This is a genomic window from Variovorax gossypii, assembly GCF_003965815.1.
Taxonomy (GTDB): domain Bacteria; phylum Pseudomonadota; class Gammaproteobacteria; order Burkholderiales; family Burkholderiaceae_C; genus Variovorax; species Variovorax gossypii.
Genome location: NZ_RXOE01000001.1, coordinates 787,580 through 898,651, shown reverse-complemented (window position 1 = coordinate 898,651; position 111,072 = coordinate 787,580). Strand labels below are relative to the sequence as shown.

Here is a 111,072-nt window from a genome sequence, read left to right as displayed (position 1 = left end):
CGGGCCCTGGCGGTTGAGTTCGGTCGGGTCGTGCGCCACCGAGAAATAGATCTGCAGCAGCTTGCCGTAGCTGATCTGCTGCGGGTCGTAGGTGATGCGCACCGATTCGGCGTGGCCCGTGCGGCCCGAGCCGACCTCGTCGTAGCGCGCTGTCTTCGCGTCGCCGCCGGCATAGCCCGAGACGGCATTGCTCACGCCCTTGACGCGCTGGAACACGCCCTGCACGCCCCAGAAGCAGCCTCCGGCGAATACGGCGGTTTCGGTCTTCGCGCCCGGTTGCGCTGCGAGGTCTGCGGTGGGAGCGGGCACGCGGCGCGCGGTTTCGGCGAACGACGGCACCGTGTACCAGACCAGGGCGGCGGCAGCCAGCGTGCCTGCGGTGAGTGCGAGGGATTTCATGGAGATTCCTTGGGGAGCGGGATTTGCGGCGGCCGGCTGATCGGCCAACGCGACATTGACGCCGAATCTTCCGGACGTCAATGGCGCTTGCGAGGTGCCTTGCGGGCCTACTTCTTCATCTCGTCCTTGCCCATCGCGTCCTTCTTCATGGCGTCCTTGGACATGGAGTCCTTCGCCATCGAATCCTTCTTCATGCCGTCCTTCGACATGGAATCCTTGGCCATCGAGTCCTTCTTCATTGCGTCCTTGGACATCGAGTCCTTGGCCATGCCGTCCTTCGCCATTTCGTCCGCGGCGAAAGCAGAGGCGCCGGCGAAAGCCATGCAGGTGGCGAGCAGGGTTGCGCTGAGCTTGTTCATCTGGAGTTTTCCTGAGTGAGTTGAGGTTGGGTTTTCAATGTCGGCTCGGTCCCGGGGGAACTCCGCCTTTCGCTTTCTTCGGCAGTCGAGCGGCTCTGGCGGCCCCTCAGCTCCCTCCGAACCAGTTGTAGCCCTGGTCTTCCCAGTAGCCACCGGAATAGGTGTTGGTGACGAACATCGCCTTGATGTGCTTCGGGTTCTTGTAGCCAAGCTTGGTCGGCATGCGCAGCTTCATCGGAAAGCCGTACTTCGGCGGTAGCGGCTGGCCGTCGTAGGTCAGCGTCAGAAGCGTCTGCGGGTGCAGCGCGGTGGGCATGTCGATGCTGGTGTAGTAGTCGTCGGCGCACTTGAAGCCGACGTACTTCGCCGTAAGGTCGGCGCCGATGTGGCGAAGGAAGTCGGCAAAACGCACGCCGCCCCATTTGCCGATGGCGCTCCAGCCCTCCACGCAGATGTGCCGCGTGATCTGGTCCTGCTGCGGCATGGCGCGCAGCTCGGCCAGCGTCCAGGAGTGCCTGTCGGCGACCATGCCCGTCACTTCCAGCTTGTAGCTGGCCTCGTCCACCTCGCGCACCTCGTCCTCGCCGTAGTAGGCGTTGAACGGAAAGGGGCGCGTGATCTCGGCTTCGGTATAGGTCGGCGCGAGCTGCGTCGGGCTGAAGATCAGGCCCTGCACCTTGTCGTTGAGGCGCGAGATCTTCGTGAGCGCGGCTTCCACCTGCGCGTTGTCGCTGATGCTGCAGCCGGTGAGCAGCGAAAGGCCGCCGAGGGTGAGCGAGCGTCGCAGGAACACGCGGCGCGAGGGCTCGTCGAGCTTCTTCGAAATCAGGCTGCGGGCTTCGCGCAGCACGGCGTCGCCGTCGATGCCGTTCAGGGTGGGGGCTTTGAAGATTTTCATCTCAGGCTTTGGGCGTGCCGCCGCGGATCATGGTGAGGAGCGTGCGGGGCACGAGGGCCACCATCACGAGGTGCACGACGACGAAGGCGACGATGGCGGCCATGCCGAAGAAGTGCACGCGGCGGGCCGACTCGTAGCCGCCCATCAGTTCGCGCAGCACCGGGAACTGCACCGACTTCCACAGCACCAGGCCCGACAGCACGATCACGATCAGGTCGAGCATCACGAACAGGTAGGCCAGCTTCTGCACGCTGTTGTAGTGGCGCGGGTCGGCGTGCGAGAACTTGCCCTTGAGGGCGGCCAGCGCGTCCTGCAGCACGCCGCGCGGCGTGAGCGGAAAGAACTTCGTGAAGAGCCGGCCGCTGGCGATGTTCAGCGCGAGGTACACGAGGCCGTTGAACACCAGCAGCCACATCGCCGCGAAGTGCCACTGCAGCGCGCCGCCGAGCCACCCGCCGAGCGTGACCACGGTCGGGATGGTGAAGGGAAAGAAGGGCGCGGCGTCGTAGATGCGCCAGCCGCTGGTCACCAGGATCACCACCGCCAGCGCGTTGAGCCAATGCGTGATGCGCATCCACAGCGGATGGATCGGGCGGCGGGCATCGGCCTGCGGGGCATCCGGGGCGAGTGGGGCGATGGCTGTGCGGCTGTTCATGGAGCGGATTTTTGGGCGCACCCCATGGCCGATTCATCACGCAAAGTTCAATTAATCGTGATAACTCGGCCGGCCGTATCGCGGGACAATGTCGCCACCATGGACACTGCCAAGCGCGTGCTGATCGTCGAGGACGACGCCCACATTGCCGAACTTCTGCGCATGCACCTGCGCGACGAGGGCTATGCCATCGAGCATGCCGCCGACGGCCACGCGGGCCTTCGCGAGCTGGAGCGCGGCAACTGGGACGCGCTGGTGCTCGACCTGATGCTGCCCGGCATCGACGGCCTCGAAATCTGCCGCCGCGCCCGCGCCATGACGCGCTACACGCCGATCATCATCATCAGCGCGCGTTCCAGCGAGGTGCACCGCATCCTCGGGCTGGAGCTCGGGGCCGACGACTACCTGGCCAAGCCCTTCTCGGTGCTGGAGCTGGTGGCGCGCGTGAAGGCGCTGCTGCGGCGCACCGACGCGCTGGCGCGCAACGCGCGCATGGAGTCGGGCAGCCTCACGCTGGGCAACCTCGGCATCGAGCCGCTGGCGCGCGAGGTGCGGGTCGACGGCAAGCCGGTGGAGCTCACGCCGCGCGAGTTCGACCTGCTGTATTTCTTCGCGCGAAACCCCGGCAAGGTGTTCTCGCGGCTCGACCTGCTCAACCAGGTCTGGGGCTACCAGCACGACGGCTACGAGCACACCGTCAACACGCACATCAACCGGCTGCGCACCAAGGTGGAGGCCGATCCGGCGGAGCCCAGGCGCATCCTCACGGTGTGGGGGCGCGGCTACAAGCTGTCGGCCGGCGGCAGCGGGGAGGACTCGGCGTGATGGCCTGGGCCACGCTGTCGCGGCGGCTTTCCGCCGTGTTCGCGGTGCTGCTGCTGGTGTGCAGCGGCGCATCGGTGTGGCTGCAGATGCGTTCCAGCGGCATCCACGAGCAGGAGGTCATCCAGCGGCTGTCGCTCGGGCTCGCGGCGCACATCGCGGAGAACTCCGAGCTCATGAAGCCCGGCGGGCTCAATCAGGAAGCTGTGAAGGATCTTTTCGACAAGCTGATGGCCGTCAACCCGAGCGTGGAGGTCTACCTGCTGGGGATGGACGGCAGCATCAAGGCGCAGGCCGCGCCGCCCGGGCACCTGAAGCGCGACCGGGTCGGGCTGGAGCCGGTGCGCAAGCTGCTCTCGGGCGCGCCGCTGCCCATCGCGGGCGACGATCCGCGCAGCCTCACGGCGTCCAAGGTGTTCAGCGCCGCGCCGCTGCGCATGGACGGGCGCGAGGCGGGCTATGTCTACGTGGTGCTGCAGGGCGAGGACCACGACGCGCTGGTCGCCAACGTGGCAACCGACAACGTGCTGCGCACCACGCTGTGGTCGATGGGGCTGGTGGCTTTGCTCGGGCTGCTGGCGGGCCTTGCGGCATTCCGCCTCATCACCCGGCCGCTGCGCGAGCTGACAGCGGCGGTGAAGCGCTTCGAGACCGAGGGCATCGACTCGCTCGAGGGCGAGGCGCCCACGCTGGAGCGGCTTTCGCGCGGCAGCGACGAGATCGCCCAGCTCGGCCAGGCCTTCGCGCAGATGACGCGCCGCATCGCCGAGCAATGGCGCGAGCTCACCCTGCAGGACCAGCAGCGCCGCGAGCTCTTCGCCAACATCTCGCACGACCTGCGCACGCCGCTCACGTCGCTGCACGGCTACCTGGAAACGCTGCTGCTCAAGGCCGGCACGCTCAGCGACGAGGAGCGACAGCGCTACCTCGAGATCGCCCTGGGCCAGAGCCGAAAGGTCGGGCGCCTCGCGCAGGAAGTGTTCGAGCTGGCCCGGCTCGAGTACGGCGTGGTCAAGCCCGAGAAGGAGAATTTCGCGCTGGCCGATCTCGTGCAGGACGTGTTCCAGAAGTTCGAGCTGGCGGCCGAGGCAAGGCGCCAGCGCCTCAGGCCCGACATCGCATCGGGCCTGCCCGTGGTGTCGGCCGACCTCGGCATGATCGAGCGCGTGCTGGCCAACCTGCTCGACAACGCCATCCGCCACACGCCCGAGGGCGGCGAGATCGTGGTGCAGCTGCGAGCCGAGAACGGCGGCGTGGCGGTGCAGGTGAGCGACACCGGGCCCGGCATTCCCGGCGAGCTGCAGAAGGCGCTGTTCATGCGCCCGGTGTTCATGAGCGGCTCGCGCACCGACAGCGCGAGCAGCGGCGGGCTGGGGCTGGTGATCGTGAAGCGCATCCTGCAGCTGCACGACAGCGACATCAGGCTGGTGCAGCAGGCGGACAGGGGGGCGGTGTTCCGCTTCCAGCTGGGCGGTGCGGCGGGGGCCTGAAGGCGCGCGTCAGAACGGCGGCCCCACGTACCGCTCCAGCCGTTGCGTCAGGCCCTGCAGGTCGAAGCCTTGCGATGCGATCGACTTCGGCACGATGTGATAGAGCCGCGGCATCGGGTAGATCAGCACGAAGCGGTCGTTCTGGCGCCACTTGAGCACGTTCTCCCAAACCACCGTGCCATCGCCGTGCGGCGACGCGAGGCGCAGGCCGGTCTCCAGCAGTTCCGCCTGGAACTCCGCCTGCATCGCCTTGTACTTGCGGTAGTGCCGGCGCGCCATGGCGGGCGTGAGCAGGCGCGTGGCCAGCAGCACGATGGCCATGCCGACCATTCCTCCCACCGCGGCGGGCCAGAGCCCGGGGCCGCCGATCAGGGCGCCGAGCAGGAGCAGCAGGCCGATCGCCGCCAGCAACGCCCAGCGCAGCGGCGTCGGCCGGGCGAACAGCCTCATCGCGTCGGCGTAGTCGTCTTCGGAGATTCTGAATGTCGCGATCATGGAAGGAGCCGGAGGTTTGCCTGCAGGTGAGCGTGGATGCTACAAGAGCAACGCGACCCAACCCCAGGAGACAAAAGACCATGCCCGCCTTCGAAACCGTGCTGATCGAAAAGGACCCGCAACACCCGCGCATCGCGCGCCTCGTGCTCAACAGGCCCGAGAAACTCAACGCCATCGGCGAGACCACGCCCACCGAGATACGTCGCGCTGTGGAATGGGCCGAGGCCGACGACGAGGTGCACGTGATCGTTGTCGAAGGCGCGGGCCGCGCGTTCTGCGCCGGCTATGACCTCGGGGACTATGCCGAGGGCCGCGGACATGAAGGGCAGGGCGACCACCCCTGCCGCCAGGAGAAGACCCCCTGGGACCCGATGCTCGACTACGCCGCCATGAAGCGCAACACCGACGACTTCATGGCCCTGTGGCGCAGCCGCAAGCCGACCATTGCCAAGGTGCACGGCTATGCGGTGGCCGGCGGCAGCGACATCGCTCTGTGCTGCGACCTGCTGACCATGGCCGACGACGCTCGCATCGGCTACATGCCCACGCGGGTGTGGGGCTGCCCGACGACCGCGATGTGGACCTACCGCCTCGGCGCCATGCGCGCCAAGCAGCTCATGTTCACGGGCGACACCATTGCCGGCACGCAGGCGGCCGAATGGGGCCTCGTGAATTTCTCGGTGCCGGCCGACCAGCTCGACGAGGCCACGACGAAGCTCGCGCTGCGCATCGCCGGCGTGCCGAGCTCGCATCTCATGATGCACAAGCTGGTCGTCAACCAGGTCTGGCATTCGATGGGGCTGGAGCAGAGCCAGATGTTCGCCACCGTGTTCGACGGCATCACGCGCCACAACCCCGAGGGCATGTGGTTCAGGCGGCAGGCCGAGGCCGAGGGCTTCAAGAGCGCGGTGCAGTGGCGCGACAGCGGCCGGCCGATTCCCGAGGGCGACGAAGCCCGCGCGCGCATCGCCGAGCTCGAGGCGAAGCTGGCCGCGCGTGGCTGAGCGCTACTGAGCGCGGCCGAGCGCCGCGGTGCGGTCGAATGTCATGCGACCGACACACCTCCCCTCGATGATCCGGCGCGCCCACCGCCAGCCGACCACAACACGAAGAAGCGTGAGGCGGGTGCATTCGCATCGACATACAAGAGGGAGGAATCTCAATGCAATCGTTCATCTTTTCCAGGACGACGCTGGCGGCTTGCGCCTGCGCGTTCATCGCGGCCTGTGGCGGCGGCAGCGGCGGCGGTGGCGCACCGCTGTTGCCCATCGCACCATCACCCGCACCGGCTCCTTCACCAGCCCCCGCGCCGGCGCCTGCTCCGGCGGAGGCCGCTCCGGTGCTCGTCATCGGCCACCGCGGCGCCTCGGCATCGCGGCCCGAGCACACGCTGGCCGCGTACCAGCAGGCCATCGACGACGGCGCCGACTTCATCGAGCCCGACCTCGTACCCACCAGGGACGGCGAACTGGTCGCCCGCCACGAGAACGCCATCGCCATCGTGGACGCCTCGGGCAACGTGACCGAAGCCACCACCAACGTGGCCGACGTGCCGAGGTTCGCCAGCCGCAAGACCACCAAGGTCATCGACGGCACATCGATCACCGGCTGGTTCACCGAGGACTTCACGCTGGCCGAGCTCAAGGAGCTGAAGGCCCGCGAGCGCATTCCGAAGCTGCGTCCGGCCAACGTGTCTTACAACGACCAGTTCCAGGTGCCCACGCTCGACGAGGTGATCCAGCTCGCCAAGGCGCAGTCGGCGGCCAAGGGCCGCGTGATCGGCGTCTACCCCGAGACCAAGCACCCGACCTACTTCCGCTCCATCGGCCTGCCGCTGGAGAGGAGGCTGCTCGACACGCTGCAGAAGCACGACATGAACAAGGCCGACGCGCCGGTGTTCGTGCAGTCCTTCGAGACGGGCAACCTGAAGGACATCCGTCTGAAGAGCACGGTGAAGATCGTGCAGCTCGTCTACTCGCAGGGCGCGCCCTACGACCTGCAGGTCCTGGGTGACAAGCGGACCTACGCCGACCTCAAGAAGCCCGAGGGCCTGGCCGAGATCGCGACCTACGCGCAGGGCATCGGTGCCGACAAGGCGAGCGTGATCCCGGTGGTCGACGGCAAGCTGGGCACGCCGACCACGCTCGTGAAGGACGCGCACGACAGGAAGCTGCAGGTCCACGTGTGGACCTTCCGGCCGGAGAACAACTTCCTGCCCGAGAGCCTCAAGAAGGAGCCGAAGACCAACGCGATCGCGTTCGGCGACACGGCGGGGGAGATCAAGGCCTTCCTCGACGCGGGCATTGACGGCCTCTTCGCCGACAGTCCCGCGACTGCGGTGCCGGCGGTCAAGGCGTACCGCGCGGCGCGTGGGAAGTAAGGGAGAAAGCCGCCGCAGGGCGTTCAGCCCTGGCGGCGGCTCACGACCACCGAGGCCTCGAGTCCTTCGTAGGCCTCGGCGTCGCCATACCAGCTGCCGGAGATCGGCGCCGCCAGCGAAGGGTCGCGCGCGACGCCGACGCGGATCAGCTGGCCGCTGCCCATGAGGTTGTTGGTGGGGTCGAAGGCCAGCCAGCCCACGCCGGGCAGGTAGGCCTGCAGCCAGGCGTGCGTGCTGCCGGCGCCCGTCACGGCCTCGCCCGCACCCGGGGGCTGGGCCTGGGCGGCGGTGTCGAGCGCGGCGTCGTAGAGGTAGCCCGAGACGAAGCGCGTGGCGATGCCCAGCCTGCGCGTGGCTTCCATCATCAGCAGCGCGTAGTCGCGGCAACTGCCGCTGCCCAGCGCCAGCGTTTCGAGCGGCGTCTGGGTGCCTTCCTCGTCGCGCGCCTTGTATTCGAAGCTCTGGCCGATGTGCGCGTTCATGCGCGTGAGCACCTCGCGCGTGCTGTTGGGCTGGTCGGTGCGCAGGAACTGGTGGGCCCAGCGGATCAGCGTGCCTTCCGTATCGTCGTCGTGGTGCGGGCGAAGGTAGTGCTCGAGGTCGAGGCGCTCCTGCACCGAGTAGGCGAAGGGCAGGAACTCGGCGGACGGGTCGAGCGTGAGCAGGTCGCGCTGCGAGGGCGGCACGTGCTCGATGGTGAATGAGCAGACGATGCGCAGCTCGGTGGCTTCGCCCAGCGGCTGCACCAGCGCGACGGAGTTCGAATAGGGGTCCTGGATGAGCCGGGTGCTGGCCTCCGGGCTCACCTGCAGGTCGGTGGCGAGCACGCGCAGGTCGTGGCTGTCGCGCGGGCGGAACATCACGCGGTGCAGCCCGAAGCTGACCGGCTTGCTGTAGCGGTAGACGGTGGTGTGCCGGATGTCGTACTGGATGGCCATGCGCCGCATTCTCATGCCTTCGCGTGGCAAAAAGAACGGCGAAGGGAAAGGCGAAGGAAAGGCCAAGGAAATGTGGATCGGCGCGTGCGCATGCCGCAGAATCGGCCCCCGCCCGATGCCCGGCCGGACCTTGCGTCACCAGGAGATCCCGACCCGCCATGTACTCCGCCACCTTCATCTTCGCCGCCAGGCAGTTCGATGACGAGTTCCACCGCCTCGACCAGACCATCGCCGCCGCCGCGAAATCGCTGCCCGGCTACCTGGGCGAGGAAACGTGGGAAAACCCGGGCAACGGGCTGGTGTCGAACGTCTACTACTGGGACTCGCTCGAGAGCCTGCAGGCGCTGATCCGCCACCCCGTGCACCAGCAGGCCAAGGCGGCGCAGGCGAACTGGCTCGACGGCTACAGGGTGGTGATCTCCGAGGTGCTGCGCACCTACGGCGACAGCCGCATCGACCACATGCTTGCTCCTTCGGGGCCGGGCGCCGCTTAGCCGCCCATGCTCGAATCCCTCGGCCTCGTGCAGGTGCTCGGCGGGCTGGCGATCGGCGTCTTCTCGGGGGCGGTGGGCGGGCTGCTCGGCGTCAGCCCCGGCGGGGCGCTCGTGCCGGCGCTGGCGCTGATGCCCGGGCTGGGCCAGCACGACGCGCAGGCCGTTTCGCTCGCGGCCCAGCTGCTGCCGACCAGCCTGGCCGGTTTCGTGCGCTACCGGGTGTCGGGGCACGGGGCCTCGTGGCGCACCGTGGCCTGGATATCGGCCGGCTTCCTGGGCGGAGCCTGGCTGGGCGCGCGGGGTGCCAGCCACGTGGCCGACGCGACGCTGCGCTGGATGTTCGTCGGCTACCTGCTGGTGCTGTCGACGCTGGTCGTGCTGAAGTCGCCCGCGAAGGCCGGGGACGGCGCCGAAGTGGCGCAGGCCGACGAGCCGCACGGCACGGCCGTGGCGCTCGCGGTGGTGGGCATGGTGGCGGGTGCGTCGTCGGGCCTGCTCGGCATCGGCGGCGGGCTCGCCATCACGGCGCTGCTGACGGTGGCGCTTCGCTACTCGCAGCACAGGGCGCAGGCCGTGAGCCTGGCGGTGAACGCCTTGCCGCTCGCGCTGCCGGCGGTGCTCGTCTATGCGAGCGTGGCCAACGGGCTGCCCTGGCTCCTGCTGGGCTTTGTCGTGATCGGGCTGTGGATCGGCACGGCGGCCGGGGCGAGGCTCGCGACCAGGCTCGACGAGCGGACGCTGCGCAGGTACTTCTTCGTGCTGGTGATCTGCATGGCGCTGCTGATGGCATATCGCGCGGCGAGCGCGAGCTGATTCGGAACCCCGGAGCTTCAGAGCCGCTGGGTGCCGAGCGCCTTGGCCAGCGTGGCCGGCAGCGGCAACGGCTCGGCGTGCCATTGCGCGGCCAGCAGCTCGGCGCACAGCGCGGCGAAGCTCAGGCCGCGAGAGCCCAGCGCGGTGCAGGCCCAGAGGCCCGAAGCATCCGCGTCGATCGGGCCGACCAGTGGACGCCGGTCACCGGATGCACAGCGCACGCCCACCCACGCACGGCTCTCTCCGCGCTCGAATTCATCGGCCAGCGCCGTGGCTGCAGCCGGATGCAGGCGAACGAGGCGCTCGCGGTTCGCGGCGCCATCCGCCACGGTGGCTTCGAGGCTGGTGCTGTCGCGGTCGAAGGTGGCACCGGCCAGCCATATCGGCGCGTCGCCGTGCTCGCCGGGTACATGGGCGACCAGATGGCCGTCGCCGTTGATCGGCGTGAGGGGCAGGGCGGCGGCATCGTCGTCGGGCATCGGGCCCCAGGCGACCTGTCCGCGCACGGGCTGCAAGGGCAGTCCGGGGGCGAAGCGGCCGGACTCGAAGCCCGCGCAGACGACCACGCGGTCTGCGTCGACCAGCAGTCCGCCGTCCGGGTCGAACAGCTGCCAGCCGCTTGTATGGCGCTCCAGCCGCGCCACGCGGCAACCGCCGCGAAACTCGATGCCGGGCTGGCGCAGCCACGCGGCAATCAGCCGCTGCGGTCGCACCCAGGCCGCGCGCGAGTGCCAGAGGGCCGGGGCGTCGTCGGGCAGGCCGGCCGCGACCAGCCGGTCGGCACTGGCGGGCCACGATTCGTTCGGCCCGTCAGCGCTCCAGCCGGCGGGCACGCGCACGTCGCCGTCGGGCCGGCGCTCGATCACGCCGCTGGCACGCCAGTCGCGGCCTTCTTCGAGCAGCCGCTCCAGTTCGCTCCATGTAGCGCGGATGCCGGCGCGCGTGAGCCGCGAGAGCAGGGCGTCGTCGGGCGAAGCATGCGGTGCCAGCATACCCACCGGCAGGCCGGAGGCGCCCGAAGCAGGCCAGTCAGCCGCGTCGAGCACGCTCACCCGCCAGCCGCGCCGCGCGAGGCTGGCCGCCACGGCCGCGCCCGCGAGGCCCGCTCCGATGACGGCGCAGTGGCCGGGCGCCTCGATGCCTTCGGGCGGCGGCTCGCGGCGGCGCACGGTCCAGGCGGGAGCGAACACGCCGCGCAGGCAGTCGCGCTTCGGCGGCAGCCCCGGGTGCTTGTCCACGCTGAAACCGTACTGCGCTAGCGCGTCGCGGATCGTCCGAGCGATGGTCCAGGTGGCGATGCGCGTGCCTTGCCGGGCGAAGCGCGACACGGCCTTGAGCGTGTCTTCAGACCACATGACCGGGTTCAACCGGGGGCTGAAGCCGTCCAGAAAGATGCTGTCGGCCTCGAAGCGCTGGGCGCGCAGCATCGGCTGCACGTCGCCGACGCACAGCGTGAGCAGCACTCGGCCCTCGTCGAAGGCCAGCCGGTGAAAGCCGGGCAGCAGCCCATGCCACTGCCCGGCCAGTTCACGGGCAAGGGAAACCAGCTCGGGATAGGCCTCGGCCCCGCGCAGCACGTCGTCGGCCGAGACCGGATGGGCCTCGATCGAGACGAAATGCAGCATGCGCGGCCGCGCCGGATCGGCGCGCCAGGCCTGCCAGGTTGTCAGGAAATTGAGGCCGAGGCCGAAGCCGGTTTCGAGAATCCGCCATTTCGGCTGTCCGGCCCAGGCTTCGGGCAGGCCGCAGCCGCCCAGGAACACATGGCGCGACTGCGCCAGTGCCCCGGTTTCGGTGTGATAGATGTCGTCGAAGCGCTCGCTTCGCGGAACGCCGTCGGCGCGCCAGGCGACGGGCTCGGCGGCCAAGACGGGCTCAGTTGGACGGGGGGACGTAGCCCTGGGCCACGTCGGCGCCTTCGCCGAAGAAGTGTTTTTCCATCTGCCGCGCCAGGTACTGGCGGGCGCGCAGATCGGCCAGGTTCAGCCGGTTTTCGTTGACGAGCATGGTCTGCTGCTTGAGCCAGGCGGCCCAGGCTTCCTTGCTGACGCTTTCCCAGATCCGCTTGCCCAGTTCGCCGGGATAGGGGGGGAAGTCGAGCCCTTCGGCTTCCTTGCCGAGCTTGATGCACTGAATCATGCGTGCCATATCGATTGCCTTTGAACGGGAAATGTGGGGAGACGGGAGAAAAAGCGGGAAGCGGCTGCTTAGTTGATTTGGCTATTTAGAACTGAAAACTTGGTCGTTCCAGTTTCTATATGTCGTATTGAGAATACGCAGCTTCATCGATATGCCTTTTAAGAGCAAGACACCATGAGCCTTCGCCGCGACTTTATCAAGCTTTCCCTGGGTGCCGGCGTGGCCGGTGCCATGGCCCTTTCGGCGTTGCCGGCGTTGGCCCAGGGTCCCGTGACGCTGCTGAACGTCTCCTACGACCCGACGCGCGAGCTGTACGTGGACTACAACCAGGCCTTCGCCAAGTACTGGAAGGGCAAGACCGGGCAGGACGTGACGATCAAGCAGTCGCACGGCGGCTCGGGCAAGCAGGCCCGCTCGATCATCGACGGCATCGATGCCGACGTGGCCACTCTGGCGCTGGGCGGCGACGTCGACGCGCTGGTCACGCACGGCGGCCTCGTCAAGGCCGACTGGCAGAAGCGCCTGCCGCACAACTCCGCTCCCTACACCTCGACCATCGTGTTCCTGGTGAAGAAGGGCAACCCCAAGGGCCTGAAGGACTGGGACGACCTGGTCAAGCCCGGCGTGCAGGTGATCACGCCCAACCCGAAGACCTCGGGCGGCGCCCGCTGGAACTACCTGGCCGCCTGGGAATTCGCCAAGCGCAAGTACGGTGGCGACGCCAAGGCCAAGGAATACATCGGCAATCTGTTCAAGAACGTGCCCGTGCTCGACACCGGCGCGCGCGGCTCGACCATCACCTTCGTGCAGCGAGGCGTGGGCGACGTGCTGCTGGCCTGGGAGAACGAGGCCTTCCTGGCGCTGAAGGAATTCGGCCCCGAGAAGTTCGAGATCGTGGTGCCTTCCATCTCCATCCTGGCCGAGCCCAGCGTGGCGGTGGTCGACAAGGTCGTCGACAAGAAGGGCACGCGCGCCGTGGCCGAGGAATACCTGAAGTACCTGTACTCGGACGAAGGCCAGGACATCGCAGGCCGCAACTTCTACCGCCCGACCTCGGACAAGGCCAAGGCCAAGTACGAGAAGCAGTTCCCGAAGCTGACGCTGGTGACCATCGACCAGGCCTTCGGTGGCTGGGCGAAGGCCGACAAGGAGCACTTCGCCGACGGCGGCTCCTTCGACCAGATCTACACGGCAAAACAGAAGTAAGCCGATCCGCTGCCGAGCCGGCAGTGCACGGTGCCTGTTTAGCGGGCGCCGTGGCCCGGCTCACCCTGAATTCCTGAAGAAAACAGAAAGTCTCCCGTGTCCGTTCTCCTGATTGCCGGCAGCCCCACGGCCCCGTCCCGCTCCACCGCCTTGCTCGACGCGGTAGGCGAGCGACTGGCCCAGCGCCATGCGCGGATCGAGCGGCTCGCCGTTCGCGAACTGCCGGCGCAGGCGCTGCTGCTGGCGGAGTGGAACAACCCGGCCATCGAGCGCGCCATCGCCCAGGTGGCGGCGGCCCGCGTGATCGTGGTGGCCACGCCGGTCTACAAGGCGGCCTACAGCGGCCTGCTCAAGGTCTTTCTCGATCTGCTCTCGCAGAACGCACTCAAGGGCAAGACGGTGCTGCCGCTGGCCACCGGCGGCAGCCCGCACCACATGCTTGCGCTCGACTACGCATTGCGCCCCGTGCTGCAGTCGCTGTCGGCGCGCCACATCCTGCCGGGCGTGTACGCCAGCGAATCGCAGATCGCGCTGACGCCCGAGAACGCCTACCAGGTGCACAACGACCTGGCTGAACGACTCAACGAGGCCGTCGAGGTACTGGCTACCGAGGGCCTGAAGCTGCCTGCCACGCACGGCTTCGAGCCGGTGCCGTTTTCCCGCGTGCGATGTAGCGTCTGACGAGCGGGTTCTTCAACGAACCCGGCTCCCTCCAGACCCATCCCCATCCTCTTTTCGAAGCCGCCTGTATGCGGCGAGGGGATGGCTTTGCCTGAAGTTTCTGCAGACCAAGGAATCCACGCATGAACCCCGTCGCAACCGAAGACTCCGTGCTCGACGTGCAGCCCCGCTCCTTCTGGCGCGGCCTGCGCGATCTGCTGATCAGCGCCATCGTGGTCAGTGCCATCGCGCTGATCGTCAGCTTCATCTCCGCGGCCTCGGCCCACGCCCAGGGCAACCAGGGCAAGGGCGAGCTGCGCATCGGCTACCAGAAGTCGGCCAGTCTGTTCGTGCTGCAGAAGGCGCAGGGCACGCTCGAGAAGAAGCTCGCGCCGCTGGGCTTCGGCGTGAAGTGGGTCGAGTTCCCTGCCGGCCCGCAGCTGCTCGAAGGCCTGAATGTGGGCGCGGTCGACGTCGGCTATGTCGGCGAGGCGCCGCCCATCTTCGCGCAGGCCGCGGGCGCCAAGTTCGTCTACTTCGGCTACGACCCGGCCGCGCCGCGCGCCGAGGCCATCCTGGTCACGAAGGATTCGCCCATCAAGTCGGTTGCCGACCTGAAGGGCAGGAAGGTCGCGCTCAACAAGGGCAGCAACGTGCACTACCTGCTCGTGAAGCAGCTCGAGAAGAACGGCCTGAAGCTCTCCGACATCCAGCCCGTCTACCTCGCGCCCGCCGACGGCCGCGCCGCCTTCGAGAGCAGGAACGTCGATGCATGGGTGATCTGGGACCCCTTCCAGGCAGCCGCCGAGAAGGCAACCGGCGCGCGCGTGCTCGCCGACGGCACGCCCGAGGTGGTCAACAACTACCAGTACTACCTGGGCGAGCGAGGCTTCGTGAAGAACAACCCGAAGGTCATCGACGCACTGTTCGCCGATTCGGTGGAGCAGGGCATCTGGCTCAAGAAGAACCTGCGCCAGGCAGCCGAGCTCATCGCTCCGCTGCAGGGCCTGCCGGTCGACGTGGTCGAGCTGGCGCTGCGCCGCTACGAATTCAACGTGAAGCCGATCACCCCGGCCGTCGCGGCCGACCAGCAAAAGATCGCCGACACCTTCTTCGCGCTGAAGCTCATTCCCAAGCCCATCAAGGTCAGCGACGCCGTGGTCACGGCGCAGCCCTGAGGCACAGGCATCCAACGGATCGTTCCCGCACAACCATGACACGCATCTCCATTCCCCGCCGCCGCCTGATCCAGGGCGCGGCCGCCGCCATCGCGCTGCCGGCCTCGTTCGCCGGACTTGCACAGGCGCCCGCACGCCAGTTCCGCATCGGCCACCAGAAGGGCTACCTCACGCTGCTCAAGGGTCGCGGCACGCTCGAAAAGCGCCTGGCACCGCTCGGCGTGAGCGTGAAGTGGACCGAGTTCACCGCCGGCCCCGTGCAGCTCGAGGCGCTGAACGTCGGTTCCATCGACTTCGGCGACGTGGGCGAGGCGCCGCCCATCTTCGCGCAGGCCGCCGGCGCGCCGCTGGCCTACGTGGGCGCGACCGTGCCGCGTCCGCAGTCCGAGGCGGTGCTGGTGCCCAAGGGCTCCGCCATCAAGACCGTGGCCGAGCTCAAGGGCAAGAAGATCGCGCTCAACAAGGGCTCGAACGTCCACTACTTCATCGTCAAGCTGTTCGAGAAGCACGGCCTCGCGTTCGCCGACCTGAACCTGGTCTACCTCCCGCCCGCGGACGCGCGCGCCGCCTTCGAGAAGGGCTCGGTCGATGCATGGGTGATCTGGGACCCGTTCCTCGCCGCGGCCGAGAAGTCGCTCGATGCGCGCGTGCTGGCCGATGCCACGGGCGTGGTCGGCAACCGCGCCTACTACTTCTCCTCGCTCGACTACGTGGCGAAGAACTCCGACGTGCTGGCCATCGCGATCGAAGAGCTCAACAAGGTCGACGTCTGGGGCGCCGCCAACAAGGGCGACCTGGCCGGCGAGCTGGCCACGCTCTGGGGTCTTCCGAAGCCGGTGGCCGAACTGTCGGTGAACCGCTCGGCCTACGGCACGGCGCCGATCACCAAGGCCATCCTGGCAGAGCAGCAGAAGATCGCCGACACCTTCTTCGAGCTCAAGCTGATCCCGAAGAAGATCAATGTGCTCGAAGCCGCCGGCGCGGGAGTCGCGTGATGCAGATCTTCTGGTTCCTCCCCACGCACGGCGACAGCCGCTACCTCGGCACCACCGAGGGCGCGCGCCCCATCGACCTGGCCTACCTGCAGCAGATCGCCGGCGCGGCCGACAACCTCGGCTACGAAGGCGTGCTGATCCCGACGGGCCGTTCGTGCGAAGACCCCTGGGTGATCGCTTCGAGCCTGATCGGCGCGACGAAGAAGCTCAAGTTCCTGGTGGCGGTGCGCCCCGGGCTGCACCAGCCCAGCCTGGCCGCGCGCATGGCCGCGACCTTCGACCGGCTCTCGGGCGGGCGCCTGCTCGTGAACCTGGTGACCGGCGGCGACCAGGCCGAACTCGAGGGTGACGGCGTGTACCTCGACCACGCGGCGCGCTACGAGCAGTCGGCCGAGTTCATCCGCATCTGGCGCGAGATCATCGCGCGCAGCCATGGCGGGCAGGCTTTCGATTACGAGGGCAAGCACCTGAGCGTGAAGGGCGCGAAGCTGCTGTACCCGCCGGTGCAGAAGCCGTATCCGCCGGTGTGGTTCGGCGGCTCCTCGGCCGCCGCGCACGACCTCGCCGCCGAGCAGGTCGACGCGTACCTCACCTGGGGCGAGCCGCCCGCCGAGGTCGCGAAGAAGATCGCAGACGTGCGGGCGCGCGCGGAACGCAATGGCCGCAAGGTCGAGTTCGGCATTCGCCTGCACGTGATCGTGCGCGAGACCGAAGATGCCGCCTGGAAGGCCGCAGAGGAACTCATCAGCCGCGTGGACGACGAGACCGTGATCCGCGCGCAGGCCGCCTTCGCGCGCATGGACTCCGAAGGACAGCGCCGCATGGCCGCGCTGCATGCGGGCGGTGCGAAGCGCAGCCGCGCCGAGCTGGAAATTGCTCCGAACCTCTGGGCCGGCGTGGGCCTGGTGCGCGGTGGCGCGGGCACGGCGCTGGTCGGCGACCCGAAGACCGTCGCGGCGCGCATCGAGGAATACGCGGCGCTCGGGCTCGACAAGTTCATCCTCTCGGGCTACCCGCATCTGGAGGAGGCCTATCGCTTCGCCGAGTTGGTGTTCCCGCTGCTCTCGCGCAAGGCGAAGACGCAGCTGGCCGGCGGCTCGCTGAGCGGACCTTTCGGCGAGGTCGTCGCCAATCTCGATGCGCCTTCGCGCCTCGTCTCCCAAAGCTGAAGGATCGCCATGACTGAACAGGTTCAGGAACTGCCGGCGGTCGTGCCGGCCGAGGAGGCGGGCAACAGCGCGTTCAAGGCCTTCGCCGTCAACGTGGCGAAGCGGCTGGTGCCGTGGCTGGTGCCGGTCGGGCTCATCGTCTTCTGGCAGATCGCGTCGTCGCTGGGCTGGCTCAGCACTCGGGTGCTGCCGGCGCCCATCGACGTGGTCAAGGCTGCGTGGAACCTCACCGTGTCCGGCGAGCTGTGGACGCACGTGAAGGTCAGCGCGGGCCGTGCGCTCGCGGGGCTGGCCATCGGCGGCGGAGCAGGGCTGGCGCTGGGCCTGCTGACCGGCTCGGTGAAGTTCTTCGAGACGCTGCTCGACTCCACCATCCAGATGGTGCGCAACATTCCGGCGCTGGCGCTGATTCCGCTGGTGATCCTGTGGTTCGGCATCGACGAGTCGGCCAAGCTGTTTTTGATCTCGGTGTCGGTGTTCTTCCCGATCTACCTGAACACCTTCCACGGCATCCGCAACGTGGATCCGCAGCTCATCGAGATGGGGCGCACCTACGGCCTTTCGCGCTGGCAGCTGTACCGCGAGGTGATCCTGCCGGGCGCGCTGTCGTCGATCTTGGTGGGGCTGCGCTTCTCGCTGGGCCTGATGTGGGTGATCCTGATCGTGGCCGAAACCATCTCGGCGCAGGCCGGCATCGGCTATCTCACGATGAACGCCCGCGAGTTCCTGCAGACCGACATCGTGCTGGTGGGCATCCTGCTGTACGCGTTGCTCGGCAAGCTGGCCGACCTGTTCGCGCGCGGCCTGGAGCAATGGTGGCTGCGCTGGCACCCCGGCTACCAGAAGAAGGCGAAGTGAGGGCAGGGCAATGACGCACTCTTCATCTACATCGATCTCCCGCCGCGCCGCCATCGCGACGCTCGCCGCGCTCGGCTCGGGCGCCGTGCTCGCGCAGGGCGTGGCCAGCCGGCCTGTCACCGTTCGCCTCGGCTACCAGAAGTCGTCGACGCTCATCGCGGTGCTGAAGGCGCAGGGCGCACTCGAGAAGCAGCTCGCGCCGCTGAACGTCGCGCTCAGCTGGCACGAGTTCACCAGCGGCCTGCCGCTGCTGGAGGCGCTGAACCTCGACAACCTCGACATCAGCGCCGACGTGGCCGACACGGTGCCCGTGTTCGCCCAGGCGGCCGGTGCCGACCTGACCTTCCTCGCACAGGAGGCGCCTTCGCCGTCGGCGCAGGCCATCGTGGTGCGCGAGGACTCGCCCATCAGGACCGTGGCTGACCTCAAGGGAAAGAAGGTCGGCTTCGCGAAGGCGGCCGGCGCGCATTACCTGCTGATCGCCGCGCTCGACAAGGCCGGCCTGTCGTTCAAGGACATCGAGCCCGCCTACCTCACGCCGGCCGACGGCCGTGCCGCGTTCGAGAAGGGCGCCATCGACGCCTGGGTGGTGTGGGACCCGTTCCTCGCCGCGGCCCAGCGCCAGTCGAAAGTGCGTGTGCTGGCCGACGGCGCGGGCATCGCGTCGTACCAGCGCTACTACCTCGCGAGCAGCAAGTTCGCGAAGGCGCGGCCCGACGTGCTGCGCGTGGTCTACGCCGAACTGGAGAAGACCGGCAAGTGGGTCAAGCAGAACCCGAAGGAGGCGGCCACGCTGTTGTCGCCCGTGTGGGGGCTGGACGCCGCGACCATCGAGCAGGCCAACGCCCGCCGCAGCTACGCAGTGTGGCCGGTGGTACCCGAGGGGCTGGGCGAGCAGCAGCGCATCGCCGATGCCTTCCTCGCCGAGAAGCTGCTGCCAAGAAAAATCGATGCGCTGAACGTGGCGCTGTTCAAGCCGGGAGCCTGAAGAAACCATGAGTGCCGTCCTGAAAGACATCCAGCCCCAGGCTCAGCCGCAAGCCATTGCCGGCGGCGTGCGCCTCGAGGCGCGCAACCTGCACAAGCGCTACGGCGCGCGAGAGGTGCTGCGCAACACGCGCCTGACCATCGAGCCGGGCCAGTTCATCGCCATCGTCGGGCGCAGCGGCTGCGGCAAGAGCACGCTGCTGCGGCTCATCGCGGGCCTCGAGGAGCCGAGCTCCGGTGGCCTTTACACCGACGGCAAGGCCGTGAACGGCCTGCACGACGACACCCGGATCATGTTTCAGGAGGCGCGCCTCTTGCCATGGCGGCGCGTGCTCGACAACGTGACGCTGGGCCTGCCGAACGATGCCAAGGCGCGCGGCAAGGAAGTGCTGGCGCAGGTCGGCCTGGCCGACCGCGAGAACGAATGGCCGGCTCGCCTCTCGGGCGGCCAGCGCCAGCGCGTGGCACTGGCCCGCGCCCTGGTGCACCACCCGCGCCTGCTGTTGCTCGACGAGCCGCTGGGCGCCCTCGACGCGCTCACGCGCATCGAGATGCATCGCCTCATCGAGAACCTGTGGCAGCGCCATCGCTTCACCGCGCTGCTGGTGACGCACGACGTGCAGGAAGCCGTGGCGCTGGCCGACCGCGTGATCCTGATCGAGGACGGCCGCATCGCCCTCGACGAGAACATCGCGTTGGCCCGTCCGCGCTCGCAGGGCGACCCGGCGTTCGCCGCCATCGAAAAACGAATCCTCGACAGGGTGCTGCAGAAGTCCGAAGAGACCGAAGCGGAGAGCACCGACGCCAGCTGGCTCGCAACCCCGGCGCATGCATTGCGCTGGGCGATCTGACGAGCCTCTTCATCCATCAGCCCATTTGAAAGGCAGTCGCATGTCGCAGAACTGGAAATTCGAAACCCTGTCGGTGCACGCCGGCTATTCGCCCGACCCGACCACCCGCGCCGTGGCGCCGCCGATCTACCAGACGGTCGCCTATGCCTTCGACAGCGCCCAGCACGGTGCCGACCTGTTCGACCTGAAGGTGCCGGGCAACATCTACACCCGCATCAACAACCCGACGCAGGACGTGCTGGAGCAGCGCGTGGCCGCACTCGAAGGCGGCATTGCCGCGCTGGCGCTGGCCTCGGGGCAGGCGGCCGTGACCTACGCGATCCAGACCATCGCCGAGGCCGGCGACAACATCGTCAGCAGCACGGCGCTCTACGGCGGAACCTACAACCTGTTCGCCCACACGCTGCCGCAATTCGGCATCACCACCCGCTTCGCGGACCACCGCGATCCGTCCAGCTTCGAGAAGCTGTTCGACGAGCGGACCAAGGCGGTGTTCGTCGAGTCGCTTGGCAACCCGGCCGGCAACGTGACCGACATCGCGGCCATCGCCGAGATCGCGCACCGCAACGGCGTGCCGCTGATCGTCGACAACACCGTGCCTTCGCCCTACCTGAGCCGGCCCATCGAGCACGGTGCCGACATCGTGGTGCACTCGCTCACCAAGTACCTGGGCGGCCACGGCACCAGCATCGGCGGCGCGATCGTCGATTCGGGCAAGTTCCCCTGGGCGGAGCACAAGCAGCGCTTCAAGCGCCTGAACGAGCCCGACGTGAGCTACCACGGCGTGGTCTACACCGACGCGCTGGGCCCGGCCGCCTACATCGGCCGTGCGCGCGTGGTGCCGCTGCGCAACACGGGCGCGGCCATCTCGCCGTTCAATGCCTTCCTGATCCTGCAGGGCATCGAGACCCTGGCGCTGCGCGTGGACCGCATCAGCGACAACGCGCTGCGCGTGGCGCAGCACCTGAAGACGCACAAGGCGGTGAAGTGGGTCAACTACGCGGCGCTCGAAGACCACCCCGACCACGCGCTCGCGAAGAAGTACCTGGGCGGCAAGGCCAGCGGCGTGCTGACCTTCGGCATCGGCTCGGGTCGCGAGGGTGGGGCGAAGTTCCTCGATGCGCTGAAGCTCTTCACCCGCCTCGTGAACATCGGCGACGTGCGCTCGCTGGCCACGCACCCGGCATCGACCACCCACCGGCAGCTGTCGCCCGAGGAGCTGGCCCGCGCCGGCGTCACCGAGGACACGGTGCGCCTGTCGGTCGGCATCGAGCACATCGACGACCTGATCGCCGACCTCGACCAGGCGCTCGCCGCAGCATGAAGCTCTCCCCCAGGCTGCGCGCACTTCGTGTCGCTTCGCCAACCCCCTTCCGGGGACAACACCTGCGGCCCGGCAAAGCCGGTTCCGCGGTGTTCCACGAAAGAAAGAGAACCCGATGACCACACTGCAAGCCATTCCCGAAGCCGCGCTGGACCAGCTGTTCCGCAAGGCCCGCACCGTGCACGCCTTCAAGCCCGTGCCCGTGACCGACGAGGTCATCCACAAGCTCTACGACCTGCTCAAGTGGGGCCCGACTGCCTACAACGCCCAGCCGGCGCGCTACGTGTTCGTGCGCAGCGAGGAGGCCAAGGCGAAGCTGAAGCCGGCCGTGTCCGCGGGCAACACCGCGCAGACGCTGGCTGCCGGCGTCACGGTGATCGTGGCGCACGACACGCGCTTCTACGAGCACCTGCCGAGCCTGTTCCCGGCCTACGACGCCAAGCCCTTCTTCGAGAAGAGCGCCGAAGCCGCGCAGGCCACGGCCTTCCGCAACAGCAGCCTGCAGGGCGCGTACCTGATCCTCGCGGCGCGGGCGCTCGGCCTCGACGCCGGCCCGCAGTCGGGCTTCAACGCCGACCTGGTCGACAAGGCCTTCTTCCCCGACGGACGCTATCGCGCGAACTTCCTCGTCAACCTCGGCGTGGCCGACCACGCGGGCACCTTCGAGCGTGGTCCGAGGCTGGCGTTCGACGACGTCGCCGAGATCGTCTGATCGGCGTCTGCTGTGCTTTTCCTCAACGAATTCCCTCAACCTGAAAGAGAACCCATCATGTCCATCCAAGCCATCAACGTACGCAACCAGTTCAAGGGCAAGGTCCGCGAAATCATCCGCGGCGACGTCGTTTCCGAAGTCGATGTCGAAACCGCCTGGGGCATCGTCACCTCGGTCATCACCACGCGCTCGGTCGACGAGCTGCAGTTGAAGGTGGGCTCCGACGTGGTCGCACTCGTCAAGTCGACCGAGGTTTCGATCGCGAAGCTCTGACGGACCCTCGGGCATCTGCGACGACCCGGCGCTGTAATGGCGCCGGGTTTTTTCTTTTCTGGCGCCCGTGTTTTCAGCGGTTTACAGGGCGCGAATTCATCGACTGTGCTGAATTTTGGAAATCAATCAAATCTTTTAAAGACCTGAATCTCCTTTGAAGTCGTCGCCATAGCATGCGCCGCGAAGTCGTGTTTCGCACATCGATGCGTGGCCACGAGTTCGCGAATGCATTCAATCAAACACTTCAGGGAGGAACCGCATGCTCGTTGAAATTGACGAACATGGAATGATCAGCCACGCGCGAGTGAGGCATGCCCGCAGTCTGCAGATCGAGCGAGGGAAGAGGGCCGGGGCAATCACCGGCATCGTGGTGCACCAGACGGACGCCGATACTTCGGCGTCTTCATTGAACAGCTACAAGCGGCCGAAGGCGAACGGGGCGCACTTTCTCATCGACAAGGATGGGACGATCTATCAGACGGCGGCGATTTATCAGAGGACGAATCATGTGGGGCCGTTGCAGGCGCGATGTCTGGTGATGAAAAAGTGCAGTTTGAGTGACTTTCCCGAAAAGGTGGAGCCAACAGCGATGCATCGCATGGAGATGCTCAAGGCTCCTGCTGATCGGTATCCGAGCAACATGGAGGCTGTTGGGATAGAAATGGTCGGCAGAGCCAGGTTGCCGGTGGGATTCAAACCACCTACAAAACAACTAAAGTTTCCCATTGAAAAAATTCGCGGAATACATGGCATATACGACGCGCCTACCCCGGCGCAGAATCAATCTCTTTCGTGGCTTGTCCGTGTGCTTCAGGATTCGATGCAGATCGCCGAGGGTGAAGTATTTCGTCATCCAGTAGTGAGCCGAAAGAATCCGACAGAGGCGGAAGGCGCGATTTGGACGTTGCCTGTACCAACACCATGAGAAAAAAATTCACTTTCATGACTGCAGCGGCGCTGATCCTTGGTGCGACTGCGGTTTCGGTAGAAGCTGCTGACAGGCGATACCCCATTGCCTATGTACAGAAGATAGAAATCACGGATCCTTCGGGTCGAACCTCCTGGGAGAGAAAAGACTTTCTGAGCTGCGACGACGTCGTGCTGACGGATGAGGATGTCCGCTATGCGTTGCGGCATATGCGAAGGGTTTCCTGGAGGGCCTACGATCCCGAAAATACGGATACCACAGGGTGTGAAGGAGAGGCGATCGTTACTTTCAAGAACGGAAAGATCCTTGCCATGGGGATTGAGCCAAACGGTCGAATCAGCACAGGAGAGTTCTACGCAGGAATGAAGCCCACGGCGAGTCCGCCGAATTTCTACGAGTGTGACCCTTGCAGGAAGCGCAAGATGGCTCTTCTGAAAGATGCCTTGTATCGCGCAGATGAGCGACGGCTGAAGCGATTTGAGGCGGAAGGAAAGATTCCTCCTGGCGAGGCGGAAGTCCGGCTCAGAAAGGCACGGACCGAAGGCAACAAACCCTGACACCTTCATCATGCGCACACCGACATCATGGACCTGCGCGCTGGCGGCGTCACTGCTTTTCGTCTCGACATTATCGGCAGAGGCTGCTGATAAGCGATATCCCATTTCCTATGTGCAAAAGGTGGAGGTCACCGCCCCTTCGGGTCGGACCGCTTGGGAGAACAAGGACTTTCTGAACTGCGATGACGTCGTGCTGACGGAGGCGGACGTTCTTTTTGCCTTGCGGCATATGCGCCGGGTTTCGCGTAGTGCCTACGACCCTGAAAGGATGGAGACCACAGGGTGCGAAGGAAGTGCAACTGTCACGTTCAAGAATGGGAAGAGCCTCGCCATGGGTATCGAACCCAATGGACGAACTCTCGCTCTTGAGTACGACGGACAGATGAAGCTCACAGAAAGTCCGACGAGCTTCTACGAATGCGCTCCCTGCGGGGAGCGCAAGATGGCTCTCCTGAAAGACGCGCTGAACCGCGCGGATGAGCGAAGGCTAAAGAAGCTGGTCGCAGAAGGGCGACTCTCCGCCAGCGAAGCGGAGTTTCGGCTGAAGAGGGTGCGAGACGAGCGCGACAAGCCCTGACAGGCCAACCTGACCCGATAACCCGCTACGGCGGGTTTTCTTTTGTCAGTTCTCCATGGGAGGCCCGCTTAGTCGGCCCACGCATTAGAAACTGCAAACACCTTCCTTCCTCCCCCACCAGGCGCCTCGCAGAATCTTCCGGATCCCCCCGAAAAAGGACCTCCGATGAGCGCCATTCTTTCTTCCGCAGCCCCCGTGCAGCACGCGCAGGGCCACGAACTCGACATAGTCCGCCAGGCCGGCCACATCGGCGCCGAGGTGCGCGGCGTGCGCCTCTCGGGTGCGCTGCAGCCCGAGGTATTCGGTGCCATCAAGGCTGCACTGCTCAAACACAAGGTGCTCTTCTTCCGCGGCCAGCAGCATCTCGACGACGCCCAGCAGGAGGCCTTCGGGCGCCTGTGGGGCGAGTTGGTGCCACATCCGACCGTGCCTTCGAGGGACGGTACGCGGCTGCTGGAGCTCGACTCGCGCCATGGCGGCCGCGCCAATTCGTGGCATACCGACGTGACCTTCGAGGTTGCCTATCCGCAGGTGTCGATCCTGCGCGCGGTGGTGATCCCGGCCTATGGCGGCGATACGGTCTGGGCCAACACGGTGGCGGCTTACGAGAGCCTTTCGGACGACCTCAAGGCGCTGGCCGACCGCCTGCGTGCCATCCATGGCAACGACTACGACTATGCCGCCTCGCGCTCGCCCTCCGATCTCGACGAGGAGGGCACCAGGCGCTACAGGAACGTGTTCACACGCCGCCTGCTGGAGGCCGAGCATCCGGTGGTGCGCGTGCATCCCGAGACCGGCGAGCGCAGCCTGGTGCTGGGCCACTTCGTAAAGCGGCTGGCGGGTCATTCCACGCAGGACTCCGGCCATCTGCTGAGCGTGCTGCAAAGCCACGTGCACCGCCTCGAGAACACGGTGCGCTGGCGCTGGACCCAGGGCGACGTGGCGATCTGGGACAACCGGGCCACCCAGCACTACGCGATCAACGACTACGGCGACCAGCACCGCGTGGTGCGCCGCGTGACCATCGCTGGTGACGTGCCGTACGGCGTGGACGGAACAAGGAGCGTGGACCTGACCGCCCCGGCCGTGCGCGCCGCGGAGGCCGCCGGAGAGGCTGCCTGAGCCCTTCTTCTATAGATCGGATGGTTGTTAGGAATCGACTTTTCAGTTGTTTGAGCTTCGGCGCCCGGCTCCTACAGTGATGGTTATCGCCATCAAAGGCGTATCCAACGCACAACAGGAGCCTCACAGCATGTCAGTGGAAGTTGAAGAAGAAGTCATCGCCTTGCCCGAAGCACTGGAACAGGCGCGCGCGTCCGCCGCCGAGAACGATCTGCCCTATGCCGGTGGCGTCAGGCCGCCGGTGGCCTGGGAACTGGTGCAGAAGGGCCAGGCCGTGCTGGTCGACGTGCGTTCCGGTGAAGAGCGCAAGTTCGTCGGCCATGTGCCCGGCAGCCAGCACGTGGCCTGGGCCACTGGCACGGCGCTCACGCGCAATCCGCGCTTCGTGCGCGAACTCGAGGCAAAGCTGGCCAAGGACGGCGGCAAGGAAGCCGTCGTGCTCCTGCTGTGCCGCAGCGGCAAGCGCTCCGCGCTGGCAGCCGAAGCGGCGGCGAAGGCCGGCTTCACGAACGTCTTCAATGTCCTCGAAGGTTTCGAGGGCGAGATCGACGAGCACCAGCACCGCGGCGTCGCCGACGGCTGGCGCTTCCACAGGCTGCCGTGGGTGCAGGACTGAGCACACCCCTACAAGACGTTCCCGGGAGAAAACATACATGGCCCATTTCGAGGTAAGCGACATCGTGCGCGCGCTGCATGGCGTGCGCGACGAATGGCGCGACTCGCAGCGCCGCTCGCGAGAGCCCGGCGCCCGCGAGTTTCCGTCGCGCGACGCGCTCACGCAGATCGTCGAGTCGCTGAAGGGGGCGCTCTTTCCGATGCGGCTCGGCCCGCCGGACCTGCGCCACGAGAGCGAGGATTTCTATGTCGGCCACACGCTCGACGCTGCCCTGCAGGCGCTGCTGGTGCAGGCGCGGCTTGAGCTGAACTTCAACGCGCGCCACGAGCCGCGCCCCGCGAGCGAGATCGACGACACCGCCACCGAGGCCGTGCGCCGCTTCGCGAACGCGCTGCCCGGCCTGCGCCGCCTGCTCGACAGCGACGTGCTCGCCGCCTACCAGGGCGACCCGGCCGCGCGCAGCGTCGACGAAGTGCTGCTGTGCTACCCCGGCGTGCTCGCGATGATTCATCACCGCCTCGCGCACGAGCTCTACAAGCTCGGACTGCCGCTGCTGGCGCGCATCGTGGCCGAGCTGGCGCATGCGCAGACCGGCATCGACATCCACCCGGGCGCACAGATCGACGCGGGCTTCTTCATCGACCACGGCACGGGCGTCGTGATCGGCGAGACTGCCGTCATCGGCAAGCGCGTGCGGCTGTACCAGGCCGTCACGCTGGGGGCCAAGCGCTTTCCGACCGACACCGAAGGCAATCTGCAGAAGGGCCTGCCACGGCATCCGGTGGTGGAGGACGACGTGGTCATCTATGCCGGCGCGACCATCCTCGGGCGGGTGACGCTCGGCAAGGGCGCGGTCATCGGCGGCAACGTTTGGATCACCGACGACGTGCCTCCGGGCGCGAGCGTCACGCAGGCAAGTTTGCAGAACGCACCGAAGACGGGAGGAGCGGCATGAAAGCGTTTGTGGAAGACTTCGGCGTCACCATCCGTCAGCTGCGCGAGGACAGGGGCTGGTCGCAGGAGGAGCTGGCCGAGCGTTCCGATCTGAACCGCTCCTACGTGGGCGAAGTCGAGCGCGGCCGCGTCATCCCTTCGATCGTCACCGCGCAGAAGCTCGCGACCGCGCTGGGCATCAACATGGTCGGCCTGCTCATGCGTTGCGAGCAACTGGAGCAATCGCGTCTTGCGCGACGAATCAACTTGGCGGCTATAGCCTGTTGAGGGAAAACCCGTGGCCGCCGGACACTGGCGGCCACTTTTTTCTCAACCACGGAGCCCTGATTCATGAGCGCAACAGTTGGTGGTACCACCGCCCTTGGCGACAACGCCGCAAGACAGCTGGCCAATGCCACCAAGACAGTCCCCCAACTCGAGACCATCAGCCCGCGCTGGCTCACGCACCTGCTGCAATGGGTGCCGGTGGAGGCGGGCATCTACCGCGTCAACAAGGTCAAGAATCCGGAAGCGATCAAGGTCACCTGCACCTCGCGCGAAGAAGAGAACCAGCTGCCGCGCACCTTCGTCGACTACGAAGAGAACCCGCGCGAGCACTACCTCAATGCCGTGAGCACCGTGCTCGACGTGCACACCCGCATCTCCGACCTCTACAGCAGCCCGCACGACCAGATCAAGGAACAGCTGCGCCTGACGATCGAGACGATCAAGGAGAACCAGGAGAGCGAGCTCATCAACAACCCCGACTACGGCCTGCTGGCCCAGGTGTCGGAAGAGCAGCGCATCTTCCCGCTGACCGGCGCGCCCACGCCCGACGACCTCGACGAGCTGCTGACCAAGGTGTGGAAGGAGCCCGCCTTCTTCCTCACGCACCCGCTGGCCATTGCCGCCTTCGGCCGCGAAGCCACGCGCCGCGGCACGCCGCCGCCGACGGTGAGCCTGTTCGGCTCGCAGTTCATCACCTGGCGCGGCATTCCGCTGATTCCGTCGAACAAGGTGCCGGTGGCCGACGGCAAGAGCAAGATCCTGCTGCTGCGCGTGGGCGACAAGCGCCAAGGCGTGGTGGGCCTCTTTCAGCCGGGCCTGTCGGGCGAGCAGGGCCCGGGCCTGTCGGTGCGCTTCATGGGCATCAACAACCATGCGATCGCGTCTTACCTGATCTCGCTGTACTGCTCGCTCGCGGTGCTGACCACCGACGCGCTGGCGGTGCTCGACGACGTCGAGATCGGCAAGTACCACGACTATCCCGACACCTACAAGTAAGCCGCTGTGAGCAGCAGTACTCCATCGATTCCGGGCGACGCGCCGTTCGATCCGGCGGTTCTCGCGCGCATGGCCAGCGCCATGTTCTCCGCACTGCCGGGCACGCCGCCTGATTCGGTGCCCGGCGTGGCGAACGGGCTGGTGCCGGGCGCGCAGTTTCCGGCCAATGTCGCGCCCGCGGGCTCGCCGCTCGCGAGCCCGGCCGGCTTCGGGCCCAGCGTGCCGGGTACGCCGTTTCCGCAGGGGCAGGTCCCGGGCGCCAACCTGGTGCCGGCGTCGCCCACGCAGGTGCCTTCGCTCGCGAACCGCGCGCCGGCATTGGTGCCGCATGCGGTGGCAGGCAACGGTGTGCCCGACAGCGTGCTCTCCGTGGCGCCGGCCTTCGAGCCGCGCTCCGGTGGCACGGTGCAGGGCGTGCCGCAGCAGGTGAGTGCGCTTTCGGCACCACAGGCGGACGCGTCACCGTTCTACTTCTTGAGCAACGCTTTCGGGCATCCTCCGGCCGGCGCGCTCTCTGCCGTGTCTGCGCCTCCGCAGGTCTTGCTCCCTCTCCCGCTTGCGGGAGAGGGCCGGGGTGAGGCCCTGCGGACGACGCAAGGTGCGGGGTTGCCCCTCACCCCAACCCTCTCCCCAGAGGGGAGAGGGAGCAATCCCCAGTTCTACTTCGTCGACGCGGTGCGGCTGCCCAGCGGCCTCGTCACGCCGGCGAAGCCCGATCCGCGCGGCCCCGACGCCGTGCCGCTGGCCGGCAGCGGCCAGCATCCGCCGTTCGACGTGCACGCCGTGCGGCGCGACTTCCCGATCCTGCAGGAGCGCGTGAACGGCAGGCAACTGGTGTGGTTCGACAACGCCGCCACCACGCACAAGCCGCAGTCGGTCATCGACCGCATCGCGTACTTCTACGAGCACGAGAACTCGAACATCCACCGCGCCGCACACGAGCTGGCCGCGCGTGCGACCGACGCCTACGAAGGCGCGCGGGAGCGCGTGCGCAGGTTCATCAATGCGCCCGAGGTGGAAGAGGTGATCTTCGTGCGCGGCACCACCGAGGCCATCAACCTGGTGGCCAAGAGCTGGGGCGGGCAGCACGTGGGCGAGGGCGACGAGATCGTCGTGTCGAACCTCGAGCACCACGCCAACATCGTGCCGTGGCAGCAGCTCGCTGCTGCCAAGGGCGCGAAGCTGCGCGTGATTCCGGTGGACGACTCGGGCCAGGTGCTGCTCGACGAATACCGCAAGCTGCTGAACGACCGCACGAAGATCGTCGCCGTCACGCAGGTCTCGAACGCGCTGGGCACGGTGGTGCCGGTGAAGGAGATCGTCGAGCTGGCGCACCGCGCGGGCGCGAAGGCGCTGGTCGACGGCGCGCAGTCGGTCTCGCACATGCGCGTGGACGTGCAGGACATCGGCGCCGACTTCTTCGTGTTCTCCGGCCACAAGGTGTTCGGCCCGACCGGCATCGGCGTGGTGTGGGGCAAGCGCGAAGTGCTGGAAGACATGCCCCCATGGCAGGGCGGCGGCAACATGATTGCCGACGTGACCTTCGAGAAGACGGTGTTCCAGCCGATCCCGAACAAGTTCGAGGCCGGCACCGGCAACATCGCCGACGCCGTGGGGCTGGGCGCCGCCATCGACTACGTCAACAAGGTCGGCATCGAGAACATCGCGCGCTACGAGCACGACCTGCTCGTCTACGGCATGGCGCAGCTCGGCGCGATTCCGGGCGTGCGGCTGATCGGCACGGCGGCCGACAAGGCCAGCGTGATGTCCTTCGTGCTCGACGGCTACACCACCGAGGAGGTGGGGCAGGCGCTGAACGAGGAGGGCATCGCGGTGCGCACGGGCCACCACTGCGCGCAGCCGATCCTGCGCCGCTTCGGCGTCGAGACCACGGTGCGGCCTTCGCTGGCCTTCTACAACACCTTCGACGAAGTCGACCGGCTGGTGGCTGTGGTGCGACGGCTGGCGTCGCAACGCCGCGCGGGCTGAAGCCGGGCTGGGGCAGTCAGTGCTTCGGCGCGAGGTGGCGGTCGAAGAAGGCCGTCACCTCGGCGTTGAATGCCTTGTGGAAGGCCGTGCGGTCGAAGCCGGGCGCGTCGCGGCAGATCTCGACCTTGGCCTCGATCTGAGCCTGCGAGCATGGCGCGAGAAAGCCGAAGTGCTCGGCCTTCTCGGCCACATGCCATTCGGGCGCCACGGGCAGGTTGCGGCGGACCGCGGCGACGCTCTCTGGCGTGACGCCGTCGCCGCCGTAGGCCGAGGCCCAGAGCTCGATCGGGATCTTCACGTTCTTCAGGCCCTGGGTGTCGAAAAGCATGCTGACTGGATCGGCGATCACGGCGACCTTGATGCGGGCGTCGTGCGTCAGTGGCGTGGCGAGCAGTTCCTGGAAGCCCTGCTTCACCCATTCGCATGCCTTGCCTTCGGGCGCCGTTGCGCACGGGGATGAAGGCAGTGGCGGCAACCGTTCGAAGTCCGGACGCGCTCCCGCGAGCACGAGGCCCGTGTAGCCGCCCCTCGAAAAACCGTAGAAGCCGATCTGGTTGGCCGCGATCCTGCCGTGCGCGGGCCACTTCTGGAGCATGTGGTCGATCAGCCGCTTGATGTCGGCGGTTCGCGTCGCCAGCGCGACGATCTTGTCGTCCGGGCCGCCGCGGAGCTGGAAGTTGTCTTGCGAATGGCTGATGGCAGCGACGATGAAGCCCGCGTCCGCAAGCGCCTGCGCCGTGTCGTGATGGCCGAGGAAGGAGCCGCCGTAGCCGTGCGAGATCACGATCAGCGGCAAGCGGGCGGCTCCTGGCGGGAGCGGGCAGTCCCGCACTCCCTGGATCGTGGTGCGGCCGAGCTTGATATCTCCAGCGGGCGCAGCGCAGGGCGTCCACACGGCACCCTGCATCGCCGGGCCCTCGCGGTCGGCGGGAATCTCGATGGTGCTGAAGCCGGCGGCCTGGGCGAGCGCGGCCGTGAGGCAGGCGGCGGCGAGGCAGATGGTGCGAAGGAGGCTCATGCGCGGCAGTGTGCTGCTCTTCGCCGCGGGCCGCTTAGCAGACTTTGCGGTGTTCGCGGGGACCGGGAGGCAGCGCGCTATGCTCTACGACTGTCAAAACATTGTTGCTCGCCTTCGAATGTCCTTGTCCCAAGCTTCTTCCTCCGCGCCTCAGGCCGCCGACGAATCCTGCGACGTGCTGGTCGTCGGCGGAGGCCCCGCCGGATCGACCGTCGCCGCGCTGCTGGCACGGCAGGGCCGCAAGGTGGTGCTGCTCGAGAAGGCGCACCACCCGCGCTTTCACATCGGCGAATCGCTGCTGCCCGCGAACGTGGAGCTGTTCGAGAAGCTCGGCGTGCGCGACCAGGTCGAGAAGATCGGCATGCCCAAGTTCGGCATCGAGTTCGTCTCGCCCGAGCACGAGCACCGCAGCTATGTCGACTTCGCCGAGGGCCTGGACAAGTCGCTCGACTCCGCCTGGCAGGTGCGCCGTTCGGAGCTCGACGAACTCCTGTTTCGCAACGCGGCCACCTGCGGCGCGCAGGCCATCGAGGGCTGCAAGGTGCGCGACGTGGCCTTCGACGCCGAAGGCGCCACGGTCAAGGCCGAGATGGATGACGGCGCGCGCCGCAGCTGGCGCGCCCGCTTCGTGGTCGACGCCACCGGCCGCGACACGCTGCTGGCCAACAAATTCCGCTGCAAGGAAAAGAACCCCGACCACAACAGCACCGCGCTCTTCGGCCACTTCACCAACGCCGAGCGGCTGGAGGGCAAGAAGGAAGGCAACATCAGCATCTGCTGGTTTCCTCACGGATGGTTCTGGTTCATTCCGCTGGCCGACGGCACCACCAGCGTGGGCGCAGTGTGCTGGCCGTACTACCTGAAGACGCGCGACAAGCCGTTGAAGGAGTTCTTCTACGACACCATCGCCACCTGCCCGGTGCTGGTCGATCGCCTGAAGAACGCCACGCTGGTCGACGACGCGGTGCACGCCACCGGCAACTTCTCGTACTCCAGCACGCACGCCACGGGCGACCGCTACCTGATGCTGGGCGACGCCTTCACCTTCATCGACCCGATGTTCTCCTCGGGCGTGTACCTCGCGATGCACAGCGCCTTCGACGGCGCCGAGCTGGTGGCGACCGCGCTCGACCGGCCGGCCGGGCTGGCGGCCGCGCGCAAGGGCTTCGAGGCCATGATGCGCAAGGGGCCGCGCGAGTACTCGTGGTTCATCTACCGCGTGACCAACCCCACCATCCGCGACATGTTCATGCACCCGGGCAACCCGTTCCGCGTGAAGGAAGGGCTGATGACGCTGCTGGCCGGCGACATCTACCGCGGCACGCCGTCGCGCGGGCCGATCGGCATGTTCAAGGTGCTGTACTACCTCATCTCCATCGGCAACATGCGTCGCACCTGGGAAGGCTGGAAGCGGCATCGCTTCAACATCCGCGACATGGGGATGCTGAAGGGCGAGACCATCCTCAAGTCGGACTGAGCACCCGCACCAGTGAAGCCGCGTGCGCGGTGCCCGGAGCAGGGCTGCTGAGCACGTCGATGCCTAGGTCGGCGAGCCTGTCGGCCACGGGAGCCATCGAGGCCTGGGCCAGCACCACGACGTCGGCCGCCTTCGCCGCCGCGCGGATCGAGAAAGCCAGCGTCTCGATGTAGAGCGCGTTGTTCCCGGCCTCGAAATGCCGCCATGCCTCTTCGACGAGCAGCATGGCGGGCTGCACGTCGACGCCGGCTTCCCGGGCGGCGGAAAGAATCAGTGCCCGGGTCGGCGCCAGCGTGCTTTCGAGCGCCGCGACGATCAGCACGCGCGGGCCCGCGCGCACTGCGCGGTCGGCCATGGCCCGGTCGATGCGCAGCGCCCTGAATGCGTCGCCGGTGGGCGTGCGTTCGGCGATGGCGCCGATGGTCGAGCAGGTGCACACCACGACGCTCGCGCCGCCCGAGGCGGCTTCGCGCATGGCCTCGTGGACGCGGGCGACGAGCCCGGCGTCGTCGACGCCGGCGATGCGTGCATCGGCCAGCAGGTCTTCACGCACGACGTGCCGCACGGGCAGCCCGGGTGCGATCGCGCCCACCAGCCGCTCGAAGGTCGGCACGTGCACCTGCGCCGTGTGCAGGAAGGCCAGCGCTTCTCTCACGACTGCGTCAGGCAGAGGCGGCAGTCTCGCGTGCGCGACGTGCCTCGTAGGCCTTCAGATGGACGTAGGCGGTGCGCAGCACGGTGGGCACGGCCGCGTTGCCTGGAGCGGCCCGGCCCAGCAGGTCGCCGACGATGTGATCGGCTTCGACCGCCGCGCCGCGCGCCATGTCCTTGTACATCGACGCCGTCATCGGCGAGCCGGCGGCCGTGATGATGGCGCGGCCGCGTTGCACGGCGGCGGCGCGCGGGGCAAAGCCGTTGTGGGCGGCGATGGCGCAGCACTCGTCGAAGATCGAGAGCGCCACGTCCTGTCCGCCGGCGGCCACGATGTCGCCGATGGATGCGTGCATCAGGCTGGTGAGGCCGGCCGCCGAGGCGATGAAGACCCATTTCTCCCACATGTCCTGCGCGATGTTCTCGCTGGCAGTGGCGTCGAACTTCGCGCCGGCGAACTGCGCGGCGATGGCATCGACGCGGGCCGAGCGGCCGCCCGCGCGCTCGCCGAAGCTCAGGCCGTGCATGTCGTTGAGGTGCAGCACGCGGCCTTCGTCGTCGAGGGTGGCGGAGATCATGCACAGGCCGCCCAGCACGCGTTCGGCGCCGAAGCGTTCGGCCAGCCGGTCGATGTGGCTCATGCCGTTGAGCAAAGGCAGGATCACGGTGTCGGGGCCGACGGCCGGCGCGAACGAGTCCATCGTGGAGTCGAGGTCGTAGGCCTTGCTGCCGACCACGATCACGTCGTAGGGGCCGTCGATGTTGTCGGCGAGTACGTGCCTGGGGGCGGGCAGGTTCAGGTTGCCGAAGGGGCTCTGCACCACCAGTCCGGTCTTCGCGAGCTGTGCCGCGCGGCGCGGGCGAAGCAGGAAGGTGACGTCGCGTCCCGCCTCCAGCAGACGGCCGCCGAAATAACCACCGAGTGCGCCGGCACCCACCACCAGAAATCTCATCGCGATTCGCTCCTGTATCCGACAGTGAAAAAGATCGGCAGCGATGATGCCCGGGATCGACGGCGCGTGCTTCAGGCCGGCACCTTCTCCAGCAGCCGCCGGCGGGCAAAGGGCGAGAGGTCGAGCGTGCTCTCGCGGCCCAGCACATGATCCGCGATGGCGTCGCCCAGCCCGGCCGAGTGCTTGAAGCCATGGCCCGAGCAGGCCGAGACGACGAGCAGGTTGGGCATGCCGTCGAGCGCGTCGATCACGAAGCGGCGATCGGGCGTCACGGTGTACATGCAGGCGCGGGCCTTCACTGCGCGACCGCCGATCTGCGGGAAGCGGCCGGCCACGCGTTCTCGGTACATGGCGGCGCTTTCTTCCGCGCTCACGCTGCGGTCGATGGTGTCGGGCGTGGTGGCGGCCACGTACTGTTCGGTCGCGACCTTGAGCGCGGGCTGCGACGCATCGGAGGCGGGGAAACCGTACATGTAGTCTTCCGGCCCGTCGCCGAACATCCAGATGAAGATGGGGAAGCGCCCGGGCGCGAAGTCGGCGGTGGCACTGCCGGTGTCGAACCAGTGCATGACCTGGCGGTGCACGGAGAAATCGGCCTGCCAGTCGGTCCGGGCCTGCGCGCCCAGGAAGGCCGGCAGCCATGCGCCGGCCGCGACGACGACGCGGTCGGCCGTGAAGCTCGCGGTGGCGGTGCGCACGCGCAGCGTGTCGCCGTTGCCCACGGGCTCGACGGCCTCCACGCGCTCGCCGGTGCGTGTCTGCGCGCCCGAATCGCGGGCCACGGCCAGTTGGGCGTCGATGGCGTCCTCGGGCCGCACGAAGCCGGCCTCGTGCTCGAAGTAGCCGATCTCGTCGCCCTGCAGGTTGAACTGCGGAAAGCGCGCGCGGATGCCGGCCGCGTCGAGCACCTCGTGCGCGATGCCGAAGCGCTCGGCGCAGGCGATGGTGCGGCGCACGAAGTCCGATTTGCCGTGGTGCTCGGCGACGCGGTCGCGCGGCGCGAGGATCAGGCCGCCGGTGGTGGTCATGAGCGGCTTGCCGGTGCGCGACTCGAGCTCGCGCCAGATGGCGTGCGAGCGCTGCACGAAGGGCACATATTCGTCGCCTTCGCCGATGGCCAGCCGCGTGATGCGCGAGTCGCCGTGCGAGGAGCCCTGATCGTGCGGCGGGGAGAACTGGTCGATGCCCAGCACGCGCGCGCCGCGCTGCGAGAGCTGGTAGAGCGTGGCGGCGCCGAGCGCGCCCAAGCCGACGACGATGACGTCGTAGTGGGAGGATGACTGAATCACTGATGCGTCCTGCGCTTCGATGAGGTTGGAGGAGCACAACATCTTGCCGCCGTTCGCCCGGGGCCGCATGAACTTTTCCAGAAAAGGTCTTGGGCGCTTCGCATAATCGCGTTCGTCATTTCCGACCCCTCATCAAAGGAGCTTCACCCATGGCCCAGACCCGCATCGCCGTCATCGTCGGCAGCCTGCGCAAGGATTCCTACAACCACAAGCTGGCCCTCGCGCTGGCGCACCTCGCGCCCTCGGACTTCACCTTCGAAACCCTGCGCATCGACGACCTGCCGCTGTACAACCAGGACGACGACGGCAACCAGGCTGCATCCGTGAAGCGCCTGAAGACGGAGATCGCGGCGGCCGACGGCCTGCTGTTCGTTACGCCCGAATACAACCGTTCCATTCCCGGCGTGCTGAAGAACGCCATCGATCATGCCTCGCGCCCCTACGGCCAGAGCGCCTGGGCGGGCAAGCCGGCCGGCGTGGTCGGCATCTCGGTCGGTGCCATCGGCACCGCGCTGGCGCAGCAGCACCTGCGCAACATCCTGGCGTATCTCGACGTGCCTACGCTGGGCGCGCCCGAAGTGTTCCTGCAGGCCAAGGAAGACCTGTTCGACGACAAGGGCCACATCGGCAACGAAGGCTCGAAGAAGTTCCTGCAGGGCTGGATGGACAAGTACGTGGCCTGGGTGAAGAGCCACGCTGCCTGACCGAACCCGGTTCGACCCGGACGCAAGAAAGCCGCCCATCGGGCGGCTTTTTTGTTCGCGCAGGAGCGCGTTCTTCAGGCTGCGATCGCCGCGTCGCGCTGGTTCGCGGCTTCGGCCGTCGCCACCAGGATGTCGGCGCGGGCCGATGCCAGGGCGCCGTTGCGGGCTTCATCGCCCATCGCCACGCCTTCGGCGCGAACGATGCGCACGTCGGTGATGCCGAAGAAGCCGAAGACCGCCTTGAGGTAGCTCTCCTGGTGTTCCATGGCCTGGCCGCCTTCGCTGGTCGAGTAGACGCCGCCGCGGCTGGAGGCCACGATGATGGTCTTGCCGCCGGCCAGGCCCACGGGGCCCTTGTCGGTGTACTTGAAGGTGCGGCCGACCTGGCCGAGGCGGTCGATCCAGGCCTTCAGCTGCGTCGGGATCGAGAAGTTGTAGAACGGCGTGCCGATGACGACCACGTCCGAGGCCAGGAACTGGCTCACGAGCTTTTCGGACAGGGCGTTCTCGCGCACCTGGGCTTCGGTGGGCTGGGCTTGCACGCCGATCTTGATGCCCAGCGCGTCGGCGCCGAAGTGCGGGGGGGTGTCGACGGCCAGGTCGAGGTATTCGACGGCGGTGTCGGGGTGGGCGGCGCGCCATGCGGTCACGACTTCGGCCGAGAGCAGGCGCGAGGTCGAGTTGGTGCCGAGGATGCTGGAGTCGATGTGGAGCAGCTTCATTTCAATCAATCACTTTCTGTGTTGGCTGTCGGCGCTCAATGTGGCCGGCGGATGTGAGAATTCTATTTTTCGACCGAGTGGGTGATAAGTAGCCAAAATTTGCCTACATCGTTCCATCTGCAGGACAATGACTGCCATGCAAGACCTCAACGACATGGTTTTCTTCGCCGAAGTGGCCGAGCGCGGCGGCTTCGCGGCTGCCAGCCGGGCAATGGGCATTCCGAAGTCGCGCCTCTCCCGCCGCGTGGCTGAGCTGGAAGAGCGCCTCGGGGTGCAGCTCATGCAGCGCAGCACCCGGCGGCTGTCGCTCACGCCGGCCGGCGAGATCTACCTGAGGCACGCGTCGGCCATGCGCGACGCGGCGCAGGCGGCGGCCGAGGCGGTGGCCCAGGTGCAGACCGAGCCCAGCGGGCTGGTGCGGCTGAGCTGCCCCGTCACCATCGCGCACAGCGGGCTGGCGCAGCTCATGCCGGTGTTCATGGAGCGCTACCCGGCGGTGCGCATCGACATGAAGGTGATCAACCGGCCGGTCGACCTGATCGAGGAGGGCATCGACATCGCCCTGCGGGTGCGTCCCGCCATCGAGGACAGCACGGTGCTGGTGGCCAAGACCTTCGGCTACAGCCGCGGCGTGCTGGTGGCGAGCCCGGCGCTGCTGGCGCGGCATGGCCCGGTGCAGACGGTGGCCGACCTGGCGAAGCTGCCCACGGCGGCCATGTCGGTCAACGGGGAAGGGCGCAGCGACTGGCGGCTGGAAGGCCCGAATGGCGAGAGCCTCGTCCACTCGCACACGCCCTTGTACGTGGCGGACGACCTCGCCACGCTGCAGTTCGGCGCGCTGGGTGGCATCGGCGCGACCATGCTGCCCGACTACATGTGCCGCGCCGACGTGGAGGCCGGCCGGCTGGTGCGGCTGCTGCCGGGCTGGGGCCCCCCGCCGGTGGTTGCGCACATGGTGTTCCCGGCGCGGCGGGCGCTGGTGCCGGCGGTGCGCAAGCTGATCGACTTCCTGATGGAACACCTGCAGAGCGCGGACATGCGGATGTTCTAGCTCCGGGGCCGCCCCGGGGCTGGGCGGTCTCGTTATGCGGAAAACGTCATATCCAAACAAGCAGATATTCGTTTGGCATTGAAGCAAGGGTTCGCACAATCCGGGACTCTCATCCAATCCAGGAGCGACCATGGCTACTCTGCGTCTCGGCGACACCGCCCCCAATTTCACCCAGGATTCGAGCGAAGGCCCCATCGACTTCTACCAGTGGGCCGGCGATTCTTGGATCGTGTTCTTCTCGCATCCCGCCGACTTCACCCCCGTGTGCACCACCGAACTCGGCAAGACCGCCGCGCTGTCGGGCGAATTCGCCAAGCGCGGCGTGAAGCCCATCGCGCTGAGCGTCGACCCGGCCACCAAGCACAAGGAATGGATCGGCGACATCAACGACACGCAGAACACCACGGTCAACTTCCCCATCATCGCGGACGCCGACCGCAAGGTGGCCGACCTGTACGACCTGATCCACCCGAACGCCTCGGCCACGGCCACCGTCCGCAGCGTGTTCATCATCGACCCGAAGAAGGTGATCCGAACCACCATCACCTATCCGGCGTCCACCGGCCGCAACTTCGACGAGATCCTGCGCGTCATCGACTCGCTGCAGCTCACCGACAGCCACAAGGTCGCCACGCCCGTGAACTGGAAGGACGGCGACGACGTGGTCATCATCCCGGCCATCCAGGATCCGGCCGAGCTGGCGGAGCGCTTCCCCAAGGGCTTCAAGGCCGTGCGCCCGTACCTGCGCATCACGCCGCAGCCGAACAAGTAAGCGGGCAGGGCGGCTCAGTCATGCAGACGCGTGTTGTCATCGTGCCGGGGTGGCGCGACTCCGGGCCCGGCCACTGGCAGAGCCTGTGGGAGGAGCGCATTCCGGGCGCCGCGCGCGTGGTGCAGGACGACTGGGCCTCGCCCAAGCGCGAAGCCTGGGTCTCGACGCTGGCGAAGCTGGTGCTGGAGAGCGACGGCCCGGTGGTGATCGCGGCGCACAGCCTGGGATGCATCGCCACGGCCCACCTGCCGCCCGAGGCCGCGGCCCGCATCCAGGGCGCGCTGCTGGTCGCACCCGCCGACCCCGAGCGCCGCGCCGTGCTCTCCGATTTCGCTCCCGTGCCGTATGCCGCGCTGCCTTACCGCAGCATCGTGGTGGCCAGTAGCAACGACCCGTACTGTCCGATCCGCCTGGCGGGCGCGTATTCGCGCGCCTGGGGCAGCGAGTTCGTGCGGATGCAGAATGCTGGCCACATCAACATCGACTCGGGGCACGGGGACTGGCCGCTGGGCCTTGCCCTGCTCCAGTCGCTGACCGACGAGCCCGCCGCATGGTCGGCGGGCCGTGAATTTTCAGAAAACCTGGCAACCACATGACTTCCAGAATCAAGACCTTCGTCGCCGTGCTCGCGCTGGCGTCCTCCGCACTCGCCGGCAGCACCGCCTTCGCACAAGGCACCGGGCTGCTGAACGCCTCCTACGACGTGGCCCGCGAGTTCTACAAGGACTACAACGCGGCCTTCGTGGCGCACTACAAGAAGGCCACCGGCAAGGACGTGAAGATCGACCAGTCGCACGGCGGCTCCAGCGCGCAGGCCCGCGCGGTGGCGGACGGCCTCGACGCCGACGTGGTCACGATGAACACCTCCACCGACATCGACTTCCTCGCCAACGCCGGCGTGGTCGCGAAGGACTGGAACAAGAAATTCCCCGAGAACGCAGCGCCGACCACGTCGACCATGCTGTTCCTGGTTCGCAACGGCAATCCCAAGGGCATCAAGGACTGGGACGACCTGGTCAAGCCCGGCGTGCAGGTCGTGATCGTCAACCCCAAGACCGGCGGCAACGGCCGCTACGCCTACCTGGCTGCCTGGGGCTACATCAAGAAGAAGGGCGGCACCGACGCCCAGGCCGCCGAGTTCGTCGGCAAGCTGTTCAAGAACGTGCCGGTGCTGGCACGCGGCGGCCGCGACGCGACCACCGCCTTCCTGCAGCGCAACATCGGCGACGCGCTGATCACCTTCGAGTCGGAAGTGGTCTCCATCGACCGCGAATTCGGCACCGGCAAGGTCGACTCGGTCTACCCCTCGATCAGCATCGTGGCCGAGAACCCGGTGGCCGTGGTCGAGCGCACCGTCAACAAGAAGGGCACCGGCGAACTCGCCAAGGCGTATCTCGACTGGCTGTATTCCGAAGAGGCCCAGGAAATCGCCGCCAAGCACGCGCTGCGTCCGCGCTCGCAGACGGTGCTCAAGAAGTACGCCTCGACCTTCAAGCCGCTGCAGCTCTTCACGGTGCAGGAACTCTTCGGCAGCCTCGGCGAAGCGCAGAAGGTGCACTTCAACGACGGCGGCCAGTTCGACAAGCTGTACACCCCCGGCGGAAAGTAAATGAGCGGCGCTGTCACTTCGGCGCTCCCGTCGGCGGGAGCGCCTTTTTCTCGTGCCAACCGGGCAGGGGGCGCCAAGCGCGTACTGCCCGGTTTCCACATCACGCTCGGCTTCTCGATCCTCTACCTGAGCCTGATCGTGCTGATCCCGCTGTCGGCGCTGGTCTTCAAGACCTTCACGCTGAGCTGGGAGCAGTTCTGGGTGGCTGTGACCGCACCTCGCGTGATGGCCTCGTACCGCCTGACCTTCGGTGCCTCGCTGATCGCCGCCATCGTGAACGCGGTGTTCGGCCTGCTGGTGGCCTGGGTGCTGGTGCGCTACAAGTTTCCGGGCAAGCGCATCGTCGACGCGCTGGTCGACCTGCCGTTCGCGCTGCCCACCGCGGTGGCCGGCATTTCGCTTACCGCGCTGCTGGCCGGCAACGGCTGGATCGGCCAACTGCTGGAGCCGCACGGCATCAAGCTGGCCTTCACGCCGGCGGGCGTGGTGATCGCGCTGATCTTCATCGGGCTTCCCTTCGTGGTGCGCACGGTGCAGCCGGTGCTGGAAGACGCCGAGAAGGAACTGGAAGAAGCCGCGACCTCGCTCGGCGCGACGCGGTTGCAGACCTTCACCAAGGTGATCTTCCCGTCCATCGCGCCTGCGCTGCTGACCGGCTTTGCCATGGCCTTCGCCCGTGCCATCGGCGAGTACGGCTCGGTGATCTTCATTGCCGGCAACATGCCGATGATCTCGGAGATTACGCCGCTCATCATCATCGGCAAGCTGGAGCAGTACGACTACGCGGGTGCCACCGCGGTCGCGCTGGTGATGCTGGTCATTTCCTTCTTGCTGCTGCTGGTCATCAACGGCCTGCAGGCCTGGCAGCGTCGCCGTTCGGGAAGCTGACATGAGTGCCCCTTCCAAAGTCGTTCGCCGCGCCCAGGCCGGCACCACCGAAGCCGCCTGGGTGCGCTGGCTGCTCATCGGCCTCGCGCTCGGGTTCATGTTCCTGTTCCTCGTGCTGCCGCTGGCCGCCGTGGCGACCGAGGCGCTGCGCAAGGGCGTCACCGCGTACATCGATGCGCTGAAGGAGCCCGATGCCTGGAGCGCCATCCGCCTCACGCTGATCACGGCCGCCATCGCCGTGCCGATGAACCTGGTGTTCGGCGTGGCCGGCGCCTGGGCCATCGCCAAGTTCGAGTTCCGCGGCAAGGCCTTGCTGACCACGCTGGTCGACCTGCCGTTCGCGGTGTCGCCGGTGGTGGCGGGCCTGATCTACGTGCTGGTGTTCGGCGCACAGGGCTGGCTCGGACCGTGGCTTTCGGAGCACGACATCAAGATCATCTTCGCCGTGCCCGGCATCGTGCTGGCGACCGTGTTCGTGACCTTCCCGTTCATCGCGCGCGAGCTCGTGCCGCTGATGCAGGCGCAGGGCACCGACGAGGAGCAGGCCGCCATCGTGCTCGGCGCGACCGGCTGGCAGACCTTCTGGCGCGTGACGCTGCCCAACATCAAGTGGGGCCTGCTGTACGGCGTGATCCTGTGCAACGCGCGCGCCATGGGCGAGTTCGGCGCGGTGTCGGTGGTGTCGGGCCACATCCGAGGCCAGACCAACACCATGCCGCTGCACGTGGAAGTGCTCTACAACGAATACCAGTCGGTGGCCGCCTTCGCGGTGGCTTCGCTGCTGGCGATCCTGGCGCTGGTCACGCTGGTGATCAAGTCGGTGATCGAATGGCGCCACGAGCGCGAGATGAAGGCCATTGCCGAGCTGCCCCCCGAGCGTCCGTCGGAAGCCTCCGCGGCCTGAGTGAACGAGAAAGAACAGAAGTCATGAGCATCGAAATCCGCAACATCAGCAAGCAGTTCGGCGACTTCCGCGCGCTGCGCGACGTGAGCCTCGACGTCGATTCGGGCGAACTCGTCGCACTGCTCGGCCCCTCGGGCTGCGGCAAGACCACGCTGCTGCGCATCATCGCGGGGCTGGAGACGGCCGACACCGGCAGCATTCTTTTCTCGGGCGAGGACACCACCGACGTGCACGTGCGCGAGCGGCAGGTGGGCTTCGTGTTCCAGCACTACGCGCTGTTCCGTCACATGACGGTGTTCGAGAACGTGGCCTTCGGCCTGCGCGTGAAGCCGCGCAAGGAGCGCCCGAGCGACGCGCAGATCAGGCAGAAGGTGACCGACCTGCTCAAGCTGGTGCAGCTCGACTGGCTGGCTGACCGCTACCCGTCGCAGCTTTCCGGCGGCCAGCGCCAGCGCATCGCGCTGGCCCGCGCGCTGGCGGTGGAGCCCAAGGTGCTGCTGCTGGACGAACCCTTCGGCGCGCTCGACGCGAAGGTGCGCAAGGAACTGCGCCGCTGGCTGCGCCGGCTGCACGACGAGCTGCACGTCACTTCCATCTTCGTCACGCACGACCAGGAAGAGGCGCTCGAGGTGGCCGACCGCGTGGTGGTCATCAACAAGGGGCAGATCGAACAGGTCGGTTCGCCGCAGGAAGTGTGGGACCAGCCCGCGAGCCCGTTCGTCTACGGCTTCCTGGGCGACGTGAACCTGTTCCACGGCCGTGCCGACAACGGCGCAGTGCAGCTGGACGGCATGCGCCTCGACTCGCCCGAGCACAGCGGCGCGCGCGACGCCAAGGCGCGTGCCTACGTGCGCCCGCATGACATCGATGTGACACGCTACGTGAACGGCGCCTCGGGCATCGTCGCCACGCTGTCGCGCGCAATTGTTGTCGGCCCCATCGCCCGGCTGGAACTTGAGCCCGCGGAATCGAATCCAGATAATCCGGGCTCCGGAACCATCATCGAAGCGCAACTCCCTGCGCAACAGTTCCGCGATCTGGGCTTGAAGGAGGGCGACACCGTCGTCGCCAATCCGCGCAAGGCCAGAGTGTTCGTAGAAGAAGATTGGGTATCTCCTTGATCGATTGGTACTTCGGCGCGCCGCGCCGCGCGTTCGGGCTGATCTGCCTTGCCTGTGTCCTGATGCTGGCCTTCGGGCTCTACCTGCAGCACGTGGTCGGGCTCGAGCCCTGTCCCATGTGCATCGTCCAGCGCTATGCGCTGGTGCTGGTGGCGCTGTTCACCGGGCTGGCCGGAGCGTTCCGCAACGTGGGGCTGCGGGTCGTGGGCGGTGTGCTGGCGCTGCTGGCCGCGCTGGGCGGTGCCTACACGGCGGCCTCGCAGAGCTGGCTGCAGTGGTATCCGCCCGAAGTCGTTTCCTGCGGGCGCGACCTCTACGGGATGATCGAGACCTTCCCGCTGAAGCGCGCGCTGCCGATGATCTTCCGCGGTGGCGGCGACTGCTCGAAGATCGACTGGTCGCTGTTCGGCCTGACGCTGGCGAACTGGTCGTTCATCGCGTTCGTGGTGCTGTCGCTGCTGCTGATTACGCTGCTGCTTCGCTCGCGCCGCGCGCGCTGAGCTCCTTCTTCAGCTCTTTCGAAGCCGCCCCCGTTCGAGGGCGGCTTTTTCACGTCGCAAGGTTCAGTTGAACCAGCCCTGGCCGGAGAAGCCGCAAGCCATTTCTTCCAGCAGGCTGCGCCAGTACCAGCGGCTCGAGCAGCTGTTGACCATGGCGGTATTCACGGGCTGAGCCTTCTCGGGCTCGGCGGCGGGCGCAACGAGGCTCAGCAGGTCTTGCTGGGCCGAGACTTCTTCCATCCCGATCTTCGAAGCGGGCGTGCCGACGCTGGCGACGATGCCCGTCGTCTGCAGCATGTCGCTGTCCTGCGGCATGTGGGCCGCGCTCGCCGCGCCGCTGAAAGCCAGCAGCGTTGCAATTGCACCGGCCAGTGCTGCATTGCGCAGCAGCGTGTTCGACTGTTTGAATTTCATGGTCGTTTCCCCTTAATTGAATGCGTCGAAAAAGAGATGCCCCGGCCGCGAAAAAGATATTCGCGGACCATTGGCATCTGCTGTCGTGGGCGGCCTGCAATGCGCTGCCCAATTGCGAATGTAGGAGTGCAATTCGCGTGCAGACAGTGCCTAAAGTCACGATCTGGCCGGGGCAGGAATCGCTGTGCGTCCGCTTGTAAGAGGATGGTGTCAATACACAGCGCGGGTCTTTAAAAGCCCTTAAGCAAACACAGCTAGGATTGTGCGAAAACCCACGCAGCTCCTTTTCTTTTTCGGCGCCGAATTCCTCGAGCGAAACAATCTGCCCCTGGCGCCTTCATTCTTTTTCTTTGCATGCCCAATAACCCGCCCCGGCGATCGCGCAAATACCTGATCGGCATTGCCGTTTTCATCGTGCTGGCCGTCATTGCCTCGTCGTTGCTGAGCCCGGCGAAGAAGAGCGAATACCTCACATCCACCGTGCAGCGCACCGATCTCGAGAACGCGGTGCTCGCCACCGGCGTGCTGCAGGCGCTCAAGCAGGTCGAGGTGGGCGCGCAGGTGAGCGGCCAGCTCAAGTCGCTGAAGGTGGTGCTCGGGCAGACGGTGAAAAAGGGCGACTGGCTCGCCGAGATCGACCCCGTCATCTCGCAGAACACCCTGGCGCAGGAGCAGGCCAAGCTCGACAACCTGCAGGCACAGAAGCTGGCGAAGGAAGTGCGCGTCAAGCAGGCGCAGCTCACATGGACGCGGCAGCAGGAAATGCTCGCGCAGGACGCGGCCGCGAAGCAGGACATGGAAAGCGCCGACGCCGAGCTGCGAGCGCTGCGCGCCGATGCTGTATCGCTGGAAGCGCAGATCCGCCAGCAGAAGCTGGCCGTGGCCTCGGCGCAGCAGAACCTTTCTTACACGCGCATCGTCGCGCCTATCGACGGCGACGTGGTCTCCATCAGCACGCTCGAGGGCCAGACCGTGGTCGCCGCCTTCCAGGTGCCCACGCTGATGAAGCTGGCCGACCTGTCGACCATGACCGTCAAGGCGCAGGTGTCCGAGGCCGACGTGGTGCGCGTGAAGCCCGGCCAGCCGGTGTACTTCACCATCCTCGGCGACCCCGACAAGCGCTACCACGGCACGCTGCGCGCGGTGCAGCCTTCGCCCGAGAAGATCAACAACGCCGTGTTCTTCAACGCGCTGTTCGACGTGCCCAACCCAGACCGCACGCTGCGCGTGGACATGACGGCGCAGGTCGCCATCCTGCTGGGCGAGGCGAAGCAGGCGCTGACCGTGCCGCTGACGGCGCTCGGCGAGCGCGACAAGGACGGTCGCCAGGAAGTGCGCGTGCTCAAGGCCGACCAGACCGTGGAAAAGCGCAAGGTGCGCGTCGGCATTTCCAACAACTTCCAGGCCCAGGTTCTCGAAGGCCTGAAGGAAGGCGACAACGTCATCACCGGTGATGCCTCCGCGGTGCCTGAGCGCGGCGAGACGGGCGACAACGGCAACAGCGGACGGGGCAAGCGCTGATGACGCAGGAGCCGAAGAAGCCACTGCTGACCCTGCGCGGCATCGGCCGCAGCTTTCCCTCGGGCGAGCAGGAAGTGCAGGTGCTCAAGGACGTGAACCTCGACATCGGCAACGGCGAGATGCTGGCCATCGTCGGCGCCTCGGGTTCGGGCAAGTCGACGCTGATGAACATCCTCGGCTGCCTCGACCGGCCGAGCACCGGCACCTATACCGTCTCGGGCCAGGACGTGGGTGCGCTCGACAGCGACGCGCTGGCCGAGCTCCGCCGCGAGCATTTCGGCTTCATCTTCCAGCGCTACCACCTGATGCAGCACCTGACGGCCACCGGCAACGTCGAGGTGCCCGCCGTGTACGCCGGCACCGACGGCCAGGCACGCGACTCGCGCGCGCGCCAGCTGCTCGCGCGGCTGGGGCTGGGCGACCGCACCGAGCACCGGCCCAGCCAGCTCTCGGGCGGCCAGCAGCAGCGCGTGAGCATCGCGCGTGCGCTCATGAACGGCGGGCAGGTGATCCTGGCCGACGAGCCTACCGGCGCGCTCGACAGCCGCAGCGGGCAGGAGGTGATCGGCATCCTGCGCGAACTCCACGCGCAGGGGCACACGATCATCATCGTGACGCACGACATGCAGGTGGCGAGCTGCACCGAGCGCATCATCGAGATCGCCGACGGCGTGATCGTGGACGACCGCCCCAACGTGCCGACCGTGGCCGCGCCAGTGCAGGCGGCAGCGCAAGCTGATACTGCAGCCCCCACGGCGATGACGAGGCCCAGGCTGGGCATCGCGCGCTTCAGCACCGGCTGGGCCCGCTTCGCCGAGGCCTTCCGCATGGCCTGGCGCTCGATGATGGCGCACCGCATGCGCACGGCGCTCACCATGCTGGGCATCATCATCGGCATCACCTCGGTGGTGTCGATCGCGGCCATCGGGGAGGGCGCCAAGCGCTACGTGCTGTCGGACATCCGCGCCATCGGCACCAACACGCTCGACGTGTATCCGGGCCGCGACTTCGGCGACGACAAGGCCACGAGCATCCGCACGCTCATACCTTCGGACCTCGACGCCATCGCGGTGCAGCCCTACGTGCACAGCGTGACGCCCACCACCTCGCGCAGCCTGCGGCTGCGCTATCGCAGCGTCGACATCAACGGCACGGTGAACGGCGTGAGCGACAGTTTCTTCCGCGTGCGCGACATGCAGATGGCCAGCGGCGCGGCCTTCACCGCCTCCGACGTGCGCCATCAGTCGCAGGTGGTGGTGATCGACCAGAACACGAAGCGCAAGCTGTTTCCCGACGGCACAGAGCCGGTGGGCAAGATCATCCTGGTGGGCAGCCTGCCGTGCACGGTGATCGGCGTGGCGCAGGAGAAGAAGACGGTGTTCGGCGACGGCAACAAGTCGCTCAACATCTGGTTGCCCTACAGCACCGGCGCGAGCCGTCTCTTCGGGCAGCAGCACTTCGACAACATCACGGTGCGCATCCGCGACGACCAGCCCACCAAGGCGGCCGAGGACAGCATCGTCAAGCTGCTCACGCTGCGCCACGGCACCAAGGATTTCTTCACCTTCAACATGGACAGCATCGTCAAGACGGCGGAGCGCACCAGCCAGTCGCTCACGCTGCTGCTGTCGCTCATCGCGGTGATCTCGCTGGTGGTGGGCGGCATCGGCGTGATGAACATCATGCTGGTGTCGGTGACCGAGCGCACGCGCGAGATCGGCATTCGCATGGCGGTGGGCGCGCGCCAGAGCGACGTGCTGCAGCAGTTCCTGACCGAGGCGGTGCTGGTGTGCCTGGTGGGCGGCCTGATCGGCGTGATGCTCTCGTACGGCATCAGCTTTCTCTTCTCGCTTCTCGTCAAGCAATGGCAAATGATCTTTTCAATCGGCGCCGTGGTTTCGGCGTTTCTCTGCGCGTCGCTGATCGGCGTGCTGTTCGGCTACCTGCCGGCGCGCAATGCGGCGCGGCTGGATCCCATCGAGGCATTGGCTCGTGAGTAGGGCGCGTCTTCTTCCGCCGGCGGTGGCGGCGGCCGTGCTGCTGCTGGGCGGGTGCACCCTGTTCAAGCCGGAGCAGCGTGCGCAGCGCCCGCTGGAGATCCCGCAGGGCTGGCAGCAGTCGGCCGGTTCGGGCAGCGCGAGCGCGGCCGCGATGCTGTCCTCCGGCTGGTGGAAGGCCTTCAACGATCCGCAGCTCGACCAGCTGATCGACAACGCGCTGCGCACCAACAACAACCTGGCCGTGGCGGGCATCCGCGTGCAGCGCGCGCAGCTGCAGGCCGGGCTGGCGAACACGAACCTCGCGCCGAGCGTGGTCGGGCAGGCCAACACCAGCCGCAGCTACGACCTGAAGCGCGGCGGCGTGGCCGGTTCCGCGTCGAGCTCGCTGGTGACGCTGAGCTACGAGCTAGACCTGTGGGGGCGGCTCTCGGCGGTGCGCAGCGCCGCCGACTGGGAACTGAAGGCCACAGAATCCGACCGCCAGGCGGCCGCGCTGGCCTTGATCGGCACCACGGCGGGCGCCTATTGGCAGACCGGCTACCTGAACCAGCGCATAGCGCTGAGCGAGGCGGGCATGGAAGACGGCCGGCGCATCCTCGCGCTGGCGCGGGTCAAGTACGCGGCGGGTGCGGTGTCGGGGTTGGACGTGGCGCAGGCCGGCCAGAACCTCGCCACGCAGGAGGCCGCGCACACGCAGCTGCTGCAGCAGCGCGTGGAGGCGCGCAACGCGCTGGCGATCATCTTCGACCAGCCGCCGGAGCAGATGGCCGCTGAGACGACGCAGCTGCCCGACACCGCCTTGCCCGTCATCGATGCCGGCGTGCCCGCGAGCCTGCTGGGTCGCCGCCCGGACCTGCGTGCCGCCGAGCAGAGGCTGCGCAGCGCATTGGCGAACGTCGACGCCACGCGCACCGGCTTCTATCCGGCGCTGAGCCTGACGGGCTCACTGGGCACCTCGAGCGCCGCGCTGGGCGAGCTGCTGAAGAACCCCGTGGGCACGCTGGGCGCAGGGCTGACGCTGCCGTTCCTGCAATGGAACACCGCGCGCCTGACCGTGGCGGTGTCGCAGACGCAGTACGAAGAAGCAGTGGTGGGCTTCCGGCAGTCGCTCTATACGGCCTTGTCGGAGGTCGAGAACGCGCTCTCGTCGCGTGCGCAGCTTCGCGCCGAAAGCGAAAAGCTGGCGCTGGCGCTGCAGGAGGCGCAGCGTGCCGAGCGCCTGTCGGAGGTGCGATACCGCGCGGGTGCGACCGCGCTGCAGCCGGTGCTCGATGCGAAGGACAGGCGCCGCACGGCGGAGGTGTCGCTGGCCCAGAACCGGCTGAACCAGCTCAACGCGACGATGACGCTCTACAAGGCGCTGGGCGGCGCGGCCGAGGCGTCATAGCGCATCTGCTCCCTCTCCCTCTGGGAGAGGGAACAAGGCATCAGTCCTGGAACGGCGGCTTCTTCGCCAGCTTGCGGAACAGCAGCAAGGGCAGCCGGAGGACGAATTCGATCATCAGCCGAGCGTGCATCCAGGTGAGCAGCACGTTGTCGCGGCCGTAGCGGAAGTGCGAGACGCCGCCTTCCTCGGCCGTGAGGTACTTCACCGGCGCGTCGATGTTCACCGGCTTGACGCCGCGCCATGCCAGCCGCACGACGGCCTCGGTGTCGAAGTCGAAGCGCCGCATCCAGGGCTGGCGTTCCATCACCGCGATCAGGTCGGCCACGGGATACACGCGAAAGCCGTAGAGCGAGTCGCCGACGCCCGCGAACAGGGTCTCGAGCTGCGTCCAGCCGTTCGACACGCGTCGTCCGCGCACGCGCAGCAGCGGCGCGCTGGCGTCGAACACCGGGCGGCCCAGCACCATGGTCTCAGGGCGCCGCAGCGAGGCCTGCATGAAGGCGGGGATCAGGTCGGCCGGATGCTGGCCGTCGGAGTCCATCGTCAGCGCGTGAGTGAAGCCCGCCTCCTTCGCGGCGCGCAGGCCGTGCAGCACCGCCGAGCCCTTGCCCTGGTTCTGCGGCAGCACCCACACGCGCAGGCCCGGATCGCCCTCGGCCATCTGCTGCAGGCGCTCGCCGGTGCCGTCGTCGCTGCCGTCGATCACCACCCACACCGGGCTCCACTGCGCGCGGGCGGCGGCAACCGTCGAGAACAGCCGCTCGCCGGTGTTGTAGCTGGGGATCAGGACAAGGTGTGTGCGCGAGGCGTCTGGCATTCGGGGGACGCGTCGGTGGCGCGCTGTTCCATGTTTTGTCGGAAGTATTGTTCGAGTTCGGCCTGCAGCACGTCGCTGTCCTGCGTGGGCGCGAAGCGCTTGCCCAGCCGCAGCCTGAAGACGATGGGCAGCGGCGGCACGCGCCACAGCGGCCAGCCCTTGGCGAGGTAGGGCGAGTCGGTGTCGATGAACACCGTTTGAATGGGCGCCTGCGCCAGCTTGGCGATCAGCGTGGTGCCGGGGCGGAAGGGGTTGAGCGGCGGCGTCACCGTGCGCGTGCCCTCGGGAAAGATCACCAGTTGCCCGCCATTGCGCAGGTCGTTCACTGCCAGGCGAACCATCGTGCGCGCCGACTTGTTGCTGATGTAGCGCGCCAGCCGGGCGCCCGCGCCCAGGAAGATGTTGCCCATCAGGTCGGCCTTCATGATGCAGGCGCTGCGCGGCAGCCGCGCCACAAGCAGCAGCGCGTCGAGCATGGTCGGGTGGTTGGCCACGAAGATCACGCCGGGCTCCTTGCGCATCGGGTCGAGGCAGGTGGCATCGATGCGCATCATGCCGGTCACCGAGGCCAGCCACCAGAACATGCGGTAGGCGAAGGCGATGGTCATGCGGCCCAGCGTGCGCGCGGGCCCCGCCGGCATCACCGGATGGATGAGCATGGCGAAGAGGTTCCAGACCAGGGAGATCAGGCCGAGGAACAGCAGCAGCGCGTAGAGCATCAACGCGAGCGGAATCGATGTGAGAAGTCTCAGCACGCGGGTCATTGGATCGGTAGGTCGGGCGAGGCGCGGTCGGACGACGACCGGTCAGGCCCGCAGTTCACCGGCCGCGACCGTGTGGGCCTCGATCTCGACCAGCAGGTCGCTGCGGCAGATGTCGGCTTCGAGGTACACGGCATGGCGCGCCATCGGCGCATCGGCACCGAGCGCGCCTTCGAGGATGCCGCGCACCGTCTCGGTGTCGGACGGATGCCGCACGTAGACCACGCAGTCGAGCTCGGCCAGCGAGAACTTCGCGCTGCAGCGTTCGTTGGCGGCGGCTATCACCGCCTGCAGGTTGCGCAGGGTCTCGCGCGTTTGCTCCTGCACGTCGCCGTGGTGCACGGTCTCGTGGCCCACGATGCTCGCAGTGCCGGAGATGAAGAGGGCGATGTTGCCGTCGCCGATGTCCGCCAGCGCGGCGCGCGAGAAGGTCGGCGAGCGCGGGCCGTAGGTTTCGGGATAGCGGTAGGCCGAGACCTGCCGGGGGTTCTCGACCGGCAGCGGCGCGCGCTGACCGGCCAGGAAGCGGATCGACAGCGCGCCCTGGTGAATGCCCAGGGCGCAGGCGGCCGGGGCACCCTCGAAGGCGGCGCGGCCTGCTTCGAGGAAGGCTTCCTGTCGGCCGAGGTTGAACTGGCGGTAGCGCTCCAGCCCGCCGCCGTCGGCGTTGATCTGTGGCAGGTAGTTCCAGATGCGCTGCAGGTGCGGCGTGCCGGCCTGGTCGAGCGTCTTGAACAGGTCGCGATAGGCGCGGTGCGCGAGTTCGGCCAGGCCCTGCTTCTCGGCGGCTTCGTCGAGGTCGATGGCGCCGAGCAGCCAGTGCCCGTCGGTGCGCCAGCGCGCGATGCCAGTGGTGCCCGACCTGACGTGCGAGCCGTTGCTCACGTGCCAGACGTCGGCCATGGCGCCGGTGGCCGACAGCACGCGTGCGTTGACGGTCGGCATCCATGCCACGCCGTGCGGCGTGCCGTAGCCGAGCGCGGCGAATGGGGCCTTGCCGCCAGCGGCCAGCGCCAGGCTGGCGGGCAGCGAAAGGCGCTCGACGCGCAGATGGGAAGTGGAGGTTTCGTCCTGAGCTGGCACTGTCAACTGGCCTCGACGGTGTGTTCTGGTTTGGTGGCGGTGTAGACCGAGAAGACGCCGAGGCTCGTGTGCCGGCGCACGTCGCGCAAGCCCGCGGCGGCCAGCGCCTGCATCACCCGCTCGGGAGGAATGCAGGCCTCGATCGTGTCCCAGTAATAGCGCCACAGTTCGGATGTGTTGCGCTGGCGGCCGATCACGCGGGCGATCAGCGGCACCACGGCGCGCATGTAGCCCCTGAGCAGCGCCGTCGCGACGCGGCCCTCGGGCTTGGTGATCTCGAGCACCGCCACGCGCCCGCCGGGGCGCAGCACGCGGTGGAATTCGGCGAAGGCGGCGGCCACGTCGCTGATGTGGCGCATGGCATAGCCCATGCTCACGAAGTCGCAGCTGGCGTCGGGCCGGGGCAGGGCCTCGGCCACGCCGCGCACCAGCTCGACGCCGGGCAGCCTGACCTGGCTCATCATGCCGGCGCTGGGGTCGACGCCGACGAGCTGGCCCATCGAGCCGATGAGCTTCAGCGCCTCGCGCGCGACCAGCCCGGTGCCGATGCCCACGTCGAGCACCCTCATGCCAGCCGAGAGCCCGGCCTGCTGCAGCGCCGCACGGCGGTACGAGGGGCCCGTTCCCAGGGCCAGCACGCTCTCGATGCGGTCGTAGTCGGCCGCCGTGCTGTCGAAGATGCGCCTCAGGAACGCCTGATGCTCCGCCTCGGTGCTGTAGTACAGCGGCAAAGGTGCGTGCGGTGGCAGGGCGTCGGGATTCCCGGGCCCGACGGAAGGCGATGGCGTCATCGAACAATTATCACCAAAAGCATTGAGCCGAATTCCGGTCCCCCGGGACCGGCGTTGTGTGCGCCGGACAGTAAACTCGGGGCCTGCTCGGATTGACACAGAAACACAGGACAGCGAGATAGAAAGCCATGGCCGGACATAGCAAGTGGGCGAACATTCAGCACCGGAAGGGCCGCCAGGACGAGAAGCGGGGCAAGCTCTGGACCCGCGCCATCAGAGAAATCACGGTGGCCGCCCGTGCCGGCGGCGCCGACCTGAGCGGAAACCCCCGGCTGCGGCTGGCGGTGGAAAAGGCCAAGGCGGTCAACCTGCCCATCGACACCATCAAGCGCAACATCGACAAGGCCACGGGCAACCTCGAAGGCGTCAATTACGAAGAAATTCGTTACGAAGGGTACGGCATCGGCGGCGCGGCGATCATCGTCGACACCATGACCGACAACCGCGTGCGCACCGTGGCCGAAGTGCGCCACGCGTTCTCCAAGCACGGCGGCAACATGGGCACCGAAGGCTCGGTGGCCTTCCAGTTCAAGCACTGCGGCCAGATCATCTTTGCGCCGGGCACCAGTGAAGACAAGGTTATGGAAGTGGCGCTCGAGGCAGGCGCCGAGGACGTCATCACCGACGACGACGGCGCCATCGAGGTGCTCACCGCCGTGGCCGACTTCGAATCCGTGAAGAACGCGCTCGAAGCCGCCGACCTGAAGCCCGATGCGGCCGAAGTCACCATGCGCGCCGAGAACACCGTGGACGTGACCGGCGAGGACGCCGCAAGAATGCAGAAGCTTCTCGACGTGCTCGAGGACCTGGACGACGTGCAGGACGTGTATCACAACGCCTCGCTGTCCGAGTGAGCAGCCGTCGCCGAATGAATGTTTGTTGAATCACAGCGAGAAATGAAGGCCCGCGAATGAAGGTACTGGTAATTGGGGGAGGGGGCCGCGAACACGCTCTCGCATGGCGACTGGCTCAGGCTGCCCGGGTCAGCCGCGTGTACGTGGCGCCGGGCAACGGCGGCACGGCGAGCGACGAGCGCTACGACTGCATCGACATCACCGAGCCCGCCGCGCTGCGCGAGTGGGCCATCAAGGAAAAGATCGCGCTGACCGTGGTCGGCCCCGAGGCGCCGCTGGCTGCCGGCGTGGTCGACGAGTTCCGCGCGCACGGCCTGCGCATCTTCGGCCCGACGCAGGCGGCCGCGCAGCTCGAGAGCTCGAAGGCCTTCTCCAAGGCCTTCATGAAGCGCCACAAGATTCCGACGGCCGAGTACGAGGCCTTCACCGACGCCGCGGCCGCGCATGCCTACATCGACGCCAAGGGTGCTCCCATCGTCGTCAAGGCCGACGGCCTGGCGGCGGGCAAGGGCGTGGTGGTCGCCATGACCGCGCAGGAAGCGCACGAGGCCGTCGACTTCATGCTGGTCGACAACAAGTTCGGCAATCCATTGGGAATTCAGCACAACGAAGGCGGCGCGCGCGTCGTCATCGAGGAATTCCTGCAAGGCGAGGAAGCCAGCTTCATCGTGCTTTGCGACGGCAAGAACGTGACCGCGCTGGCCACCAGCCAGGACCACAAGCGCCTGCTCGACAACGACGAAGGCCCCAACACCGGCGGCATGGGCGCGTATTCGCCCGCGCCCGTGGTCACGGCCGAGGTGCATGCGCGCGCCATGCGCGAGATCATCCTGCCGACCATCCGCGGCATGGAAAAGGACGGCATTCCGTTCACCGGCTTCCTCTACGCCGGCCTGATGATCGACGCCACCGGCCACCCGAAGACGCTCGAGTTCAACTGCCGCATGGGCGATCCCGAGACGCAGCCGATCATGATGCGCCTGAAGTCCGACCTGTTCGAGGTGTTCTGGCACGCCACCGACGGCACGCTCGACCAGGTCGAGCTGCAGTGGGACCGTCGCGTGGCGCTGGGCGTGGTGATGGCAGCGCACGGCTATCCACTCTCGCCGCGCAAGGGAGACCGCATCACCGGCATTCCGGCCGAGGCGCCCGACGCGGTGGTGTTCCATGCGGGCACCACGCTCGACAACGGCGAGCTCAAGACCAGCGGCGGCCGCGTGCTCTGCGTGACCGTGCTGGCCGACAGCGTGAAGCAGGCGCAGCAGCGGGCCTACGAGGTCGCGGCGCGCGTCAGCTTCGACGGCGCGCAGTACCGCAAGGACATCGGCTTCCGCGCGGTGCACGCGCGCAACCCTCACGGCTCCTGATGCAGCAGACCAATCCGGCGGCCGTCGGCGAATACCTGCGCGGGCTGCAGCATTCGATCATCGCGGCGGTCGAGAAGGCCGATGGCGGCACCTGTGTGCGCGACGCCTGGCAGAAGGCGCCCGGCGAGCCGCTCCAGGGCAATGGCCTGACCTGCATCCTCGAAGGCGGCGAGCTCTTCGAGCGCGCGGGCTGCGGCTTCTCGCAGGTGCGCGGGCCGAAGCTGCCGCCCTCGGCCACGCAGAACCGACCCGAACTCGCGGGCGCGCCCTTCGAGGCGATGGGCGTGTCGCTGGTGTTCCACCCGCGCAATCCGTACGTGCCCATCGTGCACATGAACGTGCGCATGCTGGCCGCGCTTCCCGAAGGCGGCGAGCCGGTCTGCTGGTTCGGCGGCGGCATGGATCTCACGCCGTGCTACGGCTTCGAGGAAGACGCGGTGCACTTCCACACCGTGTGCCGCGATTCGCTCGCCGCTTTCGGCGACGACAAGTACCCGCGCTTCAAGACCTGGTGCGACGAGTACTTCTTCCTGAAGCACCGCAACGAGCAGCGCGGCGTCGGCGGCATCTTCTTCGACGATTTCTCCGAAGGCGGCTTCGAGAACGGCTTCGCGATGATCCGCTCCGTGGGCGACTCTTTCCTGCCGGCCTACCTGCCGGTCGTCGAGCGCCGCCGCGCCACGCCGTACTCGGAGCGCGAGCGCAATTTCCAGCTCTACCGGCGCGGCCGGTACGTGGAGTTCAACCTCGTGTGGGACCGCGGCACGCACTTCGGCCTGCAGTCGGGCGGACGCACGGAGTCGATCCTGCTGTCGATGCCGCCGCTGGCGAGCTGGGCCTACCAGCAGCAGCCTGAGCCGGGCAGCCCCGAAGCCGCGCTGTACAGCAACTTCATCGTCCGTCGCGACTGGCTGTGAACCCTTCTTCCGGCAAGACACCGCGCCGCATCGGCGTTTTCGGCGGCGCGTTCGATCCGCCGCACAACGCCCATGTGGCACTTGCGGAAGCCGCCATGGCGCAGCTCGATCTGGACGAGCTGCATGTGATTCCCACTGGCCAGGCCTGGCACAAGAGCAGGGCGCTCACGCCGAAGGAAGACCGGCTCGCCATGACCCGGCTGGCTTTCGGCGACCTGAAGGGCACCGTCGTCATCGACAGCCGCGAGGTGCTGCGCGACGGCCCCACCTACACGCTCGACACCCTGCACGAACTTCAGGGCGAGCAGCCGGGCGCGCAGCTGGTGCTGATCATGGGCGCCGACCAGGCGAGCGCGCTGCCGACCTGGCACGGCTGGCAGGATATACTCGGCATTGCTATTGTTTCTGTAGCGTATCGCGCACTATCGACGGGTAACACTGCCCGTTTTGATCCGAAATCACTGCCCGGCCTCCCGGCTGGCGCGCGTTTCGAGGCGCTCGAACTGCCTCCCATGGACATCAGCGCCACCGAGATCCGGAGGCGCGCGGCGCTCGGCGTGGACATTTCCTCGCTGGTTCCGCCCACGGTTGCACGCTATATTGACCAACACCACCTCTACCGCTCTGCCTGATGACCACTGAAGCCGCCGCAAAGAAAGACACCCAGAAACTCCAGCGAGCCATCATCGATGGCCTCGAAGACGTCAAGGCGCAGGACATCAAGGTATTCGACACCGAGCATCTTTCGCCGCTGTTCGAGCGCGTGATCGTCGCATCGGGCACCTCCAACCGCCAGACGAAGGCGCTGGCCGCCAGCGTGCGCGACGCGGTGCGCGAAGCCGGCTTCGCCAAGCCGCGCGTGGAGGGTGAGGACAACGGCGAGTGGATCATCGTGGACTGCGGCTCGGCCGTGGCGCACATCATGCAGCCCGCCATCCGCCAGTACTACCACCTGGAAGAGATCTGGGGCGACAAGCCGGTGCGAGCCAAGCTCGGCGGCGTCAAGCCTGCGGCAGCCACTGCATCCAAGGCTGGTGCCGAGGAAAAGAAGGCCGCCAAGGAACCGACGCTGCGCCGCTCGAGCGCCGCCAAGACCGCCATCCGCGCGGCCGAGCAGGAAGCCAAGGCTGCGAAGGCTCCGGCCAAGAAGACCGCCGCGAAGAAGGCGCCCGCCAAGAAGACCACCACGGCACGCGTGCCGGTCAAGGTCGTGGGCAAGCCCGCCGCCAAGAAGCCTGCCGCGAAGAAGACGACGGCCGCCAGGAAGGCGCCAGCCCGTCGCGCATGAAGCTGCTGGTGGTCGCCGTCGGGCAGCGCATGCCCGATTGGGCTCAGACTGCCTGGGACGACTACGCCAAGCGTTTTCCGCCCGAACTCAAGCTCGAGCTGCGCGCCGTCAAGACCGAGCCGCGCGGCTCCAAGACACTTGAAACGCTCTACGCCGCCGAACGCGAGCGCATCGAAGGCGCGATCGCGCGCGGCATGCGCATCGTCGTGCTCGACGAGCGCGGCACGGCGCTGACCACCAAGGCGCTGGCCGCGCGCCTGCAGGCATGGCAGGGCGAGGGCGATGACGTCGCGCTCGTCATCGGCGGGCCCGACGGGCTCGATCCGGCCTTCAAGGCCGCGGCCCACGAACGCATCCGCCTGTCCGACCTGACCCTGCCGCACGCGATGGCGCGGGTGCTGCTGGTCGAGCAGCTGTACCGGGCGTGGTCGGTCAACGCGGGCCATCCTTACCACCGCGAATGACGAACGCCGACGGGCAGGTCGCGTTGCTCGAGGAAAGAGGCCATGCGCTGGTGCCGGCGCTGTTGCCGCACGAGCTGCTCGATGCCACGGCGCAATCGCTCGATCACTGGTTGGGGCAGGCGGCGGGCAGCCGCAACCTCCTGGCCCATCCGTCGTGCAGCGAGATGGCCATCCAGCTGAAGGCGCGGCTTTCCGGCATGGACCTGCTCGATGCATCGTCTGTTGCCGTGCAGTGCACGCTCTTCGACAAGACCGCCGACAGGAACTGGCTGGTCGCTCTTCATCAGGACACATCCATCCCCGCCTCGGGCGCCGGCATGCCCTGCGTCATCAAGGAGGGCGAGCCGTACGTGCAGCCCCCGATCGACGTGTTGCAGTCGCTGCTCGCCGTGCGTGTGCATCTGGACGACTGCGGCGCCGATGCCGGGCCGCTGCGTGTCGTGCCGGGCAGCCACCGCGCCGGCCGTCTGGACGGCGACGAAGCGCAGGCGTTGCGAGCCGCCCATGGCGAAACCGTCTGCACGGCGGCGCACGGCGACGCCTTGCTGATGCGCCCCTTGCTGCTGCACGCCTCGTCGCGCGCGAAGTCGCCGGCACGCCGGCGCGTCCTTCACTTTCTGTTCGGACCCGCGAGCCTGCCGCAGGGGCTGGTCTGGAACCACGTCGTGGCCGGCGAACAGCCGACGCCACAGGAGATTTGAGCCTTGCCGGATTTCATCTACCTCGCCTCGCAGAGCCCGCGCCGCGCCCAGTTGCTCGGCCAGCTCGGTGTTCGCCATGAACTGCTGCTGGCCGATGCCGACGAGGATGTCGAGTCGCTCGAAGCCGCGCTGCCCAACGAGGCGCCGGCCACCTACGTGCAGCGCGTCACCGGCCTGAAGCTCGATGCCGCCGTGGCGCGGATGCGCAAGCGGGGCCTGGCGGATGCACCGGTGCTCTGCGCCGACACCACGGTCGCGCTCGGCCGCACCATCCTCGGCAAGCCCGAGGACGAAAAGGACGCCGAGCGCATGCTGCGGATGCTTTCGGGCACCACGCATCGCGTGCTGACCGCGGTGGCGCTGCACCACGGCAGGAAGAGCCATGCGGCGCTCAGCGTGTCGCGCGTGCGCTTTGCCGATATCACCAGGGCGCAGGTCGCCCGCTATGCCGGAAGCGGCGAGCCGCTGGGCAAGGCCGGCGCCTATGCCATCCAGGGCGCGGCGGCAGCGTTCGTCGAGCACATCAGCGGGTCCTATTCGGGCATCATGGGACTCCCCATGTTCGAGACGGCAGGGCTGCTTCGAAACGCCGGCTTCAAAACCTGAGAATTCCATGCAAGACATCCTGATCAACTGGTCTCCGCAGGAGACCCGCGTGGCGCTGATCGAGCACGGTGCCGTGCAGGAGCTGCACGTCGAACGCACGCTGGAGCGCGGGCTGGTCGGCAACATCTACCTGGGCAAGGTGTCGCGCGTGCTGCCGGGCATGCAGTCGGCCTTCATCGACATCGGCCTGGAGCGCACCGCCTTCCTGCACGTGGCCGACATCGTGGCGCCGTTCACGCCGGGTTCTCGGCCCAGCGCGCCGGCGCCGGAGCGCGACCACCGCAACGGCGGGCCGATGGTGCCCATCGAGAAGCAGGTGTTCGAGGGCCAGTCGCTGCTGGTGCAGGTCATCAAGGACCCCATCGGCACCAAGGGCGCGCGGCTTTCCACCCAGATCAGCATCGCCGGGCGGCTGCTGGTGTTTCTCCCGCAGGACAACCACATCGGCGTGTCGCAGAAGATCCCGGCGGAGCAGCGCGAGTCGCTGCGCAGCCGGATGCTGGCGCTGATCGAGGCAGCGGCGGCGGCCGACAGCGGCGGCGTGGTGCCGGCCAACACGGGCGGCTTCATCCTGCGCACCAACGGTGAGGATTCGAGCGACGCCGAGCTGGCCGAGGACATCGCCTACCTGCGCAAGACTTGGTCGCGCATCCGCGAGGCCTCGATGCGCATGCCGCCGATGTCGCTGCTGCATCAGGACCTGAGCCTGCTGCAGCGCGTACTGCGCGACATGACCGGCGAGGAGACGCAGACCATCCGCATCGACTCGCGCGAGCAGTTCGACGTGTTGCTGAAGTTCGGCCTCGAATTCATGCCCAAGGCGGCCGGCAAGCTGCAGCACTACAAGGGCGAGCGGCCGATCTTCGACCTGTATTCGGTGGACGAGGAAATCGCCAAGGCGCTGGGCCGGCGCGTCGACCTCAAGTCGGGCGGCTACCTCGTGGTCGACCAGACCGAGGCGCTGACCACGGTGGACGTGAACACCGGCGGCTTCGTCGGCGCGCGCAACTTCGACGACACCATCTTCAAGACCAACCTCGAGGCGGCGCAGGCCATCGCGCGCCAACTGCGGCTGCGCAACCTGGGCGGGATCATCATCGTCGACTTCATCGACATGGGCCGCGACGACCACCGCGAGCAGGTGCTGGCCGAATTCCGCAAGCAGCTCGCACGCGACCGCGTGAAAACCACGGCGGGCGGCTTCTCGCAGCTGGGGCTGGTGGAAATGACGCGAAAGCGCACGCGCGAGTCGCTGGCGCACATGCTTTGCGAGCCCTGCATCGCCTGTGGCGGGCAGGGCATCGTGAAGACCGCGCGCAGCGTGGCCTACGACGTGATGCGCGAGATCCTGCGCGAGGCGCGGCAGTTCACGCCGCGCGAGTTCCGCATCGTGTCGTCGCCGCAGGTGATCGAGCTCTTCCTCGACGAGGAGAGCCAGCACCTGGCAGGGCTGAGCGATTTCATCGGCAAGCCGATCTCGCTGCAGGCCGAGCCGGCGATCGGGCAGGGGCAGTACGACATCGTGCTGTTGTGAAAAATAAGGTCGTTAGCACGCATACTTTCTTGTTTATGAGGGGCTCATCTACGTGCCTTTGTTGGGTTCATTCTCCCGAAAGCTAATTGCATGATCGTCACACATCTGAAGTTGAAAAATTGGCGAAATTTTCGTGAAGTTGATGCTCCTCTGCGAGAGCGAACCTACTTGCTCGGAGCTAATGCGTCAGGAAAATCCAATCTTCTCGACGTATTTCGATTTCTCCGTGACATCAGCAAGCCTCAGGGTGGGGGGCTTCAAAAAGCAATCCATGATCGAGGAGGGATTCAGAAGCTTCGCTGCCTACATGCTCGCAAAGACCCTGAGGTGAGAATCGAAGTTCACTTGGCTGACAGCGCGGATGATCTGAAACCCCTTTGGAGGTACGTGTTAGGTTTCAAACCTGAAGGCAAAGGAGCACAGCGGACGCTCATTTCCGTCGAACAAGTCTGGCATGAGGGAAAGCTGATACTTGATCGACCTGACAAAGATGATCGAGTGGATGTAATGCGGCTCACGCAAACAGCGCTTGAACAGATTCAAGTCAACGCAAAATTTCGTGATCTCCCTACCTTCTTTGCAGAAACGAGCTACTTGCATCTGGTTCCCCAGCTATTGAAGTACGCCGATCTTCTAGGGGGGCAGCGACTCGAAGATGATCCTTTTGGACAGGGCTTTCTGGAGCGCATTGCTCAAACCTCACCAAAGACACGCGATGCACGCCTGAACAAAATCGGGAAAGCGTTAGCTCTTGCTGTTCCTCAGTTCAAGGAGCTTCGCTATGTACCAGATAAGGCAAATGGGCGACCGCACCTTGAAGCTATGTATACGCATTACAGACCGAATGCTGGTTGGCAGCGAGAGGACCAATTTTCAGATGGAACTTTGCGCCTGCTCGGTCTGCTCTGGGTTCTGCTCGAAGGCGAGTCGCTCCTATTGCTTGAAGAACCGGAGCTTTCGCTCAACGACGCAATAGTTCGAGAGATTCCCCGCTTACTACAGAGCATTCAGAGAGACAAGAAGCGGCGCTCACGTCAAGTGCTGGTCAGTACGCACAGCGAGGCTTTGCTAAGTAATACTGGGATTGATGGCCGTGGCGTGTTGTTGTTGGAGCCTGGGCAGGAAGGCACAACAGTGCGACCTGTTAATCCAAAAGAGTCTGTCGCTTTGAAGAGCGGACTTTCAATTGCAGAAGTCATTCTTCCCAAGACCCGACCCAAGGCAACCGAGCAGCTGGGGCTCTGGTAATGACTTGGCTCGTGCTTGCAACGGAAGATGAACTTAGTGAAACCGTAGGTCTTTGTCTGGCAGCCGAAGCCGGATTGGAAGTTGGTCAACAACTTCGCCGCGGAGGATTTGGGTACCTGAAGAGTAGGCTGCGGAACTTTTGCGAGATTGCTTTGCACCAGCCGGTTTTCTTGCTCACCGATCTTGATCGTACGAAGTGTGGGTCGACGCTTGTCGACAAATGGATGGGGGATTTGGAACGGCCGGAGAATTTTGTCTTCCGAGTGGCAGTTCGAGAAATTGAGTCATGGCTACTGGCTGATCACGATGCAATCCGAAGTCTGCTGGGCGGTCGCGTTGGCAGATTGCCTTCAGATCCGGATTCTTTACCCGATCCGAAGCAGGCCCTGCTGGCTCTCGCTGCACGCGCCCCTAGAGATATTCGGGATGACCTCGTTGCGACCGAGGGAGCACTCGCATCTCAAGGTCTTGGGTACAACGCGCGGCTTTGCCATATGGTTCGGCAAAATTGGCAGCCCGCTCGAGCGGCAGATCGTTCTGCCAGTCTTGCAAAGGCAAGAATGCGATTGAAGGAACTTGCGGAGCGCATCGGGTAGAGCGAGGCTTACCCGACGGTCACGCTGCCGAACGGGATCAGAGCGTCGGATCCTGCCCCGGCGAGGCGCTGCGCATCGCCAGCGTCTGCAGTCGTGCATAGAGCCCGTCGAGCGCCATGAGCTGCTCGTGGCTGCCTTGCTCGGCGATGCGGCCCTGTTCCATCACGATGATCCGGTCGGCGTGCTGGATGGTCGAGAGGCGGTGCGCCACGATCAGCGTGGTGCGGTTCCGCATCAGGCGCTGAAGGGCGTCCTGCACAAGCCGTTCGGATTCGGTGTCGAGCGCCGAGGTGGCCTCGTCGAGCAGCAGCACGGGCGCGTTCTTGTAGAGCGCGCGGGCAATGGCGAGGCGCTGGCGCTGGCCGCCGGAGAGCTGGGTGGCGTTGTGGCCCAGCACCGTGTCGAGGCCCTGTGGCAGGCTCTCGACGTGCGTGCTCAGGTTGGCCGCTGCTATGCATTCCATCACGCGCTCACGGTCGATCTCGGCGCCCAGCGCCACGTTGGCCGCGAGTGTCTCATTGAGCATCACCACGTCCTGGCTCACCATCGCGAACTGGGCGCGCAGGCTCTTGAGCTGCCATTCGCTGGTGTCGTGGCCGTCCAGCAGCACCTGGCCGCCGCTGGGCTGCACGAAGCGCGGCAGCAGGTTGACCAGCGTGGTCTTGCCCGACCCCGATGGGCCGACGAAGGCCACCACCTGGCCGGGTTCGATGGTCAGGCTCACGCCGTCGAGCGCGCGCTGCTCGTCGTCGCCGCGGTAGCTGACCCGCACGTTGCGCAGCTCGATGCGGCCCTGGGCATGCTCGATGCTGAATGTGCCCTGCGACTCGGGTGCCACGTCGTCGATCAGGATCAGCCCGCGTTCCAGCGCGGCGAGGCCGCGCGTGATCGGCCCGGCCACCTCGGCAAGGCGGCGGATGGGCGCGATCAGCATCAGCATGGCCGTGATGTAGGCGACGAAGCCGCCCACGGTGAAGCCCTGCTTGCCGCTTTGCCAGAGCGCGATCATCACCACCACCGAGAGCGCCAGCGAGGCCATCATCTGCGTGAGCGGCGTCGTGGCCGCCTGCGCGATGGTCGATTTCACGGCCAGCCGGTTCAGGCGCTGGCTCAGCTGCTCGAAGCGGCGGCCCTGTGCGCCTTCCGCGCCGTGCAGCCGCACCACGCGGTGGGCGAGCACGTTTTCCTCGACCACGTAGGCCAGCTCGTCGGTGGCCTGCTGGCCCTGCTGGGTAAGGCGGTAGAGCCGCTTGGAAAACACTTTCATGATCCAGGAGATGCTGGGCACCAGGAAGGCGACGATGAGAGTGAGCTTCCAGTTCAGGTAGATCAGGTAGCCCAGCAGGGCAACCAGCGTGAAGCCGTCGCGCGAGAGGCCGAGCAACGCCTGCACCAGCAGCATCGCGCCGGTCTGCACTTCATAGACCACCGTGTTCGACAAGGCGCTGGCCGATTGCCGGGCGAACAGCGCGAGCTCGGCGCCGAGCAGCCGCTCGAACAGCACGCGACGCAGCTTCTGCATGCCTTCGTTGGCGATGCGCGAGAGCGCATACTGGGAAATGAACTGTGCGATGCCGCGCACCGCGAACAGCAGCAGCACGGCGGCGGGCACGAACCACAGAGGCATCTCGCCGCGCGTGAAGCCCCGATCGAGCAGGGGCTTCAGCAGAGCAGCCATCAGCGGCTCCGTGATGGCTGCCAGCAGTGCCCCGCTCAATCCGAGAGCCCACCATTGGCGGGAGCCGCCGAACCATGTCATGAGTCGCGCCAGACGGCGCATCAGGGGAGGGCGTGCGTTCTCGCCGCCGGGGGATGCTTGCATGGCGGCGGATTCTACGGGGCCCCTCGTGCGGGGCTTGCCGCAGCCGCGTCTGTAGGACTGCGCTGACGGATAAACGTTTTGTGACGGCGGCCCCAAGCCAGTGTGTAACATGTGGCCCGTTGAAGCAGGGGAGAACTTTTCACCCCGAAACCTCTCCGAACCGCATGAACAAGCCGTTGCCAGCTCAAATTCCAACTCCTTCTTCATCGCTATTTGCACGCCGCACAGTCATAGCGGCCCTCGCTGCCACCCCCATGATTCCCGCTCTGGCCCAGTTCCGGGTCGAGGTTTCCGGGGTGGGGCTCACGCAGTTGCCGATCGCGCTCGTTCCCTTCAAGGGACAGGAATCCTCCCCGCAGAAGATCTCCGACATCGTCCAGGCCGACCTGGAGCGCAGCGGCCAGTTCCGTGGCGTCGATGCTTCGGGCCAGGCTCTCGACGAGGCATCGCGCCCCGATCTTTCCCTGTGGCGCCAGCGCACGGCCGATTCGCTCGTGGTCGGCAGCGTCACGCGTCTGGCCGACGGCCGCTTCGACGTGCGTTTCCGCCTGTGGGACGTGGTGAAGGGCCAGGACCTGGGTGGCCAGAGCTACACAGTTCCCCAGGGCGACCTGCGCCTGGCTTCGCACCGCATCGCCGACTACGTGTACGAGAAGCTGACCGGCGAAAAGGGCATCTTCTCGACCCGCATCGCCTACGTCACGAAGGCCGGCAGCCGCTACTCGCTGTGGGTGGCCGACGCCGACGGCGAGAACGCCCAGGCCGCACTCGCCAGCCCCGAACCCATCATTTCTCCGTGCTGGTCGTCCAATGGCCAGCAACTGGCCTACGTGTCCTTCGAGTCGCGCAAGCCCGTGGTGTACGTGCACAACGTGGCCACCGGCCAGCGTCGCCTGCTCGCGAACTTCAAGGGCTCCAACAGCGCTCCGGCATGGGCGCCCGACGGCAATTCGCTCGCCGTCACGCTCAGCCGCGATGGCGGCTCGCAGCTTTTCTCCATTCCGGCCAGCGGCGGCGAACCGCGCCGCCTGACCCAGAGTTCCAGCATCGACACCGAGCCGGTGTACTCGGCCGACGGCGGCACGATCTACTTCGTGAGCGACCGCGGCGGTGCTCCCCAGATCTACAAGATGAGCGCCGGCGGCGGCAGTCCGACCCGGGTGACCTTCAGCGGCACCTACAACATCTCTCCGTCTGTCAGCGGCGATGGCCGGTGGTTGGCCTACATCTCGCGAGTGGGCGGCGCCTTCAAACTCCACGTGATGGAGTTGGCAACCGGCAACGTCAGCGCGATCACCGACACCTCCGCGGACGAAAGTCCGAGTTTTGCTCCGAACAGCAAGCTGATCGTCTACGCAACGCAGTTGCAGGGCCGCGAAGCCCTGATGACGACCACGCTCGATGGAAAAATAAAGGCACGACTGGCGGGACAGGCGGGAGACATCAGGGAACCGGACTGGGGTCCGTTTCAAAAGCAATGACTAAGGTTTATTTGAGGAGTTTTCAAAAATGTTGAAACGTACGATCTATTCGCTGGCCATCGTGGCTCTCATCGCCGGTTGCTCGTCGGGCACCAAGCTCAACGAAACGCCGGTGACCGACCGTTCCGGCACCGCCGGCGGCCAGCAGGGCGCCAGCACCGTGGCTCCTGTCACCATCGATCCGACCGCGGGCACCGCGCAGGGTCCGGTGGGCGTGGCGCGCATCGTGTATTTCGACTACGACAGCTACACGGTCAAGCCCGAGTTCCAGTCGGTGATCGACGGCCACGCCAGGTTCCTGAAGGCCAACCCGCAGCGTCGCATCTCCATCGAAGGCCACACCGACGAACGCGGCGGCCGCGAGTACAACCTTGCGCTGGGCCAGAAGCGTTCCGAAGCCGTGCGTCGCGCGCTGACCCTGCTGGGCGTGAACGACAACCAGATCGAGGCCGTGAGCTTCGGCAAGGAAAAGCCTGCCGTCACCGGCTCCGGTGAAGAAGTCTGGGCGCAGAACCGTCGCGCCGAAATCCGCTACACCCGGTGATGCCACGCGTCATGCTGAGAGGCGCGGCGCTGGCCGCTGCCTTGCTTTGCGTCTCGGCGGCGTCGCAGGCCGCGCTGTTCGAGGATGACGAGGCTCGCCGCGCCATCCTCGACCTGCGCCAGCGCGTCGAGGCCATGCGCCAGCAGACCGACCAGCGGCTGACCGACGAAAACGGCCAGCTGCGCCGCAGCCTGCTCGACCTGCAGAACCAGATCGAGCAGATGCGAGGCGACCTGGCTCGCATGACCGGCCAGAACGAGCAGCTCACGCGCACGCTGAGCGAAATGCAGTCGCGCCAGACCACCATCGACGACAAGCTCAAGCAGAGCGAGCCTTCGAAGGTGTCGGTGGACGGCCGCGAGTTCAATGCCGACCCGAAGGAAAAGGCCGATTTCGAGGCCGCCCTCGGCGTGTTCCGCTCGGGCCAGTTCGCGCAGGCGCAGACCGCGTTCGCCGAATTCGTCAAGCGCTACCCGCAAAGCGGCTACAACGCCTCGGCGCTGTTCTGGCTGGGCAATGCGCAGTACGCCACGCGCAACTACAACGAGGCCATCGCGAACTTTCGCTCCATGCTCTCGCTCGCGCCCGACCATGCCAAGGCCCCCGAGGCCGTGTTGTCGATCGCGAACTGCCAGATCGAGCTGAAGGACACGCGCGCCGCGCGCCGCACGCTGGAAGACCTGACCAAGGCCTACCCGCAGTCGGAAGCCGCGCAGGCCGGCCGCGAACGTCTCTCGCGCCTGCGCTGATGCGGGCGGAGCATTCCGCTTGAGCACCATCATCGCCAACGCGTCCATCACCACTCTTCCTCCAGCCGCCGCGGATGTCGTCACCGACACCGCGGCGCCTGACTTTGCGCGCCGCTTCGGCGGGCTCGAGCGGCTGTACGGCGTGGTCGGCGCCGCGCGCATCCGTGATGCGCACGTGCTGGTCGTCGGCATCGGCGGCGTGGGCTCGTGGGCCGTCGAGGCGCTGGCGCGCAGCGGAGTGGGGCGGCTGACCATGATCGACCTCGATCACGTGTCGGAGTCGAACATCAACCGCCAGATCCATGCGCTGGACGCGACCGTGGGGCAGGCCAAGGTCGAGGCCATGCGCGATCGCATCGCGCAGATCAACCCCGAGTGCAAGGTGCAGGCCATCGACGATTTCGTCGAGCCCGGCAACTGGCTTTCGCTGCTCGAGGCTGCGCAGGCTGCGAACGGACCGGCAACGGCCGTCATCGACGCCTGCGACCAGGTGAAGGCAAAGGTGGCCATGGCGGCATGGGCGCGCGCGTCCCGCAGCAGCTTCGTCACGGTCGGCGCAGCGGGCGGCAAGCGGCAGGCGCACAAGGTCGACATCGAAGACCTGTCGCTGGTCACGCACGACCCGCTGCTGGCCCAGCTCCGCCAGCGCCTGCGCAAGGAGCACGGCGCCCCGCGCGAGGGCCGCAAGATCGGCGTTGCCTGCGTGTTCAGCCGCGAGAGCGTGGCCCCGCCGGATGCCTCGTGCGCCATCGAAAGCGGCGACGGTTCGCTCAACTGCCACGGCTACGGATCGGTGGTCAGCGTGACCGCGACTTTCGGTCAATGCGCGGCAGGTTGGGTTCTGGACAAAATCGCGTCCAACGTCGCGCTATAATCTTTGGCTTTGCCGGATATCACTTCCGGTAAAAAGCAAAAAATGGTTCCGGGACGTTAGCTCAGTTGGTAGAGCAGCGGACTTTTAATCCGTTGGTCACTGGTTCGAATCCAGTACGTCCTACCAGACCCCCTTCAAAATCCTCAAGTGCCTGCGACGCTTGAGGATTTTTTCATGGTCGATGTGAAATCCGGGGCGAGTTGGGAGCCCGCGCAGTGGAGCAGCCCATGCCAGGACACGACAGTGATACTCGCGGTTGATGTCGACTACCAGGGCGCCGGCGGTGTAGCTGCCGGCGTGCTGCTTCGTAACTGGAGCGATGCTGTTGCGGCGCGAGAGATCGTCGTTCGCATTCCTGCCGTCGCCGAGTATGTTCCCGGCGAGTTTTTCCGGCGCGAGCTGCCGTGCATCGAGGCTGTGCTGAAGGAAGTCCGCGAGCCCCTCGAATGCATCGTCGTCGACGGCTATGTGACTCTCGGCGATCCGCCGCGGGATGGCCTCGGTGCAGCGCTCTGGAACAAACTGGAGCGAGCGGTACCGGTCGTCGGCGTGGCGAAGACGAAGTACCTCGGTGTTCCGCTGGAGGCCTTCCTTTTTCGCGGGGGCAGCAGCCGGCCGCTCTTCGTCACGGCGGCCGGAATGACCTGCGACGAAGCGAAGCGCCGGGTGTTGTCGATGGCGGGAAAGCACAGGCTGCCGGACATGCTCAAGCATGTCGACGGAGTGGCTCGAAGAGGCATGGGGTCCGATCCTGCTCGGGCGGCAGGCTAGGCGATCAGCTGCTCAGTCTCCACATCGAAGAAAACCACCTTCGCCAGATCGACAGAAAACCGGGCCCGAGCGCCAGCCGACAGCGCCACATCCGGCGGCAGCCGCGCCGTGAAGTCATGCCCGTCGATGTCCAGCAGCACCAGCGTGTCCGCGCCGGTCGGTTCGACCACCTGCACACGCGCTTCCAGATGGCAATGCGAGGGGCCGGGCTCCATGCTCCCGGCGGCCAGGTCCACGGCCTCGGCTCGCAGTCCGACGATCACGTCCCGCCCGGCCAGTACGACCTGCGGCACCGCGGACAGCACACCCGGCGGCAGCTTGATCGCCGTAGCCCCGACACCGCCATCGCCGCCCACCAGCTGCAACTCGCCATGCCGCTCGCTCGCCATCCGCATCTTCAGCAGGTTCATCCGCGGCGACCCCATGAAGCTCGCCACGAAGGTATTCGCCGGCCGGTTGTAGACCTCGTGCGGCGTACCCAGTTGCTGCAGCACGCCGCCCTTCATCACCGCGATGCGCGTGGCCAGCGTCATGGCCTCGATCTGGTCGTGCGTGACGTAGACGATGGTGGCGTTGAGCCGCTGGTGCAGCTTCTTGATCTCGGTGCGCATGTCCAGCCTGAGCTGCGCGTCGAGGTTGGACAGCGGCTCGTCGAACAGATAGAGCTGCGGCTCGCGCGCCAGCGCACGCCCGATCGCCACGCGCTGGCGCTGGCCACCGGAGAGCTGGCGCGGCTTGCGGTCCATCAGGTGGCCGATCTGCAGCAGCTCGCCGACTTTCTTCACGCGCTCGGCGCGCGTGGCCTGGTCGACCTTGCGCATCTCCAGCGGAAACTCGATGTTCTTCGCCACTGTCATGTTGGGGTAGAGCGCGTACGACTGGAAAACCATCGAGATGTTGCGCTCGGCCGGTGCTGCGCGCGTGATGTCGCCGCCGTTGAGCTGCAGCCGGCCTTCGGTGGGCTCTTCCAGCCCCGCGATGATGTTCATCAGCGTACTCTTGCCGCAGCCCGAGGGGCCGACGAGCACGAGGAACTCACCGTCTTCCAGCGCGATGGAGATGTCGTGCAGGATATGTACAGGGCCGAAGCTCTTGCGGATGCCAATCAAGTCCAGGGATGCCATTCACTACCTAACAAGCTAACTAGCCTTTGACCGAGCCGGCCATGAGGCCGCGCACGAAGTACTTGCCGGAAACCAGATACACGATGAGCGTCGGCAGCGCCGCGATGAAGGCGCCCGCGAAGTGCACGTTGTATTCCTTCACCCCCGTGGAACTGTTGACGAGGTTGTTCAGCGCCACCGTGATGGGGAAGGAGCTGTAGTCGCTGAACGAGGCCCCGAAGAGGAACTCGTTCCAGATGTTGGTGAACTGCCAGATCACCGTCACCACGATGATCGGCGTGCTGTTGGGCAACAGGATGCGCCACAGCACGCCGAAGAAGCCCGCGCCGTCCATGCGCGCCGAGCGCACCAGCTCCTGCGGAAACGCGGCGTAGTAGTTGCGGAAGAAGAGGGTGGTGAAGCCGATGCCGTACACCGTGTTGACGAACACCAGCCCCGTCACCGTGCCCGCGATGCCCAGCAGGCCCAGCGTCTTGGCCATCGGGATCAGCACGATCTGGAACGGGATGAACACCGAGAACAGCATCGCCGCGAACAGCAGGTGCGCGCCGCGCACCCTGAACTGCGTGAGGATGTAGCCGTTCACCGCGCCGATCAGCGTTGACAGCACCACGCCCGGCACCACCAGCAGGAACGAGTTGATGAAGTAGGGCTTGAGCCCCGTGGGCTGCACGCCGATCTGCGCGGTGCTCCAGGCGGCGCGCCAGGGCGCGAGGGTCCAGTCGAGCGGCAGCGTCATCAGGTTGCCGTTGCGGATCTCCTCCAGCGGCTTCAGCGAGTTGACGACCATCACGTACACCGGCATCAGGAACACCAGCGCCATCACGGCCAGCAGCGCGTAGAGCGCAAGGCGCAGGCTTTTCTCAGCCATTGTTCTTCGCTCCCCGCATCTCGCGCAGCAGGTAGGGCACCACCACGACGCTGATCGCAATCAGCATCAGCACCGAGCTCGCCGCGCCCACCGCCATCTCGTTGCGCGCGAAGGTGTACTGGTACATGAAGACCGAGGGCAGCCAGGTCGAGCGGCCCGGCCCGCCGTTGGTCAGCGCGATCACCAGGTCGTAGGACTTGATCGCCATGTGCGCCAGGATCACGAAGGCCGAGACGAACACCGGCCCCAGCTGCGGGATCACGATGCGCGCGTAGATCTGCCAGGTGCGCGCGCCGTCCACGCGCGCGGCGCTGATCTGCTCGCTGTCCACGCCGCGCAGGCCGGCCAGGAACATCGCCATCACGAAGCCGGAGGTCTGCCACACGGCGGCGATGACCACGCAGTAGATGGCCATGTCGCCGTCCTTGATCCAGCCGAAGGAGAAGCTGCTCCAGCCCAGGCTCTGCAGCGTGTGCTCCAGGCCGACGCCGGGGTCGAGCAGCCATTTCCAGGCCGTGCCGGTGACGATCAGCGAGAGCGCCATCGGGTAGAGGAAGACGGAGCGCAGCACGCCCTCGGCGCGGATCTTCTGGTCGATCAGGATCGCCAGCGCCAGCCCCAGCACCATCGCGATGACGATGTAGAGGCCGGCGAACACCGCGAGGTTGCGCAGCGACACCTCCCAGTTCTCCAGCCCGAGCAGCCGTTGGTAGTTCGCCGTGCCTGCCCACTCGGCGGTGGGCAGCATGGTCGACGCCGTGAACGACAGGTACACCGTGAACATGATGTACCCGTACACGCAGACCAGCACGAGCAGGGCGCTGGGGCTCAGCAGGAGCCGGGGGAGCAGGTTGTCGTGAGCTTTCAAGAGTGGCAGGGATCAGTTCTTTGCCGCCGATGCCAGCGCCGCCACCGCCTTCTTGTCGTCGAGCTGCCCGTTGAAGTGCCGCGTGATCACGTCGTAGAACGCGTTCTTGATCGAAGCCGGCACCGCGTGCCCGTGCGCCATGGAGCCGACCAGCGTGTTGCCCTGGCTGGCCTCGGCCACGTCCTTGATGGCCTTCTTGCCGCAAGCATCGAAGGCGGTGTCCGACACGTCGGTGCGCGCAGGCGCGGAGCCCTTCACCACGTTGAAGGCCGACTGGAAACCCGGCTCCATGATCGCGGCGGCCAGCTTCTGCTGCGCGGCCTCCTTGTCGGCGTCCTTCATCTTGAACATCACGAACTGGTCGGTGTTGAAGGTGACCACGCCCTGCGTGCCAGGAAAGCGGAAGCAGGCGAAGTCCTTGCCCGGCGTTTGCTTGGCGTTGACGAACTCGCCCTTGGCCCAGTCGCCCATCACCTGGAAGCCGGCCTTGCCGCCGATCACCATGCCCGAGGCCACGTTCCAGTCGCGGCCCGAGAAGTCCTTGTCGACCAGCTTGCGCAGCTGGCTCATGCGCTGGAACACCTTCTCCGTGGTCGGCGAGGCGATGATCTTGCCGTCGAGCTCGATGAAGACCTTGCGGTAGTAGTCGATGCCGCCGGTCGACAGCGCCACGCTCTCGAACAGCGTCGCGTCCTGCCATGGCTGGCCGCCGTGCGCGATGGCGACGAAGCCTGCCTTCTGCACCTTCTCGGCGGCGGCGATGAACTCGTCCCAGGTCTTCGGCTCGGCCGTCACGCCGGCCTTGGCCAGCACCGCCTGGTTGGCCCACACCCAGTTGGTCGAATGGATGTTGACGGGCGCGGCGATCCACTTGCCGTTGAACTTCGAGAACTTCTGCAGCGCGGGGGGCACCACCTTGTCCCAGCCGCCTTTCTGGGCGAGCGCGTTGAGGTCGGCCACCACGCCCTGCTTGCCCCAGTCGAGGATGTCGAAGCCCAGCATCTGCGAGGCGGTGGGCGGGTTGCCCGAGGTCACGCGCGCCCGCAGCGCGGTCATGGCGGCTTCGCCGCTGCCGCCGGCCACGGGCATGTCGTTCCACTTCACGCCCTGTTTCTCGAGGTTGCCCTTGAGCACGTTGAGCGCGCCGGCCTCGCCGCCGGAGGTCCACCAGTGCAGGACTTCCACGCTCTGCTGCTGGGCAATGGCGGCGCCGCTTCCCATGGCGAGGCACAGGGCGGCAATGGCGAATCGGGATGTGTTCATCTGCTTGTCTCTTCTGTTGTCTGGATTGCCGGATTCCGGAGCCGGCGGCAGTTTAGGCAGCCCCTTCGGGGCCGCGCGCTGTGATTTCCCGGACGAAACACAGCGTTGCGAGCGCAACAAGAGCGCCGCCAGGAGGGCGTGCGGGATCGCCATTCGCCCGCTCACTCCCACCAGGCTTCCATCTGGATGCCGAAGATGGTCGCGCTGCGCCGCCCGTTGGCCCCGAAGGTGCCGGCGTTGGTGTCGGCCGCGGCCTTGTTCCAGCTCGCGCGCGTGGCGTAGAGGCGGAATTCGGGCCGGGTCCAGAAGTCGGTGTTCGGCGAGAAGGCGACGGCGATCGTGCCCTTGTTCAGCGTCTGCTTCGGCTGGCCGTCGGTGCTGCGGCGCGTCGTGCCCAGCTCGGCCAGCAGCTTGGTGTACTTGGCGATGCCGTACGACACCCGCCCGCCGAGCGTGAAGTCGCGCGTCTCGGGGCCGTTGTCGGGCCGCGTGGTCTGGTAGCCGACCAGCGTCTGGCCGCCGAAGCGGCCGATCTGGAAGTCCATCGAGTCGAGGATGCGGCGCTGCTTCGCGCCGGGCTGCGGCGTGATCACCGTGCGCTCGACCAGCGGCGCGAACAGGAAGGCGTCCGACTGGCCGATGCCCGCCGGCAGCAGGAAGCCGGTGGTGGTCGTGCTGTTGTCCAGGTTGTAGAACTTGCCGCTGAGCGACGAATGCCCGTTGGAAGCCTGCGCGATGAAGATGTTGTTCAGCCCCGGCAGCAGGAAGTTCTTCTGCACGTGCATCAGGCCGAGCGCGCCGCCGTCCTTGCCCTTGGCGAAGTCGCCCGAGATCAGCCCGCCCGTGATGGTGAGCTTGCCGCCCGGGTTGGTCGGGATGTCGCGCCACTGCACGTTGATGCGCTTGGCGTTGTTGGGGTTGCCGCTCTTGTTGTCGACCGAGTCGGCGGTGTGTACCGCCACGTTGAGCCGCCCGAGGCCGCCCAGCGGGATGTCGTCGATGCCGGCACCGTAGTTGTCGCCGTCTTCCACCACCCACTTGTCGACGATGTGAACGTCCTGCACGCGGTGGTAGCGCTGGCCGGCCCACAGCGTGGCGCTGTTGCCGAAGATGCCGCTGAGCGAGAAGTACGCCTGCGCGGTGCCGCTCTTGCCGTTGTAGATGGTGGGCATGTAGAACACGCCCCACTTGATGCCGTCGCCGAGGTCGAAGCGCTTGCCGATGCCGAACTCGAGGTAGTTGTCGCCCTCGTTGCCCAGGCGGTACTTCTGCAGGTCGCCGCCGAGCGAATAGCCGCCCTTGGGCTTGCCCTTGCCCGAGCTGTAGAAGCCGCCGCGCCCGTAGCCCCAGAACTCCAGGCCGGTGGCGTCGTTGACCTTCTTGACGAAGTCCTTGGTGGGGTCGGACTTCACCTCGGCCTCGGGTGGCGCGTCCGTCGGTGTGTCGGCGGACTGGGCATGGGCCAGTCCGTGCATGCCTGCGAGCAGCACGACGGCCGCGGCGGTGATCCGGTTCAGCTTGGGTTTCACGGGGAGTCTCCTTGGTCAGTGTGGTTGTTGTGAAGGCGTGAAAAGAAAGAAGAAAAAGCCCGTCCGCCCGCTTCGGACAAAAGCGGTCCCGCGCCGGTCGAAGCCGGCGGTGTCGCGTTCAGGCGCGTTCGGACGGAAGGAGGGGAAGAGGGACGCGGGGCGCGCTATCGCTTCATCGGGCGACAGGCAGGGCGTGCGCAGGGCACGCGGCGTTCGTGATGAAAGGATGGACGCACAGCGACATGGCGAGGAAGCCCGTGTTCAGGCATCCGCCGGTCGTGCATGCAGTTCGCTGCCATGTGCTGTGTCTCCTCTTGTTGTGCTGCGTGAACCGTGTCTCTCGTTGTCGGAAGGCCGGCCTCCCGAGGGGACCCGACGTGTGACGGCACGCAGTGTAGGAGCGGGGTTTCGCGTGGCGATCTTGTGATTTCCCGGACGAAACACAGCGTTGGCAGCGCAAAAAACGCCGGGGTGAAGGGCCCCGGCGCAGCGGCAGAAAGAGCCTCAGCCGCTGGTGCTGGCCCGCACGATCAGCTCGACAGGCAGGGTGTTGAGCCGGGGCATCGAGGCGCCCTGCAGCACGAGCTCGACGCCGAAGCGGCCGAGCTCCTGCCGGTCCACGCGCAGAGTCGTGATCGGCGGATCGGCCTGCGCGGCGGCGAGGGTGTCGTCGAAGCCGACGATGGCGATGTCGCCCGGCACCGAGAGGCCCGCCTGCCTGCAGGTGCGCAGCGCCGCCAGCGCCGCGGCGTCGTTGTACGCGAACACCGCATCGGGCGGCTTGCGCAGCCGCAGCAGCTGCTGCATCGCAGCCGATGCGCCCAGGTCGTGCAGCTGCCCGGTGGGCGCCACCACTTCCAGCTCGGGGTCGGCGAGGATGCCGGCCTCGAACAGCGCGCGGCGGTAGCCTTGCGCGCGCTCCAGGATGCTCACGTGCGCCAGCGAGCCCGAGATGTACGCGACGCGCTTGCGCCCCATGTCCAGCAGGTGCCGCGTGGCCATGTAGCCGCCCACAGCGTTGTCGGGGTTCACGGACGGAAGGTCGCCCTGCGAGAAGTCGATCAGCGCGATCGGAAGGTCGAGGCCCGCCACCATGTCGAGCACCTCGCTCTCGAAGTAGCCGGCCGCGAGGATCATGTCGGGCTCGTGCATGCGCAGCTGCTCGCGGATGGGGTCGGTGGGCCCGCATGTCAGCAGCGTGGGCACGATGCCGAACCTGCGGCACGCTTCCTCGACGCCGTGCAGCACGTCGGAGAAGAAGGGGTTGGTCGAGAAGTGGCTGTGCTGCCTGTGGACCATGAAGGCCAGCTGCTTTGCCTTGGCGCCGCGCAGGCGCGCCGCGTTGTAGCCGATGTCGCGGGCCACCTGCCGGATCATGCGGCGCGTCTCGTCGGAGAGGCCGCGCTGGTTCTTCAATGCGCGCGATACGGTGCTGATGGAGACGCCGGAGGCCTCGGCCACATCGCGGATGGTTACGGGCATGTAGCTCCTTGGGATGAACTGTCGCGGTGAGGAAGGGCGTCATTTTCATGGTGGCGGCGCGGCGTTGTCGAGGCACTGCTGCACGCGCGAGGCCGCTGCCCGAAAGGGGAAGCGCGCTGATTTGTTTCCCTGCCAACGCCGTGTTTCGTCCGGGAAATCACAAGACCGCCGGCGTGGGGGCCATACATACACTGCGCCCGTTCGGCGCCCCGGCGACAGCGGGCGATGTACAGGCAACAGGGAGACATACGACATGGAAAAGAAGATCTCGTACGGCAGGACCATGGCCGCGGGCATGGTGGCCGCGTCGGTGCTGTGGGGCTGTGGCGGTGGCGGCTCTGGTGGCTTCTCGGTGCCGCCGGGCCCGACAGCGACGGCCACGACAACCACGACCGCTCCCACGCCCCCGGCAGATGGCGGCGCCGACACCGGAACCACCCCGCGCCCCGACGGCGGCACGACCACGCCGGTGCCAGGGCAGGAGAAGCGCGTCGACATCGCGCTCACGGAGCACGTCGACCTGTTCGTCGGAACGAAGATCTCCAACACCGGAAGCGGCCACTCGGGCAACGTCAATCCCGGCGCGCAGGCGCCGTTCGGCATGGTGAGCTTCGGCCCCGATACCCGGGGCAGCGGATCGCCCTGGGGCTACGGCTCGGGCGGCTACTACTACGACGACACGGCCATCCGCTACTTCAGCATGACCCACCTCAACGGCCCCGGCTGCCGGGGGCAGGGTGCGGTGGCCATCCTGCCGAACGACGCCGGCACCGGCATTCCCTCGGGCGGCCTCGCCTACGCAAAGGCGAACCAGTCGGCCAGCCCCGGCTACTACAAGGTGAAGTTCAACAACGGCATCACCAGCGAGCTGACCGCGACGACGCGCACCGGCATGGCCAGGTTCAGCTATGCGGACAAGAGCAAGGCTTTTCTCGTCATCGACTCCGCCCGCAACAACCCGAACCAGAACGGCATCTCCTACACCGGCCTGACGAACGTCGCGCTGGCTGCCGACCGCAAGTCGGTCACCGGCACCGCGGTCGCCAACGAGTTCTGCGGCGGCACGTGGAAGCAGCCCGTGTACTACTACGCGACCTTCGACAAGCCGCTGAAGCCGGCCTCCGCCGTCTCGGGAAAGGCGGCGGTCCTGCAGTTCGACCTGGCCGATGCCGACCTCACGGTGCAGGTGAGGGTGGGCATCTCCTCGGTCAGCACCGACAACGCGAAGAAGAACCTCGAAGCCGAGAACCTCGACGCCTCCTTCGACACGGTGAAGGCGGCCGCTGCAGCCGACTGGAACAGCCGCCTCAACGTCGTGCAGCTCGATCTCGCGAAGAAGGGCGAGATCGACAAGCTCGACGTGAAGAAGCAGGACGACGCCAGGACGCAGCTGAAGAAGTTCTACACGGCCCTCTACAGGGTCTACAGCGGCCCGACCGTGTACAGCGACGTCAACGGCGAGTACCGCAGCATGAAGCAGGTGGATCTTTCGCAGTCGGGCAACGTGCTGCCGACCCGGGCGACCGAGAACGTCGCGAACTACAAGTTCAAGCTCGACGGCAATGACGCCGGCTACAAGACGCACTACAGCGGCTTCTCGATGTGGGACACCTACCGTAGCCAGGCCCAGCTGCTGGCCCTGATCGCACCCGACGAGGCCAGCGAGATGATGCAGTCGCTGGTGGCCGACGCGCAGCAGTGCGGCGCCTTCCCGCACTGGGTGGACGGCAGCGAAGACACCACACCGATGAACGGCGACCACGCGCCCACCGTCGTCGCCGGCTCCTACGTCTTCGGCGCGCGCAAGTTCGACCTCGACATGGCGCGCAAGTACATGCTGCAGGCCGTCACCAACCCCAAGGGCCAGTGCAACGACAAGTTCTCCATCGGCAAGCCCGGCGACAGCCTGGCCGACTACATGAGCCTCGGCTGGATTCCCTCCGACAGGGGCTACGACAACCCCTCGTCGACCACGCTGGAGGCCATCACCACCGACCGCTCCGTCGGCGCCTTCCTCGATGCGCTGCCCGCCACCAGGGCCACGGACAAGAGCGTGATCGACACGGTGTTCAAGCGCGCGGGCAACTGGCAGAACATCTTCGACGACAGCAGCAAGACCCTGAAGTCGAAGACCGCCGCGGGCGACTGGAGCGACGGCGTCTTCCACGAATCGACCGAGGCCAACTACCTGTGGACCTTCGCGTACGACTGGACCCTGCTCGCCAAGAAGCTGGGCGGCAAGGACGGCACGCTCGACCGCCTCGCAAGGCTGTTCTCGCTCGACGCGGCCGACCCGTTCAACGGCACCGAGCCCAGCGGCCAGGACCTGAACGGCGGCGAAGGCTCCGACGGCTACTACATCGGCAACGAGCCGGCGTTCCAGACGCCGTGGGCCTACAACTGGATCGGCTCCGCGAAGTACGCGCAGTACATCATCCCCGTCATCATGCGGAAGAACTTCAGCATCGATCCGGCCGGCCTGCCGGGCAACGACGACATGGGCGCGACTTCGGGCTGGTACGTGTGGGCCGCGATGGGCCTGTACCCGGTGATTCCGTCTGCGCCGGGGTTGGCGGTTTCCACGCCGCAGTTCTCGGGCATGGATCTCTGGCTGGGCAATGGAAAGAAGCTGCGGATCGAGGCCGACAGGCAGGCGCTGATCGACAACGTGCGCTACATCGCAGAGATGAAGTTCAACGGCACGACCTACGCGGGTTCATGGCTGCCGCTCGACAGGATCAAGGACGGCGGAACGCTTTCCTTCAAGCTGTCGACCACGCCCACCGACTGGGCCTCCGACCCCGCGCTGGCGCCTCCTTCCGGCCCGGCAGCGGACTACACCAAGGCAACCGCCGCGGGTGCGATGTGAGCGGCCGGACGAGGTTCGCGGGCAGGGCTGCCCGGGCCGCCGCATGGATCGTCGCGGCGTCGCTGTGGGGGTGTGGAGGAGGCGGCTCCGGCGGCGGCTTCTCCATGCCGCTGCCTCAGGGCAGCGGGGCAACCGGCGACCGGCAACCGGTTGCGGACACGAACACGGGAGCGCCGCCCGCAACAGGCACGGGTGACATCGGCAGCGGGGGCGTCGCAGCCCGCGCGAAGCAGGACCTGGCGAACTACGTCAACACCTTGCGCGGCTCGCACTCCAACGCCTACATCTACGACGGCTATTCGCGCGGCAACACCTTCCCGGCCACCGCCGTGCCCTTCGGCTTCACGATGTGGTCGCCGGTGAACCGCATCGACCCCGACGACCAGAGCTCCGGCTGGAGCAACACCAAGCCCTACGACGGCTACATGGGCAACGACTTCTTCTACACGTTCTTCGAGGACGAGAACGACACCAAGCCGCTGGACCGCATCTTCGCCTTCGCGGCCGTGCACGAGGCGAGCCCGTGGATGGGCAACCGGCAGTCGGTGCAGTTCATGCCGGTCACCAGCATCGATGGCGCGGGCAAGCCGATGCTGGACAAAGCATCGCGCGGTGAGAAGTTCAGCCACCGCAACGAGGTCGCCCACGCGCACTACTACAGCGTGAGCTTCGACAACGGCACCCGCACCGAGATCACACCTACCGACCATGCCGCGTACTTCCGCTTCACCGCCGGTGCGAACCAGCCTTCGCTCGCGGTGGTGTTCGACGTCTTCAAGGGAGTGTCGGGATCGCTTGGCGTCGATGACGCCAATGGCGTGGTGTCGGGCTACACCGACCAAGGCTCGCCGCGCATGTACTTCTACGCCGTGGCCGATGCGCCTGTCACGGGCGCCGGCGACGCGTCCTTCCCGACGTGGCTGCGCTTCGACACTTCCACGGGGCAGCAGTCTGTGGGGCTGAAGGTCGGAACCTCCTTCATCAGCGTGGAGCAGGCCAAGGCCAACCTCGCGCAGGAGATCGGCTCCAAGTCCTTCGACGGCGTGCTGGCCGCGGCGAAAGAGGCCTGGAACGACAAGCTCAACACAATCCAGGTCGAGGGCGCGACGGAAGACCAGAAGACCATCCTGTACTCCAACATGTACCGGGCCTTCCTGTACCCCAACTCGGCATGGGAGAACGTGAACGGCACGCCCTCGTACCTGAACCCGTACGTGAGCCCGATGACGGTGCGCACCGGCAAGCTGTGGGTCAACAACGGCTTCTGGGACACCTACCGCACCACCTGGCCGCTGTACACGCTGCTGCTGCCACAGCAGACCGGCGAGATGCTCGACGGCTTCGTCAACGGCTACAAGGACGGCGGCTGGACCACCCGCTGGGCCAGCCCGGGCTACGCCGACATGATGGTGGGCACCAATTCAGACATCATCCTTGCCGACGCGTACATGAAGGGCGTGCGCAACTTCGACTTCAACGCCGCCTACGACTCGATGCTGAAGAACGCGTCCGTCTACAGCCCCGACAGCGACCGCGGCCGCAAGGGCATGGAGAAGACACCGTTCTACGGCTACTCGACGGTCTACGACGAGTCGGTGTCGTGGTCGCTCGAGGGCTACCTGAACGACTTCGGCGTGAGCCAGATGGCAAAGGCGCTGGGCAAGGTCGACGACGCCGCCTACTTCGCCAACAGCGCGACCGGCTACGCCAACATCTTCGACGGCACCTCGACAGGAACCTGGGCCGGCGGCTGGTTCCGCCAGAAGAGCACGGGCGGAGCCTTCGGCGGCGGCGCACCCAACCCCATGGCCTGGTACTACGGCTACACGGAGGGCAACGCCTGGACCTACGCCTTCGCGACGCCGCAGGACGGCCGCGGCCTGGCCAACCTCTACGGAGGGCGCACCGCGCTCAAGGCCAAGCTCGACGCCTTCTTCACGACGAAGCCCGGCCTCGGCTACGACGGCACCGACCCGAACGGATCGCACACCGGCATCAAGCCCGAGATCAAGTCGGCCTACGACGTCGATGCGCTCGCGGGCGTCGGCCAGTACCAGCACTCCAACCAGCCGGTGCACCACACCATCTACATGTACAGCCACGCGGGAAGCCCGTCCTCGGGCCAGAAGTACCTGCGCGACGTGATGGACAAGCTCTACTTCTCCGGGTTCGACAAGGACGGCAACCCGACCGGCGACGGCTACATGGGCGACGAGGACAACGGCGAGATGTCGGCCTGGTACGTGCTCAGCGCCATGGGCTTCTATCCGGCTTCCACCGGGCGGCCCGAGTACACGATCGGCGCGCCTTACTTCCCGAAGATGAGCGTGCTCGTGCGCAACGCCAAGGGCGAGCCACGGGCCATCACCACCACCGCGCCCGGCGTGAGCAGCACCAACCGTTACGTGCAGGGCCTGAAGCTCAACGGCGCGAGCATCACGCGCACCTACCTGACGCATGCCGAGCTGGTGGAAGGCGCGACGCTGGAGTTCCAGATGGGGCCGAATCCGTCGTCGTGGGGCACGGGCGAGGACGATGCGCCTTCGTCGGTCACGCAGGGCACGGGCAAGCCGTCGCCGTTGCAGTCGCTGCTGCCGACTTCCGCCTTCGCCACCACTGCGAGCAACGCGACCGGGCTGAAGAACCTGAACGACAGAACTTCGCTGACGGAATGGAGCAGCGGTACTTCAGGTGCGGCATGGATCCAGGGCAGCACGGCAGCGACGGCACGCACGGTGGCGATCTATACGCTCACCTCCAGCAACAAGACCGGGCAGGACCCGGCCGGCTGGACTCTGAAAGGGTCGAACGACGGCATCAACTGGACCACGCTCGACACGCGCCAGGGCGAAGTTTTCGCCTGGCGCCGCCAGGTGCGGCCTTTCGTCGTGAAGACGCCGGGAGCCTATTCGAGCTACCGGCTGGAGATCGCGGGGAGCGGGGCGGTCAGCCTCTCGGAATTCGAGCTGCTGGCCGCGCCGCTGAACTGAAGCGCGATCGGAGGGCCGCTCAGGCCTCGGGCGCCACGCTGCCCGGAAGCGCCGCAGGCTTGGAGGCGGCATCGGCTGCGTCCGATCCTTCTTCCTTCTGATGCCGAGCGGCGATGAACAGATACATCGCCGGCACCACGAAGAGTGTGAACAGCGTGCCGATGGACAGTCCGCTGAAGATCACGATGCCCATCGCCTTGCGGCCCGCTGCGCCGGCGCCCGAGGCGATCACCAGCGGCAGCACGCCGAAGACCATGGCGGCGGTCGTCATCAGGATCGGGCGCAAACGCGTGCCGGCGGCTTCCACGATGGCGTCGAGCTTGCTCAGCCCCTGCTTCTGCAGGCGGTTGGCCACCTCGACGATCAGGATGCCGTGCTTGCTGATGAGGCCCATCAGCGTCACCAGGCCCACCTGCGTGTAGATGTTCATCGAGGCGAAGCCCCAGAAGATGAAGATCATCGCGCCGAAGAGGGCCAGCGGCACCGACACCAGGATCACCACCGGATCGCGGAAGCTCTCGAACTGCGCCGCCAGCGCCAGGAACACGATGATCAGCGCGAACACGAAGGTGACGGCGAAGTTGCCCGACTCCTGCACGAACTGGCGCGACTGGCCCGAGTAGTCCACCGTGTAGCCGCTGGGCGCCATCTGCTGTACCAGTCCGCGCAGGTATTCGAGCGTCTCGCCCTGCGTGCCGCTGGGCACGCCCTGGATAGTCACGGAGTTGAGCTGCTGGAAGTGGTTCACCGTCTCGGGCTGCACGCTGTACTTCAGGCTCGCCACCGTGCTGGCCGGCACCACGCCGTTGGGCGTCTTGATGTAGAAGTTCAGCACGTCCGAGGGGTTCAGCCGGTCGACCTGCTGCACCTGCGGGATCACCTTGTACGAGCGGCCCGAGATCGAGAAGTAGTTGACGTACGCGCCGCCCAGCGCCGCGCCCATCGCGTTGCCCACGTCCTGCTGCGTGATGCCCAGCGTGGCGATCTTGTCGCGGTCGACCACCACGGAGGCCTGCGGCAGGTCGATCTTCAGGTCGGCGTCGATGTAGTAGAACTTTCCGTCGGCGCGCGCCTTGTCCATGATCTGCTGGGCGAGGGCGTTCAGGTTCTCGAAGGGCTCGGTCGTCTTGATGACGAACTGCACCGGCAGGCCCGAGGCGCCCGGCAGCGCCGGGAACTGGAAGGCCACCACCTTCGCGCCGGCAATGCCGTTCCAGCGCTTCTGCAGGTCGGTCTGGATGTCGTGCGCGCTGCGCGTGCGCTGGTCCCAGGGCCTGAGCAGCACGCCCGCGATACCCGCGTTGGTGCTGGGCACGCCGGTCAGCTGGAACAGCTGCGCGTACTCGGGCGTGTCGTGCGCGATCTTGAAGATCTGGTCGGCGTACGTCTGCATCTGGTTGATGGTGGCCGTGGGCGCGCCCACCACCTGCGACAGCACGATGCCCTGGTCTTCCTCGGGCGCGAGCTCCGACTTCGACATCTTGAACATCACGAACAGCAGCGCCACCAGGATCGCGCCCATGACGATCATCACCGGCCAGGTCTTCAGCACGCCGCGCAATATCAGCTGGTAGCGGTGGTGCACGCGTTCGAAGACGTGCTCGATCTTCATCGCGAACTTGCCGGTGTCCTGCTCGGGCTTGAAGAAGCGCGAGCACATCATCGGAGACAGTGTGAGCGCCACGATGCCCGACACCACCACCGAGCCCGCGAGCGTGAAGGCGAATTCGGTGAAGAGCGAGCCGGTGAGGCCGCCCTGGAAGCCGATGGGCACGTACACCGCCACCAGCACCACCGTCATCGCCAGGATGGGCCCGCCCAGCTCGCGCGCCGCGAGCAGCGAGGCCTGCATGGGCGACTTGCCCTCGCGCATGTGCCGGTCGACGTTCTCCACCACGATGATCGCGTCGTCAACCACGAGGCCAATGGCCAGCACCAGCGCCAGCAGCGTGAGCAGGTTGATGGAGTAGCCCAGCGCCAGCATGATGAAGAAGGTGCCGATCAGCGACAGCGGCATCGCGATCACCGGCACCACCACCGCGCGCAGGCTGCCCAGGAACAGGTAGATCACCACCGTCACGATGACCAGCGCCTCCACCAGCGTCTTGATCACTTCGCTGATCGAGGTGTTGATGAAGTCCGTCGAGTCGTAGACGATCTTGCCCGTCAGGCCCGTGGGCAGCTGGGACTGGATGTCCGGGAACACCGTGCGCACCTGCTTTGCCACCTCGAGGATGTTGGCCTCGGGCGCGACCTTGATGCCGATGAACACCGAGCGCACGCCGTTGAAGGCCACGTTGAAGTCGTAGTTCTCCGAGCCCAGCGTCACGTTGGCAACGTCCTGCAGCCGCACGATGGCGCCGTTGGCGCTCTTCACCGACAGCTGCTTGAACTCGTCCACGCTGTGCAGCGAGGTGCCGGCCGTGAGCGGCACGCTCACCATCTGGCCCTTGCTCTGGCCCACGGCCGCGAGGTAGTTGTTGGCCGCCAGCGCCGCACTCACGTCGGTGGCGGTCACGCCGTAGGCGGCCATCTTCTGCGCGTCGAGCCAGGCCCGCAGCGCGAAGGTGCGAGCGCCGAGGATTTCGGCTGTCTGCACGCCCGGAATGGCGTTGAGCTTGGGCTGCACCACGCGCACCAGGAAGTCGGTCACGTTGTTGTTCGGCAGCGTGTCGCTGTAGAAGCCGATGTACATCGCGTCGGTGGTCTGGCCCGTGGCAACGGTCAGCACCGGTTGCTGCGCCTGCGGCGGCAGCTGGTTGCGCACCGAGTTCACCTGCGTGTTGATCTCGGTCAGCGCGCGGTTGGAGTCGTAGTTCAGCCGCAGCGTGGCGGTGATGGTCGACACGCCCAGGCTGCTGGACGACGACAGGTAGTCGATGCCCTGCGCCTGCGACACGGCGGCCTCCAGCGGCTGCGTGATGAAGCCCGCGACCGTGGCCGCGTCCGCGCCGTAGTAGGCGGTGGTGATGGTGACCACGCCGTTCTCGGTCTTGGGGTACTGGTTGACCGGCAGGCCGGCCAGCGCGCGCAGCCCGAGCACCACGATCAGCATGCTCACCACCATCGCCAGCACCGGCCGGCGGATGAAGATGTCTGTGAAGTTCATGCGGGCGACCTCACTTTTCCTGCGGCGTCGGCGCCGGGTTGTTGGCGGGCTGGACGCTGTTGTCCACCACCACCGGCGTGCCGTTCTTCAGCTTGTTCTGTCCGCTGCTCACCACCACCTGGCCGGCAGTGAGGCCCTTGACGATGGCGATCTGGTCGCCGCGCGTGGCGCCGGTCTCCACGAAGACCTGCTGCGCGACGAGCTGCCTGGCACCCGAGGGATTGGCCGGCTGGGCGGGAGCACCTGCACCAGCGGCCCCTTCCTTCGGCGGCTCGGCTTCCTTCACCACGTACACGGTCGAACCGTACGGGTTGTAGGTGACGGCGGTGGAGGGCAGCGTGAGCTGTTCCTGCACGCCGCCCACGTCGATCTTCACGTTGGCGAACATGCCGGGCAGCAGGATCTGCTTGGGGTTCGCGATGGTGGCCTCGACCTGCACGTTGCGCGTGGCGGCGTCCACCTTCGGGCTGATCGCGTTGATCTTGCCGCTGAAGCTCTGGCCCGGGAAGGTGTCGACCGACAGGTTCACCACCTGGCCCACCGCCAGACCCGCGAGCTGCTGCTGCGGCAGTGCGAAGTCGACGTAGATCGGGTCCAGCGTCTGCAGCGTGACCAGCTTGTCGCCCGCGTTCACGTACTGGCCCGGGTTCAGCGCGGTGATGCCCAGGCGGCCGGAGAAGGGCGCGCGGATCGACTTCTTCGCCACCACGGCGGCCTGCTGCTCGACCTGCGCGCGCTTGGCCTTCAGGTCGTTGGTGTCGGCGTCGATCTGCGCCTGGCTCACGGCCTGCACCGCGAGCTGGGCCTGGTCGCGCTTGAGCACGATCGCGGCCTGCGCGGCGGCGGCCTCGGCCGAGTGCAGCAGGGCGATGTCGGAGTCGGCGTTGAGCTCGACCAGCAGCGTGCCGGCCTTCACGTCCTGCCCCGACTTGAAGTGCACCGTGCGCACCAGTCCGGCCACTTCGGTGCTGAGGTCGGCGCCGCGCACCGGGTTCAGCGTGCCGACGGCGGTGAACTGCGACTGCCACTGCAGCTTCTGCACCTCGGCCGTCGACACCGTCTGCGGCGACGGCTTGGGCACGGCGGCGATCAGCGCGCGGATCTGCATGAACTTGCCGAACGCGAGCACGGCGACCAGCAGCAATACGCAGCCGATCATGATGATCATTCTTCGGGTCATAAATTGGCTTTTCTTGGAGTTATGGAGTGTTCGGGGTCGCTCAGTTCCGCGGTGCTGCGGCCTGTGGTGCTGGTTGCGCCGGCTGTCCTGGCGCGATTGACGCGTCGGCCAGCGCGCCTCGGTTCCACCAGCCGCCGCCCAGCGCCTGGAAGAGGGCGGCCGTGTCGGCATAGCGCGCGGCCTGTGCCTGTGCGAGCGCGGTGTGCGTCTGCAGCCAGGCCTGCTGCGCGGTCAGCAGCGTCACGTAGCTCACCGCGCCGGCGCGGAACTGCGCGGTCGACAGGTCCAGCGACTGCCTCGCGAGGGACTCGGCCGTGGCCTGGGTCTGAAGCGCGGCTGCGTCGAGTTCTAGCGCGCGCAGTGCGTCGGCCACGTTCTGGAATGCGCCCAGCACGGTGTTGCGGTACTGCGCCGCAGCCGAGTCGTAGGCCGCGACCGCCGCGCGCTGCTGCGCACGCAGCGCGCCGCCGTTGAAGATCGGCTGCGTGAGCCCGGCGCCGATGTTCCACAGCGTGGTCGGCCCGGTGAACAGGTCGCGCGCGCGCAGGGAGGTGTTGCCGTAACTGGCGCTGAGCTGGATCTGCGGATAGAGATTCGCCGTGGCCACGCCGACCGCCGCGCTGGCCTGGTGCAGCTGGGCTTCGCTGGCGCGCACGTCGGGCCGCTGGCGCGCGAGCTCGGACGGCAGCGACAGCGGCAGCTCCTGTGGCAGCGAGAGACTGGCGAGATCGAACTCGGGCAGGCCTTCTTCCGAGGGCAGCCGGCCCGCGAACACCGCGAGCTGGTGGCGCGTCTGCGCGAGCGACTTCTCGAGAGGCGGTATCGCCGCCTGCGTCTGCGCGACCTGCGTGCGCTGTTGCAGCACGATCGACTTTGGAATCGCACCGGTGTCGAACTGCTTTTCGATCACGCCGAGTTGCTCGCGCTGCGCCTGCAGCACTTCGCGCGTGGCCTGCAACTGGCCGCGCAGCGCGGCTTCACGGATCGCGGTGGTGACGAGGTTCGAGGTGAGCGTGAGGTAGGTCGCCTCGACCTGGTAGCGCTGAGCTTCCACGGCGGCCTGCGCGCCCTCGATCTGCCGGCGCGATCCGCCGAACACGTCGAGGTTGTAGCTGACGTTGACCGATGCGTTGTAGAGCGTGAGCAACTGGCCGCCCGGCACCTGCGTGCTGACCTCGGAGGCCCGCTCGCGCTGCGCGCCCAGCTGCGCCGTGACCTGCGGCCACAGCAGGTTGCCCGACTTCGCGTCGTAAGTGGCCTCCGCCTGCCGCAGCGCGGCCTGTGCGGACGCCAACGTGGGGCTCTGGGCGAGCGAGGCGCGGATCAGCCGGTCGAGCGGCTCGGAGCGGAACACTTCCCACCACTGGGCGGGAATGTCGCGGCCCGGCAGCAGCTCCTGGGACTGTCCAGCGGCCACGTCGGCCTTCACGGTGCGCGCCGGCATCGGCGCGGGCGTGTAGTCGGCGCCGCTGGCGGCGGCGGGCAGGTCGGGCGTCCTGAAGTCCGGTCCGACCGCGCAGCCGCTCAACAGCAGCAGTACGGCGCCGAGCACGGCGCCCTGAACGGGCCACCCCGGCCGCGGGCGCGCAGGCGCAGCGCGCGACGACGAACCGGGGTGATCCTCCAACGCATTGTTTTCTTGATATTGCATGGGGCAGCGGTTGTACACCCGGAACGCCCGGGCTGCCTGACTTTCCCGAAGTCTCGTAGTCGCCGCCCCGCGTTGCGAGACCGTTGCGACGAAACGAGCTCCACAAGGCGCGGAATGTACGGGCAAGGCGCCAAACGCACCACCTCCCCAATGAACTGGGCATGGCCCGATACCAGAAACACCGGGGAACCGGCTCCGCCGGGCCTCAGGTGTTGCCCCCGGTAGGGGTTGGCGAAGCGGCACGAAGTACCGCGCAGCCTGGGGGCGAGCAACATCCAGACAAAAAAAAGCCCGCACGAAGGCGGGCTCGAAGGTGACCTGCTGGAGGAGGGAGGATCAGAGGATGCAGGCCACAGGGAGAGACATGAATATCGCCTCCGAACCTGCACGCAACCTGACCTTGCTGGAATTCCGTTTCAGGCTAATTCCCGGCTCATTCTTCCTGCGAGATCAGTCCTCGTCTTCCCACTTGCCGACCACGGTGCCCAGGATGGAGAAGGGCGTGCGCACCGGCTCGTGTTTCGGGTTCAGGGGCAGCAGCCAGCGGCGGCCGTCGTCCTGCTTGAATACCTTGAAGGTGACTTCGTCGCTGTCCTCCAGCTTCGCGATCACGCGCTCGCCGTCGTCGGGCTTCCGCAGCGCGGTGTCGACGAACACGATGCAGCCGGGCGGGTAGCTCTTCAGCAGGCCGCTGGGCGAGGTCATGCTGTCGCCTCGAACGCGCAGCGCGTAGCTCTGGAGGCTGTGGTGGGCGATGCAGGGAATCCAGCGCTCGGCGTGCGGCTGCTGCGAGATCTCGTGGCTGTCCCAGTTGGCGGCATCCGCCCAGGAAATGAGGGGCACGGTGCCGGGCGTGCGCGGGTTGAAGCTCGGGATCGACGGCGGCGTGTGCGTCACCCGATAAGGCCCCGGTGGCTCGTTGGCCCGGTCGCGGGCCTGGCGGATCTGGTCTTCGTCCCAGGGAGCGGGGCCGTCGCCGGTGTCGAGCCAGTTCGGATCGGCGCGGTAGGCACGCGCCAGGGCCAGCACGCTCATGGAGCGGGTGACGTCTCCGCGCTCGATCTTGGAAATGCTGGATTGCTTGACGCCGGAGACCGCTTCGGCCTGCTTCTGCGTCATCTTGGCGAATTTGCGCGCGGCCAAGGCGCGTTTGGCAATGCTGTCCATCGGATGGGGATTTAAGCCCAAACGAATATTCACCTCAAACTCTAGAATAGTTAAAAAAGGGAGGAATAGATGAAGCCACGGGAGTTGGTGCTGGCGCTGAGGGCCATGGGGCTCACGCAGAAGCAAATCGAACAGAGAACCGGCATTCCGCAGCCGACGATCAGCAAGATCGGCCTGGGGCGGGTCGCCGACGTGATGTCGCGCCACTACGTCGCGCTGGTGGCCGCCTACGAGCAGCGGGTGAGGGAGGAGACCCTGAAGCCCGCGCCCGAGGCCCGCCGCCGGTCCGCGAAGCGATGAGCGCGTGGTGCGCAAGCGATTGCCGTCGGGCCTGCGGCTCGACCGCGCCTTGTGCGTGCTGCTGGCGCTGCTGTCCCTCGCGGGGCTGGCCGTCGGGCTGATCCTGGGGCGCCCGGCCATCGCCGGCGGCGGCTGCTTCGGGCTGGTTTGCGCGGCCTGGGCGGCGCAGGTGCTGTTCGACCGCGAGGCGCTCAGGCGCTCTCGTGCGGTTCGGGAGGCGCGAGAGCGAGAGTGGAGCTGACGCGCACGCAGTCCTTGATGTGCTGCTCGCCGAGCGCGCGCAGCGCCGCGTAGCCGAGCGCGGCCGACACCACCTGCCCGGCGATGGGCACGTACTTGGTCGCCTGCTTGGCAGTGAGGCGCACGCCGGCATGCTTTGCCAGGCGCAGCAGCAGGTCGCGCGTGACGAGCCGTCCGACCAGCAGCGCGCCCACGGTGGTCGCGGCCTTCTGGATGCGCTCGCGTTGATGCGGCGCGAGCTTTTCGACCTGGGTGACCGAGAGGCCGAATTCCGCGCTGATCTGCGGCACCAGCCGCGACAGCAGCGCGGCGTCGGCCATCCAGTCGAGGCCGGGCAGGGGAACCGCGCTAGCCGCAGCCGCCATCAGCGCCTTGCGGCTGATGAGGCGGCGGCTGCGATGGATGGCGGCGATGAGTTTCTCGTCACCACGGGCCAGTTCGATGGCTGACGGCATCCGGCGACTTCCTTGCTTGCTCGTTGCTTGCCGTGGCTCAGGCCGCCAGGGCTTCCAGCTGGTCCGACAGGGCCAGCCAGCGCTCCTCGAGGCGGCCGATTTCGTCGTTGAGCGCCTTCAGGCGCTTGCCGGCATCGGCGATCTCGGCCGGCGGCAGCGGCTGGGCCAGGCGCGCCTCGAGCTCGGTGCGCTCGGTGCCGGCCTTGGCCAGGCGTTCGTCGATCTGGGCGATCTCGCGCTTGATCGGCTTGGCCTGGTCGCTGCGCTGCTGGCGGTCCTGGGCGTCCTGCTTGCGCTGCTGCGGGGCGGCTGCGGGAGCGGCCGCCGGAGCCGCGGCGGCCTCGGCCTCGCGCACCGCCACCTTGGCTTCCTCGCGCAGGCGCTTGGATTCGTCGAGCAGGTAGCGCTGGTAGTCGTCGAGGTCGCCGTCGAAATCGCCGACCACGCCGCGGCCCACCAGCCAGAACTCGTCGCACACCGAGCGCAGCAGCGCACGGTCGTGGCTCACCAGCATCAGCGTGCCTTCGAACTCGTTGAGCGCTACGGCCAGCGCCTCGCGGGTGGCCAGGTCGAGGTGGTTGGTCGGTTCGTCGAGCAGCAGCAGGTTGGGGCGCTGCCACACCATCATCGCGAGCACGAGGCGGGCTTTTTCGCCGCCGCTCATGGTGCCCACGGGCTGCTTGACCATGTCGCCGCTGAAGTTGAAGCTGCCCAGGTAGCCGCGCAGGGCCTGCTCTCCGCTGGGCTCCTTGGCGTTGCCGCCGAGCTCGCGCGCCAGCCGCACCATGTGCTCCAGCGGGTTGCTCTCGGGGTGCAGCACGTCGAGTTCCTGCTGCGCGAAGTAGCCGATGTTCAGGCCCTTGCCCTCGGTGACCTGGCCCGCCAGCGCGCCCATCTCGCGCGCGATGGTCTTCACCAGCGTCGACTTGCCCTGGCCGTTGGCGCCCAGGATGCCGATGCGCTGGCCCGCCAACACCGAGCGGTTCACGCCGCGCAGGATGGTCTTGGGCTCTTCGTCTTCCACCACGTAGCCGAAGCTCGCGTTGCTGATCGACAGCATCGGGTTCGGGATGTTGCCCGGCTCCTTGAACTCGAAGCTGAAGTCGGCCTCGGCCAGCAGCGGCGCCACCCGTTCCATGCGCTCCAGCGCCTTGACCCGGCTCTGCGCCTGCTTGGCCTTGCTGGCCTTGGCCTTGAAGCGGTCGATGAACTTCTGCAGGTGGGCGATCTTGTCCTGCTGCTTGGCGAAGGCCTGCTGCTGCTGCTCCATCTGCAGCGCGCGCATGTCCTCGAACTTGCTGTAGTTGCCGCCGTAGCGCGTGAGCTGGGCGTTGGCGATGTGCAGGGTGACGTCGGTCACGGCATCGAGGAACTCGCGGTCGTGGCTGATGACGATCATGGTGCCCGGGTATTTCTGCAGCCAGGCTTCGAGCCAGACGAGGGCGTCCAGGTCCAGGTGGTTGGTGGGTTCGTCGAGCAGCAGCAGGTCGCTCGGGCACATCAGCGCGCGGGCCAGTTGCAGGCGCATGCGCCAGCCGCCGGAGAAGCTGTTGACGGGCGCGTCGAGCTCGTGCGTCTTGAAGCCCAGGCCGAGGATGAGGGCCTGGGCGCGCGGCACGGCGTCGTGCTCGCCGGCATCGGCCAGGTCGGTGTAGGCGTGGGCCAGTTCCATGCCGATGTCGGCATCGTCGGGGTTCTCGGCGTAGGCGGCCTCGATGGCGGCCAGCGACTCGCGCAGCTCGGTGAGACGGGTGTCGCCGCCCACCACGAAGTCGGTGGCCGAATCCTCGGTCTCGGGCATGTTCTGCGCCACCTGGGCCATGCGCCACTGCTTCGGGATGGAGAAATCGCCGCCGTCTTCGTGCAGCGAGCCGTTGAGCAGGGCGAAGAGGGTCGACTTCCCGGCGCCGTTGCGGCCCACCAGCCCGACCTTCTCGCCGGGGTTGAGGGTGACCGTGGCGCCGTCGAGCAGGACCTTGGCGCTGCGGCGAAGAATGACGTTCTTGAGAGTGATCATGAAAGAGGAACCGTAGGGGCGATTATCCCGCCCGGCCCTTCGGGCCCCGGAAAAAGGGGCAAAGGCGCGGGGAATTGCGCAGGAAGGCGCGGGAAGGTGCGGGAAATGGCCCGGTGAATGGGGTTTCGCAGCCAATGGCTGCGAGAAAGCGGCGGAAAGGGGTTCGGGCGGGCGCAGCTAACGCACGCCGGCGCCGGCCACCAGGGCGTCGCGCGTCACCAGCAGGACCTGGTCCTCTCCCGCCGAGGTCTCGAGCCAGAAGACTTCGAGATGCGGAAAGGCCGCCTCGAAGTATTCGCGCTCGTTGCCGATCTCCAGCACCAGCACTGCCTGTTCGCTCATGCGCGAGGGCGCATCGGCGAGCAGCTGGCGCACGAAGTCCATGCCGTCGGTGCCGCCGGCCAGCGCCAGCTCGGGCTCAGCGCGGTATTCGGCCGGCAGGGCGGCCATGCTGGCGCTGTTCACGTAGGGCGGATTGCACAGCACCAGGTCGTAGGGACCGGGCAGGTTCTTCAGCCCGTCCGATTCGACCAGCCTGACGCGCGCGTCCAGCTCATGGCGGGTGACGTTGATGGCGGCGACCTCGAGGGCCTCGACCGACAGGTCGGCCGCGTCCACCGTCACTTCCGGGTACGTGAGCGCCGCCAGCACGGCGAGGCTGCCGTTGCCGGTGCACAGGTCGAGCACGCGCTGCGTGTGTTCGCCCAGCCAGTAGTCGATGGTTCCGTCGGCGATCAGCTCGGCGATGAAGCTGCGCGGCACGATGGCGCGTTCGTCCACGTAGAAGGGCACGCCCTGCAGCCAGGCTTCCTTGGTGAGGTAGGCGGCGGGCTTGCGCGTGGCGATGCGTTCCTCGATGAGCGCATTCACCTTGCCCGCGTCCGCGGGCGAGACGGGCGTGTCGGCCACGCCGTCGAGGTCGTCCAGCGGCAGCTTCAGGCGCCACATCACCAGCCAGGCAGCCTCGTCGAAGGCATTGGCCGTGCCGTGACCGAAGGCGACACCGGCTTCTTCCAGCCGCTTCGCGCCCGACTCGATGAGTTCGATGACGGTGCTCATCAGCTGGCGAGCGCGGCATCGAGCCGCTTGATGGTGCGCAGGTAGAGGTTCTTCAGCGTCTCGATCTCGGCCACGTCGATGTGCTCGTCGATCTTGTGGATGCTGGCGTTCACCGGGCCCAGCTCGACCACCTGCCTGCAGATCTTGGCGATGAAGCGTGCGTCGCTGGTGCCGCCGCTGGTCGACAGCTCGGTCTCGATGCCGGTCTCTTCGCGGATCGCGTCCTGCACGGCAGTGACCAGCTCGCCCGGCGTGGTCAGGAAGGGCAGGCCGCCGATGGTCCAGGCGAGCGTGTAGTCGACCTTGTGCGCGTCGAGCACGGCATGCACGCGCTGCTGCAGCGACTCGGGCGTGGACTCGGTCGAGAAGCGGAAGTTGAAGTCGATCACCGCGCTGCCCGGAATCACGTTGCTCGCGCCGGTGCCTGCGTGGAAGTTGCTGATCTGCCAGCTGGTCGGCTGGAAGTACGGGTTGCTCGCCGCGTCCCAGCCGCCGGCGGCATTGATGGCCACCAGTTCGGCCAACGCGGGCGCCACCGCGTGCACCGGGTTCTTCGCCAGGTGCGGATAGGCGATGTGACCCTGCACGCCCTTGACCGTGAGCTTGCCGCTCATGGTGCCGCGGCGGCCGTTCTTGATCATGTCGCCGCAGCGCTCCACCGCGGTGGGCTCGCCGACGATGCAGTAGTCGATGGTTTCGCCGCGCGCGGCCAGCGCATTGCAGACGACCACGGTGCCGTCGACGCCGGGGCCTTCCTCGTCGCTGGTGAGCAGCAGGGCCAGCGTGAGCTTCGGCTCGGGCTGCGCCTGCAGGAACTCCTCGATGGAGGTGACGAAGGCCGCGACCGAGGTCTTCATGTCGCAGGCGCCGCGGCCGTATAGCTTGCCGTCGCGGTGCGTGGGCGTGAACGGGTGGCTGGTCCACTGCTCGACGGGGCCGGTGGGCACCACGTCGGTGTGGCCGGCGAACACGAGCGTCTTCGTGGCGGCCTTCGCGTTCGCGGGTCGGCGCACCGCCCACAGGTTGGTCACCCGGAAGTCGGCCGGGCCGCTCTCGATGGTCTCCAGCGTGAAGCCGAGTCGCGCCAGCCGCTCGCCGAGGATCTGCTGGCAGCCCGCGTCGTCGGGGGTGACGGAAGGGCGCGAGATGAGTTGTTCGGCGAGCTGGAGCGTACGGGACATCGGGAAAAGGCTGGGTTCAGAACTTCACGTCTAGCGTGATGTCGGTGAAAGTGGGTTCGTCGACCTGGTCGGTGAGATTGCGGTCGTCGACCTGCTGCTTGGGCGCCGCGCGGTTCTGCAGGCGCCACATGAGGTTGGTGGGGGAGTCGGCCTGCGACAGGCCCTCTTCGCGCGTCACGCGCTCCTCGACGATGAGGCGGGCGATGTCTTCCTCGAAGGTCTGCGAGCCTTCGGCCATCGACTTCTCCATGGCCTCCTTCACGCCGGAGAAGTCGCCCTTCTCGATCAGCTCGGCCACCAGAGCGGTGTTGAGCATGACTTCCAGCGCCGGCACGCGCCCGCCCACCGGCGTGCGCAGCAGGCGCTGCGACACGATGGCGCGCAGCGCGCCGCCCAGGTCGCCCAGCAGCGTGGGGCGCACCTCGACGGGGTAGAAGCTCAGGATGCGGTTCAGCGCGCGGTAGCTGTTGTTGGCGTGCAGCGTGGCCACGCACAGGTGGCCCGACTGCGCATAGGCGATGGCGGCGGACATGGTGTCGCGGTCGCGGATTTCGCCGATCTGGATCACGTCGGGTGCCTGGCGCAGCGCGTTCTTCAGCGCCGTCTGCAGCGAGGTGGTGTCGCTGCCCACGTCGCGCTGGTTCACCACCGACTTCTTGTTGGTGTAGGTGAACTCGATCGGCTCCTCGACCGTGAGGATGTGGCCGCTGGCGTGCTCGTTGCGGTAGTCGAGCATCGAGGCCAGCGTGGTGGTCTTGCCAGCGCCGGTGGCGCCGACCATGAGGATCAGCCCGCGTCGCTCCATGATGAGCGTCTTCAGGATGTCCGGGAGGTTCAGCTCGTCGAAGCTGGGAATCGTGGAGGCGATGTGCCGCACCACCACCGCATAGGTGCCGCGCTGGCGCATGGCGCTCACGCGGTAGTTGCCGGCGTCCTCGATGTGGACGGCCATGTTCAGTTCGCCCGTGCTCTCCAGTTCCTGGATGCGCGCGGCGGGCACCACCTCGGACAGCAGCGCCAGGGGCGCCGTGGGCGGCAGCACCTGCGCGTTGACGGGCAGGCAGATGCCGTTGATGCGGATCAGCACCGGAGAGTGGGCAGAGAGATAGATGTCGGATGCCTTGCGCTCGGCCATCAGACGAAGAAGCCGTTCCATCATGTTCATCGGTCTCTCTCCTCGGGTGCTGTTGTTTTCTCTGGGACTCTGAAGAAAACCGGCCCCGGAAGAGGGGCCGGCGGGGAGTTATCAGTCGCGCAGGAGGTCGTTCAGGCTGGTCTTCGAGCGGGTCTGCGCGTCGACCGTCTTCACGATGATCGCGGCGTAGGTGCTGTAGTCCTGGCCCGACTTGGTCTTCTTGGGCAGGTTGCCGCTGATGACCACGCTGCCGGTCGGCACGCGGCCGTACGAGATCTCGCCGGTGTCGCGGTTGAAGATCGGGGTGCTCTGGCCGATGTACACGCCCATGCCGAGCACGGAGTTCTCTTCGACGATCACGCCTTCGACCACTTCGGAGCGCGCGCCGATGAAGCAGTTGTCCTCGATGATGGTCGGGTTGGCCTGCAGGGGCTCCAGCACGCCGCCGAGGCCCACGCCGCCCGACAGGTGCACGTTGGCACCGACCTGCGCGCACGAACCCACGGTGGCCCAGGTGTCGACCATGGAGCCTTCGCCCACATAGGCGCCGATGTTCACGTACGAGGGCATCAGGATCGCGCCCTTGGCGATGAAGCTGCCGCGGCGGGCCACGGCCGGCGGCACGATGCGCACGCCCGAGTCCTTCAGTTCGTTGGCCGACAGGTGCGAGAACTTGGTCGGCACCTTGTCGTAGAAGCCGAGCGAGCCGGCCTGGATCTGCTCGTTGTCCTTCAGGCGGAACGACAGCAGCACGGCCTTCTTGATCCACTGGTGCACGGTCCACTTGCCCACGCCTTCGCGGGTGGCCACGCGCAGCTTGCCGTTGTTGAGTTCGGTGATGACGTGCTCGACGGCGTCGCGCACTTCGGCCGACGAGGCGGCGACCGAGATGTTGGCGCGGTCTTCCCACGCGGCGTCGATGATTTGTTGCAGTTGCTGGGTCATGGAGAGTCTCGGGTGAAAAATGGGAGCAGGAAAGCGAAGCGGATCAGCGGCGGGCGTCCTTGCAGAAGCGGACGATGCGCTCTGCGGCCTCCACGCATTCGGCCGTTTCGGCCACAAGCGCCATGCGGATGCGGCCACGGCCGGGATTCGTGCTGTGCGCGCCGTACGTCGTCTCGCGCGCCAGATAGCTCCCCGGCAAAACCGTCACATTGTATTGAGCGTAGAGCTCCCGGGCGAAGGCTTCGTCGTCGCCAGCCCACACTTCGGGCACGCCGGCCCAGAGGTAGAAGCTGGCGTCGGGCAGCCGCACGTCGAGCACCGGCTCCAGCAGCGGCGTGACGGCCGCGAACTTGGCGCGGTACTGGGCGCGGTTGTCGACCACGTGCGACTCGTCGCCCCAGGCCGCGATGCTGGCCGCGGCCACGGCGCCGCTCATGGCGCTGCCGTGGTAGGTGCGGTAGAGCAGGAATTTCTTGATGATGGCCGCGTCGCCCGCCACGAAGCCGCTGCGCAGGCCGGGCACGTTGCTGCGCTTGGACAGCGAGGTCAGCGCGATCAGGTTGCGGAAGTCGGGCCGGCCGAGCTTGACCGAGGCCTCGAGGCCGCTGAGCGGGGGCTCGTCGCGGAAGTAGATCTCGCTGTAGCACTCGTCTGCAGCGATCACGAAGCCATGGCGGTCGGAAAGCGCGAAGAGCTTCTTCCACTCGTCCAGCGCCATCACGGCGCCGGTCGGGTTGCCCGGCGAGCACACGAAAACCAGCTGCGTGCGGGCCCAGACCTCCTCGGGCACGCTGTCCCAGTCGACCGCGAAGTTGCGCGCGGGCACGCTGGGCACGTAGTACGGCTCGGCACCGGCGAGCAGGGCCGCGCCCTCGTAGATCTGATAGAACGGATTGGGGGACAGCACCACCGGCTGCGGCGAGGCGGTCGGGTCGACCACCGTCTGGGCCAGCGAGAACAGCGCCTCGCGGGAGCCGTTGACGGGCAGCACCTGCGTGGCCGGGTCGAGGGCGAGGCTGTAGCGGGTCTTGAGCCAGCCGGTGAAGGCGGTGCGCAACTTCAGGTCGCCGGCGGTGGCGGGGTAGGCGGCCAGGGCGCCGAGGCTGGCGCTCAGCGCGTCCTTGATGAAGCCCGGCGTGGCGTGCTTGGGTTCGCCGATGCCCAGGCTGATGGCCGGGAACTCGGGGCTGGGCGTGACGCCCGCGAACAGCTGCTTCAGCCGCTCGAAGGGGTAGGGTTGCAACCGGGAAAGCAGGGGATTCATGGCCGGGATTATCGGTGACAGGTCTTACCGCTCCCGGCGAAGCGGCTACTCGCGGAGGCCGGCTGCAGGGGGCTGGGGCGGGGCGCCGTCAGGTCGCGCTGCGGCGATAGAAAGCCAGCGAGCCGGCCAGCGCCAGCAGCATGCCGCCGCAGGCGCGGTCGATCCAGCGCGTGGCCGACACGGTCAGCAGCCGGATCGCCCGGGCGCCCACGAAGGCGTAGGCCAGCATCACGGCCATGTCTAGCGCCGCGAATATCAGGGCGATGACGATGTACTGCGGCGCCTGTGCGGCCGATGGGTCGATGAACTGCGGCAGCAGCGCCGAGCAGAAGATGTAGCCCTTGGGGTTGGTCACCGCCACCAGGAAGGACTTGAAGAAGATGCGCCGGCTCTCGCCCGCCGAGACCGAAGGCGCCGCGTCCGCCGCCGGCAGGTGGAAGCCGCCCTTGGAGCGCAGCATCCGCAGGCCCAGCCAGGCGAGGTACACCGCGCCGACCCACTTCAGCATCGAGAACCAGAATTCCGACGCCGCCAGCAGCGCTCCCAGGCCCAGGGCCACGGCGCCTACCAGCACGAAGTCGGACAGCACCGCGCCCAGCATGCCCGGCAGCGCTCGCCGCACGCCGTGCCGGGAGCCGTTGCTCAGTGCCAGCAGCACCGTGGGGCCGGGCGTGGCGATGGCGGCGAAAGCCACGATGGCGAAGAGCAGGGCGGTTGCGAGCGTCATCGGGGCAGTCTCCTTGTGTGTTCCTACGGGGGACGAGGGCTGGAATTAGATCTTCTTGACCAGCACCAGGCTCTTGCGGTCCCAGTTGTACTTGCGCTTGCGCGCCTCGGGCAGCCAGTCGGGGTTGACCTGCTGGAAGCCGCGCTTGAGGAACCAGTGCATGGTGCGCGTGGTGAGCACGAAGATGCTTTCCAGGCCCATGGCCTTGGCGCGGTGCTCGATGTGCTTGAGGATGCGCTCGCCGTCGCCCTGCGACTGCGATTGCGGCGACACCGTGAGCGCGGCCATCTCGGCGGTGCGCGCCTCGGGGTACGGGTAGAGCGCCGCGCAGCCGAAGATCACGCCGTCGTGCTCGACCACCGTGTACTGGTGGATGTCGCGCTCGATCTCGGTGCGGTCGCGCTTGACCAGCGTGCCGTCGCGCTCGAAGGGCTCGATCAGCTGCAGGATGCCGCCGATGTCGTCCACCGAGGCCTCGCGCAGGCTCTCGAGCTTCTCGTCGATCACCATCGTGCCGACGCCGTCGTGCACGTACACCTCCAGCAGCAGCGAGCCATCGAGGGCAAATGGCAGGATGTGGTTGCGCTCCACGCCGGCCTTGCAGGCCTTCACGCAGTGCTGCAGATAGAAGGCGGTGTCCGTCGGCTTCTGCGGCGGCGGCAGAGAGGCCAGCAGCTTCTCGGCGGCGTCCAGCGGCAGCTCGGTGTCGATCGGGTTGTCGTCGCTCTCGGGCAGCTCGCTGTCAATGCGGATACCCGGAATCTCGGTCAGGAAGATCAGCTTGTCGGCCTGCAGCGAGATGGCGACGCTGGTGGCGACTTCTTCCATCGTCAGGTTGAAGGCTTCGCCGGTGGGCGAGAAGCCGAAGGGCGACATCAGCACCATTGCGCCGAAATCCAGCGTGCGGCGGATGCCGGCCGCGTCCACCTTGCGCACCAGGCCCGAATGCTTGAAGTCCACCCCGTCGACCACGCCCACCGGGCGCGCGGTGATGAAGTTGCCCGAGATCACCCGGACCGTGGAGCCCGCCATCGGCGTGTTGGGCAGGCCCTGGCTGAAAGCGGCCTCGATCTCGTAGCGCAGCTGGCCGGCGGCTTCCTGGGCGGAGTCGAGCGCCACCTCGTCGGTGATGCGGATGCCGTGCGAATACTTCGCCTCGTGCCCCTTGGCCGCGAGCTGCTCGTTGACCTGCGGCCTGAAGCCATGCACCAGCACGATCTTCACGCCCATGCTCTGGATCAGCGCCAGGTCCTGCGCGATGTTCTGCAGCTTGCCCGCCGCGATCGCCTCGCCCGCGAGCCCGACCACGAAAGTCTTACCGCGGTGCGTATGGATGTAAGGCGCGACCGAGCGGAACCAGGGCACGAAGGTGAAATTGAAGACGGTGGACATGGGGCGTGATTGTGCATTCATGAAAAGCCATTTGCCTGACCCGGCCCGACCGGGCCGAATCAGGCGATCGCGCGCAGCACGCGGGCCGCGCTCGCCGGGATGGCGCCGCCACCGCCGCCGGGCGGCGAAGGCGGCGGCAGGCCGACACGATCGGCGCGGAAGCTCGCCAGCAGCGCCGCGTAGGCGTCCGTGGCCGCGCCGCCGGCACCGGACACCGGGTCCGGCAGCCCGAGCATCCCGGCCAGCTCCGATGGGGCGATCGAACCGTGGCGCAGCAGCGCGTCGACCACCGCCATCAGCGCCGGCGTATGGGCGTCCAGCAGCGCGAGCGCGCGGGCGTGCTCCTGCTCCAGCAGCGCCTCGATCTCGGGGGTGGTCGCGGCGATGTCGGTGTTGACGTTGTCGTTCGGGTCGTTCGCCACGTCGGTGCGGCTCAGGCGCGTGCCGAAGGCGAAGTGGCGCACGTACTGCGCGGCCTGGGCGGTCGCCTGCATGAAGTCCTGCGTGGCGCCCGTGGTGCAGGCCTGCTCGCCGAACACCAGCTGCTCGGCGGCGCGGCCCGCGAGGCTCACGCAGATGTGGTCGCGCAGGTTCTCCCTCGACCAGGCCTTGCGCTGCTCGTAGCTGTTGTAGCCGCCCTCGAACGAGGCCACGTTGATCTTGATCTCCTGCGGCGCGCGGGCGAAGAGCAGGCCGTACACCACGCCGTGACCGGCCTCGTGCACGGCGAGCAGGGCGCGGAAGTCCTCGCTCGAGCGCTGCTTGAGGCGGTTCAGCTCCAGCGTGACCGGAAACTGGCGGCGCGCCTTGCGGTACTTCGCGGTGATGGCCGACACGCCCGCGTCCAGCGTGAGCCACACGGGTTCGCTGCCGTTGGCGCCTTGCTCCAGCGCCCACAGCGCGGCGTTGACCAGCGTGGCGCTCAGGATTGCGTGGATCGACGAGAACAGCGGACGCGTGCCCTGCGCCGGAAACACGGCGTTGGCGTAGATCTGCTCGTACACGCTCGCGTCCAGCACGAAGCGCACGCCGGAGCTTTCCTGGATCTCGGCCACGTAGCGGTCGCAGATCGACAGGATCAGGCGCACGTAGGTCGCGCGGTTGAACGAGGGGTAGATCACGTGGTTGTTGCCCAGGCGGGCGATCTGCTCGGGGCGGAAGCGTTCGGCCAGCGCCTTCTTCACGTCGATGACCGAGAGCTTCTTCGTCAGCTCGTGGAAGATGTCGGCGTCGGTGTCGCAGTCCTCGACGCGCTGGGCCGTCTCGGCGTACATCTCGTCGAGGTTGCCCGAGACGAACACCAGCAGCTTGCTGTAGTCGGTTTCCCAGCTCTGCTGGGTGTCGCGGAAGGCGCGCAGGCGCGCGTGCACCTCGGCGGGCTTCCACGCCATGATCTGCAGCAGCGTCTCGGAGAGCTTCAGGCAGCGCTTCACCTCGCGCGCCTCCCAGGGCGACAGGTGCAGCTTGCGCTTCTTGTCTTCCTTTTTCTTTTCGGTGCCGTCGCGGTCCTGCGTGTACTCGGCGTACGCGAGCGAGGACTCGATCTCGCCGAGCATCGAGAGCGCGGGCGGCAGGCGGCCGTCGGACAGCAGCGCCCACACGTCCTGGTAGCGCTCGACCTTGGCGTCGCTGCCGTTGCCTTCCACCGTGCGGAAGCGCTGGAACTCGTCGAGCACCAGGATGCCGGGCATGCCTTCGGCAATGCCCGACTCGGCCAGCATGGCCGAGATGGAGCCGCCGCTGTGATAGCCCGAGCCATGGCTGAAGCCGTCCATCTGCACTTCGATGAAGCGGTCGTAGAAGCCCAGATGCTGCGCGAGCCTGCGCACCAGCTGCGTCTTGCCGGTGCCGGTGAGACCCCAGAGGCAGACGATGACGGGGCGGCTGATGAGCTGCGGCAGCACATACCAGGCGCGAAGCGAATCGATCACGCGATCGATGATGTCGTCGATGCCGAAGAGCTCGGTCTTCAGTGCTTCGGCGACGGTTTGCAGATGGCGAGTGCGCTCGGCGAGCTCGGCATGCAGTTGGGAGCGGATGTCTTTGGACATGATCTGGTTTTTCTTTTTCTTCGGCTCCTGGAGCCGTTCATACAGGTACACAGGTACGGAAAGGCGGCCGCTCCTTCGGCATGAAGGAGTCGGCTTTCGGGACGCTGTGGGTGTCGGTTGCGGCGCTTCTGTGTCCGAAGCGCGCGAACGTGCGCGAAGCTTCGGTCAGGCAGGACGAGGCAACTTGACCCGCCCGTGCGCACTGGGCGCACGGCTTGCGCAGCGACGGCGCAAGGTGATGGGGGCAAGGCGATAGGACATGGACGCGATCGTAGTGGCGGTTTGCAATTGAGTAAAGACTATTTACGGATCGTGTTGCAACGAAACCGCGCGATGTGGATGCCGTGCAACAGGCGCGGTGCGCGCCGATAATCGACGGTTTGCCCGCCGCGCCGGCCCGACGACTGTTTTGCCTTGACGACCACCACACCACTTCGCATCGAATTTCCCGAATCGCTTCCTGTATCGAGCAGGCGCGACGAGATCATGGCCGCCATCTCGGCGCACCAGGTCGTGATCGTCTGCGGAGAGACGGGCTCGGGCAAGACCACGCAACTGCCGAAGATCGCCCTCGCGCTGGGCCGCGGCAAGCTCAATGCCGAGCCGGGCAAGGGCCGGCTCATCGGCCACACGCAGCCGCGCCGCATCGCCGCGAGCTCGGTGGCCAAGCGCATCGCCGAAGAGCTGAAGACGCCGCTGGGCGACGTGGTCGGCTTCAAGGTGCGCTTCCAGGACCGCCTGTCGCGCGACGCCTCCGTCAAGCTGATGACCGACGGCATCCTGCTGGCCGAGACGCAGACCGATCCGCTGCTGAAGGCCTACGACACGCTCATCATCGACGAGGCCCACGAGCGCTCGCTGAACATCGACTTCCTGCTGGGCTACCTGCGCGAGATCCTGCCGCGCAGGCCTGACCTGAAAGTCATCGTCACCTCGGCCACCATCGACGCCGACCGCTTCGCGCAGCACTTCGCCTCGGCGAAAGGCCCGGCGCCCACCATCTTCGTCTCGGGCCGCACCTACCCGGTGGAGCAGCGTTACCGGCCCTTCGAGGAATCGCGCGAGCACGACCTGAACGACGCCATCGCCGACGCGGTCGACGAGCTCTGGCGCGATCCGCACAACGCGGGCGACATCCTCGTCTTCCTGCCCGGCGAGCGCGAGATCCGCGAGGCGGCCGACCATCTGCGCCGCCACCTGAGCCACCAGCCGCTGCTGCGCAGCGCCGAAGTGCTGCCGCTGTTCGCGCGGCTGTCGGGCCCCGAGCAGGACCGCATCTTCGACGGCCACACGGGCCGCCGCATCGTGCTCGCAACCAACGTGGCCGAGACCTCGCTCACGGTGCCGGGCATCCGCTACGTGATCGATACGGGCACGGCGCGCGTCAAGCGCTACAGCTTTCGCAGCAAGGTCGAGCAGCTGCTGGTCGAGCCGATCAGCCAGGCGGCCGCCAACCAGCGCGCGGGCCGCTGCGGCCGGGTGGCGAACGGCATCTGCATCCGGCTCTACGACGAGAAGGACTTCGAGGGCCGCCCGCGCTTCACCGACCCCGAGATCCTTCGCTCCTCGCTGGCGGGCGTGATCCTGCGCATGAAGTCGCTGCGCCTGGGCGACGTGGCGCGCTTCCCGTTCCTGGAGGCGCCGTCGCCGCGAGCGATTGCCGACGGCTACCAGCTGCTCAACGAACTGGGTGCGGTCGACGACGCCAACGAGCTCACGCACACCGGCGCCGAGCTGTCGAAGCTGCCGCTGGATCCGCGCGTGGGCCGAATGATTCTCGAAGCCCGCTCGCGCAGCGCGCTCGAAGAAGTGCTCATCATCGCCTCGGCCCTCAGCGTGCAGGACGTGCGCGACCGCCCGATGGACGCGCAGCAGCAGGCCGACCAGGCGCACTCGAAGTTCGACGACGAGAAGAGCGAGTTCAGCGGCTACCTGCGGCTGTGGAAGTGGATCGCCGACGCGCGCGGCGGCCATGGCGACACCCACAAGCTCAGCAACCGGCAGTACGAGCAGCTGCTGCGGCAGAACTTCATCAACATCCGCCGCGTGCGCGAATGGCGCGACATCCATTCGCAGCTGCTCACCGTGGTCACCGAGCACAAGTGGCGCATCAACGCCGAGCCGGCTGGCTACGAGGCGCTGCACATGTCGATGCTGTCGGGCCTGCTGGGCAACATCGGCTGGAAGCTGGAGGACGACGAGGCCTACCTCGGTGCCCGCGGCATCAAGTTCTACCGGCACCCCGGCGCGCATCTGAAGAAGAAGCCCGGGCGCTGGATCGTTGCGGCCGAGCTGGTCGAGACCACGCGGCTCTTCGGGCGCGGCATCGCCAACATCGAGCCGCAGTGGCTCGAACAGGTGGCGGGGCACCTGCTGAAGAAGCAGCTGCTCGATCCGCACTGGGAGAAGAAGGGCGCGCAGGTCTCGGCGCTGGAGCGCGCGACGCTCTACGGGCTCGTGGTGTACAGCGGCCGGCGCGTCGACTTCACGCGCGTAGACCCCGTTGCCGCGCGCGAGATCTTCATCCGCGAGGCGCTGGTCGGCGGCCAGTGGGAATGCCGGTTCCCGTTCCTTCAGGCCAACCGCAAGCTGGTGCGCGAGGTCGAGGGGCTGGAGCACAAGTCGCGCCGGCAGGACGTGCTGGTCGACGACGAGCTGATCTTCGCCTTCTACGACGCACAGCTGCCCGCCGACGTGGCCAGCGGCACCAGCTTCGAGAACTGGTACCGCCAGGCGTCGAAGGAGCAGCCGCGCCTGCTGTTCCTGACGCGCGACGAGCTCATGCGCCACCAGGCGGCGGGTATCACCACGCAGTCGTTTCCGCCGACGCTGCGGCTCGGCGGCGTCGATTGCGCTGCGAGCTACCTGCACGAGCCCGGCGACGCGAAGGACGGCCTCACCGTCAGCGTGCCGCTCTTCGTGCTCAACCAGGTGAGCGAGGAGCGCTGCGAGTGGCTGGTGACGGGCATGCTCAAGGACAAGATCCAGGCGCTGCTCAAGAGCCTGCCGCAGCGCCCGCGTTCGCGGCTGGTGCCGCTGCCCGAGTCGGCCTCGAAGCTGGCGGAAGAGCTGTCCGTGCCCGAACTGTTCGGCACCGGCTCGCTGACCGACGTGCTGCTCAAGCGCGTGCGCGACATGACCAGCATCGACGTCAAGCGCGCCGACTTCAAGCTCGACATGCTGGCGCCGCACCTGTTCATGAATCTGCGCGTGATCGACGAGCATGGCCGGCAGCTGGGCATGGGGCGCAACCTCGGTGCGCTGAAGGCCGAGCTGGGTGCGCAGGCTCGAGGGGCCTTCCAGGCGCTGGCGGGGCTGAACGTCAAGGCGTCGCCGGAGAAGAAGGCAGCCGGCGCTGCGCCGGATGACCGCCCGAAGCAGTCCTCGAAGGCGGCGGATGCACCCGCACCCGCCGCGCTGCCGGCCGGCCAGCGCTACACGGCCTGGACCTTCGGCGAGCTGCCCGAGTTGATGGAAGTGCGTCGCGGATCGCAGTCGCTGATCGGTTTCCCGGCACTGCGCGACGAAGGCGACGCCGTGACCATCGAGGTGTTCGACGAGCCCGCCGTGGCCGCCGCGAAGCATCGGGCCGGGCTGCGCCGCCTGTTCGCGCTGCAGCTCAAGGACGCGCTCAAGTATCTCGAGAAGAATATCCCCGACCTGCAGAAGATGTCGGTGGCCTACATGCCGCTGGGTACCTCGGAGGAGCTGCGCGCCCAGATCATCGACGTGGCGATCGACCGGGCCTTCCTGCAGGAGCCGCTGCCGACCGACGAGTTCGCGTTCAAGCGTCGGCTGGAGGAGGGCCGTGGCCGCCTCACGCTGATCGCCAACGAGGTGGCGCGGCTCGCGTCGGCCATCCTCGTCGAGTACGCCGCGGCCGCGCGCAAGATCAAGGACACCAAGATCCAGCCCGACGCCGTGCAGGATGCCGCGCAGCAGCTTCAGCGCCTCGTCGGCAAGCGCTTCATCGCCGAGGCGCCGTGGACGCAGCTGCAGCATTTCGCGCGGTATCTGAAGGCGATCGTGCTGCGGCTCGACAAGCTGCGCGCGGACCCGGCGCGCGACGCCGGCAAGTTGGCCGAGCTGAAGCCGCAGGACCAGCGCTACTGGCGGCTGGTGGCCGAGCGCAAGGGCGTGGTGGACGAACGCATGCTCGAATTCCGCTGGCTGCTGGAGGAGTTGCGCGTGAGCTTCTTCGCGCAGGAGTTGCGCACGCCGCAGCCTGTGAGCGTGAAGCGGCTCGACAAGGCCTGGACGCAGCTGCAGGCCTGACGACGGGTTTGCCGGACGAAGAAAAGCCCGCTCGCGCGGGCTTTTCCTTTTTCGTGTTCGGGGCGCGATGGCCGCAAGGCCTATATGCGCCCCATGAGCACGAGGATCACCACGATCAGCACGACCAGGCCAAGGCCGCCACTGGGCCCGTAGCCCCACGCGCGGCTGTAGCCCCAGCTTGGCAATGCGCCGATCAGCAGCAGGATCAGGACGATCAGCAGAATGAACGAGAGCGACATGTTTGTCTCCTGGGCGTTGTTGTGATGAGCTTTCATGCTCGCCCTGTCGTGTCGCGTGGGAGGCCGGAGGGTAGCCCCTCCGGTGGTCAGGCAACGTCCTACCGTGGGCGTCGGCGCTTTGCCGGTGCGCTCGCAGGCACGAACAGCAGCCCCGCCGTCACCAGCAGGAAAACAAGGCCCAGGCCGCCCGTGATGGTCGCGCCGCCCCACAGCGAGAAGAAGCCGTCGAGACGGGCGTCCTGCGGGTTCTCCGGGTCGAAGAAGACGTTCACCGTCTCGCCCACTTCGTAGGAAGGCGGGCTGCTGCTGCTCGAGGGCACGAACTCGATGATCTCGCCCGACGGCGCCTTGAAGCGCACCAGCGGCTTCCAGGTGCCCGATTCGTTGCGCTTCGAGCTTTCCACGTAGAGCAGCCGCATCACCTCACCCTGCGTGCGGCTTGCTGATGCGATGAAGGAAGTCGTGTTGTGGTGCAGCAGCCAGGCGACGCCGCACAACACCACGGCCACTGCACCGAAAACGAGCCTCAGGATCGTGACCGGATTCTTCATTCGGGCAGGGGCTTCCCGAACAGTGCGGCGGTGGCGATGGCGCAGAGGCCGGACAGCACGGTGCACACGACCAGGAAGCCGATCGCGCCAAGGGTCGCGACGAACGCCCTGGCGATGGGCCGGGTACGGAAGAAATAGAGGGGCACCCCCAGCGGCGGGAACAGGCCGGCCAGCAGCGCCGAGCGTCCTGGCGGCAGCACGCCGCGCTCCAGGCCGTCTGCCCGGCACCACGTGTAGCAGAGGGCTCCGATGAGCAGGCTGTGGACCACGTCGATCACCGAGTACGGCTTGCCGGCCATCGACGGCACGATGGGCGAGAGCATGCCCGCCACGACGAACGAGAGCGCCAGTGCAAGAAGCACCCGGCGCGGCCTGTTCATCGTGATGGCCATCCGGTTGCCGAGCGTGCGGCCCTCAGAGCCGCGCCAGGCGGTCCAGCGCGGCCAGCAGCGTCTCGTCCTTCTTGGCGAAGCAGAAGCGCACCACCCGCTGGTCGAAGCCGTTGCCGTAGAAGGCCGACAGCGGAATGGCGGCCACGCCGATCTCGCGCGTGAGCCACAGGCAGAACTCGGCCTCGGACAGGTCGCTCACCTCCGAGATGTCGACGCACTGGAAGTAGCTGCCCTCGCTGCGCAGCAGCCTGAAGCGGGTCTTCTCGGCCAGGCCCGCGGCGAACAGGTCGCGCTTGCGCTGGTAGAAGGCCGGCAGCTCGAGGTAGGGCTTCGGCTCGGCCATGTATTGCGCGAGCGCGTGCTGCATCGGCGTGTTCACGGTGAACACGTTGAACTGGTGCACCTTGCGGAACTCGGCCATCAGCGGGGCCGGCGCGGCCACGTAGCCGACCTTCCAGCCGGTGACGTGATAGGTCTTGCCGAAGCTGCTGACGATGAAGCTGCGCGCGGCCAGGCCCGGGAAGCGCGCCACGCTCTCGTGGCGGGCGGCGTCGAACACCATGTGCTCGTAGACCTCGTCGCTGATGACGAACACGTCGGTGGGCGCGAGCAGCTCCTCGAGCCGCCGCATCTCGGCTTCGGTCCAGACCGTGGCACTCGGGTTGTGCGGCGTGTTGATGATGATGGCGCGCGTGCGAGTCGTGAGCGCGGCGGCGATCTTGTCGAAATCGGGGCGGAAAGTGCCCGGCACCAGCGGCACCCGCACCACGCTGCCGCCGGCCAGCTCGATGTTGGGCACGTAGCTGTCGTAGCAGGGCTCGAGCACGATCACCTCGTCGCCCGGACGCACCACCGCGAGGATGGCCGTGATGATCGCCTGCGTGGCGCCGGCTGTGACGGTGATCTCCGTGGCCGGGCTGTAGTCATGGCCGTACTGCGCCGAGATCTTGGCCGAGATGGCTTCGCGCAGCGCCGGAATGCCCGGCATCGGCGGGTACTGGTTGTGGCCTGCCGCCATCGCGGCCGTCACGTCCTCGAGCAGCTTCGGGTCGCAGTTGAAATCGGGGAAGCCCTGGCCCAGGTTGACCGCGTTCTTCTCGGCGGCCAGCGCCGACATCACGGTGAAGATGGTGGTGCCGACGGCCGGCAGCTTGGTGCCGACTTCGGGTGTGCGTGGTGGCGTGCTCATGATGTTTGTGATTTCTTCAACTGTTGTTCCGCATGCCACTTGCTCGTCGCTGCCTCTTCCAGAAACACCGCGGAACCGGCTTTGCCGGGCCGCAGGTGTTGCCCCCGGGAGGGGGTGGCGAAGCGACACGAAGTGCGCGAAGCCTGGGGGTGATCCTGTTTACAGCTCGTAGTCTTGTTGGTGGCCGCTCAAGGCCTTGGCGATCAGGTTGCGGTCGAGGCGGTCGGAGAGCAGCTCCGCGAACTTGAAGACGAAGTTGCGCAGATAGGCGCTGCGCTTGAACGCGACCCGCGCGATATTCTGGCCGAACACATGGCCCATCGGGCGCACCACGAGGTCGGCATTCGACTCGTCGCGCACAGCCATTTCGGCCACGATGCCCACGCCCAGCCCGAGGCGCACGTAGGTCTTGATCACGTCCGAGTCGATGGCTTCGAGCGCGATGCGCGGCGTGAGCTTCTTCTGCGCGAACGCGTGGTCGATGCGCGTGCGGCCGGTGAACGACGGGTGGTACGTGATGATCGGCTCGCTCGCCAGGTCTTCCAGCGAGATGCGCTCCTTGGAGGCCAGCGGGTGGTCCTTGGGGAGCACCAGCACGTGCTGCCATTCGTAGCAGGGCAGGGTCACCAGCTCGGCGTAGCCGTCGAGCGACTCGGTGGCGATGCCGATCTCAGCGATTTCGTCGATCACCATGCGTGCCACCTGGTCGGGCGAGCCCTGGTGCAGGCTCACGTTGACCTTGGGGTAGGCTTCGCGCAGGTTGGCCACCGGCACCGGCAGCACGTAGCGCGCCTGGGTGTGGGTGGTGGCGATGGAGAGGGTGCCGCTGTCCTGGGCGCTGAACTGCTCGCCGATGCGCTTGAGGTTGCCCACCTCGCGCATGATGAGCTCGATGCTGGCGATGACGTGCTGGCCCGGCTCGGTGACGCGCTTCAGCCGCTTGCCGTGGCGCGCGAAGATCTCGACGCCCAGTTCTTCCTCGAGTTCGATGATGGCCTTGGATACACCGGGCTGCGAGGTGTGCAGCGCCTTGGCCGCCTCGGTGAGGTTCAGGTTGCGCCGCACGGCTTCCTGAACAAACTTGAACTGATGCAGATTCATATCAAATTCCGTCTTATTGCGGAATTCATTATGCCTTCAGAATCTATTGAAATTGCCGGATGTTCAGGATTTGACCGCAATCCTTGCCAGGAGATCGACCAGTTCGGGCTCTTCACCCACGATCCGGGCAAGCGTGAAGCCGATGGCGGGCCAGCGCTGGCGCAGCGCATCGAGTTGGTGCGGCAGGTCTTCGCGGGCGTGCTTGCCCATTCCCAGGAAGAGAGGAACGACGCGGATGGCGGTGGCGCCGTCGGCAACCAGCGTCGCCACGGCCGTGGGCAGGTCGGGCTCGGCCAGTTCCATGTAGGCGCAGGCCACGCGGGCATCGGGCTCGTCGGCTAGCACCCGCGCGGCAACGGCCTCGATGGGCTGGCGCCAACGCTCGTCGCGCGAGCCGTGCGCCAGCAGGACGATGCCCCGCGTCATCGTCGCAGCACGAGCCAGCTGAAGGCCGTGAGCGACATCACCGAATAGATCATCCCGGGTGCCGCCGCCGTGAGCCAGGGCGACCAGTTGCTGAGATTGCCCAGGTAGCCGAACACGTTGTTCAGCAGGAAGAAACTGATGCCGATCATCACGCCGCCGAACACGTAGGTGGTGATGCCGGCCTGGCGGAAGTGCAGGTAGGCGAAGGGCAGGGCGAGCACCACCATCACCAGGCACGACAGCGGGTAGAACACCTTGCGCCAGAACTCGATCTCGTAGCGCTGCGCGGTCTGGCCGTTGGCGTCGAGGTGGCGGATGTAGTCGAACAGGTCGATAGTGCTCATCCGGTCGGGGCGAAGCAGCGCGACCGACACCATTTCCCCGGTCAGCGAGGTCGGCCAGTTCACCTGCGGGATCTTGGTGGTGACGATGTGCGCCTGCTCCGCCGAGCTGCGGGTGTCGTACTTCTGCTCGGCAACGTCGGTGAGCAGCCAGTGGCCGTCGTTGCCGATGGTGGCCGAGGCGGCGACGATCTGGGTCTTGATGTAGCCGTTGTCGTCGAACTCGAAGATGCGTGGGTTCTTCAGCGCGCCCTTGCGGTCGATGGCCAGCACGTTCACGGCGTAGGAGGCGTTGTCCCGCTTTTCCTTGAGCCAGGCACCCGTGTTGCCGGCCAGCGAGTAGGTGCCCTGGTACCTGGCCTTGAGCAGCTGGCCCGTGCGCTCGGAAGCCGGCGCCACGTAGTCGCCGATGGCGAAGGTCAGCACCACGAAGCCGATGCCCAGCAGCAGCAGGGTGCGCAGCGCGCGCCAGGGGCCCAGCCCGCTGGTGCGCAGGATGGTGTATTCGGAGCTCTGCGCCAGCCGGGCCATGACGAAGATCGAGCCGATCAGCACGGTGATCGGCAGCAGTTCGTAGAGATGGCTCGGGACCAGCAGGGTCACGTAGACCAGCGCCTGCGCGGGCCCGTAGTTCAGGCTGTCGGGCTTGCCGATGGACTGCAGTTCGTCGACGAAGTCGAAGAAGAAGAAGAGGCACAGGAAGCCGAGCGTCACGAACGCGACGGCCTTGAGCACCTCGACGTAGATCAGGCGTCTTATCGTTTTCACGTGGGTTCGATCTTGGGTGTGGGCGACACGGCGCGAGTCGACGGGTTCGACCTGATCCGCCGGCCCCAGTTGTTCTGGCGAGCGCCGAGCCATGCCAGGTTGATCAGCAGCACGCCGCCGTGCAGCATCAGCATGAAGCCGCCCATGCCGTACTTGCCTGAGCTGATCCAGCTCTGACCCAGGTTGAGCATGTTGTAGTAGACGACGAACGCGAACAGCGCGAGCAGCAGGTTGCCGCTGCGGCCGACGCGCGGGTTGGCGCTGGACACGTTCAGCGCCAGCAGCACGAAGTTGACGGCCGCCAGCAGCATGCCGATGCGCCAGGCCAGTTCGCCACGGCTGGGGGCGCCGGCGTCGGTCAGCAGGGACAGCGTCGTGCGCGCGCGCGGCGGCGTCGCGTCGTTGACCAGGCCGGAGTTGCCGCCGGCGCGGGTGCCGTAGGTCTTGAACTCGCTGATCTTCAGGCCGGTGGCCGCCATCGGCTGCTCGAGCCGCTGGCCGTTGTTGAGCAGCAGGTAGCGCGAATCGCCGATGTTCTCGATGCTGCCACTGCGCGCCGAGGTGGTGATCT

108 protein-coding genes and 1 tRNA gene (2 of these 109 only partly in view) are annotated in these 111,072 nt (G+C 67.0%); 61 read left to right on the top strand and 48 right to left on the bottom strand.

Going from position 1 to position 111,072, the window contains the following annotated elements; all coding sequences use genetic code 11:
* The 4 genes from msrA to EJP69_RS04110 all read right to left on the bottom strand — a co-directional run.
* Positions 1–399, bottom strand: the 5' portion of a protein-coding gene (gene msrA / locus EJP69_RS04125) for a peptide-methionine (S)-S-oxide reductase MsrA (RefSeq protein WP_093195426.1). It extends 303 nt beyond the left edge of the window; the window shows 399 of its 702 coding nt (coding positions 1–399); it begins with the start codon at positions 397–399; its stop codon lies off the left edge, out of view.
* A 107-nt stretch (positions 400–506) separates the two neighbouring features.
* Positions 507–758 carry a pentapeptide MXKDX repeat protein gene (locus EJP69_RS04120; protein WP_093195425.1) on the bottom strand — a complete coding sequence of 84 codons (252 nt, stop codon included), beginning with the start codon at positions 756–758 and terminating at the stop codon, positions 507–509.
* A gap of 106 nt (positions 759–864) precedes the next feature.
* Positions 865–1,656, bottom strand: a complete 792-nt coding sequence (locus EJP69_RS04115; RefSeq protein WP_093195424.1) for a molybdopterin-binding protein — start codon at positions 1,654–1,656, stop codon at positions 865–867.
* A 1-nt stretch (position 1,657) separates the two neighbouring features.
* Positions 1,658–2,311 carry a cytochrome b/b6 domain-containing protein gene (locus EJP69_RS04110; RefSeq protein WP_126468805.1) on the bottom strand — a complete coding sequence of 218 codons (654 nt, stop codon included), beginning with the start codon at positions 2,309–2,311 and terminating at the stop codon, positions 1,658–1,660.
* A gap of 99 nt (positions 2,312–2,410) precedes the next feature.
* Between EJP69_RS04110 and EJP69_RS04105 the strand changes: the two genes are divergently transcribed.
* Positions 2,411–3,136: a response regulator transcription factor gene (locus EJP69_RS04105; RefSeq protein WP_126468804.1), complete on the top strand. Its 726-nt coding sequence runs from the start codon at positions 2,411–2,413 to the stop codon at positions 3,134–3,136.
* Positions 3,136–4,623, top strand: a complete 1,488-nt coding sequence (locus EJP69_RS04100) for a sensor histidine kinase (protein ID WP_126468803.1) — start codon at positions 3,136–3,138, stop codon at positions 4,621–4,623. The genes EJP69_RS04105 and EJP69_RS04100 overlap by 1 nt, the downstream gene beginning before the upstream one ends.
* A 9-nt stretch (positions 4,624–4,632) precedes the next feature.
* On the opposite strand, the gene EJP69_RS04095 is transcribed toward EJP69_RS04100, so the two are convergent.
* A complete protein-coding gene (locus EJP69_RS04095; RefSeq protein WP_126468802.1) occupies positions 4,633–5,118 on the bottom strand; it encodes a YcxB family protein in 486 nt (161 codons plus the stop codon).
* 80 nt (positions 5,119–5,198) lie between these two features.
* On the opposite strand from EJP69_RS04095, the gene EJP69_RS04090 reads away from it, so the two are divergent.
* The gene (locus EJP69_RS04090) at positions 5,199–6,122 is read left to right on the top strand and encodes a crotonase/enoyl-CoA hydratase family protein (protein ID WP_126468801.1); all 924 of its coding nucleotides are present in this window, start codon (positions 5,199–5,201) and stop codon (positions 6,120–6,122) included.
* A gap of 158 nt (positions 6,123–6,280) precedes the next feature.
* A complete protein-coding gene (locus tag EJP69_RS04085; protein WP_126468800.1) occupies positions 6,281–7,498 on the top strand; it encodes a glycerophosphodiester phosphodiesterase in 1,218 nt (405 codons plus the stop codon).
* A 23-nt stretch (positions 7,499–7,521) separates the two neighbouring features.
* Here the strand turns inward: EJP69_RS04085 and EJP69_RS04080 are convergent, their stop codons facing one another.
* Positions 7,522–8,436 (bottom strand): transglutaminase family protein, encoded by a 915-nt coding sequence (locus tag EJP69_RS04080; protein WP_240652025.1) that lies wholly within the window; start codon positions 8,434–8,436, stop codon positions 7,522–7,524.
* Positions 8,437–8,594: 158 nt separating this feature from the next.
* Here EJP69_RS04080 and EJP69_RS04075 point away from each other — a divergent pair, with 158 nt between their 5' ends.
* Positions 8,595–8,930 carry an antibiotic biosynthesis monooxygenase family protein gene (locus EJP69_RS04075; protein WP_126468799.1) on the top strand — a complete coding sequence of 112 codons (336 nt, stop codon included), beginning with the start codon at positions 8,595–8,597 and terminating at the stop codon, positions 8,928–8,930.
* A 6-nt stretch (positions 8,931–8,936) separates the two neighbouring features.
* Positions 8,937–9,743, top strand: coding sequence for a sulfite exporter TauE/SafE family protein (locus EJP69_RS04070; RefSeq protein ID WP_126468798.1), 807 nt, complete (start codon positions 8,937–8,939; stop codon positions 9,741–9,743).
* A 17-nt stretch (positions 9,744–9,760) separates the two neighbouring features.
* Here EJP69_RS04070 and mnmC read toward each other — a convergent pair whose 3' ends face one another.
* Complete coding sequence (gene mnmC, locus EJP69_RS04065) at positions 9,761–11,611, bottom strand: bifunctional tRNA (5-methylaminomethyl-2-thiouridine)(34)-methyltransferase MnmC2/FAD-dependent 5-carboxymethylaminomethyl-2-thiouridine(34) oxidoreductase MnmC1 (RefSeq protein ID WP_126468797.1); 1,851 nt, start codon at positions 11,609–11,611, stop codon at positions 9,761–9,763.
* Between the two features lie 7 nt (positions 11,612–11,618).
* A complete protein-coding gene (locus tag EJP69_RS04060) occupies positions 11,619–11,891 on the bottom strand; it encodes an oxidative damage protection protein (protein ID WP_126468796.1) in 273 nt (90 codons plus the stop codon).
* 165 nt (positions 11,892–12,056) lie between these two features.
* Between EJP69_RS04060 and EJP69_RS04055 the strand changes: the two genes are divergently transcribed.
* The 20 genes from EJP69_RS04055 (at position 12,057) to EJP69_RS03960 (ending at position 30,101) form a co-directional block, all read left to right on the top strand.
* A complete protein-coding gene (locus EJP69_RS04055) occupies positions 12,057–13,088 on the top strand; it encodes a sulfate ABC transporter substrate-binding protein (RefSeq protein ID WP_093195412.1) in 1,032 nt (343 codons plus the stop codon).
* Between the two features lie 96 nt (positions 13,089–13,184).
* Positions 13,185–13,769, top strand: coding sequence for an NADPH-dependent FMN reductase (ssuE, locus tag EJP69_RS04050; RefSeq protein ID WP_126468795.1), 585 nt, complete (start codon positions 13,185–13,187; stop codon positions 13,767–13,769).
* Between the two features lie 122 nt (positions 13,770–13,891).
* The gene (locus EJP69_RS04045) at positions 13,892–14,926 is read left to right on the top strand and encodes a sulfonate ABC transporter substrate-binding protein (RefSeq protein ID WP_126468794.1); all 1,035 of its coding nucleotides are present in this window, start codon (positions 13,892–13,894) and stop codon (positions 14,924–14,926) included.
* A gap of 35 nt (positions 14,927–14,961) precedes the next feature.
* A complete protein-coding gene (locus EJP69_RS04040) occupies positions 14,962–15,921 on the top strand; it encodes a sulfonate ABC transporter substrate-binding protein (protein ID WP_126468793.1) in 960 nt (319 codons plus the stop codon).
* The gene (ssuD, locus tag EJP69_RS04035; RefSeq protein ID WP_126468792.1) at positions 15,921–17,090 is read left to right on the top strand and encodes an FMNH2-dependent alkanesulfonate monooxygenase; all 1,170 of its coding nucleotides are present in this window, start codon (positions 15,921–15,923) and stop codon (positions 17,088–17,090) included. Before EJP69_RS04040 ends, ssuD begins: the two co-directional genes overlap by 1 nt.
* A 9-nt stretch (positions 17,091–17,099) precedes the next feature.
* Positions 17,100–17,948: an aliphatic sulfonate ABC transporter permease SsuC gene (gene ssuC / locus EJP69_RS04030; protein WP_093195407.1), complete on the top strand. Its 849-nt coding sequence runs from the start codon at positions 17,100–17,102 to the stop codon at positions 17,946–17,948.
* A gap of 10 nt (positions 17,949–17,958) precedes the next feature.
* On the top strand, positions 17,959–18,936 hold the full coding sequence (locus tag EJP69_RS04025) for an aliphatic sulfonate ABC transporter substrate-binding protein (RefSeq protein ID WP_126468791.1): 978 nt from the start codon (positions 17,959–17,961) through the stop codon (positions 18,934–18,936).
* Between the two features lie 7 nt (positions 18,937–18,943).
* Positions 18,944–19,786 (top strand): ATP-binding cassette domain-containing protein, encoded by an 843-nt coding sequence (locus EJP69_RS04020; protein WP_093195405.1) that lies wholly within the window; start codon positions 18,944–18,946, stop codon positions 19,784–19,786.
* A gap of 40 nt (positions 19,787–19,826) precedes the next feature.
* Positions 19,827–21,110, top strand: coding sequence for an O-acetylhomoserine aminocarboxypropyltransferase/cysteine synthase family protein (locus tag EJP69_RS04015; protein WP_126468790.1), 1,284 nt, complete (start codon positions 19,827–19,829; stop codon positions 21,108–21,110).
* Positions 21,111–21,225: 115 nt separating this feature from the next.
* Positions 21,226–21,822 (top strand): malonic semialdehyde reductase, encoded by a 597-nt coding sequence (locus EJP69_RS04010; RefSeq protein ID WP_093195403.1) that lies wholly within the window; start codon positions 21,226–21,228, stop codon positions 21,820–21,822.
* A gap of 57 nt (positions 21,823–21,879) precedes the next feature.
* Positions 21,880–22,095, top strand: coding sequence for a TOBE domain-containing protein (locus EJP69_RS04005; RefSeq protein ID WP_007829250.1), 216 nt, complete (start codon positions 21,880–21,882; stop codon positions 22,093–22,095).
* Positions 22,096–22,354: 259 nt separating this feature from the next.
* Positions 22,355–23,020 carry a peptidoglycan recognition protein family protein gene (locus EJP69_RS04000; protein ID WP_126468789.1) on the top strand — a complete coding sequence of 222 codons (666 nt, stop codon included), beginning with the start codon at positions 22,355–22,357 and terminating at the stop codon, positions 23,018–23,020.
* Complete coding sequence (locus EJP69_RS03995; RefSeq protein ID WP_420824198.1) at positions 23,017–23,580, top strand: hypothetical protein; 564 nt, start codon at positions 23,017–23,019, stop codon at positions 23,578–23,580. The genes EJP69_RS04000 and EJP69_RS03995 overlap by 4 nt, the downstream gene beginning before the upstream one ends.
* A gap of 10 nt (positions 23,581–23,590) precedes the next feature.
* Positions 23,591–24,157 (top strand): hypothetical protein, encoded by a 567-nt coding sequence (locus tag EJP69_RS03990; protein WP_126468788.1) that lies wholly within the window; start codon positions 23,591–23,593, stop codon positions 24,155–24,157.
* 165 nt (positions 24,158–24,322) lie between these two features.
* On the top strand, positions 24,323–25,279 hold the full coding sequence (locus EJP69_RS03985; RefSeq protein ID WP_126468787.1) for a TauD/TfdA dioxygenase family protein: 957 nt from the start codon (positions 24,323–24,325) through the stop codon (positions 25,277–25,279).
* Positions 25,280–25,409: 130 nt separating this feature from the next.
* Positions 25,410–25,895 carry a rhodanese-like domain-containing protein gene (locus tag EJP69_RS03980; RefSeq protein WP_093195398.1) on the top strand — a complete coding sequence of 162 codons (486 nt, stop codon included), beginning with the start codon at positions 25,410–25,412 and terminating at the stop codon, positions 25,893–25,895.
* 37 nt (positions 25,896–25,932) lie between these two features.
* Positions 25,933–26,850: a serine O-acetyltransferase EpsC gene (gene epsC, locus EJP69_RS03975; protein WP_093195397.1), complete on the top strand. Its 918-nt coding sequence runs from the start codon at positions 25,933–25,935 to the stop codon at positions 26,848–26,850.
* Positions 26,847–27,116, top strand: a complete 270-nt coding sequence (locus EJP69_RS03970) for a helix-turn-helix domain-containing protein (protein WP_093195396.1) — start codon at positions 26,847–26,849, stop codon at positions 27,114–27,116. The genes epsC and EJP69_RS03970 overlap by 4 nt, the downstream gene beginning before the upstream one ends.
* Positions 27,117–27,179: 63 nt before the next feature.
* Complete coding sequence (locus EJP69_RS03965; protein WP_093195395.1) at positions 27,180–28,112, top strand: family 2A encapsulin nanocompartment shell protein; 933 nt, start codon at positions 27,180–27,182, stop codon at positions 28,110–28,112.
* A 69-nt stretch (positions 28,113–28,181) separates the two neighbouring features.
* Complete coding sequence (locus EJP69_RS03960) at positions 28,182–30,101, top strand: family 2A encapsulin nanocompartment cargo protein cysteine desulfurase (RefSeq protein ID WP_240652072.1); 1,920 nt, start codon at positions 28,182–28,184, stop codon at positions 30,099–30,101.
* Positions 30,102–30,117: 16 nt separating this feature from the next.
* On the opposite strand, the gene EJP69_RS03955 is transcribed toward EJP69_RS03960, so the two are convergent.
* A complete protein-coding gene (locus EJP69_RS03955) occupies positions 30,118–31,119 on the bottom strand; it encodes an alpha/beta hydrolase family protein (protein WP_126468786.1) in 1,002 nt (333 codons plus the stop codon).
* A gap of 118 nt (positions 31,120–31,237) precedes the next feature.
* Here EJP69_RS03955 and EJP69_RS03950 point away from each other — a divergent pair, with 118 nt between their 5' ends.
* Complete coding sequence (locus EJP69_RS03950) at positions 31,238–32,596, top strand: NAD(P)/FAD-dependent oxidoreductase (protein ID WP_126468785.1); 1,359 nt, start codon at positions 31,238–31,240, stop codon at positions 32,594–32,596.
* On the opposite strand, the gene EJP69_RS03945 is transcribed toward EJP69_RS03950, so the two are convergent.
* From EJP69_RS03945 to solA, 3 genes are all read right to left on the bottom strand, one after another.
* Positions 32,583–33,251, bottom strand: coding sequence for an aspartate/glutamate racemase family protein (locus tag EJP69_RS03945; RefSeq protein ID WP_126468784.1), 669 nt, complete (start codon positions 33,249–33,251; stop codon positions 32,583–32,585). The two genes, EJP69_RS03950 and EJP69_RS03945, sit on opposite strands and share 14 nt — an antisense overlap.
* Positions 33,252–33,258: 7 nt before the next feature.
* Entirely contained in the window at positions 33,259–34,200 is a 942-nt protein-coding gene (gene panE, locus EJP69_RS03940; protein ID WP_126468783.1) for a 2-dehydropantoate 2-reductase, read from the bottom strand.
* A 71-nt stretch (positions 34,201–34,271) separates the two neighbouring features.
* Positions 34,272–35,489, bottom strand: a complete 1,218-nt coding sequence (gene solA, locus EJP69_RS03935; protein ID WP_126468782.1) for an N-methyl-L-tryptophan oxidase — start codon at positions 35,487–35,489, stop codon at positions 34,272–34,274.
* Positions 35,490–35,638: 149 nt separating this feature from the next.
* Here solA and EJP69_RS03930 point away from each other — a divergent pair, with 149 nt between their 5' ends.
* Positions 35,639–36,193, top strand: a complete 555-nt coding sequence (locus EJP69_RS03930; protein ID WP_093302779.1) for an NADPH-dependent FMN reductase — start codon at positions 35,639–35,641, stop codon at positions 36,191–36,193.
* 74 nt (positions 36,194–36,267) lie between these two features.
* Here EJP69_RS03930 and EJP69_RS03925 read toward each other — a convergent pair whose 3' ends face one another.
* The gene (locus tag EJP69_RS03925; RefSeq protein WP_093195389.1) at positions 36,268–36,915 is read right to left on the bottom strand and encodes an FMN-dependent NADH-azoreductase; all 648 of its coding nucleotides are present in this window, start codon (positions 36,913–36,915) and stop codon (positions 36,268–36,270) included.
* A gap of 136 nt (positions 36,916–37,051) precedes the next feature.
* Between EJP69_RS03925 and EJP69_RS03920 the strand changes: the two genes are divergently transcribed.
* The 8 genes from EJP69_RS03920 (at position 37,052) to EJP69_RS03885 (ending at position 43,760) form a co-directional block, all read left to right on the top strand.
* Complete coding sequence (locus EJP69_RS03920; RefSeq protein ID WP_093195608.1) at positions 37,052–37,966, top strand: LysR family transcriptional regulator; 915 nt, start codon at positions 37,052–37,054, stop codon at positions 37,964–37,966.
* Positions 37,967–38,096: 130 nt separating this feature from the next.
* Positions 38,097–38,738 (top strand): peroxiredoxin, encoded by a 642-nt coding sequence (locus EJP69_RS03915; RefSeq protein ID WP_093195388.1) that lies wholly within the window; start codon positions 38,097–38,099, stop codon positions 38,736–38,738.
* A 20-nt stretch (positions 38,739–38,758) separates the two neighbouring features.
* Complete coding sequence (locus EJP69_RS03910) at positions 38,759–39,334, top strand: RBBP9/YdeN family alpha/beta hydrolase (RefSeq protein WP_093195387.1); 576 nt, start codon at positions 38,759–38,761, stop codon at positions 39,332–39,334.
* Positions 39,331–40,347 carry a sulfate ABC transporter substrate-binding protein gene (locus tag EJP69_RS03905; RefSeq protein ID WP_093195386.1) on the top strand — a complete coding sequence of 339 codons (1,017 nt, stop codon included), beginning with the start codon at positions 39,331–39,333 and terminating at the stop codon, positions 40,345–40,347. Before EJP69_RS03910 ends, EJP69_RS03905 begins: the two co-directional genes overlap by 4 nt.
* Positions 40,348–41,235 carry a sulfate ABC transporter permease subunit CysT gene (cysT, locus tag EJP69_RS03900; RefSeq protein WP_093195385.1) on the top strand — a complete coding sequence of 296 codons (888 nt, stop codon included), beginning with the start codon at positions 40,348–40,350 and terminating at the stop codon, positions 41,233–41,235.
* A gap of 1 nt (position 41,236) precedes the next feature.
* The gene (cysW, locus tag EJP69_RS03895; RefSeq protein ID WP_126468781.1) at positions 41,237–42,139 is read left to right on the top strand and encodes a sulfate ABC transporter permease subunit CysW; all 903 of its coding nucleotides are present in this window, start codon (positions 41,237–41,239) and stop codon (positions 42,137–42,139) included.
* A gap of 23 nt (positions 42,140–42,162) precedes the next feature.
* Positions 42,163–43,260, top strand: coding sequence for a sulfate/molybdate ABC transporter ATP-binding protein (locus tag EJP69_RS03890; protein WP_093195383.1), 1,098 nt, complete (start codon positions 42,163–42,165; stop codon positions 43,258–43,260).
* The gene (locus EJP69_RS03885) at positions 43,257–43,760 is read left to right on the top strand and encodes a disulfide bond formation protein B (RefSeq protein ID WP_093195382.1); all 504 of its coding nucleotides are present in this window, start codon (positions 43,257–43,259) and stop codon (positions 43,758–43,760) included. The genes EJP69_RS03890 and EJP69_RS03885 overlap by 4 nt, the downstream gene beginning before the upstream one ends.
* A gap of 63 nt (positions 43,761–43,823) precedes the next feature.
* Here the strand turns inward: EJP69_RS03885 and EJP69_RS03880 are convergent, their stop codons facing one another.
* Positions 43,824–44,174 carry a hypothetical protein gene (locus EJP69_RS03880; protein WP_093195381.1) on the bottom strand — a complete coding sequence of 117 codons (351 nt, stop codon included), beginning with the start codon at positions 44,172–44,174 and terminating at the stop codon, positions 43,824–43,826.
* A gap of 354 nt (positions 44,175–44,528) precedes the next feature.
* Between EJP69_RS03880 and macA the strand changes: the two genes are divergently transcribed.
* Genes macA through EJP69_RS03865 form a run of 3 tightly spaced genes read left to right on the top strand, consistent with a single transcriptional unit; the run spans position 44,529 to position 49,082 of the window.
* Entirely contained in the window at positions 44,529–45,695 is a 1,167-nt protein-coding gene (macA, locus tag EJP69_RS03875; protein ID WP_126468780.1) for a macrolide transporter subunit MacA, read from the top strand.
* Complete coding sequence (macB, locus tag EJP69_RS03870) at positions 45,695–47,695, top strand: macrolide ABC transporter ATP-binding protein/permease MacB (protein WP_126468779.1); 2,001 nt, start codon at positions 45,695–45,697, stop codon at positions 47,693–47,695. The genes macA and macB overlap by 1 nt, the downstream gene beginning before the upstream one ends.
* On the top strand, positions 47,688–49,082 hold the full coding sequence (locus EJP69_RS03865) for an efflux transporter outer membrane subunit (protein ID WP_126468778.1): 1,395 nt from the start codon (positions 47,688–47,690) through the stop codon (positions 49,080–49,082). Before macB ends, EJP69_RS03865 begins: the two co-directional genes overlap by 8 nt.
* Before the next feature lie 40 nt (positions 49,083–49,122).
* Here EJP69_RS03865 and EJP69_RS03860 read toward each other — a convergent pair whose 3' ends face one another.
* Genes EJP69_RS03860 through EJP69_RS03845 form a run of 4 tightly spaced genes read right to left on the bottom strand, consistent with a single transcriptional unit; the run spans position 49,123 to position 52,534 of the window.
* The gene (locus EJP69_RS03860; protein WP_126468777.1) at positions 49,123–49,899 is read right to left on the bottom strand and encodes a glycosyltransferase family 2 protein; all 777 of its coding nucleotides are present in this window, start codon (positions 49,897–49,899) and stop codon (positions 49,123–49,125) included.
* Positions 49,866–50,663: a lysophospholipid acyltransferase family protein gene (locus EJP69_RS03855; RefSeq protein ID WP_093195377.1), complete on the bottom strand. Its 798-nt coding sequence runs from the start codon at positions 50,661–50,663 to the stop codon at positions 49,866–49,868. Before EJP69_RS03855 ends, EJP69_RS03860 begins: the two co-directional genes overlap by 34 nt.
* A gap of 42 nt (positions 50,664–50,705) precedes the next feature.
* Positions 50,706–51,743 carry a chorismate transformation FkbO/Hyg5 family protein gene (locus EJP69_RS03850; protein WP_093195376.1) on the bottom strand — a complete coding sequence of 346 codons (1,038 nt, stop codon included), beginning with the start codon at positions 51,741–51,743 and terminating at the stop codon, positions 50,706–50,708.
* Positions 51,744–51,745: 2 nt separating this feature from the next.
* Complete coding sequence (locus EJP69_RS03845; protein ID WP_126468776.1) at positions 51,746–52,534, bottom strand: class I SAM-dependent methyltransferase; 789 nt, start codon at positions 52,532–52,534, stop codon at positions 51,746–51,748.
* Positions 52,535–52,662: 128 nt separating this feature from the next.
* Between EJP69_RS03845 and EJP69_RS03840 the strand changes: the two genes are divergently transcribed.
* The 11 genes from EJP69_RS03840 (at position 52,663) to EJP69_RS03790 (ending at position 62,109) form a co-directional block, all read left to right on the top strand.
* A complete protein-coding gene (locus EJP69_RS03840; protein ID WP_126468775.1) occupies positions 52,663–53,388 on the top strand; it encodes a YebC/PmpR family DNA-binding transcriptional regulator in 726 nt (241 codons plus the stop codon).
* A 56-nt stretch (positions 53,389–53,444) separates the two neighbouring features.
* A complete protein-coding gene (gene purD, locus EJP69_RS03835; protein ID WP_093195373.1) occupies positions 53,445–54,755 on the top strand; it encodes a phosphoribosylamine--glycine ligase in 1,311 nt (436 codons plus the stop codon).
* On the top strand, positions 54,755–55,672 hold the full coding sequence (hemF, locus tag EJP69_RS03830) for an oxygen-dependent coproporphyrinogen oxidase (RefSeq protein WP_126468774.1): 918 nt from the start codon (positions 54,755–54,757) through the stop codon (positions 55,670–55,672). The genes purD and hemF overlap by 1 nt, the downstream gene beginning before the upstream one ends.
* On the top strand, positions 55,669–56,304 hold the full coding sequence (gene nadD / locus EJP69_RS03825) for a nicotinate-nucleotide adenylyltransferase (RefSeq protein WP_126468773.1): 636 nt from the start codon (positions 55,669–55,671) through the stop codon (positions 56,302–56,304). The genes hemF and nadD overlap by 4 nt, the downstream gene beginning before the upstream one ends.
* On the top strand, positions 56,304–56,960 hold the full coding sequence (rsfS, locus tag EJP69_RS03820; protein WP_093195370.1) for a ribosome silencing factor: 657 nt from the start codon (positions 56,304–56,306) through the stop codon (positions 56,958–56,960). The genes nadD and rsfS overlap by 1 nt, the downstream gene beginning before the upstream one ends.
* Positions 56,957–57,424: a 23S rRNA (pseudouridine(1915)-N(3))-methyltransferase RlmH gene (gene rlmH / locus EJP69_RS03815; protein WP_126181685.1), complete on the top strand. Its 468-nt coding sequence runs from the start codon at positions 56,957–56,959 to the stop codon at positions 57,422–57,424. The genes rsfS and rlmH overlap by 4 nt, the downstream gene beginning before the upstream one ends.
* Positions 57,421–58,125 carry a phytanoyl-CoA dioxygenase family protein gene (locus EJP69_RS03810; protein ID WP_126468772.1) on the top strand — a complete coding sequence of 235 codons (705 nt, stop codon included), beginning with the start codon at positions 57,421–57,423 and terminating at the stop codon, positions 58,123–58,125. The genes rlmH and EJP69_RS03810 overlap by 4 nt, the downstream gene beginning before the upstream one ends.
* Before the next feature lie 3 nt (positions 58,126–58,128).
* Positions 58,129–58,731 (top strand): Maf family protein, encoded by a 603-nt coding sequence (locus tag EJP69_RS03805; protein WP_126468771.1) that lies wholly within the window; start codon positions 58,129–58,131, stop codon positions 58,729–58,731.
* A 7-nt stretch (positions 58,732–58,738) separates the two neighbouring features.
* Positions 58,739–60,265 (top strand): ribonuclease G, encoded by a 1,527-nt coding sequence (rng, locus tag EJP69_RS03800; RefSeq protein WP_093195367.1) that lies wholly within the window; start codon positions 58,739–58,741, stop codon positions 60,263–60,265.
* Positions 60,266–60,355: 90 nt separating this feature from the next.
* The gene (locus tag EJP69_RS03795; protein WP_126468770.1) at positions 60,356–61,513 is read left to right on the top strand and encodes an AAA family ATPase; all 1,158 of its coding nucleotides are present in this window, start codon (positions 60,356–60,358) and stop codon (positions 61,511–61,513) included.
* Positions 61,513–62,109: a DUF4276 family protein gene (locus EJP69_RS03790; RefSeq protein ID WP_126468769.1), complete on the top strand. Its 597-nt coding sequence runs from the start codon at positions 61,513–61,515 to the stop codon at positions 62,107–62,109. Before EJP69_RS03795 ends, EJP69_RS03790 begins: the two co-directional genes overlap by 1 nt.
* Before the next feature lie 37 nt (positions 62,110–62,146).
* On the opposite strand, the gene msbA is transcribed toward EJP69_RS03790, so the two are convergent.
* Entirely contained in the window at positions 62,147–63,931 is a 1,785-nt protein-coding gene (gene msbA / locus EJP69_RS03785; protein ID WP_126468768.1) for a lipid A export permease/ATP-binding protein MsbA, read from the bottom strand.
* 254 nt (positions 63,932–64,185) lie between these two features.
* Between msbA and tolB the strand changes: the two genes are divergently transcribed.
* From tolB to EJP69_RS03755, 6 genes are all read left to right on the top strand, one after another.
* Entirely contained in the window at positions 64,186–65,412 is a 1,227-nt protein-coding gene (gene tolB, locus EJP69_RS03780; RefSeq protein ID WP_218152970.1) for a Tol-Pal system beta propeller repeat protein TolB, read from the top strand.
* 28 nt (positions 65,413–65,440) lie between these two features.
* Positions 65,441–65,956: a peptidoglycan-associated lipoprotein Pal gene (gene pal / locus EJP69_RS03775; protein WP_093195364.1), complete on the top strand. Its 516-nt coding sequence runs from the start codon at positions 65,441–65,443 to the stop codon at positions 65,954–65,956.
* A complete protein-coding gene (gene ybgF / locus EJP69_RS03770) occupies positions 65,956–66,705 on the top strand; it encodes a tol-pal system protein YbgF (RefSeq protein WP_093195363.1) in 750 nt (249 codons plus the stop codon). The genes pal and ybgF overlap by 1 nt, the downstream gene beginning before the upstream one ends.
* 46 nt (positions 66,706–66,751) lie before the next feature.
* Positions 66,752–67,579: a tRNA threonylcarbamoyladenosine dehydratase gene (locus EJP69_RS03765; RefSeq protein ID WP_420824202.1), complete on the top strand. Its 828-nt coding sequence runs from the start codon at positions 66,752–66,754 to the stop codon at positions 67,577–67,579.
* Between the two features lie 50 nt (positions 67,580–67,629).
* Positions 67,630–67,705 (top strand) — tRNA-Lys (locus EJP69_RS03760).
* A gap of 21 nt (positions 67,706–67,726) precedes the next feature.
* Positions 67,727–68,350 (top strand): endonuclease V, encoded by a 624-nt coding sequence (locus EJP69_RS03755; protein WP_206169281.1) that lies wholly within the window; start codon positions 67,727–67,729, stop codon positions 68,348–68,350.
* Here the strand turns inward: EJP69_RS03755 and EJP69_RS03750 are convergent.
* From EJP69_RS03750 to EJP69_RS03725, 6 genes are all read right to left on the bottom strand, one after another.
* The gene (locus tag EJP69_RS03750) at positions 68,347–69,474 is read right to left on the bottom strand and encodes an ABC transporter ATP-binding protein (protein WP_126468766.1); all 1,128 of its coding nucleotides are present in this window, start codon (positions 69,472–69,474) and stop codon (positions 68,347–68,349) included. The genes EJP69_RS03755 and EJP69_RS03750 overlap by 4 nt on opposite strands.
* A gap of 19 nt (positions 69,475–69,493) precedes the next feature.
* A complete protein-coding gene (locus EJP69_RS03745; RefSeq protein WP_126468765.1) occupies positions 69,494–70,345 on the bottom strand; it encodes a carbohydrate ABC transporter permease in 852 nt (283 codons plus the stop codon).
* On the bottom strand, positions 70,338–71,213 hold the full coding sequence (locus EJP69_RS03740) for a carbohydrate ABC transporter permease (RefSeq protein WP_126468764.1): 876 nt from the start codon (positions 71,211–71,213) through the stop codon (positions 70,338–70,340). Before EJP69_RS03740 ends, EJP69_RS03745 begins: the two co-directional genes overlap by 8 nt.
* 12 nt (positions 71,214–71,225) lie before the next feature.
* Positions 71,226–72,434, bottom strand: coding sequence for an ABC transporter substrate-binding protein (locus EJP69_RS03735; RefSeq protein ID WP_420824201.1), 1,209 nt, complete (start codon positions 72,432–72,434; stop codon positions 71,226–71,228).
* Positions 72,435–72,637: 203 nt separating this feature from the next.
* Positions 72,638–74,005, bottom strand: a complete 1,368-nt coding sequence (locus EJP69_RS03730) for a carbohydrate porin (protein ID WP_206169280.1) — start codon at positions 74,003–74,005, stop codon at positions 72,638–72,640.
* A 504-nt stretch (positions 74,006–74,509) separates the two neighbouring features.
* A complete protein-coding gene (locus EJP69_RS03725) occupies positions 74,510–75,487 on the bottom strand; it encodes a LacI family DNA-binding transcriptional regulator (RefSeq protein ID WP_126468762.1) in 978 nt (325 codons plus the stop codon).
* A gap of 253 nt (positions 75,488–75,740) precedes the next feature.
* On the opposite strand from EJP69_RS03725, the gene EJP69_RS03720 reads away from it, so the two are divergent.
* Together EJP69_RS03720 and EJP69_RS03715 are read left to right on the top strand one after the other, a co-directional pair.
* The gene (locus EJP69_RS03720; protein WP_240652024.1) at positions 75,741–78,356 is read left to right on the top strand and encodes a GH92 family glycosyl hydrolase; all 2,616 of its coding nucleotides are present in this window, start codon (positions 75,741–75,743) and stop codon (positions 78,354–78,356) included.
* A gap of 104 nt (positions 78,357–78,460) precedes the next feature.
* On the top strand, positions 78,461–81,346 hold the full coding sequence (locus tag EJP69_RS03715) for a GH92 family glycosyl hydrolase (protein ID WP_126468761.1): 2,886 nt from the start codon (positions 78,461–78,463) through the stop codon (positions 81,344–81,346).
* Between the two features lie 19 nt (positions 81,347–81,365).
* Here the strand turns inward: EJP69_RS03715 and EJP69_RS03710 are convergent, their stop codons facing one another.
* The 4 genes from EJP69_RS03710 to EJP69_RS03695 all read right to left on the bottom strand — a co-directional run bounded on the left by EJP69_RS03710 (position 81,366) and on the right by EJP69_RS03695 (position 88,453).
* Complete coding sequence (locus EJP69_RS03710) at positions 81,366–84,455, bottom strand: efflux RND transporter permease subunit (RefSeq protein WP_126468760.1); 3,090 nt, start codon at positions 84,453–84,455, stop codon at positions 81,366–81,368.
* Positions 84,456–84,465: 10 nt separating this feature from the next.
* The gene (locus tag EJP69_RS03705) at positions 84,466–85,635 is read right to left on the bottom strand and encodes an efflux RND transporter periplasmic adaptor subunit (RefSeq protein WP_126468759.1); all 1,170 of its coding nucleotides are present in this window, start codon (positions 85,633–85,635) and stop codon (positions 84,466–84,468) included.
* A gap of 40 nt (positions 85,636–85,675) precedes the next feature.
* Complete coding sequence (locus tag EJP69_RS03700; protein ID WP_126468758.1) at positions 85,676–87,286, bottom strand: efflux transporter outer membrane subunit; 1,611 nt, start codon at positions 87,284–87,286, stop codon at positions 85,676–85,678.
* 450 nt (positions 87,287–87,736) lie between these two features.
* Positions 87,737–88,453, bottom strand: a complete 717-nt coding sequence (locus EJP69_RS03695; RefSeq protein WP_093195353.1) for a helix-turn-helix domain-containing protein — start codon at positions 88,451–88,453, stop codon at positions 87,737–87,739.
* A 69-nt stretch (positions 88,454–88,522) separates the two neighbouring features.
* On the opposite strand from EJP69_RS03695, the gene EJP69_RS03690 reads away from it, so the two are divergent.
* Positions 88,523–88,753: a helix-turn-helix domain-containing protein gene (locus EJP69_RS03690; RefSeq protein ID WP_093195352.1), complete on the top strand. Its 231-nt coding sequence runs from the start codon at positions 88,523–88,525 to the stop codon at positions 88,751–88,753.
* A 7-nt stretch (positions 88,754–88,760) separates the two neighbouring features.
* Positions 88,761–88,994, top strand: coding sequence for a hypothetical protein (locus EJP69_RS03685; protein WP_093195351.1), 234 nt, complete (start codon positions 88,761–88,763; stop codon positions 88,992–88,994).
* Here EJP69_RS03685 and EJP69_RS03680 read toward each other — a convergent pair.
* The 11 genes from EJP69_RS03680 to EJP69_RS29405 form a co-directional block, all read right to left on the bottom strand.
* On the bottom strand, positions 88,945–89,448 hold the full coding sequence (locus EJP69_RS03680) for a hypothetical protein (RefSeq protein WP_093195350.1): 504 nt from the start codon (positions 89,446–89,448) through the stop codon (positions 88,945–88,947). The genes EJP69_RS03685 and EJP69_RS03680 overlap by 50 nt on opposite strands.
* 37 nt (positions 89,449–89,485) lie before the next feature.
* Positions 89,486–91,465 carry an ABC-F family ATP-binding cassette domain-containing protein gene (locus EJP69_RS03675; RefSeq protein ID WP_126468757.1) on the bottom strand — a complete coding sequence of 660 codons (1,980 nt, stop codon included), beginning with the start codon at positions 91,463–91,465 and terminating at the stop codon, positions 89,486–89,488.
* 177 nt (positions 91,466–91,642) lie between these two features.
* On the bottom strand, positions 91,643–92,524 hold the full coding sequence (gene prmB / locus EJP69_RS03670) for a 50S ribosomal protein L3 N(5)-glutamine methyltransferase (protein ID WP_126468756.1): 882 nt from the start codon (positions 92,522–92,524) through the stop codon (positions 91,643–91,645).
* Positions 92,524–93,705: a succinyl-diaminopimelate desuccinylase gene (gene dapE, locus EJP69_RS03665; RefSeq protein ID WP_126468755.1), complete on the bottom strand. Its 1,182-nt coding sequence runs from the start codon at positions 93,703–93,705 to the stop codon at positions 92,524–92,526. The genes prmB and dapE overlap by 1 nt, the downstream gene beginning before the upstream one ends.
* A gap of 16 nt (positions 93,706–93,721) precedes the next feature.
* On the bottom strand, positions 93,722–94,870 hold the full coding sequence (locus EJP69_RS03660) for a PilT/PilU family type 4a pilus ATPase (RefSeq protein WP_093195346.1): 1,149 nt from the start codon (positions 94,868–94,870) through the stop codon (positions 93,722–93,724).
* 81 nt (positions 94,871–94,951) lie between these two features.
* Entirely contained in the window at positions 94,952–95,785 is an 834-nt protein-coding gene (gene dapD / locus EJP69_RS03655) for a 2,3,4,5-tetrahydropyridine-2,6-dicarboxylate N-succinyltransferase (RefSeq protein ID WP_093302865.1), read from the bottom strand.
* Positions 95,786–95,828: 43 nt separating this feature from the next.
* Complete coding sequence (dapC, locus tag EJP69_RS03650; protein ID WP_093195344.1) at positions 95,829–97,049, bottom strand: succinyldiaminopimelate transaminase; 1,221 nt, start codon at positions 97,047–97,049, stop codon at positions 95,829–95,831.
* Positions 97,050–97,137: 88 nt separating this feature from the next.
* The gene (locus EJP69_RS03645; protein WP_093195343.1) at positions 97,138–97,776 is read right to left on the bottom strand and encodes a LysE family translocator; all 639 of its coding nucleotides are present in this window, start codon (positions 97,774–97,776) and stop codon (positions 97,138–97,140) included.
* Positions 97,777–97,821: 45 nt separating this feature from the next.
* Entirely contained in the window at positions 97,822–99,168 is a 1,347-nt protein-coding gene (argA, locus tag EJP69_RS03640) for an amino-acid N-acetyltransferase (RefSeq protein ID WP_093195342.1), read from the bottom strand.
* A gap of 59 nt (positions 99,169–99,227) precedes the next feature.
* The gene (locus EJP69_RS03635) at positions 99,228–101,219 is read right to left on the bottom strand and encodes an AAA family ATPase (RefSeq protein ID WP_126468754.1); all 1,992 of its coding nucleotides are present in this window, start codon (positions 101,217–101,219) and stop codon (positions 99,228–99,230) included.
* A gap of 299 nt (positions 101,220–101,518) precedes the next feature.
* Positions 101,519–101,716 (bottom strand): hypothetical protein, encoded by a 198-nt coding sequence (locus EJP69_RS29405; RefSeq protein WP_170217017.1) that lies wholly within the window; start codon positions 101,714–101,716, stop codon positions 101,519–101,521.
* On the opposite strand from EJP69_RS29405, the gene hrpA reads away from it, so the two are divergent.
* A complete protein-coding gene (hrpA, locus tag EJP69_RS03630; protein WP_240652023.1) occupies positions 101,706–105,494 on the top strand; it encodes an ATP-dependent RNA helicase HrpA in 3,789 nt (1,262 codons plus the stop codon). The two genes, EJP69_RS29405 and hrpA, sit on opposite strands and share 11 nt — an antisense overlap.
* An 80-nt stretch (positions 105,495–105,574) precedes the next feature.
* Here the strand turns inward: hrpA and EJP69_RS03625 are convergent, their stop codons facing one another.
* The 8 genes from EJP69_RS03625 to lptF form a co-directional block, all read right to left on the bottom strand.
* Positions 105,575–105,733 carry a DUF3309 family protein gene (locus EJP69_RS03625; protein ID WP_093195340.1) on the bottom strand — a complete coding sequence of 53 codons (159 nt, stop codon included), beginning with the start codon at positions 105,731–105,733 and terminating at the stop codon, positions 105,575–105,577.
* Positions 105,734–105,831: 98 nt separating this feature from the next.
* Positions 105,832–106,284, bottom strand: a complete 453-nt coding sequence (locus EJP69_RS03620) for a DUF3592 domain-containing protein (RefSeq protein ID WP_126468752.1) — start codon at positions 106,282–106,284, stop codon at positions 105,832–105,834.
* A complete protein-coding gene (locus EJP69_RS03615; protein WP_240652022.1) occupies positions 106,281–106,664 on the bottom strand; it encodes a rard protein in 384 nt (127 codons plus the stop codon). The genes EJP69_RS03620 and EJP69_RS03615 overlap by 4 nt, the downstream gene beginning before the upstream one ends.
* Before the next feature lie 34 nt (positions 106,665–106,698).
* Positions 106,699–107,865 (bottom strand): pyridoxal phosphate-dependent aminotransferase, encoded by a 1,167-nt coding sequence (locus EJP69_RS03610; RefSeq protein WP_126468750.1) that lies wholly within the window; start codon positions 107,863–107,865, stop codon positions 106,699–106,701.
* Between the two features lie 159 nt (positions 107,866–108,024).
* On the bottom strand, positions 108,025–108,966 hold the full coding sequence (locus EJP69_RS03605; RefSeq protein ID WP_093195336.1) for a CysB family HTH-type transcriptional regulator: 942 nt from the start codon (positions 108,964–108,966) through the stop codon (positions 108,025–108,027).
* Between the two features lie 63 nt (positions 108,967–109,029).
* Positions 109,030–109,392 (bottom strand): sirohydrochlorin chelatase, encoded by a 363-nt coding sequence (locus tag EJP69_RS03600; protein ID WP_126468749.1) that lies wholly within the window; start codon positions 109,390–109,392, stop codon positions 109,030–109,032.
* Positions 109,389–110,501, bottom strand: a complete 1,113-nt coding sequence (gene lptG, locus EJP69_RS03595) for an LPS export ABC transporter permease LptG (protein WP_093195334.1) — start codon at positions 110,499–110,501, stop codon at positions 109,389–109,391. Before lptG ends, EJP69_RS03600 begins: the two co-directional genes overlap by 4 nt.
* Positions 110,498–111,072, bottom strand: the 3' portion of a protein-coding gene (gene lptF, locus EJP69_RS03590) for an LPS export ABC transporter permease LptF (protein ID WP_126468748.1). Its footprint extends 550 nt past the window's final position; only the last 575 of its 1,125 coding nucleotides appear in the window; the start codon falls outside the window, past its right edge; its stop codon occupies positions 110,498–110,500. Before lptF ends, lptG begins: the two co-directional genes overlap by 4 nt.

Excerpts from the sequence above, each read along its gene's own strand:
- EJP69_RS04015 (WP_126468790.1), top strand. The coding sequence starts at position 19,827 with ATGTCGCAGAACTGGAAATTCGAAACCCTGTCGGTGCACGCCGGCTAT.
- EJP69_RS03645 (WP_093195343.1), bottom strand. The coding sequence starts at position 97,776 with ATGACGCTCGCAACCGCCCTGCTCTTCGCCATCGTGGCTTTCGCCGCC.
- EJP69_RS03610 (WP_126468750.1), bottom strand. The coding sequence starts at position 107,865 with ATGAGCACGCCACCACGCACACCCGAAGTCGGCACCAAGCTGCCGGCC.
- EJP69_RS03660 (WP_093195346.1), bottom strand. The coding sequence starts at position 94,870 with ATGAACATGATGGAACGGCTTCTTCGTCTGATGGCCGAGCGCAAGGCA.
- EJP69_RS03915 (WP_093195388.1), top strand. The coding sequence starts at position 38,097 with ATGGCTACTCTGCGTCTCGGCGACACCGCCCCCAATTTCACCCAGGAT.
- panE (WP_126468783.1), bottom strand. The coding sequence starts at position 34,200 with ATGAGATTTCTGGTGGTGGGTGCCGGCGCACTCGGTGGTTATTTCGGC.
- rng (WP_093195367.1), top strand. The coding sequence starts at position 58,739 with ATGCAAGACATCCTGATCAACTGGTCTCCGCAGGAGACCCGCGTGGCG.
- EJP69_RS03605 (WP_093195336.1), bottom strand. The coding sequence starts at position 108,966 with ATGAATCTGCATCAGTTCAAGTTTGTTCAGGAAGCCGTGCGGCGCAAC.
- EJP69_RS29405 (WP_170217017.1), bottom strand. The coding sequence starts at position 101,716 with ATGGCGGCCATGATCTCGTCGCGCCTGCTCGATACAGGAAGCGATTCG.
- EJP69_RS03810 (WP_126468772.1), top strand. The coding sequence starts at position 57,421 with ATGACGAACGCCGACGGGCAGGTCGCGTTGCTCGAGGAAAGAGGCCAT.
- EJP69_RS04090 (WP_126468801.1), top strand. The coding sequence starts at position 5,199 with ATGCCCGCCTTCGAAACCGTGCTGATCGAAAAGGACCCGCAACACCCG.
- EJP69_RS03690 (WP_093195352.1), top strand. The coding sequence starts at position 88,523 with ATGAAGCCACGGGAGTTGGTGCTGGCGCTGAGGGCCATGGGGCTCACG.
- ybgF (WP_093195363.1), top strand. The coding sequence starts at position 65,956 with ATGCCACGCGTCATGCTGAGAGGCGCGGCGCTGGCCGCTGCCTTGCTT.
- EJP69_RS03985 (WP_126468787.1), top strand. The coding sequence starts at position 24,323 with ATGAGCGCCATTCTTTCTTCCGCAGCCCCCGTGCAGCACGCGCAGGGC.
- prmB (WP_126468756.1), bottom strand. The coding sequence starts at position 92,524 with ATGAGCACCGTCATCGAACTCATCGAGTCGGGCGCGAAGCGGCTGGAA.
- msbA (WP_126468768.1), bottom strand. The coding sequence starts at position 63,931 with ATGCAAGCATCCCCCGGCGGCGAGAACGCACGCCCTCCCCTGATGCGC.
- EJP69_RS03795 (WP_126468770.1), top strand. The coding sequence starts at position 60,356 with ATGATCGTCACACATCTGAAGTTGAAAAATTGGCGAAATTTTCGTGAA.
- ssuD (WP_126468792.1), top strand. The coding sequence starts at position 15,921 with ATGCAGATCTTCTGGTTCCTCCCCACGCACGGCGACAGCCGCTACCTC.
- EJP69_RS04075 (WP_126468799.1), top strand. The coding sequence starts at position 8,595 with ATGTACTCCGCCACCTTCATCTTCGCCGCCAGGCAGTTCGATGACGAG.
- EJP69_RS03920 (WP_093195608.1), top strand. The coding sequence starts at position 37,052 with ATGCAAGACCTCAACGACATGGTTTTCTTCGCCGAAGTGGCCGAGCGC.
- EJP69_RS03890 (WP_093195383.1), top strand. The coding sequence starts at position 42,163 with ATGAGCATCGAAATCCGCAACATCAGCAAGCAGTTCGGCGACTTCCGC.
- EJP69_RS03840 (WP_126468775.1), top strand. The coding sequence starts at position 52,663 with ATGGCCGGACATAGCAAGTGGGCGAACATTCAGCACCGGAAGGGCCGC.
- EJP69_RS03680 (WP_093195350.1), bottom strand. The coding sequence starts at position 89,448 with ATGCCGTCAGCCATCGAACTGGCCCGTGGTGACGAGAAACTCATCGCC.
- ssuC (WP_093195407.1), top strand. The coding sequence starts at position 17,100 with ATGACTGAACAGGTTCAGGAACTGCCGGCGGTCGTGCCGGCCGAGGAG.
- EJP69_RS03910 (WP_093195387.1), top strand. The coding sequence starts at position 38,759 with ATGCAGACGCGTGTTGTCATCGTGCCGGGGTGGCGCGACTCCGGGCCC.
- purD (WP_093195373.1), top strand. The coding sequence starts at position 53,445 with ATGAAGGTACTGGTAATTGGGGGAGGGGGCCGCGAACACGCTCTCGCA.
- EJP69_RS03695 (WP_093195353.1), bottom strand. The coding sequence starts at position 88,453 with ATGGACAGCATTGCCAAACGCGCCTTGGCCGCGCGCAAATTCGCCAAG.
- EJP69_RS04010 (WP_093195403.1), top strand. The coding sequence starts at position 21,226 with ATGACCACACTGCAAGCCATTCCCGAAGCCGCGCTGGACCAGCTGTTC.
- EJP69_RS03725 (WP_126468762.1), bottom strand. The coding sequence starts at position 75,487 with ATGCCCGTAACCATCCGCGATGTGGCCGAGGCCTCCGGCGTCTCCATC.
- EJP69_RS03625 (WP_093195340.1), bottom strand. The coding sequence starts at position 105,733 with ATGTCGCTCTCGTTCATTCTGCTGATCGTCCTGATCCTGCTGCTGATC.
- EJP69_RS03855 (WP_093195377.1), bottom strand. The coding sequence starts at position 50,663 with ATGACCCGCGTGCTGAGACTTCTCACATCGATTCCGCTCGCGTTGATG.
- EJP69_RS04005 (WP_007829250.1), top strand. The coding sequence starts at position 21,880 with ATGTCCATCCAAGCCATCAACGTACGCAACCAGTTCAAGGGCAAGGTC.
- EJP69_RS03745 (WP_126468765.1), bottom strand. The coding sequence starts at position 70,345 with ATGGCTGAGAAAAGCCTGCGCCTTGCGCTCTACGCGCTGCTGGCCGTG.
- rlmH (WP_126181685.1), top strand. The coding sequence starts at position 56,957 with ATGAAGCTGCTGGTGGTCGCCGTCGGGCAGCGCATGCCCGATTGGGCT.
- tolB (WP_218152970.1), top strand. The coding sequence starts at position 64,186 with ATGATTCCCGCTCTGGCCCAGTTCCGGGTCGAGGTTTCCGGGGTGGGG.
- EJP69_RS04060 (WP_126468796.1), bottom strand. The coding sequence starts at position 11,891 with ATGGCACGCATGATTCAGTGCATCAAGCTCGGCAAGGAAGCCGAAGGG.
- EJP69_RS03735 (WP_420824201.1), bottom strand. The coding sequence starts at position 72,434 with ATGGGAAGCGGCGCCGCCATTGCCCAGCAGCAGAGCGTGGAAGTCCTG.
- EJP69_RS04105 (WP_126468804.1), top strand. The coding sequence starts at position 2,411 with ATGGACACTGCCAAGCGCGTGCTGATCGTCGAGGACGACGCCCACATT.
- cysW (WP_126468781.1), top strand. The coding sequence starts at position 41,237 with ATGAGTGCCCCTTCCAAAGTCGTTCGCCGCGCCCAGGCCGGCACCACC.
- EJP69_RS04040 (WP_126468793.1), top strand. The coding sequence starts at position 14,962 with ATGACACGCATCTCCATTCCCCGCCGCCGCCTGATCCAGGGCGCGGCC.
- EJP69_RS03970 (WP_093195396.1), top strand. The coding sequence starts at position 26,847 with ATGAAAGCGTTTGTGGAAGACTTCGGCGTCACCATCCGTCAGCTGCGC.
- EJP69_RS04055 (WP_093195412.1), top strand. The coding sequence starts at position 12,057 with ATGAGCCTTCGCCGCGACTTTATCAAGCTTTCCCTGGGTGCCGGCGTG.
- EJP69_RS04025 (WP_126468791.1), top strand. The coding sequence starts at position 17,959 with ATGACGCACTCTTCATCTACATCGATCTCCCGCCGCGCCGCCATCGCG.
- EJP69_RS04100 (WP_126468803.1), top strand. The coding sequence starts at position 3,136 with ATGGCCTGGGCCACGCTGTCGCGGCGGCTTTCCGCCGTGTTCGCGGTG.
- pal (WP_093195364.1), top strand. The coding sequence starts at position 65,441 with ATGTTGAAACGTACGATCTATTCGCTGGCCATCGTGGCTCTCATCGCC.
- macA (WP_126468780.1), top strand. The coding sequence starts at position 44,529 with ATGCCCAATAACCCGCCCCGGCGATCGCGCAAATACCTGATCGGCATT.
- EJP69_RS03905 (WP_093195386.1), top strand. The coding sequence starts at position 39,331 with ATGACTTCCAGAATCAAGACCTTCGTCGCCGTGCTCGCGCTGGCGTCC.
- epsC (WP_093195397.1), top strand. The coding sequence starts at position 25,933 with ATGGCCCATTTCGAGGTAAGCGACATCGTGCGCGCGCTGCATGGCGTG.
- EJP69_RS04085 (WP_126468800.1), top strand. The coding sequence starts at position 6,281 with ATGCAATCGTTCATCTTTTCCAGGACGACGCTGGCGGCTTGCGCCTGC.
- EJP69_RS03950 (WP_126468785.1), top strand. The coding sequence starts at position 31,238 with ATGTCCTTGTCCCAAGCTTCTTCCTCCGCGCCTCAGGCCGCCGACGAA.
- dapC (WP_093195344.1), bottom strand. The coding sequence starts at position 97,049 with ATGAATCCCCTGCTTTCCCGGTTGCAACCCTACCCCTTCGAGCGGCTG.
- EJP69_RS04080 (WP_240652025.1), bottom strand. The coding sequence starts at position 8,436 with ATGGCCATCCAGTACGACATCCGGCACACCACCGTCTACCGCTACAGC.
- dapE (WP_126468755.1), bottom strand. The coding sequence starts at position 93,705 with ATGTCCCGTACGCTCCAGCTCGCCGAACAACTCATCTCGCGCCCTTCC.
- rsfS (WP_093195370.1), top strand. The coding sequence starts at position 56,304 with ATGACCACTGAAGCCGCCGCAAAGAAAGACACCCAGAAACTCCAGCGA.
- EJP69_RS03790 (WP_126468769.1), top strand. The coding sequence starts at position 61,513 with ATGACTTGGCTCGTGCTTGCAACGGAAGATGAACTTAGTGAAACCGTA.
- EJP69_RS03925 (WP_093195389.1), bottom strand. The coding sequence starts at position 36,915 with ATGAAGCTGCTCCACATCGACTCCAGCATCCTCGGCACCAACTCGACC.
- EJP69_RS04000 (WP_126468789.1), top strand. The coding sequence starts at position 22,355 with ATGCTCGTTGAAATTGACGAACATGGAATGATCAGCCACGCGCGAGTG.
- cysT (WP_093195385.1), top strand. The coding sequence starts at position 40,348 with ATGAGCGGCGCTGTCACTTCGGCGCTCCCGTCGGCGGGAGCGCCTTTT.
- EJP69_RS03995 (WP_420824198.1), top strand. The coding sequence starts at position 23,017 with ATGAGAAAAAAATTCACTTTCATGACTGCAGCGGCGCTGATCCTTGGT.
- argA (WP_093195342.1), bottom strand. The coding sequence starts at position 99,168 with ATGTCCACCGTCTTCAATTTCACCTTCGTGCCCTGGTTCCGCTCGGTC.
- EJP69_RS03720 (WP_240652024.1), top strand. The coding sequence starts at position 75,741 with ATGGAAAAGAAGATCTCGTACGGCAGGACCATGGCCGCGGGCATGGTG.
- EJP69_RS03990 (WP_126468788.1), top strand. The coding sequence starts at position 23,591 with ATGCGCACACCGACATCATGGACCTGCGCGCTGGCGGCGTCACTGCTT.
- EJP69_RS03750 (WP_126468766.1), bottom strand. The coding sequence starts at position 69,474 with ATGGCATCCCTGGACTTGATTGGCATCCGCAAGAGCTTCGGCCCTGTA.
- EJP69_RS03965 (WP_093195395.1), top strand. The coding sequence starts at position 27,180 with ATGAGCGCAACAGTTGGTGGTACCACCGCCCTTGGCGACAACGCCGCA.
- EJP69_RS03705 (WP_126468759.1), bottom strand. The coding sequence starts at position 85,635 with ATGACCCGAAGAATGATCATCATGATCGGCTGCGTATTGCTGCTGGTC.
- EJP69_RS04070 (WP_126468798.1), top strand. The coding sequence starts at position 8,937 with ATGCTCGAATCCCTCGGCCTCGTGCAGGTGCTCGGCGGGCTGGCGATC.
- macB (WP_126468779.1), top strand. The coding sequence starts at position 45,695 with ATGACGCAGGAGCCGAAGAAGCCACTGCTGACCCTGCGCGGCATCGGC.
- EJP69_RS04045 (WP_126468794.1), top strand. The coding sequence starts at position 13,892 with ATGAACCCCGTCGCAACCGAAGACTCCGTGCTCGACGTGCAGCCCCGC.
- EJP69_RS04120 (WP_093195425.1), bottom strand. The coding sequence starts at position 758 with ATGAACAAGCTCAGCGCAACCCTGCTCGCCACCTGCATGGCTTTCGCC.
- EJP69_RS04110 (WP_126468805.1), bottom strand. The coding sequence starts at position 2,311 with ATGAACAGCCGCACAGCCATCGCCCCACTCGCCCCGGATGCCCCGCAG.
- EJP69_RS03600 (WP_126468749.1), bottom strand. The coding sequence starts at position 109,392 with ATGACGCGGGGCATCGTCCTGCTGGCGCACGGCTCGCGCGACGAGCGT.
- EJP69_RS03615 (WP_240652022.1), bottom strand. The coding sequence starts at position 106,664 with ATGAACAGGCCGCGCCGGGTGCTTCTTGCACTGGCGCTCTCGTTCGTC.
- EJP69_RS03860 (WP_126468777.1), bottom strand. The coding sequence starts at position 49,899 with ATGCCAGACGCCTCGCGCACACACCTTGTCCTGATCCCCAGCTACAAC.
- EJP69_RS03675 (WP_126468757.1), bottom strand. The coding sequence starts at position 91,465 with ATGATCACTCTCAAGAACGTCATTCTTCGCCGCAGCGCCAAGGTCCTG.
- EJP69_RS03715 (WP_126468761.1), top strand. The coding sequence starts at position 78,461 with ATGCCGCTGCCTCAGGGCAGCGGGGCAACCGGCGACCGGCAACCGGTT.
- EJP69_RS04115 (WP_093195424.1), bottom strand. The coding sequence starts at position 1,656 with ATGAAAATCTTCAAAGCCCCCACCCTGAACGGCATCGACGGCGACGCC.
- EJP69_RS03700 (WP_126468758.1), bottom strand. The coding sequence starts at position 87,286 with ATGCAATATCAAGAAAACAATGCGTTGGAGGATCACCCCGGTTCGTCG.
- hemF (WP_126468774.1), top strand. The coding sequence starts at position 54,755 with ATGCAGCAGACCAATCCGGCGGCCGTCGGCGAATACCTGCGCGGGCTG.
- EJP69_RS04095 (WP_126468802.1), bottom strand. The coding sequence starts at position 5,118 with ATGATCGCGACATTCAGAATCTCCGAAGACGACTACGCCGACGCGATG.
- EJP69_RS03635 (WP_126468754.1), bottom strand. The coding sequence starts at position 101,219 with ATGTCCAAAGACATCCGCTCCCAACTGCATGCCGAGCTCGCCGAGCGC.
- EJP69_RS03710 (WP_126468760.1), bottom strand. The coding sequence starts at position 84,455 with ATGAACTTCACAGACATCTTCATCCGCCGGCCGGTGCTGGCGATGGTG.
- EJP69_RS03620 (WP_126468752.1), bottom strand. The coding sequence starts at position 106,284 with ATGAAGAATCCGGTCACGATCCTGAGGCTCGTTTTCGGTGCAGTGGCC.
- hrpA (WP_240652023.1), top strand. The coding sequence starts at position 101,706 with ATGGCCGCCATCTCGGCGCACCAGGTCGTGATCGTCTGCGGAGAGACG.
- EJP69_RS03980 (WP_093195398.1), top strand. The coding sequence starts at position 25,410 with ATGTCAGTGGAAGTTGAAGAAGAAGTCATCGCCTTGCCCGAAGCACTG.
- EJP69_RS03955 (WP_126468786.1), bottom strand. The coding sequence starts at position 31,119 with ATGAGCCTCCTTCGCACCATCTGCCTCGCCGCCGCCTGCCTCACGGCC.
- dapD (WP_093302865.1), bottom strand. The coding sequence starts at position 95,785 with ATGACCCAGCAACTGCAACAAATCATCGACGCCGCGTGGGAAGACCGC.
- EJP69_RS03845 (WP_126468776.1), bottom strand. The coding sequence starts at position 52,534 with ATGACGCCATCGCCTTCCGTCGGGCCCGGGAATCCCGACGCCCTGCCA.
- EJP69_RS04020 (WP_093195405.1), top strand. The coding sequence starts at position 18,944 with ATGAGTGCCGTCCTGAAAGACATCCAGCCCCAGGCTCAGCCGCAAGCC.
- EJP69_RS03960 (WP_240652072.1), top strand. The coding sequence starts at position 28,182 with ATGGCCAGCGCCATGTTCTCCGCACTGCCGGGCACGCCGCCTGATTCG.
- EJP69_RS03880 (WP_093195381.1), bottom strand. The coding sequence starts at position 44,174 with ATGAAATTCAAACAGTCGAACACGCTGCTGCGCAATGCAGCACTGGCC.
- EJP69_RS03930 (WP_093302779.1), top strand. The coding sequence starts at position 35,639 with ATGGCCCAGACCCGCATCGCCGTCATCGTCGGCAGCCTGCGCAAGGAT.